Origin of the sequence: Microbacterium flavum, assembly GCF_018717645.1 — a bacterium.
Taxonomy (GTDB): domain Bacteria; phylum Actinomycetota; class Actinomycetes; order Actinomycetales; family Microbacteriaceae; genus Microbacterium; species Microbacterium flavum.
Genome location: NZ_JAFLHG010000003.1, coordinates 1 through 111,326, shown reverse-complemented (window position 1 = coordinate 111,326; position 111,326 = coordinate 1). Strand labels below are relative to the sequence as shown.

105 protein-coding genes, 2 tRNA genes and 3 pseudogenes (1 of these 110 running past the window's edge) are annotated in these 111,326 nt (G+C 72.0%); 35 read left to right on the top strand and 75 right to left on the bottom strand.

Going from position 1 to position 111,326, the window contains the following annotated elements; translation table 11 throughout:
• A protein-coding gene (locus J0P97_RS04235) for a class I SAM-dependent methyltransferase (RefSeq protein WP_215486526.1) crosses the window boundary here: on the bottom strand, nucleotides 1–488 show its 5' portion. The gene continues 256 nt to the left of window position 1, outside the view; 488 of the gene's 744 nt are visible here — the first part of the coding sequence; its start codon is at nucleotides 486–488; its stop codon lies off the left edge, out of view.
• A gap of 338 nt (nucleotides 489–826) precedes the next feature.
• Here J0P97_RS04235 and adhP point away from each other — a divergent pair, with 338 nt between their 5' ends.
• From adhP to J0P97_RS04220, 3 genes are all read left to right on the top strand, one after another.
• Nucleotides 827–1,837 (top strand): alcohol dehydrogenase AdhP, encoded by a 1,011-nt coding sequence (adhP, locus tag J0P97_RS04230; RefSeq protein ID WP_246539796.1) that lies wholly within the window; start codon nucleotides 827–829, stop codon nucleotides 1,835–1,837.
• 140 nt (nucleotides 1,838–1,977) lie between these two features.
• A complete protein-coding gene (locus J0P97_RS04225; protein WP_215486524.1) occupies nucleotides 1,978–2,580 on the top strand; it encodes an exonuclease domain-containing protein in 603 nt (200 codons plus the stop codon).
• A 67-nt stretch (nucleotides 2,581–2,647) separates the two neighbouring features.
• Nucleotides 2,648–3,928: a DNA recombination protein RmuC gene (locus tag J0P97_RS04220; RefSeq protein ID WP_215486523.1), complete on the top strand. Its 1,281-nt coding sequence runs from the start codon at nucleotides 2,648–2,650 to the stop codon at nucleotides 3,926–3,928.
• Between the two features lie 9 nt (nucleotides 3,929–3,937).
• Here J0P97_RS04220 and J0P97_RS04215 read toward each other — a convergent pair whose 3' ends face one another.
• The 4 genes from J0P97_RS04215 to J0P97_RS04200 all read right to left on the bottom strand — a co-directional run bounded on the left by J0P97_RS04215 (nucleotide 3,938) and on the right by J0P97_RS04200 (nucleotide 7,197).
• Nucleotides 3,938–4,129: a UDP-N-acetylmuramyl pentapeptide phosphotransferase gene (locus tag J0P97_RS04215; RefSeq protein ID WP_215486522.1), complete on the bottom strand. Its 192-nt coding sequence runs from the start codon at nucleotides 4,127–4,129 to the stop codon at nucleotides 3,938–3,940.
• A 157-nt stretch (nucleotides 4,130–4,286) separates the two neighbouring features.
• Nucleotides 4,287–5,279 (bottom strand): class II fructose-bisphosphatase, encoded by a 993-nt coding sequence (gene glpX, locus J0P97_RS04210; protein WP_215486521.1) that lies wholly within the window; start codon nucleotides 5,277–5,279, stop codon nucleotides 4,287–4,289.
• 89 nt (nucleotides 5,280–5,368) lie between these two features.
• Complete coding sequence (locus tag J0P97_RS04205) at nucleotides 5,369–5,992, bottom strand: response regulator transcription factor (protein WP_215486520.1); 624 nt, start codon at nucleotides 5,990–5,992, stop codon at nucleotides 5,369–5,371.
• Nucleotides 5,989–7,197, bottom strand: a complete 1,209-nt coding sequence (locus J0P97_RS04200) for a sensor histidine kinase (RefSeq protein ID WP_215486519.1) — start codon at nucleotides 7,195–7,197, stop codon at nucleotides 5,989–5,991. The genes J0P97_RS04205 and J0P97_RS04200 overlap by 4 nt, the downstream gene beginning before the upstream one ends.
• A gap of 162 nt (nucleotides 7,198–7,359) precedes the next feature.
• On the opposite strand from J0P97_RS04200, the gene J0P97_RS04195 reads away from it, so the two are divergent.
• The 3 genes from J0P97_RS04195 to fbaA all read left to right on the top strand — a co-directional run bounded on the left by J0P97_RS04195 (nucleotide 7,360) and on the right by fbaA (nucleotide 10,281).
• Entirely contained in the window at nucleotides 7,360–8,427 is a 1,068-nt protein-coding gene (locus J0P97_RS04195) for an ABC transporter permease (RefSeq protein ID WP_215486518.1), read from the top strand.
• Nucleotides 8,424–9,122: an ABC transporter ATP-binding protein gene (locus J0P97_RS04190; RefSeq protein ID WP_215486517.1), complete on the top strand. Its 699-nt coding sequence runs from the start codon at nucleotides 8,424–8,426 to the stop codon at nucleotides 9,120–9,122. Before J0P97_RS04195 ends, J0P97_RS04190 begins: the two co-directional genes overlap by 4 nt.
• Nucleotides 9,123–9,249: 127 nt before the next feature.
• The gene (gene fbaA, locus J0P97_RS04185; RefSeq protein WP_215486516.1) at nucleotides 9,250–10,281 is read left to right on the top strand and encodes a class II fructose-bisphosphate aldolase; all 1,032 of its coding nucleotides are present in this window, start codon (nucleotides 9,250–9,252) and stop codon (nucleotides 10,279–10,281) included.
• A 128-nt stretch (nucleotides 10,282–10,409) separates the two neighbouring features.
• On the opposite strand, the gene J0P97_RS04180 is transcribed toward fbaA, so the two are convergent.
• Nucleotides 10,410–10,988, bottom strand: coding sequence for a DUF6264 family protein (locus J0P97_RS04180; protein WP_215486515.1), 579 nt, complete (start codon nucleotides 10,986–10,988; stop codon nucleotides 10,410–10,412).
• Nucleotides 10,985–12,010: a 4-hydroxy-3-methylbut-2-enyl diphosphate reductase gene (locus J0P97_RS04175; protein WP_215486702.1), complete on the bottom strand. Its 1,026-nt coding sequence runs from the start codon at nucleotides 12,008–12,010 to the stop codon at nucleotides 10,985–10,987. The genes J0P97_RS04180 and J0P97_RS04175 overlap by 4 nt, the downstream gene beginning before the upstream one ends.
• A 108-nt stretch (nucleotides 12,011–12,118) precedes the next feature.
• On the opposite strand from J0P97_RS04175, the gene xseA reads away from it, so the two are divergent.
• From xseA to J0P97_RS04140, 7 genes are all read left to right on the top strand, one after another.
• Nucleotides 12,119–13,393, top strand: coding sequence for an exodeoxyribonuclease VII large subunit (gene xseA / locus J0P97_RS04170; RefSeq protein WP_215486514.1), 1,275 nt, complete (start codon nucleotides 12,119–12,121; stop codon nucleotides 13,391–13,393).
• Nucleotides 13,394–13,466: 73 nt separating this feature from the next.
• Nucleotides 13,467–13,688, top strand: coding sequence for an exodeoxyribonuclease VII small subunit (locus tag J0P97_RS04165; protein ID WP_215486513.1), 222 nt, complete (start codon nucleotides 13,467–13,469; stop codon nucleotides 13,686–13,688).
• Nucleotides 13,688–14,317: a DUF4245 family protein gene (locus J0P97_RS04160; RefSeq protein ID WP_215486512.1), complete on the top strand. Its 630-nt coding sequence runs from the start codon at nucleotides 13,688–13,690 to the stop codon at nucleotides 14,315–14,317. Before J0P97_RS04165 ends, J0P97_RS04160 begins: the two co-directional genes overlap by 1 nt.
• A gap of 47 nt (nucleotides 14,318–14,364) precedes the next feature.
• On the top strand, nucleotides 14,365–14,964 hold the full coding sequence (locus J0P97_RS04155; protein ID WP_215486701.1) for a carbonic anhydrase: 600 nt from the start codon (nucleotides 14,365–14,367) through the stop codon (nucleotides 14,962–14,964).
• A 77-nt stretch (nucleotides 14,965–15,041) separates the two neighbouring features.
• The gene (locus tag J0P97_RS04150) at nucleotides 15,042–16,439 is read left to right on the top strand and encodes a class II fumarate hydratase (protein ID WP_215486511.1); all 1,398 of its coding nucleotides are present in this window, start codon (nucleotides 15,042–15,044) and stop codon (nucleotides 16,437–16,439) included.
• A gap of 54 nt (nucleotides 16,440–16,493) precedes the next feature.
• Nucleotides 16,494–17,462 (top strand): sensor histidine kinase, encoded by a 969-nt coding sequence (locus tag J0P97_RS04145; RefSeq protein ID WP_282836875.1) that lies wholly within the window; start codon nucleotides 16,494–16,496, stop codon nucleotides 17,460–17,462.
• Complete coding sequence (locus J0P97_RS04140) at nucleotides 17,459–18,115, top strand: response regulator transcription factor (protein ID WP_215486510.1); 657 nt, start codon at nucleotides 17,459–17,461, stop codon at nucleotides 18,113–18,115. The genes J0P97_RS04145 and J0P97_RS04140 overlap by 4 nt, the downstream gene beginning before the upstream one ends.
• Before the next feature lie 155 nt (nucleotides 18,116–18,270).
• Here the strand turns inward: J0P97_RS04140 and phoH2 are convergent, their stop codons facing one another.
• From phoH2 to J0P97_RS04125, 3 genes are all read right to left on the bottom strand, one after another.
• A complete protein-coding gene (phoH2, locus tag J0P97_RS04135) occupies nucleotides 18,271–19,620 on the bottom strand; it encodes an RNA 5'-3' helicase PhoH2 (protein ID WP_215486509.1) in 1,350 nt (449 codons plus the stop codon).
• Between the two features lie 167 nt (nucleotides 19,621–19,787).
• Complete coding sequence (locus tag J0P97_RS04130) at nucleotides 19,788–21,200, bottom strand: aminotransferase class V-fold PLP-dependent enzyme (RefSeq protein WP_215486508.1); 1,413 nt, start codon at nucleotides 21,198–21,200, stop codon at nucleotides 19,788–19,790.
• A gap of 29 nt (nucleotides 21,201–21,229) precedes the next feature.
• Complete coding sequence (locus tag J0P97_RS04125; RefSeq protein WP_246539791.1) at nucleotides 21,230–21,946, bottom strand: isoprenyl transferase; 717 nt, start codon at nucleotides 21,944–21,946, stop codon at nucleotides 21,230–21,232.
• A 177-nt stretch (nucleotides 21,947–22,123) separates the two neighbouring features.
• Between J0P97_RS04125 and trhA the strand changes: the two genes are divergently transcribed.
• Nucleotides 22,124–22,828, top strand: a complete 705-nt coding sequence (gene trhA / locus J0P97_RS04120) for a PAQR family membrane homeostasis protein TrhA (RefSeq protein WP_215486699.1) — start codon at nucleotides 22,124–22,126, stop codon at nucleotides 22,826–22,828.
• Nucleotides 22,829–22,835: 7 nt separating this feature from the next.
• Here trhA and J0P97_RS04115 read toward each other — a convergent pair whose 3' ends face one another.
• On the bottom strand, nucleotides 22,836–23,195 hold the full coding sequence (locus tag J0P97_RS04115) for a hypothetical protein (protein WP_372449671.1): 360 nt from the start codon (nucleotides 23,193–23,195) through the stop codon (nucleotides 22,836–22,838).
• Between the two features lie 112 nt (nucleotides 23,196–23,307).
• Here J0P97_RS04115 and J0P97_RS04110 point away from each other — a divergent pair, with 112 nt between their 5' ends.
• On the top strand, nucleotides 23,308–23,727 hold the full coding sequence (locus J0P97_RS04110; RefSeq protein WP_215486506.1) for a DUF4307 domain-containing protein: 420 nt from the start codon (nucleotides 23,308–23,310) through the stop codon (nucleotides 23,725–23,727).
• A gap of 101 nt (nucleotides 23,728–23,828) precedes the next feature.
• The gene (gene greA, locus J0P97_RS04105) at nucleotides 23,829–24,317 is read left to right on the top strand and encodes a transcription elongation factor GreA (RefSeq protein WP_215486505.1); all 489 of its coding nucleotides are present in this window, start codon (nucleotides 23,829–23,831) and stop codon (nucleotides 24,315–24,317) included.
• Nucleotides 24,318–24,472: 155 nt separating this feature from the next.
• On the opposite strand, the gene ilvA is transcribed toward greA, so the two are convergent.
• The 7 genes from ilvA to J0P97_RS04070 form a co-directional block, all read right to left on the bottom strand.
• Nucleotides 24,473–25,717: a threonine ammonia-lyase gene (ilvA, locus tag J0P97_RS04100; protein ID WP_215486504.1), complete on the bottom strand. Its 1,245-nt coding sequence runs from the start codon at nucleotides 25,715–25,717 to the stop codon at nucleotides 24,473–24,475.
• Entirely contained in the window at nucleotides 25,714–26,880 is a 1,167-nt protein-coding gene (locus tag J0P97_RS04095; RefSeq protein ID WP_372449673.1) for an AI-2E family transporter, read from the bottom strand. Before J0P97_RS04095 ends, ilvA begins: the two co-directional genes overlap by 4 nt.
• Before the next feature lie 23 nt (nucleotides 26,881–26,903).
• Complete coding sequence (locus J0P97_RS04090) at nucleotides 26,904–27,470, bottom strand: LemA family protein (protein ID WP_215486697.1); 567 nt, start codon at nucleotides 27,468–27,470, stop codon at nucleotides 26,904–26,906.
• An 84-nt stretch (nucleotides 27,471–27,554) separates the two neighbouring features.
• Nucleotides 27,555–28,868, bottom strand: a complete 1,314-nt coding sequence (locus J0P97_RS04085) for a D-arabinono-1,4-lactone oxidase (RefSeq protein WP_215486502.1) — start codon at nucleotides 28,866–28,868, stop codon at nucleotides 27,555–27,557.
• Nucleotides 28,865–30,103, bottom strand: a complete 1,239-nt coding sequence (locus J0P97_RS04080; protein ID WP_215486501.1) for an amino acid deaminase/aldolase — start codon at nucleotides 30,101–30,103, stop codon at nucleotides 28,865–28,867. Before J0P97_RS04080 ends, J0P97_RS04085 begins: the two co-directional genes overlap by 4 nt.
• A 71-nt stretch (nucleotides 30,104–30,174) precedes the next feature.
• A complete protein-coding gene (locus J0P97_RS04075) occupies nucleotides 30,175–30,504 on the bottom strand; it encodes a DUF7882 family protein (protein ID WP_215486500.1) in 330 nt (109 codons plus the stop codon).
• Nucleotides 30,505–30,512: 8 nt separating this feature from the next.
• Nucleotides 30,513–30,860, bottom strand: coding sequence for a hypothetical protein (locus J0P97_RS04070; RefSeq protein ID WP_215486499.1), 348 nt, complete (start codon nucleotides 30,858–30,860; stop codon nucleotides 30,513–30,515).
• Nucleotides 30,861–31,008: 148 nt separating this feature from the next.
• Here J0P97_RS04070 and J0P97_RS04065 point away from each other — a divergent pair, with 148 nt between their 5' ends.
• A complete protein-coding gene (locus J0P97_RS04065) occupies nucleotides 31,009–31,353 on the top strand; it encodes a DUF7882 family protein (protein WP_215486498.1) in 345 nt (114 codons plus the stop codon).
• A 41-nt stretch (nucleotides 31,354–31,394) separates the two neighbouring features.
• Here J0P97_RS04065 and J0P97_RS04060 read toward each other — a convergent pair whose 3' ends face one another.
• On the bottom strand, nucleotides 31,395–31,553 hold the full coding sequence (locus J0P97_RS04060; RefSeq protein ID WP_215486497.1) for a hypothetical protein: 159 nt from the start codon (nucleotides 31,551–31,553) through the stop codon (nucleotides 31,395–31,397).
• Between the two features lie 134 nt (nucleotides 31,554–31,687).
• Between J0P97_RS04060 and J0P97_RS04055 the strand changes: the two genes are divergently transcribed.
• Nucleotides 31,688–31,897 (top strand): hypothetical protein, encoded by a 210-nt coding sequence (locus J0P97_RS04055; protein WP_215486496.1) that lies wholly within the window; start codon nucleotides 31,688–31,690, stop codon nucleotides 31,895–31,897.
• A gap of 81 nt (nucleotides 31,898–31,978) precedes the next feature.
• Here J0P97_RS04055 and J0P97_RS04050 read toward each other — a convergent pair whose 3' ends face one another.
• The 11 genes from J0P97_RS04050 to J0P97_RS15485 all read right to left on the bottom strand — a co-directional run bounded on the left by J0P97_RS04050 (nucleotide 31,979) and on the right by J0P97_RS15485 (nucleotide 42,371).
• Nucleotides 31,979–32,869 carry an oxygenase MpaB family protein gene (locus J0P97_RS04050; protein ID WP_215486696.1) on the bottom strand — a complete coding sequence of 297 codons (891 nt, stop codon included), beginning with the start codon at nucleotides 32,867–32,869 and terminating at the stop codon, nucleotides 31,979–31,981.
• A 156-nt stretch (nucleotides 32,870–33,025) separates the two neighbouring features.
• Nucleotides 33,026–33,098, bottom strand: a tRNA-Leu gene (locus J0P97_RS04045).
• A 95-nt stretch (nucleotides 33,099–33,193) separates the two neighbouring features.
• Nucleotides 33,194–34,696, bottom strand: a complete 1,503-nt coding sequence (locus J0P97_RS04040) for an NAD(P)/FAD-dependent oxidoreductase (RefSeq protein ID WP_282836909.1) — start codon at nucleotides 34,694–34,696, stop codon at nucleotides 33,194–33,196.
• A 50-nt stretch (nucleotides 34,697–34,746) separates the two neighbouring features.
• Nucleotides 34,747–36,084, bottom strand: coding sequence for a S8 family serine peptidase (locus tag J0P97_RS04035; RefSeq protein ID WP_215486495.1), 1,338 nt, complete (start codon nucleotides 36,082–36,084; stop codon nucleotides 34,747–34,749).
• Between the two features lie 14 nt (nucleotides 36,085–36,098).
• Nucleotides 36,099–36,623, bottom strand: coding sequence for a DUF501 domain-containing protein (locus tag J0P97_RS04030; protein WP_215486695.1), 525 nt, complete (start codon nucleotides 36,621–36,623; stop codon nucleotides 36,099–36,101).
• 120 nt (nucleotides 36,624–36,743) lie between these two features.
• On the bottom strand, nucleotides 36,744–37,250 hold the full coding sequence (locus tag J0P97_RS04025) for an FtsB family cell division protein (protein ID WP_215486694.1): 507 nt from the start codon (nucleotides 37,248–37,250) through the stop codon (nucleotides 36,744–36,746).
• Between the two features lie 41 nt (nucleotides 37,251–37,291).
• Nucleotides 37,292–38,572, bottom strand: a complete 1,281-nt coding sequence (eno, locus tag J0P97_RS04020; protein WP_215486494.1) for a phosphopyruvate hydratase — start codon at nucleotides 38,570–38,572, stop codon at nucleotides 37,292–37,294.
• A gap of 112 nt (nucleotides 38,573–38,684) precedes the next feature.
• Complete coding sequence (locus J0P97_RS04015) at nucleotides 38,685–39,368, bottom strand: O-methyltransferase (RefSeq protein ID WP_215486493.1); 684 nt, start codon at nucleotides 39,366–39,368, stop codon at nucleotides 38,685–38,687.
• 158 nt (nucleotides 39,369–39,526) lie between these two features.
• Nucleotides 39,527–40,531, bottom strand: coding sequence for a DUF1648 domain-containing protein (locus J0P97_RS04010; RefSeq protein WP_215486492.1), 1,005 nt, complete (start codon nucleotides 40,529–40,531; stop codon nucleotides 39,527–39,529).
• The gene (locus tag J0P97_RS04005; protein WP_215486491.1) at nucleotides 40,528–40,953 is read right to left on the bottom strand and encodes a GntR family transcriptional regulator; all 426 of its coding nucleotides are present in this window, start codon (nucleotides 40,951–40,953) and stop codon (nucleotides 40,528–40,530) included. The genes J0P97_RS04010 and J0P97_RS04005 overlap by 4 nt, the downstream gene beginning before the upstream one ends.
• A gap of 146 nt (nucleotides 40,954–41,099) precedes the next feature.
• Entirely contained in the window at nucleotides 41,100–42,371 is a 1,272-nt protein-coding gene (locus J0P97_RS15485) for a GDSL-type esterase/lipase family protein (protein WP_282836892.1), read from the bottom strand.
• A gap of 217 nt (nucleotides 42,372–42,588) precedes the next feature.
• On the opposite strand from J0P97_RS15485, the gene J0P97_RS03990 reads away from it, so the two are divergent.
• On the top strand, nucleotides 42,589–43,836 hold the full coding sequence (locus J0P97_RS03990) for an APC family permease (protein ID WP_215486490.1): 1,248 nt from the start codon (nucleotides 42,589–42,591) through the stop codon (nucleotides 43,834–43,836).
• On the opposite strand, the gene hisS is transcribed toward J0P97_RS03990, so the two are convergent.
• Genes hisS through J0P97_RS03975 form a run of 3 tightly spaced genes read right to left on the bottom strand, consistent with a single transcriptional unit; the run spans nucleotide 43,820 to nucleotide 47,110 of the window.
• Nucleotides 43,820–45,100 (bottom strand): histidine--tRNA ligase, encoded by a 1,281-nt coding sequence (gene hisS, locus J0P97_RS03985; protein WP_215486692.1) that lies wholly within the window; start codon nucleotides 45,098–45,100, stop codon nucleotides 43,820–43,822. The two genes, J0P97_RS03990 and hisS, sit on opposite strands and share 17 nt — an antisense overlap.
• Nucleotides 45,101–45,131: 31 nt before the next feature.
• Entirely contained in the window at nucleotides 45,132–45,917 is a 786-nt protein-coding gene (locus J0P97_RS03980; RefSeq protein ID WP_215486489.1) for a nucleoside triphosphate pyrophosphohydrolase, read from the bottom strand.
• Nucleotides 45,914–47,110 (bottom strand): Na+/H+ antiporter NhaA, encoded by a 1,197-nt coding sequence (locus tag J0P97_RS03975; RefSeq protein WP_215486488.1) that lies wholly within the window; start codon nucleotides 47,108–47,110, stop codon nucleotides 45,914–45,916. Before J0P97_RS03975 ends, J0P97_RS03980 begins: the two co-directional genes overlap by 4 nt.
• Before the next feature lie 151 nt (nucleotides 47,111–47,261).
• Here J0P97_RS03975 and J0P97_RS03970 point away from each other — a divergent pair, with 151 nt between their 5' ends.
• Nucleotides 47,262–49,934, top strand: coding sequence for a phosphoenolpyruvate carboxylase (locus J0P97_RS03970; RefSeq protein WP_215486487.1), 2,673 nt, complete (start codon nucleotides 47,262–47,264; stop codon nucleotides 49,932–49,934).
• Nucleotides 49,935–50,080: 146 nt separating this feature from the next.
• Nucleotides 50,081–50,707: an NADase-type glycan-binding domain-containing protein gene (locus tag J0P97_RS03965; RefSeq protein WP_215486486.1), complete on the top strand. Its 627-nt coding sequence runs from the start codon at nucleotides 50,081–50,083 to the stop codon at nucleotides 50,705–50,707.
• A 14-nt stretch (nucleotides 50,708–50,721) separates the two neighbouring features.
• Here J0P97_RS03965 and J0P97_RS03960 read toward each other — a convergent pair whose 3' ends face one another.
• Together J0P97_RS03960 and mfd are read right to left on the bottom strand one after the other, a co-directional pair.
• On the bottom strand, nucleotides 50,722–51,321 hold the full coding sequence (locus J0P97_RS03960) for a gamma carbonic anhydrase family protein (RefSeq protein WP_215486485.1): 600 nt from the start codon (nucleotides 51,319–51,321) through the stop codon (nucleotides 50,722–50,724).
• Nucleotides 51,322–51,563: 242 nt separating this feature from the next.
• Complete coding sequence (gene mfd, locus J0P97_RS03955; RefSeq protein WP_215486484.1) at nucleotides 51,564–55,145, bottom strand: transcription-repair coupling factor; 3,582 nt, start codon at nucleotides 55,143–55,145, stop codon at nucleotides 51,564–51,566.
• A 76-nt stretch (nucleotides 55,146–55,221) separates the two neighbouring features.
• Between mfd and J0P97_RS03950 the strand changes: the two genes are divergently transcribed.
• Entirely contained in the window at nucleotides 55,222–55,812 is a 591-nt protein-coding gene (locus J0P97_RS03950; RefSeq protein WP_215486483.1) for a hypothetical protein, read from the top strand.
• A 21-nt stretch (nucleotides 55,813–55,833) separates the two neighbouring features.
• On the opposite strand, the gene pth is transcribed toward J0P97_RS03950, so the two are convergent.
• The gene (pth, locus tag J0P97_RS03945; RefSeq protein ID WP_215486482.1) at nucleotides 55,834–56,418 is read right to left on the bottom strand and encodes an aminoacyl-tRNA hydrolase; all 585 of its coding nucleotides are present in this window, start codon (nucleotides 56,416–56,418) and stop codon (nucleotides 55,834–55,836) included.
• 82 nt (nucleotides 56,419–56,500) lie between these two features.
• Entirely contained in the window at nucleotides 56,501–57,130 is a 630-nt protein-coding gene (locus J0P97_RS03940; protein ID WP_215486481.1) for a 50S ribosomal protein L25/general stress protein Ctc, read from the bottom strand.
• Between the two features lie 227 nt (nucleotides 57,131–57,357).
• Here J0P97_RS03940 and J0P97_RS15730 point away from each other — a divergent pair, with 227 nt between their 5' ends.
• Entirely contained in the window at nucleotides 57,358–57,480 is a 123-nt protein-coding gene (locus J0P97_RS15730; protein ID WP_281423622.1) for a hypothetical protein, read from the top strand.
• On the opposite strand, the gene J0P97_RS03935 is transcribed toward J0P97_RS15730, so the two are convergent.
• The 5 genes and pseudogenes from J0P97_RS03935 to J0P97_RS03915 all read right to left on the bottom strand — a co-directional run bounded on the left by J0P97_RS03935 (nucleotide 57,465) and on the right by J0P97_RS03915 (nucleotide 61,785).
• A complete protein-coding gene (locus J0P97_RS03935; protein ID WP_215486480.1) occupies nucleotides 57,465–57,935 on the bottom strand; it encodes a shikimate kinase in 471 nt (156 codons plus the stop codon). The genes J0P97_RS15730 and J0P97_RS03935 overlap by 16 nt on opposite strands.
• Nucleotides 57,936–58,001: 66 nt before the next feature.
• Nucleotides 58,002–58,487, bottom strand: a pseudogene (locus tag J0P97_RS03930) (gluconokinase); the annotation flags it as partial.
• A gap of 93 nt (nucleotides 58,488–58,580) precedes the next feature.
• Nucleotides 58,581–59,591, bottom strand: a pseudogene (locus tag J0P97_RS03925) (zinc-binding dehydrogenase); the annotation flags it as partial.
• Between the two features lie 48 nt (nucleotides 59,592–59,639).
• Nucleotides 59,640–60,407 carry an SDR family oxidoreductase gene (locus J0P97_RS03920; protein ID WP_215486479.1) on the bottom strand — a complete coding sequence of 256 codons (768 nt, stop codon included), beginning with the start codon at nucleotides 60,405–60,407 and terminating at the stop codon, nucleotides 59,640–59,642.
• Entirely contained in the window at nucleotides 60,400–61,785 is a 1,386-nt protein-coding gene (locus J0P97_RS03915; RefSeq protein ID WP_215486478.1) for a GntP family permease, read from the bottom strand. The genes J0P97_RS03920 and J0P97_RS03915 overlap by 8 nt, the downstream gene beginning before the upstream one ends.
• Before the next feature lie 179 nt (nucleotides 61,786–61,964).
• Between J0P97_RS03915 and J0P97_RS03910 the strand changes: the two genes are divergently transcribed.
• Nucleotides 61,965–62,669, top strand: a complete 705-nt coding sequence (locus J0P97_RS03910) for a FadR/GntR family transcriptional regulator (protein WP_215486477.1) — start codon at nucleotides 61,965–61,967, stop codon at nucleotides 62,667–62,669.
• Between the two features lie 11 nt (nucleotides 62,670–62,680).
• On the opposite strand, the gene J0P97_RS03905 is transcribed toward J0P97_RS03910, so the two are convergent.
• From J0P97_RS03905 to J0P97_RS03890, 4 genes are all read right to left on the bottom strand, one after another.
• The gene (locus tag J0P97_RS03905; protein WP_215486476.1) at nucleotides 62,681–63,421 is read right to left on the bottom strand and encodes a fumarylacetoacetate hydrolase family protein; all 741 of its coding nucleotides are present in this window, start codon (nucleotides 63,419–63,421) and stop codon (nucleotides 62,681–62,683) included.
• A gap of 13 nt (nucleotides 63,422–63,434) precedes the next feature.
• Entirely contained in the window at nucleotides 63,435–64,853 is a 1,419-nt protein-coding gene (locus J0P97_RS03900; RefSeq protein WP_372449670.1) for an MFS transporter, read from the bottom strand.
• A 156-nt stretch (nucleotides 64,854–65,009) separates the two neighbouring features.
• The gene (locus J0P97_RS03895) at nucleotides 65,010–65,807 is read right to left on the bottom strand and encodes an IclR family transcriptional regulator (protein ID WP_215486475.1); all 798 of its coding nucleotides are present in this window, start codon (nucleotides 65,805–65,807) and stop codon (nucleotides 65,010–65,012) included.
• Between the two features lie 40 nt (nucleotides 65,808–65,847).
• The gene (locus J0P97_RS03890) at nucleotides 65,848–66,906 is read right to left on the bottom strand and encodes a D-2-hydroxyacid dehydrogenase (protein WP_215486474.1); all 1,059 of its coding nucleotides are present in this window, start codon (nucleotides 66,904–66,906) and stop codon (nucleotides 65,848–65,850) included.
• 117 nt (nucleotides 66,907–67,023) lie between these two features.
• Here J0P97_RS03890 and J0P97_RS03885 point away from each other — a divergent pair, with 117 nt between their 5' ends.
• Nucleotides 67,024–68,016 carry an NAD(P)-dependent oxidoreductase gene (locus tag J0P97_RS03885; RefSeq protein ID WP_215486473.1) on the top strand — a complete coding sequence of 331 codons (993 nt, stop codon included), beginning with the start codon at nucleotides 67,024–67,026 and terminating at the stop codon, nucleotides 68,014–68,016.
• Between the two features lie 29 nt (nucleotides 68,017–68,045).
• Nucleotides 68,046–69,512, top strand: a complete 1,467-nt coding sequence (gene gnd / locus J0P97_RS03880) for an NADP-dependent phosphogluconate dehydrogenase (RefSeq protein WP_282837695.1) — start codon at nucleotides 68,046–68,048, stop codon at nucleotides 69,510–69,512.
• Between the two features lie 29 nt (nucleotides 69,513–69,541).
• On the opposite strand, the gene J0P97_RS03875 is transcribed toward gnd, so the two are convergent.
• On the bottom strand, nucleotides 69,542–70,555 hold the full coding sequence (locus J0P97_RS03875) for a magnesium and cobalt transport protein CorA (RefSeq protein ID WP_215486471.1): 1,014 nt from the start codon (nucleotides 70,553–70,555) through the stop codon (nucleotides 69,542–69,544).
• A 110-nt stretch (nucleotides 70,556–70,665) separates the two neighbouring features.
• Here J0P97_RS03875 and J0P97_RS03870 point away from each other — a divergent pair, with 110 nt between their 5' ends.
• A complete protein-coding gene (locus J0P97_RS03870; RefSeq protein ID WP_281423621.1) occupies nucleotides 70,666–71,394 on the top strand; it encodes a response regulator transcription factor in 729 nt (242 codons plus the stop codon).
• Complete coding sequence (locus tag J0P97_RS03865; RefSeq protein WP_215486470.1) at nucleotides 71,394–72,917, top strand: sensor histidine kinase; 1,524 nt, start codon at nucleotides 71,394–71,396, stop codon at nucleotides 72,915–72,917. The genes J0P97_RS03870 and J0P97_RS03865 overlap by 1 nt, the downstream gene beginning before the upstream one ends.
• 74 nt (nucleotides 72,918–72,991) lie before the next feature.
• Here J0P97_RS03865 and J0P97_RS03860 read toward each other — a convergent pair whose 3' ends face one another.
• From J0P97_RS03860 to J0P97_RS03815, 10 genes are all read right to left on the bottom strand, one after another.
• Complete coding sequence (locus tag J0P97_RS03860; RefSeq protein WP_215486469.1) at nucleotides 72,992–74,542, bottom strand: FAD-dependent oxidoreductase; 1,551 nt, start codon at nucleotides 74,540–74,542, stop codon at nucleotides 72,992–72,994.
• On the bottom strand, nucleotides 74,542–75,435 hold the full coding sequence (locus J0P97_RS03855; protein ID WP_215486468.1) for an FAD:protein FMN transferase: 894 nt from the start codon (nucleotides 75,433–75,435) through the stop codon (nucleotides 74,542–74,544). The genes J0P97_RS03860 and J0P97_RS03855 overlap by 1 nt, the downstream gene beginning before the upstream one ends.
• The gene (locus J0P97_RS03850) at nucleotides 75,432–75,935 is read right to left on the bottom strand and encodes an FMN-binding protein (protein ID WP_215486467.1); all 504 of its coding nucleotides are present in this window, start codon (nucleotides 75,933–75,935) and stop codon (nucleotides 75,432–75,434) included. Before J0P97_RS03850 ends, J0P97_RS03855 begins: the two co-directional genes overlap by 4 nt.
• Nucleotides 75,936–76,088: 153 nt before the next feature.
• On the bottom strand, nucleotides 76,089–78,857 hold the full coding sequence (locus tag J0P97_RS03845; protein WP_215486466.1) for an HAD-IC family P-type ATPase: 2,769 nt from the start codon (nucleotides 78,855–78,857) through the stop codon (nucleotides 76,089–76,091).
• A gap of 55 nt (nucleotides 78,858–78,912) precedes the next feature.
• Entirely contained in the window at nucleotides 78,913–79,938 is a 1,026-nt protein-coding gene (locus J0P97_RS03840) for a ribose-phosphate diphosphokinase (RefSeq protein WP_215486465.1), read from the bottom strand.
• Nucleotides 79,919–81,385, bottom strand: a complete 1,467-nt coding sequence (gene glmU, locus J0P97_RS03835; protein WP_215486464.1) for a bifunctional UDP-N-acetylglucosamine diphosphorylase/glucosamine-1-phosphate N-acetyltransferase GlmU — start codon at nucleotides 81,383–81,385, stop codon at nucleotides 79,919–79,921. The genes J0P97_RS03840 and glmU overlap by 20 nt, the downstream gene beginning before the upstream one ends.
• Nucleotide 81,386: 1 nt before the next feature.
• Nucleotides 81,387–81,458: transfer RNA gene (locus tag J0P97_RS03830), tRNA-Gln, on the bottom strand.
• 74 nt (nucleotides 81,459–81,532) lie between these two features.
• The gene (locus tag J0P97_RS03825) at nucleotides 81,533–81,832 is read right to left on the bottom strand and encodes a metal-sensitive transcriptional regulator (protein WP_215486463.1); all 300 of its coding nucleotides are present in this window, start codon (nucleotides 81,830–81,832) and stop codon (nucleotides 81,533–81,535) included.
• On the bottom strand, nucleotides 81,829–81,990 hold the full coding sequence (locus J0P97_RS03820) for a DUF8730 family Cys-rich protein (protein WP_504739345.1): 162 nt from the start codon (nucleotides 81,988–81,990) through the stop codon (nucleotides 81,829–81,831). The genes J0P97_RS03825 and J0P97_RS03820 overlap by 4 nt, the downstream gene beginning before the upstream one ends.
• A gap of 37 nt (nucleotides 81,991–82,027) precedes the next feature.
• Nucleotides 82,028–83,743, bottom strand: a complete 1,716-nt coding sequence (locus J0P97_RS03815; RefSeq protein ID WP_215486462.1) for an FAD-dependent oxidoreductase — start codon at nucleotides 83,741–83,743, stop codon at nucleotides 82,028–82,030.
• A 103-nt stretch (nucleotides 83,744–83,846) separates the two neighbouring features.
• Between J0P97_RS03815 and J0P97_RS03810 the strand changes: the two genes are divergently transcribed.
• The 3 genes from J0P97_RS03810 (at nucleotide 83,847) to J0P97_RS03800 (ending at nucleotide 85,063) form a co-directional block, all read left to right on the top strand.
• Nucleotides 83,847–84,344 carry a MarR family winged helix-turn-helix transcriptional regulator gene (locus J0P97_RS03810; RefSeq protein WP_215486461.1) on the top strand — a complete coding sequence of 166 codons (498 nt, stop codon included), beginning with the start codon at nucleotides 83,847–83,849 and terminating at the stop codon, nucleotides 84,342–84,344.
• A 61-nt stretch (nucleotides 84,345–84,405) separates the two neighbouring features.
• Nucleotides 84,406–84,744: an ArsR/SmtB family transcription factor gene (locus tag J0P97_RS03805; RefSeq protein ID WP_215486460.1), complete on the top strand. Its 339-nt coding sequence runs from the start codon at nucleotides 84,406–84,408 to the stop codon at nucleotides 84,742–84,744.
• A gap of 25 nt (nucleotides 84,745–84,769) precedes the next feature.
• The gene (locus J0P97_RS03800; RefSeq protein ID WP_215486459.1) at nucleotides 84,770–85,063 is read left to right on the top strand and encodes a hypothetical protein; all 294 of its coding nucleotides are present in this window, start codon (nucleotides 84,770–84,772) and stop codon (nucleotides 85,061–85,063) included.
• A 72-nt stretch (nucleotides 85,064–85,135) separates the two neighbouring features.
• Here the strand turns inward: J0P97_RS03800 and J0P97_RS03795 are convergent, their stop codons facing one another.
• The 9 genes from J0P97_RS03795 to J0P97_RS03760 all read right to left on the bottom strand — a co-directional run bounded on the left by J0P97_RS03795 (nucleotide 85,136) and on the right by J0P97_RS03760 (nucleotide 96,438).
• Nucleotides 85,136–86,878, bottom strand: coding sequence for an ABC transporter permease subunit (locus J0P97_RS03795; RefSeq protein ID WP_215486458.1), 1,743 nt, complete (start codon nucleotides 86,876–86,878; stop codon nucleotides 85,136–85,138).
• Complete coding sequence (locus tag J0P97_RS03790; protein WP_246539783.1) at nucleotides 86,865–88,277, bottom strand: ABC transporter substrate-binding protein; 1,413 nt, start codon at nucleotides 88,275–88,277, stop codon at nucleotides 86,865–86,867. Before J0P97_RS03790 ends, J0P97_RS03795 begins: the two co-directional genes overlap by 14 nt.
• 16 nt (nucleotides 88,278–88,293) lie before the next feature.
• Nucleotides 88,294–89,679 (bottom strand): MFS transporter, encoded by a 1,386-nt coding sequence (locus tag J0P97_RS15480; RefSeq protein WP_308163407.1) that lies wholly within the window; start codon nucleotides 89,677–89,679, stop codon nucleotides 88,294–88,296.
• Nucleotides 89,676–90,356: an ATP-binding cassette domain-containing protein gene (locus J0P97_RS03785; protein ID WP_215486456.1), complete on the bottom strand. Its 681-nt coding sequence runs from the start codon at nucleotides 90,354–90,356 to the stop codon at nucleotides 89,676–89,678. Before J0P97_RS03785 ends, J0P97_RS15480 begins: the two co-directional genes overlap by 4 nt.
• A complete protein-coding gene (locus J0P97_RS03780) occupies nucleotides 90,353–90,889 on the bottom strand; it encodes an ATP-binding cassette domain-containing protein (RefSeq protein WP_308163406.1) in 537 nt (178 codons plus the stop codon). Before J0P97_RS03780 ends, J0P97_RS03785 begins: the two co-directional genes overlap by 4 nt.
• A 152-nt stretch (nucleotides 90,890–91,041) precedes the next feature.
• Nucleotides 91,042–92,916, bottom strand: coding sequence for an ABC-F family ATP-binding cassette domain-containing protein (locus J0P97_RS03775; protein WP_215486454.1), 1,875 nt, complete (start codon nucleotides 92,914–92,916; stop codon nucleotides 91,042–91,044).
• 127 nt (nucleotides 92,917–93,043) lie between these two features.
• The gene (locus J0P97_RS03770; protein ID WP_215486453.1) at nucleotides 93,044–94,369 is read right to left on the bottom strand and encodes a GNAT family N-acetyltransferase; all 1,326 of its coding nucleotides are present in this window, start codon (nucleotides 94,367–94,369) and stop codon (nucleotides 93,044–93,046) included.
• Between the two features lie 69 nt (nucleotides 94,370–94,438).
• Entirely contained in the window at nucleotides 94,439–95,368 is a 930-nt protein-coding gene (locus J0P97_RS03765; protein WP_308163404.1) for a 4-(cytidine 5'-diphospho)-2-C-methyl-D-erythritol kinase, read from the bottom strand.
• Complete coding sequence (locus J0P97_RS03760; RefSeq protein WP_215486452.1) at nucleotides 95,365–96,438, bottom strand: aldo/keto reductase; 1,074 nt, start codon at nucleotides 96,436–96,438, stop codon at nucleotides 95,365–95,367. Before J0P97_RS03760 ends, J0P97_RS03765 begins: the two co-directional genes overlap by 4 nt.
• A gap of 159 nt (nucleotides 96,439–96,597) precedes the next feature.
• Between J0P97_RS03760 and J0P97_RS03755 the strand changes: the two genes are divergently transcribed.
• Nucleotides 96,598–98,187, top strand: coding sequence for a stealth family protein (locus tag J0P97_RS03755; protein WP_215486451.1), 1,590 nt, complete (start codon nucleotides 96,598–96,600; stop codon nucleotides 98,185–98,187).
• Here the strand turns inward: J0P97_RS03755 and J0P97_RS03750 are convergent.
• Nucleotides 98,132–99,055, bottom strand: coding sequence for a phosphodiesterase (locus J0P97_RS03750; protein ID WP_246539769.1), 924 nt, complete (start codon nucleotides 99,053–99,055; stop codon nucleotides 98,132–98,134). The genes J0P97_RS03755 and J0P97_RS03750 overlap by 56 nt on opposite strands.
• Nucleotides 99,056–99,148: 93 nt before the next feature.
• Entirely contained in the window at nucleotides 99,149–100,000 is an 852-nt protein-coding gene (gene rsmA, locus J0P97_RS03745; RefSeq protein WP_215486450.1) for a 16S rRNA (adenine(1518)-N(6)/adenine(1519)-N(6))-dimethyltransferase RsmA, read from the bottom strand.
• A gap of 190 nt (nucleotides 100,001–100,190) precedes the next feature.
• Here rsmA and J0P97_RS03740 point away from each other — a divergent pair, with 190 nt between their 5' ends.
• Genes J0P97_RS03740 through J0P97_RS03730 form a run of 3 tightly spaced genes read left to right on the top strand, consistent with a single transcriptional unit; the run spans nucleotide 100,191 to nucleotide 104,547 of the window.
• Nucleotides 100,191–101,849, top strand: a complete 1,659-nt coding sequence (locus J0P97_RS03740) for a glycosyltransferase (protein WP_215486449.1) — start codon at nucleotides 100,191–100,193, stop codon at nucleotides 101,847–101,849.
• Nucleotides 101,846–102,577 (top strand): efflux RND transporter periplasmic adaptor subunit, encoded by a 732-nt coding sequence (locus tag J0P97_RS03735; protein WP_215486448.1) that lies wholly within the window; start codon nucleotides 101,846–101,848, stop codon nucleotides 102,575–102,577. The genes J0P97_RS03740 and J0P97_RS03735 overlap by 4 nt, the downstream gene beginning before the upstream one ends.
• A complete protein-coding gene (locus J0P97_RS03730; protein ID WP_215486447.1) occupies nucleotides 102,574–104,547 on the top strand; it encodes a glycosyl hydrolase in 1,974 nt (657 codons plus the stop codon). The genes J0P97_RS03735 and J0P97_RS03730 overlap by 4 nt, the downstream gene beginning before the upstream one ends.
• Before the next feature lie 125 nt (nucleotides 104,548–104,672).
• Here J0P97_RS03730 and hemL read toward each other — a convergent pair whose 3' ends face one another.
• From hemL to J0P97_RS03695, 7 genes and pseudogenes are all read right to left on the bottom strand, one after another.
• Nucleotides 104,673–105,983 carry a glutamate-1-semialdehyde 2,1-aminomutase gene (hemL, locus tag J0P97_RS03725; protein ID WP_215486446.1) on the bottom strand — a complete coding sequence of 437 codons (1,311 nt, stop codon included), beginning with the start codon at nucleotides 105,981–105,983 and terminating at the stop codon, nucleotides 104,673–104,675.
• Nucleotides 105,980–106,975, bottom strand: a complete 996-nt coding sequence (gene hemB, locus J0P97_RS03720) for a porphobilinogen synthase (protein ID WP_215486445.1) — start codon at nucleotides 106,973–106,975, stop codon at nucleotides 105,980–105,982. The genes hemL and hemB overlap by 4 nt, the downstream gene beginning before the upstream one ends.
• Complete coding sequence (locus tag J0P97_RS03715) at nucleotides 106,972–107,802, bottom strand: uroporphyrinogen-III synthase (RefSeq protein ID WP_215486444.1); 831 nt, start codon at nucleotides 107,800–107,802, stop codon at nucleotides 106,972–106,974. The genes hemB and J0P97_RS03715 overlap by 4 nt, the downstream gene beginning before the upstream one ends.
• A complete protein-coding gene (gene hemC / locus J0P97_RS03710; protein WP_215486443.1) occupies nucleotides 107,799–108,779 on the bottom strand; it encodes a hydroxymethylbilane synthase in 981 nt (326 codons plus the stop codon). The genes J0P97_RS03715 and hemC overlap by 4 nt, the downstream gene beginning before the upstream one ends.
• Entirely contained in the window at nucleotides 108,776–110,044 is a 1,269-nt protein-coding gene (locus tag J0P97_RS03705) for a ferrochelatase (protein WP_215486442.1), read from the bottom strand. Before J0P97_RS03705 ends, hemC begins: the two co-directional genes overlap by 4 nt.
• Nucleotides 110,044–110,745 carry a hydrogen peroxide-dependent heme synthase gene (hemQ, locus tag J0P97_RS03700; RefSeq protein WP_215486441.1) on the bottom strand — a complete coding sequence of 234 codons (702 nt, stop codon included), beginning with the start codon at nucleotides 110,743–110,745 and terminating at the stop codon, nucleotides 110,044–110,046. Before hemQ ends, J0P97_RS03705 begins: the two co-directional genes overlap by 1 nt.
• A pseudogene (locus J0P97_RS03695) lies at nucleotides 110,742–111,326 on the bottom strand (hypothetical protein); the annotation flags it as partial. The gene hemQ and the pseudogene J0P97_RS03695, both read right to left, overlap by 4 nt.

Below are 111,326 nucleotides of genomic sequence, written 5' to 3'. Positions count from 1 at the left end.
GCGAGGAGCTCTTCGGCGTGGCTGCCCTTCATGATCTCGGTGAGACGCGCGACCCACGGCGCCTCCTCGTCGCGGATGTTCCAGATGAGCCCGAGCACGCCGCCGGGCTTCAGAACCCGGCCGATCTCGCGCGATCCTGCCGCGGGGTCGACCCAGTGCCACGCCTGCCCGAGCACCACCGCGTCGAGCGACTCGTCCGGCAGTGTCATCTGCTCGGCTGTGCCGATCAAGGTCTCGACTCCGGGCACGGCGCCGCGGAGGCGATCGAGCATCGCGGCATCCGGCTCGACGGCGATCACGTCGCCCGCGAGGCGCGCGACGACCCGGGTGAGCTTGCCCGTGCCGGCCCCCACATCGGCCACGCGGGGCCGCGGGCCGGCATCCTCCAGCATCCACGCCACCGCCTCGGCCGGGTAGTCCGGCCGACCCTCCTCGTATGCCTGCGCCGCTGCGCCGAAACTCCGGGCCATGTCCTCACGAGTCGCCATGACCGCGACGATACGCCTGCCTCGGTCCCCACCGCCGTCGCGAAAGCAGGCCGGATCGGCTCAACGGCACTCCTCCTGCCCCGCGAAGGCCGATCGAGCCTGCTTTCGGCACCGATCCGGCGTCCCGCCGGCGCCCCATCGGCGCTCAGCCGGCACTCCGCGCGCGCCCTCCGGGCGTCCGGCGCAACAGGATGCAACGGGCGCGGCCGTACCGTCGATGCCACCTCGCGGCGGCTGCCGCACCGGTCGAACACAAGGAAGTGATGTCGATGACGACGCTCGCCCCCACCCCCGCCTCCCACCAGACAGATCAGCATGCCGACGCGTCTCACACGACGATGCGCGCAGCCGTCGTGGTGGCCCCCGGAAAGCCCCTGGTCGTCGAGGATGTGGCCATCCCGACCCCCGGTCCCGGTCAGGCCCTCGTCCGCGTGATCGCGAGCGGGGTCTGTCACACCGATCTGCACGCCGCGCGCGGCGACTGGCCGGTCGCACCCAAGGAGCACCTCATCCCCGGTCACGAGGGCTACGGCGAGGTCGTCGCCCTCGGCGAGGGCGTCACGACGCTCGAGGTCGGCCAGAAGGTCGGCAACGCCTGGCTCTGGTCCGCCTGCGGAACCTGCCAGTACTGCCGCACCGGCTGGGAGACCCTCTGCGAACAGCAGCAGAACGGCGGGTACTCCGTCGACGGCAGCTTCGGCCAGTACATGCTCGTCGACGAGCGCTTCGCCGCACGGATCCCCGAGGGCGCCGATCCGTTCGAGGTCGCCCCCGTCCTGTGCGCGGGGGTCACCGTCTACAAGGGCCTCAAGATGACCGGGGTGCGTCCCGGCGAGTGGGTGACCATCTCGGGCATCGGCGGGCTCGGCCACATCGCGGTGCAGTACGCCCGCGCGATGGGCATGCGCGTCGCCGCGGTCGACGTCGACGACGCGAAGCTCGAGCTCGCCCGCACGCACGGCGCCGAAGTGACGGTCAACGCGCTGAAGGCCGAACCCGGCGAAGCCATCCAGGCGGCCACGGGCGGCACCCACGGCGTCCTGGTGACGGCGGTGCACCCGCGGGCGTTCGATCAGGCTCTCGCCGTCGTCCGCCGCGGTGCGACGATCGTCTTCAACGGGCTCCCGCCGGGCACCTTCGACGCTGACATCTTCGACATCGTGCTGCGGGCCATCACGATCCGCGGATCGATCGTCGGGACGCGCCAGGACATGATCGAGGCGCTCGACTTCTACGCCCGCGGCGAGATCCACCCCACCGTCACCACCCGCTCCCTCGACGAGGTCAACGAGATCTTCGACGAGATGGAGAAGGGCAAGATCGACGGTCGCATCGTCATGACCTATTGACGAACAGGGCCGCGCCGCGCGCGGGACACCGGGGAGGGACGACCGCAGCAGGGTCGCCCCTCCCCGATGTCCGGACCGGTTGACACGTCCCGTCGGCGCGCCTGAGCCGGAGCGGAGCAGCGGCGGGCGAGAGTGGGGGCGTGGCACTGGATTTCACCGCGATCGACTTCGAGACGGCGAACTCCTCGAGCGCATCCGCGTGCGCCGTCGGCCTCGCCCGGGTCCGGGACGGCCACGTCGTCGCGAGCGCTGGCTGGCTGATCAAACCGCCGCCGGGCCATGACGCCTTCTTCGAGCTGAACACCGGCATCCACGGCATCCGCGCGGAGGACGTCGCGCACGCGGCGACCTGGGTCGAGCAGCTCGCCGACCTGCAGGCCTTCGTCGGCGACGACGTCCTCGTCGCGCACAACGCGGGGTTCGACATGGGCGTGCTCCGCCGCGCCTGCGAGGCGACGGATGCCTCCTGCCCGCCGTACCGCTACGCATGCAGCCTCCAGGTCTCCCGCAAGACGTACGACCTCGCCTCCTACCGGCTGCCCCTCGTCGCGGCCGCCGCAGGATTCCTCGACTTCGCGCACCACGACGCCGCCGCCGACGCGCTCGCCTGCGCGCACATCATGATCGACGCCGCCGGCCGCGCCGGCGCAGGCGACATCCTCGAGCTGGCGATGCTCCTCGGCGTCCGCGTGCCGCAGCTCCCGGTCTCCGACCGGGTCGCGGCGCCGTCCGCCGTGCGCTGAGTCCTCCGAACGCGACGCCCCCGTGCGCCCGCGTGGCGATGTCGGAGGCCCGGGGCATCCTGAACCCATGGATGCCGTGATCGTCACCGCCCTCGCCGTGATCTGCCTGTTCGCCGGGCTCCTCACCGGCTGGTTCGCCGCGTCCGCCCGGGTGGCGGAACGGGCGGCGCGAGAGCGCACCGCCCTCACGGCGCGCGCCGTCGCCGCCGAGGCCGCGCAGCGCTCCCTCGGTGACCAGCTCGAGCAGCAGCGCGCCCTGACGCGCGAGCTCGGCCTGCAGGTGCGCACCGATCAGGCGGCGCAGCAGGAACGCGAGCGCCGGGAGCAGGTCGTGCTGCGCGCCCTCTCCCCGGTGCAGGAGAGCCTGCAGACGATGCAGCGCAAGGTCGATGAACTCGAACGGGAACGCCAGGCGCAGTACGGCTCGCTCGCCGAGCAGCTGCGCCGGGCGCACGAGTCGGACGAGGCGCTGCGGGCGACGACCGAGTCGCTCGCGGGTGCTCTCCGCTCGAACGCGACTCGCGGGGTGTGGGGCGAGACGCAGCTCCGCCGCGTCGTCGAGTCCGCCGGGCTCACTCGCTACGTCGACTACGACATCCAGGCATCCCTCACGTCCGATGCCGGAGCGGGGCGCCCCGACATGGTGGTCCGACTGCCCGGAGGCAAGGGGCTCGCGGTGGACGCGAAGGTTCCGCTCGACGCGTACCTCGAGGCCTCCGCGATCCCCGTCACGGCGCAGGGCGAGGAGGGCGCCCGCCGCGCGCAGCTGCTGCAGAAGCACGTCAAGGCCGTCCGTGCGCACATCGACGCGCTCGCGAAGAAGACCTACTGGGCGGGGCTGGAGTCGAGCCCGGAGTTCGTCGTCTGCTTCATCCCCAGCGAGTCGCTCCTCGCCGCCGCACTCGAGGAGGATCCGAGCCTCCTCGACTACGCGTTCGGCCACCGCGTCGCCCTGGCGTCGCCCGTCAACCTGTGGGCGGTGCTCAAGACGGTCGCCTACACGTGGACGCAGCAGGACGTCTCGACCGAGGCGCGACGCCTGTTCGCCCTCGGCACCGAGCTGTACGAGCGTCTCGGCGGGCTCGCTGGCCACGCCGAGGACCTCCGCCGCGCGATCGAGCGGACGGTCGACAGCTACAACCGGTTCACCGGCTCGTTGGAATCACGCGTGCTCGTCAGTGCGCGCCGCTTCCCCGGCATCGATGACACCAAGCTGGACGCCGTGGCCGCGCCCGCGGTCATCGAGAAGCGCCCGCGGCCGTTCACCGCTCCCGAACTCACGGAGCGTCTGAGCGCCGGCACGGAGCGACTGAGCGCCGACGTGGGCGAACTGCGCGAGCGACTCTGACGGGGTCGCTCAGGCGCCGGGGAAGAAGTTCATGAGGCCGACGACGGCCAGCGAGACACCCGCGAAGGCTCCCACCATCCACCATCCGCTGACCTGGTGGCCCTCGGGGGTGCGTCGACGCAGCAGGACGTCCGGCCTCCGGGAGAGGTCGATCTGCGCCTGGATCTGACCGGTCCTCGGATTGCTGGCTGCTGCGGACATATGTGAACCCCCGGGAAATGACGTGGACGTGCAGGTCGCCGGTGACCGTGTCCCATTGTGCCAGAGGGCGCACGTCCTCCGGGGATCATCGGCCAGATCTTTCCCAGAGGGTTACCGAACCGCTACCCTCAGCTCCCCGCCTCAGACGGATCTCCCGTCACAGCCACTTCGAGGCGAGGTGCTCCGAGTTGATGCGGCGAAGCGTTCCGGACACCCCGCGAAGGACGATGCTCTCGGTGATGACGTAGTCGGGGCCTGCGCGTCGCACGCCGTCGACGAGCTCGCCGTTGGTGACGCCGGTCGCGACGAAGATCGTGTTGCGCCCTCGGACCATCTCATCGGCCTCGTACACGTAGCCGTCGAGCTTGAGGCCGGCATCGAGCCCCTTCTGCTTCTCCTCGTCGTCGCGCGGCCACAGACGCCCTTGGATGTGACCTCCGAGCGCCTTGATCGCGCACGTCGTCGCCACGCCCTCGGGCGACCCGCCGATGCCGATGCACATGTCGGTGCGCGCGTTGTAGCGCGCCGCGTTGATGCCGCCGGCGACGTCGCCGTCGCTCATGAGGCGGGTCCCGGCGCCGGCCTCGCGGATCTCCTCGATGAGGCGCGCGTGGCGGGGGCGGTTCAGCACGGAGACGACGAGCTCGTCGACGGGCTTTCCCAACGCCTTCGCGAGGCGGGTGATGTTCTCCGCGACCGGGAGGCGGATGTCGACGACGCCGATGCCCGCGGGGCCGGTGACGATCTTGTCCATGTAGAAGACGCTCGAGGCATCCAGCATCGTTCCGCGGTCAGAGACCGCCAGCACCGACAGGGCGTTGTTGCGCCCCTCGGCGGTGAGGGTCGTGCCGTCGATGGGGTCGACGGCGATATCGCACTGCGGCCCGCGGCCGGTGCCGACGTGCTCCCCGTTGTAGAGCATCGGAGCGTTGTCCTTCTCGCCCTCGCCGATGACGATCACGCCGTCGAAGTTGACGGTCGACAAGAACGCGCGCATCGCGTCGACGGCGGCGCCGTCGGCAAGCTCCTTCTGCCCGCGTCCGATGAACGGCACGGAGCGGATCGCCGCCGCCTCCGTCGCGCGCACCAGCTCGAGCGCGAGGTTCCGGTCGGGATGCAGGGGACTCATGTCCGCGGTCAGGCTCACCATGCTCTGAGACTACGTCCCCCGCAGCGCGCCCGCGAGGATTCCCGCCGAGGAGGCGGGGAAGGAATGCGCATTCTTGCCGGCCGGGCAAGTCAGCGCAGGATGCCGCGTCGTCGCGCCTCGGAGACGGCGGCGGTCCGCGAGCTCACCCCGAGCTTGGTGAAGATGTGGGCGAGGTGCGATTTCACCGTCGTCTCGCTGACGAACAGGTCGGCGGCCACCTCGGTGTTCGCGCGGCCGGCGGCGACGAGGTCGAGCACCTCGATCTCGCGGACGCTGAGGCTCGCCTGCGGCGTGCGCATCCGATCGAGCAGCCTCGACGCGATGACCGGCGCCAGGGCGCTCTCACCCGCCGCAGCCGCACGGACGGCCGCGATGAGCTCGTGCGGCGGGGCATCCTTGAGGAGGTACCCGCTCGCCCCGGCTTCGACCGCCCCCAGGATGTCGGCGTCCGAGTCGTAGTTGGTGAGGATCAGCACGTAGGGAGCCGCGTCGAGCGCGCGGATCCGGCGCGTCGCCTCCGCCCCGCCGATCGATGCTCCCCCGAACTGCAGGTCCATCAGGACGACGTCGGGGTTCTGCTCCCCGGTGGCGGCGAGCGCGGCCTCGGCAGTGTCCGCCTCCGCGACCACCACGATGTCGGCTTCCGGCCCGAAGAGCGCGGCGATGCCCGCGCGCACGATGGGGTGGTCGTCGGCGACGACGAGACGGATCATACGAGGATCCTCTCGGCCAGCTCGACGCGCACCGTGGTGCCCCGCCCCGGCGCGGAGTCGACGGTCAGGATGCCTCCGAGCTGGTCCACCCGTTCACGGGCCGCCTGAAGACCGAACGAGTCCGACGTGTCGCGAGCGACGACCTCCCGCGCGTCGAAACCGACGCCGTCGTCGACGACGCGGAACTCCAGTCCGTCCCCGCCGACGGCCAGTGTGATGGTGGCCGTATCGGTCTGCGCGTGCTGGATGACGTTCGCGACCGCGCCCTGCGCGATCCTCAGGAGCGCGGTCTGCACATGCATCGGCAGCTCCACGGCATCCGACACCCGCACGGAGACGCGAAGCCCCTGCGCCTGCCACTGCCCCGCGGCGAGGCGTCGCAGCGCCCCGCCGAGACCACGATCCTCGAGGTCGGGCGGCGTGAGCTCTCGGATGAAGCGCCGCGCGTCGGCGAGGTTCGCCGCGGCGGTCTCGCGGGCCAGCCGGATGTGCTCGACACCGGGACGATCGGGGTCCGCCCGCTCCGCGGCGTGGAGCAGCATCTGGATGCTCGACAGCCCCTGCGCGAGGGTGTCGTGGATCTCCCGCGCAAGACGCGCGCGCTCGGCGAGCACGCCCGACTCGTGCTCGGTCGCGGCAAGCCGGTCGCGCGTGGCCAGCAGCTCTCGCATCAGATCCTCGCGGGCCTGAGCCTCGCGGGCGAGCGCCTGGTACCCGAGGCCGATGAGCAGTGCGACGCCCGCGCCGACGACGGGTCCGACGACGCCGCCCACGGACCATCCCCCGTGGAGACCCAGGGCCACCACCGCGACGGCGGTCGCCGCGACGATCGCGACCGGACCTCCGGCCCGGCCGAGCAGGTGCAGGTAGAGGAAGAAGAGAGGGAAGACGAGGTAGGCGGCGTCGGGGGTGAGCCAGACGAGCAGGACCCACTCGAGACTGAGCACCGCCAGCCACACGAACACCCACGGGCGCCCGACGGGGGCACCGGCCGAACGACCTCCACCGCGACCGTTGGCCCCCGGCACGGCCGCCCCCGCGGCGTAGGTGACGAGCAGCAGCACCGCGACGCCGATCGTGAGCCCGCTCGCCCCGGCGGGGACGACCACCGCCCGGACGACGACGAGGAGCGTCAGGGCGACCACGACCGCGTGCAGCCCCACCCGCAGGCCCACGAAGACGGGCGTGAGCGAGGTATGGGCCATGGCCTGAATGCTACGACTCCGGGCGCGGGACGGCATCGTCCGAAAGGACGATCCGCCGCCCCTCCTCTCGGTCGCCCACCGCTGTGCTCCCGGCCGATGACCCCGCACGCGCCCCGCGGAAGAGTGGATGACGTCACCACCGGGTGGCAGGAAAGGACACCCATGTTCGTCGCTCTGCGCGACCTCCGCTTCGCACGAGGTCGCTTCATCCTGATCGGCGCCGTCGTCGCGCTGATCACGATTCTCGTCGGCTTTCTGAGCGGGCTCACCGGCGGGCTCGCCACGCAGAACGTCTCGGGGATTCTCGGCCTGCCCGGCGACCGCCTCGTGTTCTCCGAACCCACCACCGACGCCGGCGTGAGCTTCGCGGACTCGGCGATCACCTCCGACCAGCGCTCTCTGTGGGAGCAGTCCGCGGGCGTCGCCTCCGCGGAGCCCATCGGCATCAGCCAGACCCGCGCCGAGGCCGGCGACAGGCGCATCGCGGTCGCGGTCTTCGGCGTCGAACCCGGCTTCGACGCGCAGGCGCCCGTCGCCGACGGCACCCTCACGCTCTCGACGCCGGCGGCATCCGACCTCGGCGTGAGCGTCGGCGACACCGTCCGCATCGCGGGCGCCGACTACACGGTCGGCGGTGTGGGCGGCGACGCGTGGTACAGCCACACGCCCGTCGTCCGAATGACGCTCAGCGACTGGCAGGCATCCGCCGCCGCCACCGGCACCCCCGACGCATACGCCACCGTGCTCGCCGTGTCGGGATCGCCCGAGTGGGGCGCCGTCGACGCGAACGCCCGGACGGTGTCCGAGACGCCGCTGGCATCGCTCACGGCGCTGAGTGCGTTCCGCTCCGAGATCGGGTCCCTGCTGCTGATGGTCGCCCTGCTCTTCGGCATCTCCGGGCTCGTGATCGGCGCCTTCTTCACCGTGTGGACGATGCAGCGCAAGGGAGACGTCGCCGTGCTCAAGGCGCTCGGCGCGAGCACCCGGTCCCTCGTGCGGGATGCCCTCGGACAGGCGCTCATCGTGCTCCTGGCCGGAATCGGCCTGGGTCTCGCGGTCGTCGTCGCCTTCGGCGCTCTGGCCGGAGCCGCCCTGCCTTTCCTGCTCAGCCCCCTCACCACCGTCCTCCCGGGCGCGATCATGATCGCGCTCGGCCTCGCCGGAGCCGCCTTCGCGCTCCGTTCCGTCACCTCTGCCGACCCCCTCACCGCACTCGGGAGCAACCGATGATCCGCCTCGAATCCCTCACCCTCACCTTCCCCGACGGCGATCGCCGCCTCACCGCCCTCGACGACGTGTCGCTGTCGGCGCGACCCGGCACGGTGACCGCCATCACCGGTCCGAGCGGGTCCGGGAAGTCGACCCTGCTCGCCGTCGCCGCGACCCTCATCCGTCCCGAGGCCGGCCGCGTGCTGATCGGTGACCTGGATGCCACCGCGCTCGCCCCCGCAGAGGCGGCACGGCTGCGCCGCGACGAGATCGGCATCGTCTTCCAGCAGTCGAACCTGCTGCCTGCGCTGACGGCGCGGGAGCAGCTCGCGGTCATGAACGAGCTGGGCGCTCACGGCAGCCGTCGTCGGCGCGACGCGGCGACGGCGCGGGCCGACGAACTGCTGGATGCCGTGGGGCTCGCCGGTCACGGTGACAAGCGCCCGCACCAGCTCTCGGGCGGGCAGCGCCAGCGGGTCAACATCGCGCGTGCGCTCATGAACGATCCGAGCGTGCTGCTCGTCGACGAGCCAACCAGTGCCCTCGATCAGGAACGCGGCGCGAGCATCATCGAGCTGATCCTCCGGCTGACCGACGACCTCGACACCTCGACGCTCCTCGTCACCCACGACCTCGTGCACCTGCCGCGGATGCACGCCGTCGTGACGCTGGTCGACGGGGTGCTCGCGCACGGGACGGCGTTGACGCCCGCCTGACGTCTCCGCGCACAGTGCACCCGCGAGGGGAGATCTCGAGCGCGTTTTGCCCGGTGGAGGTCCTCCGGCGCGCCGGAGCCCTTCGCTAGAGTGGTCCCGGAGACATCCGCATACCTGAGGAGTGGAAATGCCCGTCGCAACCCCCGAGCAATACGCCGAGATGCTGGACAAGGCGAAGGCGGGCGGATACGCGTTCCCCGCGATCAACGCCGCCAGCTCGCAGTCGATCAACGCCGTCCTGCAGGGCCTCACGGAAGCCGGTTCGGACGGGATCATCCAGGTGACCACGGGTGGCGCCGACTACTTCGCCGGCCACACGGTGAAGGGACGCGCGACCGGCGCGATCGCCTTCGCGAAGTTCGCGACCGAGGTCGCCAAGAACTACCCGATCACGGTCGCCCTGCACACCGACCACTGCCCCAAGCCCGCCCTCGAGGACTTCGTGCTGCCGCTCATCGCGGCATCCGAGGAAGAGGTCAAGGCGGGACGGGGCCCGATCTTCCAGTCCCACATGTGGGACGGTTCGGCCGTGCCGCTCGATGAGAACATCGAGATCGCCAAGGAGCTCCTCCCCCGCATGAAGAACATCAACGCGATCCTCGAGGTCGAGATCGGTGTCGTCGGCGGCGAGGAAGACGGCGTCGCGCACGAGGGCTCGAACGAGGCCCTGTACACCACGACCGCCGACGTCTCGAAGTTCGTCGAGGCGCTCGGTCTCGGCGAGCAGGGTCGCTACATCGCCGCCCTCACCTTCGGCAACGTGCACGGCGTGTACAAGCCCGGTGGAGTCAAGCTGCGCCCCGAGCTGCTCGGTGAGATCCAGGCGGGCATCGCCGAGCGCTTCGGCACCGATGCCAAGCCGCTCGACCTCGTCTTCCACGGCGGCAGCGGTTCGACCCCGGAGGAGATCGCGCTCGCCGTGGCCAACGGTGTCATCAAGATGAACATCGACACCGACACGCAGTACGCCTTCACCCGCTCGGTCGCCGGCTTCATGTTCCAGAACTACGACGGCGTCCTCAAGGTCGACGGCGAGGTGGGCAACAAGAAGGCCTACGACCCGCGCGCCTGGGGCAAGATCGCCGAGTCGGCGATGGCCGCCCGCGTCGTCGAGGCGACGCACCAGCTCGGCTCGGCAGGTCACTCGATCAGCGCCTGACGCCTCGCGCTCGAGACCGCACCCGCCTCGGAGCCACGCACGTCGTGGGCTCCGGGCCAGGTGCGGTTTTCGTCGGTGCAGGATGCCTCGAGCGGAGGGCCGTGCGCGCCGCCGGGGCGGCCGCGCACTCAGCGCACGAGGTGCGCGGCGATGGCCGGGTCGTTGGCGAGCGGAACCATGAGACACACCGTCAGCACCGCGTAGGTCACGATCGCGCCGACGAGAGGGATCCACCAGGCGAGCCTGCTTCGGGCGATCATCCAGCCCGACAGGAGCGCCGTGGCGAGCCAGCCGAGAATGAGGATGCCCGCGCCGATCCGCCCCCAGAGATCACCCTGCGCGATGTTGGTGAACTCGGCGTCGATTCCCGCGAAACGCATCCAGAGCTCGGCGAAGTCGGCGAAGTGCCAGAGCTGCGTCACCGTGCTCACGACGGTCACGAGCCCATAGACGAGCAGAAGGAGGGTGATCAGCCGATCCGCGCGCCGCGAGGGCTGCGCGGCGCGCGTCGTCGGCCGCATGGGTCGCGCGGGAGGGCGGGTCCCCGTCGGGAGGGCGGAAGGGGATGCGGTGGCGGAAGCGGCGGCATCCGACGGCGACGCCGGAGAGGGAGCCGGCGTGCGGATCGCCGCTCGCTGCTCCTCCGCGCTTGCGTACTCGCCGTACTGCGGCGCAGGTCCGGAGCGAGGGCCCTCGGGCTCGGTCACGGCCGGGTCCGTCCCCCCAGCGCCCGACCGTCGCGCTTGCCCTCGGCATCCTGCCGCAGCTCCTTGGGGAGCGAGAACAGGAGGTCCTCCTCGGCGGTGCGGACCTGCTCCACGTCGCGGTAACCCGCTCCGGAGAGCTCCTCGAGCACCTCCTGGACGAGGATCTCCGGCACGGATGCGCCGCTCGTGACGCCCACGGTCTCGACGCCGTCGAGCCAGGACTGCTCGATCTCGTGCGCGTAGTCGACGCGATACGCGGCCTTCGCGCCGTACTCGAGGGCGACTTCGACCAGGCGCACCGAATTCGAGGAGTTCGCCGAGCCCACGACGATCACGAGATCGGCATCCACCGCGACCTTCTTGATCGCGACCTGGCGGTTCTGCGTGGCGTAGCAGATGTCGTCGGAGGGCGGATCCTGCAGGTGAGGGAAGCGCTCGCGCAGTCGGCGCACGGTCTCCATCGTCTCGTCGACCGACAGGGTCGTCTGCGACAGCCACACGACCTTCGAGGGATCCTTCACCACGACGGTGTCGGCGTCATCGGGCGAGTTGACGACGGTGACGTGGTCGGGCGCCTCACCGGCGGTGCCCTCGACCTCCTCATGGCCCTCATGGCCGATCAGGAGGATCTCGAAGTCGCTCTTGGCGAAGCGCACCGCCTCGCGGTGCACCTTCGTCACGAGCGGGCAGGTCGCGTCGATCGCCTGGAGACCCCGGTCGGCAGCGGCACCCACCACCGCGGGCGAAACCCCGTGCGCACTGAAGACCACGTGCGCCCCCTCGGGCACTTCGTCGACCTCGTCGACGAAGATCGCGCCTTTGCTCTCGAGCTCCGTGACGACGTGGATGTTGTGGACGATCTGCTTGCGCACGTAGACGGGTGCGCCGAAGCGCTCCAGCGCCTTCTCGACGGCGATGACGGCGCGATCCACACCGGCGCAGTAACCGCGCGGCGAGGCCAGCAGGACCTTCTTGGACCCGGCGACCGGGTTATCCTGAAGCCGCCCACGCGGACCCGGGATGCGGGGTGACGGAAGGCGGACGGCTGTGCTGCTCACCCTCCTGATTCTAGAGAGCACTCGCTGGGTGAAGGCCCGGCATGAGGCATCCGGTGCGCAGGAGAGGCAGCGATGACGACGTTCGAACCGGCTCCGGGCACAGCTCCGCCACCCGATTCCGTCCATCCTCGCGACTCCTCGCCCGAGACCCCGACCTCGATCTCGCGCCTGAACGAGACCATCCGCGGCTTCGTGGCGAACTGGGGCTCGGTGTGGGTCGAGGGCGAGATCACCGGCTGGAATCTGCGCGGCGGGCATGTCTTCGGCCGGCTGAAGGATGCCTCGGGCGAGGCGCTGATCTCCTTCCGGCTCTGGTCCTCGACGCTCCAGCGCCTCCCCGACGACCTGAAGCTCGGCGATCGCGTCGTCGCGTGCGTGAAGAGCGACTACTTCGTGAAGTCGGGGGACTTCACCTTCACGGTCTCCGCGATGCGGCACACGGGCCTCGGCGACCAGCTCGAGCGGCTCGAGCGCCTGCGCGCCCAGCTGCGCGCGGAGGGCCTGTTCGATCCCGCCCGCAAGAGGCGTCTGCCGTTCCTCCCCCACGTCATCGGCCTGATCACCGGCGAGCGCAGCGACGCGGAGCGCGACGTGCACCGCAACGCCGAGCTCCGCTGGCCGCACGTCCGGTTCCGGACGATCCATGCCGCGGTCCAGGGGGATCGGTGCGTGCCGGAGACGATCGCCGCGCTGCGCACCCTCGATGCCGACCCGGAGGTCGATGTCATCGTCATCGCCCGCGGCGGCGGCGATCCGCAGACCCTTCTCGGCTTCAGCGACGAGAAGCTGCTGCGCGCCGTGGCCGCCGCGACGACGCCCGTCGTGTCGGCCATCGGGCACGAGAACGACCATCCGCTCCTCGATGACGTCGCCGATCTCCGCGCCTCGACGCCGACCGATGCCGCCAAGCGCGTCGTCCCCGACGTCGCCGAGCAGCGCGCGATCGTCCAGCAGCTGCGCAGCCGCGCACGCACGCGTCTGACCCAGCGCATCTCGCACGACATCTCGCAGCTCGACCAGCTGCGCAGCCGGCCCGTCCTCCGTGCCCCGGAAGGCATGCTGGTCGCCCGCTCGCACGAACTGTTCGCCCTGACGGCGCGCGGGTGCGACGTCGTGACCCGGCGCGTGCACGAGGGAGAGCGCCGGCTCGCCCAGCTGCAGGCGTCGCTGCGCGCCCTCTCCCCCGGCGCGACGCTCTCCCGCGGGTACGCGATCGCCCATACGACCGGCGGGGTCATCGTCCGCGACGCGGCGCAGGCCCCCGCCGGGGCGGCCGTCGTCGTCACGGTGGCGGAGGGGTCCTTCGCCGCGCGTTCCGAGGGACCTGTCGCCGAACAGGGCGCCTGAGCCCGTTCCGACACCCCTCCTGAGCCTCCCGGCAGGCTCAAGGGACCCCTCGCGCCGCTCTAGGATGGATGCCATGACTGCCGACGCCACTTCCGATGTGGCGGGCCTGTCGTTCGAGCAGGCCCGTGACGAGCTCGTGCGGGTCGTCGCCGAGCTCGAGCAGGGCGCTCCGACGCTCGAGGAGTCGCTGACGCTCTGGACCCGCGGAGAGGCACTCGCGGCGCGCTGCGAGGAGTGGCTCGTCGGCGCCAAGCGTCTGCTGGACGCGGCCCGACCGACGGACGCGGGCGCGTGATGGCATCCGGCCCTCGCATCGTCGCGGAGCTCGGGCGCCCCGAGACCCCGCAGGAGACGGCCGACCGCAAGGCCGCGTCGTCGGCCGCGTACCGCTCCAGCAAGACCTTCCGCAACCTCATCGCGGCACTCCTGATCACCGTCGCCGTCGTCGCGATCATCGCGATCGGCGTGCCCCGCGGCACACTCGCCGAACCCGAGCCGGTCGATGTCGCCGCCGCCGCCGCCGCGACCGTCTCCTCCTCAGTGGGCCACACCGTCATCGTCCCGGTCGTGCCCGCCGACTGGCGCGCCAACTCCGCCCGCCTCGAGGGCGACATGTGGCGGGTCGTGTACGCCCCGCCATCGGGGTTCGTGCGCGTCGCGCAGGCCATCGACGCCCCCGACGGGTGGGCGGCACGCGAACTGGGCGGGTACGCGCCGACGGGATCGGTGACGATCGCCGGCATCACCTGGGACGAGTACCGCATCCCGTCGGCCGGGCGCACCGACTCGGTCTCCTACGGACTGTCGACGGATGCCGGCACGGACACCGTCCTCGTCTACGGCGCCACCGACGCCGCGACCGCCGCGATCGCCGCCGAGGGCATCGCCGACCAGATCCGCGCTCTGCGGGAGGAGACACCGTGACCGCCACCGCCACTCCGCGCGAGACGCCCGACGAGGTGTGGGAGGACATGCGCGCGGGCAATGCGCGCTTCGTCGCGGGAGAGCCGCACCATCCCAATCAGGATGTGGAACGGCGGCATGTGCTCGCGGCAGCGCAGACGCCGCGCGCCGCCCTCTTCGGCTGCGCCGACTCGCGTCTGGCCGCGGAGATCATCTTCGACCAGGGCCTCGGCGACCTCTTCGTGGTCCGCAACGCCGGTCAGGTGGCGTCGGACTCGGCGATCGCGAGCCTCGAGTACGCCGTCGCCGCTCTCGAGGTACCCCTCATCATCGTGCTCGCGCACGACGCGTGCGGCGCCGTGCGCGCCGCGATCGACTCGACGGCCCTCGAGAGCCCCGAGCTCCCCTCGAACATCTGGCGCCTCATCGCGAAGATCGTTCCTGCGGCGCGGACCGTCCTGCGCGAGAGCGGCGGCGTCGACCCGCGGCAGCTGGATGCCGAAGATGTCGGCATCGTGCATCTGCGCAACACCATCGACGACCTCCTCGCCTCCTCCCGGCTCATCGCCGACGCGGTGGACGAGGGACGCCTCGGCATCGTGGGCGCGAACTACCGCCTGAGCGAGGGCACCGCCGTGCCCCACGTGAGCGTCGGCATCGACGGCTGAGCCCTTCGGCCCGCACTTTCGGACTTCCCCCCCTGATTTTCTCCCCCAGATTTCTTCCCCAGACACGAGGACGTGACATGACCGACACCACCGAATACCGCATCGAGCACGACACGATGGGCGAGGTCCGCGTTCCGAAGAACGCGCTCTACGCCGCGCAGACCCAGCGCGCCGTGGAGAACTTCCCGATCTCCGGCTCGGGGCTCGAGTCCGCGCAGATCGCCGCGCTCGCACGGATCAAGAAGGCCGCCGCCCTCGCGAACAAGGCGCTCGGCACCCTCGACGGCGGCATCGCCGATGCGATCGCCGCCGCGGCCGACGACGTCATCGCGGGCGGCTACGACGACCAGTTCCCCGTCGACACCTACCAGACGGGGTCGGGCACCTCGTCGAACATGAACATGAACGAGGTCCTCGCGACTCTCGCCACGCGGAAGCTCGGCGCGTCGGTGCACCCGAACGACCATGTGAACGCCTCTCAGTCCTCCAACGACGTCTTCCCGACGTCGGTGCACATCGCCGTCACGCAGGCGCTCATCGACGACCTGATCCCCGCGCTGGACCATCTCGCCGTCGCCCTCGAGGCCAAGGCGGAGCTGTGGAAGGATGCCGTGAAGTCGGGCCGCACGCACCTCATGGACGCGACGCCCGTCACCCTCGGCCAGGAGTTCGGCGGCTATGCGCGCCAGATCCGTCTCGGCATCGAGCGCGTCCAGGCCGTCATCCCGCACGTCGGTGAGGTGCCCCTCGGCGGCACCGCCGTCGGCACCGGCATCAACACGCCCGCCGGCTTCCCGCAGAAGGTCATCGAGCTGCTCGCAGCCGAGACCGAGCTCCCGATCACCGAGGCGAAGGACCACTTCGAGGCGCAGGCGAACCGTGACGGCCTCGTCGAGGCATCCGGGGCTCTTCGCACCATCGCCGTCTCGCTCACCAAGATCAACAACGACATCCGCTGGATGGGGTCGGGCCCCAACACGGGTCTCGGCGAGCTCCACATCCCCGACCTTCAGCCGGGCTCCTCGATCATGCCCGGCAAGGTCAACCCCGTCGTCCCCGAGGCGACGCTCATGGTGTGCGCCCGCGTGATCGGCAACGATGCGACGGTCGCGTGGGCGGGGGCTTCCGGCTCGTTCGAGCTCAACGTCGCGATCCCCGTCATGGGCACGGCGCTGCTCGAGTCGATCCGCCTCCTCTCCAACGCGATGCGGGTCCTCGCCGACAAGACGGTCGACGGCCTCGAGGCCAACCGAGAGCGGGCCGCCGCGTTCGCCGGGATGTCCCCGTCGATCGTGACCCCGCTCAACAAGCTGATCGGCTACGAGGCGGCCGCCAAGATCGCCAAGCACGCCGTGGCGAAGGGCATCACGGTGCGCGAGGCGGTCATCGATCTCGGCTACGTCGAGCGGGGGGACCTCACCGAAGCGCAGCTCGACGAGAAGCTCGATCTGCTCTCGATGACCCACCCGGGCTGACCGGCCCTGGATGCGCGATCCCGCGGGTCGGATGCGCGGGTCCATAATGACAGGGTGAACCGCTCGCCGGCCGCGCCGCACCGTCGCTCCCGAACGCTCAGCCTCCTGCTGACGATCGTCGGCGCCGGTTTCGCGGTGACGGCACTGGCCGTCCTCGGCGTGCTGACCCTGTCATCGTCCGACGTCTCCTGGGGCGCCGTCGCCGTCTACGGCATCGGCGCAGTCGCGACCACCGTCGTCACGGGCGTCGTGGGGTGGACGGTGCTCGTCCCCCCGCCCGGGCCGGCCGACGTCGCCGACATCTCCTTCGACGCCCAGCGCCGGCTCCTGGACGATGTCCGCCACGAGCTGAAGACACCGATCACGATCGTCCGCGGCCACCTCGAGATCATGGATCCGCAGGATCCGACGGATGTCGCCGCGACGCGTGCCCTCGGAATCGCCGAACTCGACCGCATGACCCGCCTCATCGGCGACATCGACCTGCTCGCCGCGGTCGAAGCCGACAACTTCACGATCACCGACGTCGACCTCGCCGTGCTGACGCAGCGGGTCGCGGAACTCGTCGCCGTCATCCCCGGCCACACCTGGAGCGTCGAGCAGAGCGCCGCGGGCCTCATCCGCGGCGACCGCGACCGGCTCCTCCAGGCCTGGCTGCAGCTCGCGGACAACGCGGCGAAATACACGCCGCCGGGCACCGCGATCGAGATCGGCAGCGCCGTGCATCCGTCCGGCGCGCAGCTGTGGGTGCGCGATCACGGGCCCGGCATCCCGCACGCGATGCGCCACCGCGTCTTCCGACGCTTCGACCGCGGCGCGGGCAAGCGCACGGTGGGTGGCTCGGGCCTGGGGCTGGCGATCGTCGACACGATCGCCAGAGCCCATGGCGGCCGCTGCATCGTGACGGACACTCCGCGCGGCGGCGCCACCCTCACGGTCGAGATCCCGCTCGGGACGCGCGCCTCCCTTCCGATGCCGGTGCGCGCCGGCGACGTCGTGATCCAACGAGAGGCCTCCGGATGACCCGCATCCTCGTGGTCGACGACGAACCGCACATCGTCTCGCTCGTCACCCGCGCCCTCCGCGCCGAGGGGTTCGAGACGGTGACCGCCGACGACGGCCAGGCGGCGCTGGACATCGCCCTCGCGGGCGACGTGGACCTCGTCATCCTCGATGTCGGCCTGCCGTCGATGGACGGGTTCGAGGTGCTGCGATCCCTGCGCGGGCAGGGCGGCCGGATGCCCGTGATCATGCTGACCGCCCGGTCGGGGACCTCGGACACGATCCAGGGTCTCGACGCGGGCGCGAGCGACTACGTCCCGAAGCCGTTCTCCGTCGCCGAACTCCTCGCCCGGGTCCGCTCACGGCTGCGCGAGCGCACCGGTGCCATCTCCATGGTCCTCACGCACGGCGACGTCACCGTCGATCTCCTCGCCCGCCGGACGATGGTCGCCGGGCGCGAGATCGACCTCTCCGCGCGCGAGTTCGCCCTCGCGGAGCAGTTCCTCCGGCATCCGAACACGGTGCTCACCCGCGAGCAGCTGCTGAGCCGCATCTGGGGCATGGACTTCGACCCGGGCTCGAACGTCGTCGACGTCTACGTGCGCTACCTGCGCGGAAAGATCGGCAGCGACCACATCGTCACGGTCCGCGGCGAGGGCTACCGCTGGGAGTAGCGCATCCCCGGCCCGGCTGCCGGCCGCCCCGTCCCGTCCCGCCGCCCTTCGCCCTTCGCCGATCGCCCTTCGCCGAGTGTCCAGAACACGCGGGCCCGGCATCCCCCGCCTCCGCGTGTCGTGGACACTCGGCGGGGAGGATGCCGGGGCTCGCGTCAGCTGAGCTCGCCCTGCTCCAGCAGGTCGGTGACGAGGGCGGCGATCGCGGAGCGCTCGGAGCGGGTCAGGGTGACGTGCCCGAACAGGTCGTGGCCCTTGAGGGTCTCGATGACCGAGGCGATGCCGTCGTGGCGACCGACCCGCAGGTTGTCGCGCTGGCCCACATCGTGCGTCAGGATGACGCGCGAGTTCTGCCCCATCCGGCTGAGGACCGTGAGCAGCACGTTCCTCTCGAGGGACTGCGCCTCATCGACGATCACGAACGCGTCGTGCAGCGACCGGCCGCGGATGTGCGTCAGCGGCATCACCTCGAGAAGCCCGCGCGCCACGACCTCCTCGAGCACGTTGCCCGAGACGACCGAGCCGAGCGTGTCGAAGACCGCCTGCCCCCACGGGTTCATCTTCTCTGCCTGGTCGCCCGGCAGGTACCCGAGCTCCTGCCCGCCGACGGCGAACAGGGGGCGGAAGACGATGACCTTCTTCTGCTGCTGCCGCTCGAGGACCGCCTCCAGGCCTGCGCAGAGTGCGAGGGCGGACTTGCCGGTGCCCGCCCGGCCACCGAGCGAGACGATGCCGACCTCGGGATCCAGCAGCAGGTCGATCGCGATCCGCTGTTCCGCGGAGCGCCCGTGCAGGCCGAACACGTCGCGGTCGCCGCGCACGAGGCGGTAGGCGCCGTCGCTGGTGACCCGGCCCAGGGCGGAGCCGCGCTCGGAGTGGATGATGAGGCCGGTGTTCACCGGAAGGCCGCGCACGGCATCGCTGGAGGCCACCTCCGACTCGTAGAGGTCGCTGATGTCGTCGCCGGACACGTTCAGGTCGGCGATTCCGGTCCACCCGCTGTCCACGGCCTGCTCGGCGAGATACTCCTCCGCGTGGATGCCGAGGGATGCCGCCTTGACCCGCATCGGCAGGTCCTTCGAGACGACGGTGACCTCTTGTCCGTCCTGGGCGAGATGCATCGCGACCGCGAGGATGCGCGTGTCGTTGTCGCTCAGGCGCATGCCCTGCGGGAGCACCGAGGCATCCGTGTTGGCGAGCTCGACGCGGAGCGTCCCTCCCGCGCCCACCGGCACGGGGAAGTCGAGACGGCCGTGCTCGACGCGCAGCTCGTCGAGGTGGCGCAGCGCCTGGCGGGCGAAATAGCCCAGCTCGGGGTCGTGGCGCTTGCCTTCGAGTTCGGTGATGACGACCACCGGGACGACGACGGAGTGCTCGGCGAAGCGGAAGAAGGCCCGCGGGTCGCTCAGCAGCACCGAGGTGTCCAGGACGTAGGTGCGCAGATCCTGTTCCACCTCCGCGGCCTCGTCGATGCCCTGCTGCTGAAGTGGAACTCGTGTGGTCACAACCCGCTCCCGTCCCGGGTGTGTCACCACCCGGAATCTCGAGTCGGCCGTGAGCCACGAGTCAGTGGAAGGCCGACTCGACCGGGCACCTTGCCCGATGTGTCGACCGTACGTCGACCCCGGATGCCACGGCGAAACCGACACGCCGCCGGAAGGTTGCGGGCGCGTTAACTCTCGTCGACGACGGTGATCACGATCTCATCGCGGCGCTCGTCGCCGGCGCGGTCGTGTTCATCGGCCTCGTCGATGACGGCGTGCTCGACCTCGGCCTCGTCGAGCTCGGCGTGCGCGACCTCGGACTCGGCGAACTCGGCGTGCGCGACCTCGGGCTCCTCGATCTCGGCGTGCGCGACCTCCTCGAACACCGCGTCCGCGAGCTGTGCCGGGTCGTCGTCGGGGAGGTCGATCGTGATGATCGCGGGCAGGTCAGCCTCGACGCTGTCCCGGCCGTACTCCGCCGCGACGACGCGCCCCGAGGTCGCCGCGTCGGCGAAGGCGTCGCCGAGGAGGTGCAGGGTGTCGGCGCCCGTGCCGACGTGAGCCGACACCCGCACCGTCGTCCCGCGGGCGGTCACCGTGACGCCGTGGTTCGCGAGCGCCGCGGCGAGGGCGGAGGGATCCCGCGGCGCGAGGGCGATGATGCCGGCGTGCGCGTCCCGGGGCGTGATCACGGGGATGTCGTAGCGGTCGGCGAGAGCGATGACATCCGCTGCGCGGGCGCGCACCTCGGCGGCGACATCCGCGACCCCGGCATCGAGGATCTCGCGGACCGAGGTGGCGAGGCGCGCCGCGGCGAGCGGGTCGGACGGCGCCACCGAATACGCCGCGGCTCCGTCCCGCGCGGACGGGATGCCGAGGACCGAGGCATCACCCACCATCCCGGAGATCCCGGAGAGGACGGGCGCGATGCGTGCGCGCGCCGCCGGGGAGAAGCGGGCGAACCCCGTGCCGCGCCCGGCGCGCAGCCACTTGTAGCCGTTGCCGGTGATGACGTCGGCGAGCGTCCAGTCGGGGTCCACGACGCCGAACGCCTGGATCGCGTCGATGATGAGCAGGCGGTCGCCGACCGCGTCGCGCAGGGCGGCGAGATCCGCGAGGGCGCCGGTGCGGAAGTCGACAAGGCTCAGAGCGACGGCCGTGACGCTGTCGTCGAGGGCGTCGGCGACAGCCTCCGCCGTCACGATGCCGTCCGCCGGGTCGATCTCGCGCACGGTCAGGACGCCCCGGGCGTCCGCCGCGCGATGGGCGGTGACACGCACTGAGGGGAAGTCCCGAGCGGGCACGATGACCGTGCCCTCGAGGCCGAACATCGCCTGTGCGAGCCCATGCGTCGTCGAGGGCTGCAGCACCACCTCGTCGGTGGGCAGGCCGAGGAGCTGCGCCACCAGCTCACGTGCCTCCTCGACGCGGGCAGCGACCATCTCCGTTCCCGCCGCACGGCCGGTCCCGAGAAGCTCCGCATCGGCGTGCAGCTCTGCACGCACCGCCGGAGAGAGCGGACCGAAGCGCGCCCAGTCGAGGTATCCCGCCGCGAGGTCGAACGACGAGATCAAGGGCTCCAGTTCGCTCACGGGCTCCATTCTGACACGCAGTCCCACGACCGCCTGGATCAGCTCCCGAAGCGACGGTCCCGCGTCGCGAAGTCGCGGATCGCCCGCAGGAAGTCGACTTCGCGCAGGTCCGGACCCAGCGCCTCGACGAAGTAGAACTCCGAGTGGGCGGACTGCCAGAGCAGGAAGTCGCTCAGTCGCTGCTCCCCCGAGGTGCGGATGACGAGGTCGGGATCGGCCTGGCCCCCGGTGTACAGGTGCTCGCCGATCTGCTCGGGAGTCAGACTCGCGGCCAGCTCTTCGAGCGACCCGCCGCGCTCATCGTGCTGGGCGATGATGCTGCGCACGGCATCCACGATCTCCCCGCGCCCTCCGTAGCCGACGGCGAGGTTGACGTGCAGGCCGGTGTTGCCGGCCGTCCGCTCCTGCGCGGTCTGCAGCACCCGGGCGAGCTCGGGCGGCAGCGCATCGGAGCGGCCCACGATCTGCACGCGCCACCCGGGTTCGTGGGAGAGTTCGTCGGCGAGCTCGGCGATGATCTCGATGAGGTCGGAGAGCTCGCGCGAATCGCGCTTGCGGAGGTTGTCGTTGGAGAGCAGGTAGAGCGAGACCACGCGGATGCCGAGGTCGTCGCACCAGCGCAGGAACTCGTGCATCTTCGCCGCTCCGGCGCGGTGCCCGTGCGCCACGGAGGGAAGTCCGGCCTGACGCGCCCACCGCCGGTTGCCGTCGATCATCATCGCGACGTGGTGGGGCACCGACTCGGGAGTGAGCATGCGGCGCAGCCGAGAGCTGTACAGGCGATACAGGAGTCCTCTGCCCTCGCCGGCTCTGTGCGCAGTCACGCCCCTACGCTACTCCGCACGGCGCGTCGTACCCGTATGTGGAGCCGGGCATACGCGCGCGCGTAGTCTCGGAGCGTGCCCGAACACGTTCCCGATGAGGGCGTCGAGATGCCCCAGCTGCCCCTCGTGGAGGCGGCAGCCGTCAGCGCGCAGGTCGAGCTCAAACCGACGTGGCGCGGCTGGATCCACGCCGCGACCTTCCCCGTCGCGATCGCCGCCGGCATCGTGCTCATCGTGCTGGCCGACGGCGCGGCGGCCAAGTGGGCCTCGGCGGTCTTCATGGCGACCTCTGTGCTGCTGTTCGGCAACTCGGCGCTCTACCACCGCTTCGACTGGGATCCGAAGACCAAGGCCGTCCTCAAGCGGATCGACCACGCGAACATCATGCTGCTGATCGCGGGAACCTACACCCCGCTCGCGGTGCTCGCGCTGGCGCCGCAGAAGGGCGCGCTGCTGCTGATCCTCGTCTGGTCGGGGACGCTTCTCGGCATCCTCTTCCGCGTCTTCTGGATGGGTGCACCGCGCTGGCTCTACGTCGCGCTGTATCTGCTGCTGGGCTGGGCGGCCGTGCTGTACATGGTCGACCTCTTCCAGGCGAACGCCGCCATGATGGTGCTCGTCATCGTCGGCGGGCTCCTCTACACGGGCGGCGCCGTCTGCTACGCGCTCAAGAAGCCCAACCCGTGGCCCGGACACTTCGGCTTCCACGAGATCTTCCACGTCTGCACGGTGCTCGCGTTCCTCTGCCACTGGACCGCGTGCCTGCTGATCGCCCTCGACCCGGTCGTCCCCTCGCTGGGCGCCGCGGGCTGAGCGGGCCTCAGCGCGCGGCCGGACCGTCCGCGTCGGTGTCATCCGACGCATCGTGATCGGTGACCGGCGCGGCCGCCGCTTCGTCCTCGCGCCGGTTCAGCTCGGCCTCGGCCTCGGCATCCAGCTGCTCGTTGATGTCGGCGCGGTAGCCGGCACGGCGGATGCGGCGGAGCATGTCGATGATCAGGAACACCACGACGATCGCGATGAGGGCGATCGCGACGAACCCGATGAAGCCGGGCGTGACGACATCGGGATCGACGGTCATCGAGGGCGACGGCGTCGCGAGCCCCGCTGACCACCCGCCGCCGGAAGCGAGGACCTCGCCGGCGCCGATCGGGTTCTGTGCGGCGGGGGGAATGTGCATCGTTCCTCGGTTCATCGGGTCTCGGCCGTGGGGCTTCGGTTCGGTGGCCGCGCGCGCAGCGCGTAGCCTGGAACCCAGCCTAAAACCCCTCCCCCCTCCACCGGGACGCGACATGACCACGACGACGCCGACACCGCCCTCACCCGAGGTGCGTGCCGAGCTCGACGACCGCTATGGACGATCGCGCGGTGGCCGGCGCTGGGCCTGGGTCGCCGTGGGAGCGGTCGCGGTGGCGCTCGTGGGGTACTTCGGGTGGAACACCGTCGCCCAGTCGATGGACTCCGTCGACATCGACACCATCGGCTTCCAGATCGACGACGCGCACTCGGTCACCCTCCAGTTCCAGGTCACGCTCCGCCGTGACGAGGCCGTCACCTGTGCACTCGAGGCCCAGGATGTCGAGCACGGCATCGTGGGCTGGCGCGTCGTCGAGTACCCGGCCGACAGCGCCCATAGCCGCAGCTTCTCCGAGCGGATCCCGACCGTCGCCGAGGCCACCACAGGTTTGGTGACCTCCTGCTGGATCCCGTAGGCTGTTCCGACACACGCGCCCCGGCTGCCGGCCGGGGCGTTCGGTTTACCCCCCGCGGGAGCCCATCCCCCACCCCGCCATCTGGAGACCTAGGAGAAGACGTGGCTGAGAACACGGACACCTTCCTCACGCAGGATGCCTACGACCGGCTCGCCGCAGAGCTCGAGCACCTGTCCACGACGGGGCGCACGGAGATCGCGTCGCGCATCGAGGCCGCCCGTGAAGAGGGCGATCTCAAGGAGAACGGCGGATACCACGCGGCCAAGGACGAGCAGGGCAAGCAGGAGGCCCGCATCCGCACGCTGCAGGCGCTGCTGAAGGATGCCGTGGTCGGCGAGGCCCCCGAGTCGGATGGCACGGTCAAGGGCGGCACCGTCGTCACCGCGATCGTCGCCGGCGGCGAAGAGGTCTTCCTCCTCGGCAGCCGGGAGATCGCGGCGGGCTCCGAGCTCGACGTGTACAGCGAGGCGTCCCCCCTGGGAGCGGCGATCCTCGGACTCGCCGAGGGCGAGAAGACCTCGTACACCGCCCCGAACGGTCGCGACATCTCCGTCGAGATCGTGAAGGTGGAGACCTACCACGGTCAGTGACCCGAGCCCGATCGGTTCGAGTCTCGGTCGCTCCGGGCGTCCGGAGCTCAGCCGGCACGCCGGCCACGACGTCCGAGGTGTCGCCGCACGCGGGCGATGAGTGCGACCGGCGGCAGCCCGGAACAACGCGGCGCCGCCGCCGAACGCGAGGGCGCTCAGTCCTCGACGACGCGCGGGGTGAAGCCGGCCGAGGTGAGGATCTCGATCACGCGCGCGCGGTGCTCGGCGCCTCGGGTCTCGACGCTCAGCTGCAGCACCACTTCGCTGATCTGCAGCCCCTGTCCGTGACGCGTGTGCAGGACCTCGGTGACGTTCGCTCCCGCGACGGCGAGGAGCTCGGAGACCCGCGCCAGCTGTCCGGGTCGGTCGGGCAGCGGGATCTGCAGCGTCATGTAGCGTCCGGATGCCGCGAGCCCGTGCGCGACCACCCGCTGCAGCAAGAGGGGATCGATGTTGCCGCCCGAGAGCACGACCGCGGTGGGGCCGGATGCCTCCACCTTGCCGGAGAGGATCGCCGCCACGCCGACGGCCCCTGCGGGCTCGACGACCTGCTTCGCGCGCTCGAGAAGGATGAGCAGGGCGCGCGCGATGTCGTCGTCGCTGACCGTCACGACCTCGTCGACGAGCTCGCGGATCACCGCGAACGTGAGGTCGCCGGGGCGGGCGACGGCGATGCCGTCAGCGATCGTGGGCGTCGTCGCGACCGTGAGAGGCTCCCCCGCCGCGAGCGACGACGGGTACGCGGCGGAGTTCTCAGCCTGCACGCCGATGACCCGCACGGTGCGTCCCGCGGCCGCCGCGCGCGCCTTGACGGCGGCGGCGACGCCGGCGATGAGGCCTCCCCCGCCGATGCCGACGATGACGGTGTCGAGGTCCGGCACGGCGTCCCACAGCTCCAGGCCGAGGGTTCCCTGCCCGATCACGATGTCGCGGTGATCGAACGGATGGATGAGCACCGCACCGGTGCGCTCGGCGAACTCGGCGGCCAGCCGCAGCGGCGTCTCCACGGTCGCGCCCTCGAGGACGACCTCGGCGCCGTATCCGCGCGTCGCGAGCAGCTTCGGCACCGGCACGCCGAGCGGCATGAAGATGGTCGCGGCGATGCCCAGCTTCTGCGCCGCGAGGGCGACCCCCTGCGCGTGGTTGCCGGCGGATGCGGCGACGACGCCTCGCGCGCGCTCCTCGGCCGTGAGGCGGGAGAGCCGGTAGGTCGCCCCGCGGATCTTGAACGAGCCGGTGCGCTGGAGATTCTCGAGCTTGAGGTGCACGGGAGCTCCGAGCACGTCGCTGAGATGCTCGGAGATGTCGAACGGCGTCCGCACGACGACATCGCGGAGGACGGCGGCGGCATCCTCGAACTCGGCGAGTGTCGGGATCGCAGAAGTGATGGGGGTGGTCACGCGGGCTTCCTCCTGCTGCGGGGAACGGTGCTCCAGATGAGTTCTGGCGACGCGAGGTCGCCCGGGTCCGGTGGTGAGCCGGTCGCGTTCCGGCCCGAGAGGTAGACCGCGACGACGTTCACGAAGGCGGCCAGCGGCACCGCGAACAGGGCGCCCGGGATCCCGGCGATCATCGCACCGCCTGCGACCACGAGGACGACGGCGAGCGGATGGACCTTCACGGCCGAGCCCATGAGCAGCGGCTGGAGCACGTGGCCCTCGAGCTGCTGCACACCCAGAACGACGATGACCATCCACAGCGCGATCCACGGGCCGTTGTAGACGAGGGCGAGGAAGACCGCGAGGCTGCCGGTCACGATCGCACCGACGAACGGGACGAACGCACCGAGGAAGACGAGCACGCCGATGGGGATGGCGAGCGGCACCCCGAGCAGGAACGCGCCGAGGCCGATGCCGATCGCGTCGATCGTCGCGACGAGCAGCTGGGTGCGGGCGTAGGTGACGACCGTGGCCCACCCGGCGCGCCCGGCACCGTCCACGTCGGTGCGCGCGCGCCGCGGGAAGAGCCGCACGACCCAGCGCCAGATTCCGGCGCCGTCGGCGAGGGTGCACAGGAGGATGAACAGCGCCAGCACGGCGCCGGTGGCGACGTGGCCGACCGTGGAGCCGATGACGAGGGCGCCCGACCACAGGAGGTCCACCTGCTGCTGCAGGAAGGTCCATGCCTGCAGCAGCAGGGCGTCGATCTGCTGCGCGGTCAGATGGAGCGGCCCGTCGATGAGGTAGTCACGGAACTGGCCGATCGACTGCAGGGTCCGTTCCCGCACATCCGACCACTCCCGGGTGATCTGCCAGATCGCGAGCCACAGGAGCCCGCCCACGATGGCGAACGTCCCGACCACCGATACGACGATCGCGAGCCATCGCGGGACCCCTCGGCGCAGCATCCAGGTGAACGCGGGCCACAGGAGCGCCGTCACGAGGATCGCGACGAAGAGCGGGACGACGAGGAGCTTCAGCTGGATGACCAGCCAGATGAGGATGCCGGCCGCCAGCGCGATCACGACGAAGCGCCATGCGTAGGCGGTGATCACACGCAGGCCGTGCGGCAGCGTCTCCTCGATCTCACCCCGCACCGTCTTGGTGCGGATCGCGTCCCGCAGTGAAGTACGAGGCTTCTCGTCGCTCAAAACTGGATCCGCGGGGGTTCGGCGATGGCGGCGCCCCCGGTCACCTCGAAGAACTCGCGCTCGTGGAACCCGAGGCTGCGCGCGAACATGTTGTTCGGGAAGACCTTGATCTTCGTGTTCAGCTCGCGGACACCGCCGTTGTAGAACCGGCGGGATGCCTGGATCTTGTCCTCGGTGTCGACGACCGACTGCTGCAGCTGGAGGAAGTTCTGGCTCGCCTGCAGCTGCGGATACGCCTCTGCGACGGCGAACAGGGATTTCAGCGCCTGCTGCATGTGTCCCTCGGCGACGCCTGCGTCGGCGGGCGACGAGGCGGAGAGGGTCTCGGCGCGAGCGCGTGTGACGTTCTCGAAGACCGCCTTCTCGTGCGCCGCATAGCCTTTGACCGTCTCGATGAGGTTGGGCAGGAGATCCGCGCGTCGCTTGAGCTGCACCGTGATGTCGCTCCACGCCTCGTCGACACGGACGTTCAGCGCGACGAGCGAGTTGTACGTCGCCCAGAGGTACACACCGACGATCACGACCAGCGCGACGATGATGAGCACTGGGATCAGCCAGGCCATGTCCATAGGGCTCCCCTCGATTCTGTGCTCATCCTATCCGCGGCGCAGGCCACGCCATCGTGCGCGCGGCCGGGTTCTCAGCCGTTACTCACCGAGGACGCGCTGGAGATAGGGATTGCGGAAGAGGCGGTCCGGGTCGAGCCGGTCGCGGAGGGCGACGAAGTCGTCGAAGCGCGGATAGCGCTCCCGCAGGGACGCGGCATCCTGCGTGTGCATCTTGCCCCAGTGCGGCCTGCCGCCGTGGGCGAGCATGACCTCTTCGACGGCGGCGAAGTACGCGGTCGGGTCGGTCTTCCAGTACCGGTGGACCGCCAGGTAGCCGCTTGCGCGGCCCGATGCCGTCGACATCCAGAGGTCGTCCGCAGCCGCGGTGCGCACCTCGATCGGGAACTCCACCCGCCAGTCGCGTTGCGCGATGACCTGCTGGATGCCGCGGAAGGCCGCGGCGAGGTTCTCGACGGGGACGGCGTACTCCATCTCACGGAACCGGACGCCGCGACTGGTCGTGAACACGCGGTGGGACTGGTCCGAGAACGCGCGGTCGCCCCAGACCTTGGCGGAGAGGCGGTTGATGCCGGGGATGAGCGCGGGGGCGGTGCGGCCCGCGCTGCAGACCGCCTGGTGCACGACGTTGCCGACGACGATGTCATCGACGATCTTGGAGACCCGGCCGAGCGGCGCGACGGCCTCATCGGCCGGCCGGCGGGTGTTCGTCTTGGTGAGGGCGACGTCGGTGTGCGGGAACCAGTAGAACTCGAAGTGATCGACATCCGCTGCGCGCTCGATGACCCCGTCGACGACCGCCTCGAGCGGTTCGGGCCGCTCGATCGCGTGCAGAGTGAAGGCCGGAACGCACTGGATCGTCACGTCGACGAGGATGCCGAGCGCGCCCAGTCCGAGCGCCACGGCGGGCAGGAGCTCCGGCTCGTGGTCCGCGTCGACGGTGAGCAGCTCGCCGTCCGCGGTCACGAGGGTGACGCCGACGATCTGGGTCGGGATGCCGCCGAACAGCGAACCGGTGCCGTGGGTGCCCGTCGAGATGGCGCCCGAGATCGACTGGCGATCGATGTCGCCGAGGTTCGTCATCGCCAGCCCGTGCGGCGCGAGGAGCGCGGGGATGCGGTGCAGGCGCGTCCCGGCCAGAAGGCGCGCCCGCTGCCGTTCCCGATCGACCGACACGAGCCCCGACAGCTCGGTGAGTTCGAGGAGGGTGCCCGGCGCCACGGCGATACCGCTGAAGCTGTGCCCCGTGCCGACGGCCTTGATCGGTCGCCCTCGGGCGGCTGCGGAGCGCACCGCGCGGCGGACGGCTTCGATCGTGGAGGGGTATTCGACGGTGAGGGGGCGGACGCGCTCCGAGCGCGCCCAGTTCTGCCAGGTTCCGGCGGGTCGGGTCACAGGAAGCTCTTCCCTTCGCCGCGGTAGGTCGGCGCCTCCCCGACGAGCCGGTCACCGCTCGTGAGGCGGTACCGATCGACACGCTCGGCGAGTTCGCCGCTCTTCGCATGGCGGAACCACACCCGATCGCCGAGGGAGAGCGCCCGCGCCGCAGGACCCTGCAGGGGGGTCTGCACCTCCCCCGCGCCTTCGCGGCCGAGGGTGCGCAGCCCCGCGGGCCACACCGGGGAGGGCTGGCGCGAGGCGACGGCGGGGCCCGACGCGATCCATCCGCCGCCGAGCACCGTGACGATGTCGGGCGTGGGGCGCCGGACGACCTCGAGCGCGAACGCCGCCGCGGGAGCGAGGGAGAAGCCGCGGTACAGGTCGAAGAGGTGCCCGGCGAGCAGTCCGCTCCCCGCCGTCGTCTCCGTGACCGCCGGGTCTGCGGCGGTCGACTCGAGCGAGCCCGTCCCGCCGCCGTTGACGAACTCGAGGTCGGCGACCTCGCGGACGGTGGCGACGATCGCGCCGCGCCGCTCGCGCAGCTCCTCGATCGAGCGCCGCTGCATCCAGCGGATGACGGTGTCCTCCGGCGCTCCGGTGCGGTCCGGCTGACCGGCGATCTGCGCCTCGTACATCATGAGTCCGACCAGGCGGAAGCCGGGTCGGGTCGCGATCGCCCGGGCGAGGCGGGTGACCTCCGCCGGCTCGTGGACGGGCGAGCGGCGCACGCCGATGTGCCCGAGCACGGGCGATCGCCAGGAGGCATCCGCATCGATCGCGACGCGCAGTTCCGGTCGGGCTCCGGGCGCGGTGACGGCGTCGACGAGGTCGAGCTGCGCGAGATCGTCGACCATGAGGGTGATGCGCGCTGCCTTCTCCGGGTCGGCGGCGAGAGCCGCGAGCGCGGAGCGGTCGACGCTCGGGTAGCCGAGCACGATGTCGTCGTGGGTCTCGGCCAGCCACAGCGCTTCGGGCAGCGTGAAGGCGAGGATGCCGCGGTAGCCCGGCAGCGCGAGCGTGGCATCCAGCACCTCGCGCACGCGGATCGACTTGCTCGCGACGCGGATCGGGACACCGCCGGAGCGGACGACGAGATCGAGCGCGTTGTACCGCAGGGCGTCGACGTCGATGCATGCCACAGGCCCGGAGACGCCCGCCACCGCATCGGTGCGTGCCCGCCAGTACGCGGCTGTGTCGCGCCAGGGCTCGGTCGTCGTGGTCGACGGCGCGGCGAGCAGGTCGAGGCTCATGGGCGGGCTCCTTCGCACGGGTGGCACCAGCCTAGAGCGCGTCGGAGGACGTCGCGGTTCGGACCGGCGGCTCAGGCCTCGTCGGGGTCCGCGGGGGCTCCCGTCGCCGCGGGCTCCGGCAGGATGTAGAGGCCTCCCGGCGCGTTGGCTGCGCGCATCAGGGCATCGAGCCACGCCGGGTTGATGCTCGCGGGGCGTCCGCCGAGGTACTTGAAGACGAGGCTCGCGCCGGGGTGCACCCAGATCGAGGTGCGGCCGTGTCCCTCCGACGCGCCGTCGCGCCAGGAGAAATAGAACGGCTCGTCGCGGCGCAGCTTGTTGCCGATCACGATCTGCAGGTGGGCGAGGAGGCGGTCGTCGAACTCGGCGCGAACGACGTCCTCGTAGATGACGCGGCCCACCGTCGCGCCTAGATCCCGTACTCGGCGGGCAGGACGCCCGGGGGCACGTCCTCGACGTGCGGATGCTGCGCCGGCCCGCCCTGCGCCCGGAGCCCCGCCGCGAGTTCGGTGAGCCGGGAGACCAGAGCGGGATCCTCGACCTCGTCGAGGTCGGTGGCGATCGACGTGCTCACGATCTGGCTCGAGGGCCCGACGAGCAGCGCGGACGTCCCGCGGTGGCCGTTCGCGTCGATGGTGGGGATCTCGATGGAGCCGGACGAGCCGACCTCGGCAAGCGCCTGCGCGTAGTCGAACAGGGCACGGGCGATCCCCGTTCCGGTCAGGAGCGACTCTCCCGCGTAGCTGATCCTGTCCATGAGACCTGCTTACCCACTTCTCGCCCGCAATCGCACCCCGTTCCGCCTCGGACGACGATGTGCTATCCCCCGCGAACCCGCCCGCGCGGAGGAAATCGACCCCGTAGGATCGTGGCGGACGCCGCGACCGATCGAAGGGGGGCCGTCCATGGGACACATGATCTACGGGGTGGCACCGGCCATCCGAATCGACGACTGGGGCCTTTCGCACCTCCAGGCCGTCATCATCACCAAGATCCGTCGGAATGAGAGCTTCAGCTTCAGCTGGGACGACGAGCCCGAGGTCGACGGCGACGACAGCTCGCCGGACCCGGGCCACCATGGCGCGGTGTGGATCTCGAAGAGCTCGTCGCTCTACTTCAGCTATGACGGGCCGCGCTCCCGCGCGCTCAACCGGGAGTGGCTCGAGGAGCTGAGCCAGGCCGCCAGCAGTACCGGAGGACTCCGCCTGCTCCCCGAGCCGACGCCGTCCGGTCCGTCCGCGGCGAGCTGAACGGGTTCGCCCTCACTCCGGCACCGCCGGTGTCGGGACCGTCAGTACCGGTCGAGACCCTCTTTGCGGCGTTCGTCCTGCGAACCGGCGTCATCGACCGCGCCGTCACCCTCGGCGAACGCCTCGTCGCGGCGGCCCTGGCGGTGCTCCTCCTGGCTCGCGTGCTCGTCGCGCAGTTCGTCGTTCTTGTCGTGGCCCATGGCGGGTCCTCTCCTCACATCGCTCTCGCGCAGGCGCGCGGGAGGGTGCGATCCAGTCTGCCCCGCGCGGGTGCGCGCCGCCAGCGCGCGGACGGCCGGCCGTGCGGCTCACCCCGGCAGGGCATGCTGGTCTCATGGCAGGAGACGCGGCGGGGTTCGAGTACGCGCGGTACGGTGAGCGCGTCGAGGTGCGTCACCACGGGCGGCTCGCAGCGACCCTCCGCGGCGAGGCCGCGGCGAGGTTCCTCACCGACATCGCCCGTCGAGACCCGCAGCAGGTCATGGCGCGGGTGACCGGTGACTACAGACGGGGCAACGAGCGCTCGACGCGACATCGTCCGTAGCCCGGCCGCTCCATGGGACGGCCAGGGGGGTCAGGGGTCGGCGTGGCTCTCGGCCGGGGGCGGGTCAGGGGTCGGTGCGACTCAGGGAGTCGGCCCCGCCGCGGCATCCAGTCTGCGCAGGCGGAGGCGGGCCATGTCGTGCGCGCGCGGCCCGGCTCCGAGCCCGCGCTCGGCGATGCGCAGGACGAGCCGGGTCGCGGCGACGGCGGGCAGCCACGTGCGGCGCACACCCAGCAGGCGGCGGTACTCGCGCGGAATGGTCGCCACCGCTCCGGCGAAGAGGATGCGGTAGCCGGTCCGCAGGGCGACGCCCTCGACCGGTACCGCGCGGAGGAAGCGGACGACGTCGTCGACCCGCTCGCCGCCCTGGAGCGTCCCGTCGGCGAGGAAGCGATGCTGGCGCGCGTGCAGCTCCGCAGCCGTCCGCGGAGGGTCCGAGACGCCCATCAGTCGGCCCGCAGTCGCCCACTCCGAGACATAGGCATCGGCACCGCCGGGGATCGCGCCGCCCCAGCGTTCGTGCGCGGTGAGGAAGGCATCCGTGAAGGCGAGGTGCACCCACTCGACGAGCTCGGCATCCTCGGCCGTGTAGGTGCGCCTCTCGCCGTCGGCGGCGGCGTACTCCCCGCGCACCGAGGAGTGGAAGCGTCCCACGCGGCCGAGTTCGACCTCGACCTGCTCCCGCGATCCGAAGGTCAGCGAGATGACCCAGCGGACCGTCCCGGAGAGGCGTCCGAGCGGGTCCTCGCGGTAGCGCGACCAATCGTGGACGCCGGCCATGGCTCCGGGGTGGAGCGCCTGCAGGAGCAGAGCGCGGATGCCGGCGACGAGCGTCGGGATGCCGGCGTGCACCGTCCACGCCGCACCGTCCTCCTCGAACAGCCCGCGATCGTCGCCGCGCTCGAGCCGGAGGACCCACGGCGGAGTCCCCTCGGGATCGCCCGACAGCGGCACCAGGAGGCGGGCGCGCAGACCTCCCCTGCTCCGCCCGCGCGTCGCGCGAGAGCGAGGCTCCGGGCTCCGTGGCGTGGTCACCCCACCATCATCCCCCGCCCCGGGGACAGGGGCGCGGGGCGGCGGTGACGACGACGGACGGCGGATCCAGATCGACGGCCGCGGAGTCGGTCGTACCCCCGGTCGGACTCGAACCGACACTGCAGCGATTTTAAGTCGCCTGCCTCTGCCATTGGGCTACGGGGGCCTTCGTTCAGGCTACCGTCGAGCCGTCGCCGACAGGACGACGAACCCCCGCCCGACGATCGGGGACGGGGGTTCGCTCAGTCGCGCGGCAACCGCTCAGGCCTTGGCCGCGGCCTTCTTCTTCGCGGGAGCCTTCTTCTCGGGTGCGGCAGCCTCGGCGTCCACCGACTCGCCCGCCTTCTCCCCGGCGACCGGGGCGTCCTCGCCGACGACCGACTTCGGATCGATGGCGGGGGATACGGGCGCAGCCGGCGCCGCGGGCGCCTCGGCGGGAGCGGCCGGACGCGGGCGCGCGGCGAACTCCTCGAAGACGTAACGCGGGTTCTGGACCGTCTCCAGCGACACGTTGTCGCGGTTCAGCCAGAAGTTGTGCCACCAGTCGCCGATCACGCGCCACTTGCGCTCCCACGACGGCATGGCCATGCCGTGGTAGCCGCGGTGCGCGCACCAGGCGATGAAGCCCTTGAGCGCGATGTTCCCGGACTGGAAGACACCGTTGTACAGACCGAGGCCGGCAACGGCGCCCAGGTTGTGGTGGATGTACTCGCGCGGCACCTCGCCGCGCAGGACGCCGACCAGGTTCTTCGCGAGGAGCTTCGCCTGACGCACCGCGTGCTGTGCGTTGGGCACGCAGTAGCCGCCGACGCCCTTGCCCGTGAGGTCGGGCACCGCTGCGACGTCACCGGCAGCCCAGGCGCCGTCGATGATCTCCTCGGCGCTGCCGACGCGCAGATCGGCGCGCGCACGGATGCGACCGCGCTCCTCGACGGGCAGGTCGCTGCCGCGAACGACGGTCGGGTTCGCCATGACACCGGCGGTCCAGACGATGAGACCGGAGGGGATGGTCTCCCCGGTGGAGAGCTCGACGTTCCCGTCGACCGCACCCTTGACCTGCGTGTCCAGGTGCACGTTGGCACCGCGCTTGGCGAGATCCTTCAGCACCCACTCGCTCGTCTTCAGCGACACCTCGGGCATGATGCGGCCCATCGCCTCGATGAGGTGGAAGTGCGTGTCCTCGAAGCGCAGCTGCGGGTAGTTCTTCAGGAGCGAGGATGCGAGCGCTCGCATCTCGGCGAACACCTCGATGCCGGCGAAGCCACCGCCGACGACGACGACGGTCAGGAGGCGATCGCGCTCGGGTCCGGCGGGAAGGTTCGCGGCGAGATCGAAGTTCGTGAGGATGCGGTCGCGGACGGCGACGGCCTCCTCGATCGTCTTGAGCCCGATCGCGTTGTCGGCGATGCCCGGGATCGGGAAGGTGCGCGAGACGGCGCCGGCGGTCACGACGATCTGGTCGTAGGACTCCTGCCAGGGGTCGCCGATCGCGGGCGTGACCGTCGCGGAGCGGTTCGCGTGGTCGATGCCCGTGATCTTGGCGGTGACCACGCGCGTCTTCTTCAGGTGACGGCGCAGGCCGACGACCGCGTGACGGGCCTCGATCTCACCGGCCGCGACCTCGGGGAGGAAGGGCTGATAGGTCATGTAGGGCAGCGGGTCGACGAGGGTGACCTCCGCCTCCCCCTTGCGCAGGTGCTTCTCGAGCTTCCACGCGGTGTAGAAGCCGGCGTAGCCGCCCCCGACGACGAGGATCTTGGGCACGCGAGTTGCGGTGCTGGCTGTGTTGCTCACAGGTGGCAGGACTCCTTGAATCAACGGCTCGAAGCGCGCTGAGCCCGCTCCGATCTGATGCGCCGGGCAGCAGCAGTGACACCGAGCGCCACCAGTATAGCGGCCAGGGTGAGCCCGGCGAGCGGCACCGTCCCGTACCGCAGGGTGTCGGCGGTCGGCAGGAGCGGCGACACGACGGGTGCGGCCTCCGCCGCAGGCAGCTCGGGGATCGTCACCGGGGAGGACGTGGGCTGCGGCCGAGGTCCCGGCTCGGCCCGCCGGAAGAGCCGCACCCATTCGGCGAGGTCGCCCATCGGGTTCTTGTCGACCGAGGCGACGCTCGCAGTGACGGCCGCCCCGGCATCCACGAGCCCGTTGCCGTACAGCTGCGGATTCGCGGTCGACTGCGGCGTGGACCGCGCCGTCCGCACGATCCGATTGATGACGTTGTTCGCGTCGAGGTCCGGGTGGGCCGCCCGCACGAGGGCGGCGATGCCGGCGACGATCGGCGCGGCGCCGCTCGTCCCGTTCCACTGCACGAGCTGACCATCGGCCGACACGCCGAGCAGCTCCTCGCTGGGCGCGGAGATGCCGATCGTGATGCCCTGCGTCGACGCCTGGTCGCTCGCGACGCCCGCGCGGTTCACCCCGCCGACGGTGAGGACCCCGGGGATCGTTGCGGGAGCGCCGACCTCGTCGGTGCCGCTGCCTTTGTTCCCCGCCGCGACGACGACCACGACGTCGTGATCGAAGGCGTAGAGGAACGCGTCGTCCCACAGCGGATCCCAGCTGAGGGTGTTGGTCGTGAAGGACAGGTTGATGATGTCGGCGCCGTTGTCCACCGCCCAGCGGATCGCGTCAGCGACCTGCTGGACGAAGGGCACGGATGCCGAGGCGCCGAAACCGATCGATATCGAGAGGAGGCTGGCCTCGGGCGCCACGCCGATCATCCCGGTGTCGGCGCCGGTCCCCCGCGCCGCCGCGAGCGAGGCCACCCAGCTGCCGTGGTTGCCGTCGACGGCACCGACGGGCTTGCGGCCGTCGGACGCGCCCAGTCCGGAGAAGTCCGCTCCGCCGGTCACTGCGCCGGCGAATTCGACCGGGTTTCGGCCGATGCCGGTGTCGATGATCGCGATCGTCTGCCCCTTGCCGCGCGTCGTCGCCCATGCGCTCCGCACGCCGTACTCGTCGAGCCAGTACTCCGCGGCCCGAGCCGGGTCGGCGCCGGGTGCGGGCGTCGGATCCACCATCGGCACGGCCGCTCCCCCGAGGAGCGGACCCGACTGCGCGGCAGCGGGGACCGCTCCTGCGCCGATGAGGAGCCCCGCGACGACGGCGGCCAGCGCGGCGCGCCGGACGGCGCCGACGCGTCGGGTCATCAGCCGCCGCATCCTCACACCGAGTCCCGCGCCGCTTCCGGACGCGCCTCGTCCTGGCGGGCGAGGCCGGCGCCGGGGGTCGCGCAGGTGCAGCGCTCGGGCGACCAGCCGCCGCGTGCGAGGGCGAGGTCGCCGATCGGGTTCACGCCCGGGCCTGCGGCGAGGGCGTGCCCGGCGAGGGCATGCAGGCACTTCACCCGGGTCGGCATGCCGCCCGCCGAGATCCCTGCGATCTCCGGGACCTCCCCGTAGACGGAACGGTCGGAGAGGTACGCCTCGTGCGCCGCCGCGTACGCCCGCGCGACGGTCTCGTCCGTGGCGAGAAGGGCCGCGTACTCCGGCATGACCTGTCCGGCTTCGAGCGCCGACATGGCTGCCGTCGCACCGGGGTGCGTCAGGTAGTAGAAGGTCGGGAACGGCGCGCCGCCCGCTGACTCGGGAAGGCGCGGCTCGGTCGCGACGACGGTCGGGTTGCCGCACACGCAGCGCGCCGCGATGCCGACGACGCCGCGCATCGGCCGTCCGAGCTGCTCGCGCATCACGGCGAGGTCGGTGTCGGTCGCGGGGCTGAGAGTCGGGTGCGGCACATCATCCAGGGTACCGGGGTCGCCTGACGGCACGCTGGGCCGGATGACGCGCCGCCGACCCGTCCGAGCTCGTCAGCCTGTGCCTGTGCCGTCATCCGGCCCGACGGCGGTCTGAGCCAAGCCCGCCCAGGCGACCGACCGCACGAGCTGCGACATCCAGTCCGATCGCGTCTCGGTGACGTCGTCGCTGACGGGCAGCTGGTCCGGCGGGATCGAGGAGGCCGGGAGGTCGTCGTCGACGAGGTACACCGTCTCGCCGGGATGCTTGTAGTACAGCCGCGCCCGCGCCTCCGAGGTGACGTAGGCAGGGTCTGCCCAGCGCTCCTTCTGCTGGGTGAGCGCGGCGACCTCGTCGGAGGTCAGCGTCACCGACTGCTGGAGCGCGGCGATCTGCTGGCGCTGGGAGACGTACGTGCTCACGGCGGGTGCGAGCACGAACACGGCGAGGACGACGAGGCCCAGCATGATCCCCGTGAATGCCGAGAACCGGAGCCCGCCGGCCCACTCGCGCACGTCCACCCGACGCGCGGAGTGCACGGATGCGGGCGGCGCGGAGACGCGAGAGGGGGGAGCCGTCATCCGTGCCACGGCTCCCCCCTCTCGTTCAGCGTCTGTGCGCGTCAGCCCTTGAAACGGGGGAACGCGGCGCGGCCCGCGAAGACCGCGGCGTCGCCGAGCTCCTCCTCGATGCGCAGAAGCTGATTGTACTTCGCGACCCGCTCGCTGCGAGCGGGCGCGCCGGTCTTGATCTGGCCCGCGTTGACCGCGACCGCGAGGTCGGCGATCGTCGTGTCCTCGGTCTCGCCGGAACGGTGCGACAGCATCGAGCGGTACCCGTTCTGGGTCGCCAGCGCGATGGCGTCCAGCGTCTCGGACAGCGTGCCGATCTGGTTGACCTTGACGAGCAGCGCGTTGGCGATGCCGAGGTCGATGCCCTTCTGGAGGCGGACCGGGTTCGTGACGAACAGGTCGTCGCCCACGAGCTGGACCTTGTCGCCGATCGCGTCGGTGAGGTGCTTCCACGCGTCCCAGTCGTCCTCGGCGAGGGCATCCTCGATCGTGACGACCGGGTAGTTCGCGACGAGGTCGGCGAAGTAGTCGGTGAGCTTCTCGGCCGACCACGCCTTGCCCTCGACGGTGTAGACGCCGTCCTTGAAGAACTCCGTGGCGGCGACGTCGAGTCCGACGCCGATGTCCTTGCCGGGCGTGAAGCCGGCCTTCTCGATCGCCTTGATGAGGAAGTCGAGACCCTCGCGGTTGCTGGGCAGGTCGGGTGCGAACCCGCCCTCGTCGCCGAGGCCGGTGTTGAAGCCGGCGGCCTTCAGCTCGCCCTTGAGGACGTGGTAGACCTCGGTGCCCCAGCGGAGCGACTCGGCGTAGGTCTCGGCGCCGATCGGGGCCAGGAAGTACTCCTGGAAGTCGATGCCGTTGTCGGCGTGCTCGCCGCCGTTGATGACGTTGAACAGCGGCACGGGCAGGACGTGCGCGTTCGGACCGCCGAGGTAGCGGAACAGGGGCAGGTCGGCGGCGTCCGCCGCGGCCTTCGCCACAGCGAGGCTCACGCCGAGGATGGCGTTCGCACCGCAGCGCGACTTGTTCTCCGTGCCGTCGGTCGCGATGAGGATCTCGTCGATGACGCGCTGCTCGCTCGCGTCGACGCCCTCGATCGCCGGGCCGAGCTCGTCGATGACGGCGTTCACGGCCTTCAGGACGCCCTTGCCGCCGTAGCGGCTCTTGTCGCCGTCACGCAGCTCGTACGCCTCGAACGCGCCGGTGGACGCGCCGGAGGGGACGGCTGCCCGCTGGACGATTCCGTCGTCGAGGAGCACCTCCACTTCGACGGTCGGGTTGCCACGCGAGTCGAGGATCTCGCGTGCGCCTACAGCCTCGATCAGTGCCACAGGGGACTCCTTGTTTGTGGAAGGTGGATCTCGGAGCGTCGTCGGTCCGCTTCCGAGCATAGTGATGCGGATGCCGAGGACACAGGGGGCGCGGCCGGATCAACTGATCGGATCAGCTGCCCGGGTCGCCGACGAGGACGGCGATCGCGACGCCGTCCCACCCCTTGGCATCCCACGTCTGCAGCGCCGTCGCGTCGAACCGCGGGTCGCTGCGGAGCATCTCCAGCCCTGCGCGCACCCCGGCGACCTGACTGGTGTCGTCGGTCTGGTCGACGATGCGTCCGGCGCGGACCACGTTATCGAGGACGACGAGGGCGCCCGAGCGCCCGAGCCGCGCCGCCCAGTCGAGGTAGAGCGTGTTCGACTCCTTGTCCGCGTCGATGAAGACGAGGTCGAAGGGGTCGCCCCCGGCGAGGGTCGGCAGCACGTCCTCGCCGCGGCCGACGCGGATCTCGACCCGCTCCCCCACCCCGGCCCGGTCGATGTTCGCGCGCGCGATCGCGGCGTTGGCGGGCTCCGCCTCGATCGTGACGACCTGCCCCTCGCTCGGGAGGCCGCGCGCGAGCCAGATCGTCGAATAGCCGCCGAGGGTCCCGACCTCCAGCACGCGGCGCGCCCCGATCGCCTTCGCGAGCAGGTGCAGGAGCTTCCCGCCGGTCGGGGCGACCTCGATGTCGGGGAGGCCTCCGGCGTGCTGCGCCGCGACGGCGGCATCCAGCACGGCATCCGCGCCGACGAGAGTGTCGACCAGGTAGCGATCGACAGCGCGCGCGGTGTCGGGGTCGAACTCGTCCATAGGTCCACCCAACCCGCGGCGCGCCGCCGCGTCAACGGGCGCGTGTGGTGCGCTGCGGTGCGGGCGCGTGCGCGGCGCTCAGATGGTGCGAACGCGGGGATTCGCCGCGGGGCTTCCGCGGGCCGCGCCGGATGAACGCGGCCCGGGGCGGCTTCGGGTCAGGCCTTGCGGACGCGGAGCGCCTCCAGGAGCGCGGCGCCGCTCTCGGCGTCATCGACCGTGACCGTGAACACCCGTCCGCCGGCCCGATGGACGCGGATACCGGAACCTGACCGCATCACGACGCCGAAGCCGCCGCCGGGCGCCCAGCGCAGCCCCCAGCCGCCGAACTCCGCCATCGGGACGACCTCCACGACCTCGACCCGCTGGATGTCCTCCAGTGGCACGTGGACGCGCGGAAAACCGGTCGCTGAGGTGACCGTGAGTCCGTCGGCGTCGACCCGCACGTGGAACACGGACGTGGCGGCGATCGTCGCGGCCATCAGCACGACGACGATCACGGTGATGACCGTCGCCGCCGCGCTGCCGCTCACCGCGAGCGTGATGACTGCGACCAGGATCAGGATCAGCAGCGCGCTCGCGAGGACGATGAGTCCGGAGCGACCCAGACGCACGGTGCGCAGCCAGACTGCGCGCTCGTCCGCGCCCAGGGGCGGGTCGAGCGCCGCCACGACCTCGACCGCGCCTCTGGACGCGTGTTCGGCCGGTTGGACGAACCACGCCACGACGCCGAGGGCCACGCCGAGGACCCCGCTCAGGAGAAGCGACGGAAGGATCGAGGGCGCCTCGGCGGCGTCGCTGAGGCCGCGCTGGATGAGAACGGAGCCCGCGACGAGGGTGCCGATGAACACCGACATCGCCGCCGCGAGCGCCCCCATGAATCGATATGCGGCGCCCCGGTCGCCACGGCGCAGCCCGTTGAGCGCGGATGCCGAGAGCAGGAGCGGCACACCGATCCCCACGACGGCCGTGGTCACCGGCGCCACCCACACGGGACCGAACCCGTCGGCCAGCCCGGAGACGCCCCAGTGGATCGCGATCGGATCGGGCGAGGATGGCGTGACCCAGAGCTGCACCAGAACGGACAGCGCGGTGATCACGGCGGGGAGGAGCACGGCGACGATCACGAATCGGCGGACGGCCGAGGGGGCACGCGTGGTCACGGGGACATCTCCTTGAGGTCGACGGCCAAGTTGTCGGCCGCGATGTCGGCCGGGTTCGGATCGGCGGGGTGGAGTTCGGCCGCGTGCCGGACGAGCGCCGCAAGGGCGTCCGGCGAAAGACCGCTGTCACGGGCGTGGGCGGCGAGCGCGGTGATGTCGTGCTGCAGTCCGGCGAGCCGGGCAGCGAGGTCGGTCACGATCGCTCCGCGCCCGCGGTGCATCTGCACCAGACCCTCGTCGCGCAGCTGCTGATAGGCGTGCAGAACCGTGTGCAGGTTGACGTCGAGGGCGTTCGCCACCTCCCGCGCCGACGGGAGCCGATCCCCGGGATGGACGCGGCCTGCGACGGCGTCTGCGCGGACGGATGCCGCGATCTGCGTGTACAGCGGCGCGCTGCGCGATGGATCGGTGCGGATCAGCATGGGTCCTCCTGGCATCCATTCTATGACAACTAGAACAGTTGCCCCTGCGACCCGGTGGCGCTCACCTGGCGTGGACGCCACGAATCCGCCTCGGGCTTCCGTGTGCCGCGCCGGACGAACGCCGCCCCACCGCCCCCTGGGGCCGCCTACGCGCGGAGCGCGTCCATGACGGCGGCCACGCGGCGCGCGCGGGTCTCGGCCGTCTTCGCCTCGGTGACCGCCCGCACGTGCTCCTTGCGGCGCGACGGCGCGAGCGCGTCGAACGTGCCGCGGGCACCCGCGTCCTCGAGCGCGGTGGCGAGGTCGCCCGGCACCTCGATCTCGCGTGGAGCGTCATCCAGCTCGATCTGCGCATCGACGGTGTCGCCGATCTCGACGCCGAGCTGTGCGCGCGCCGCCTTCGACATCCCGATGAGGTTCTTGCCGCCCATCACGGTGAGACGCAGCCGTGCTTCGCGCGCGCCGATGCGCACGCGTACCGGCGCCGTCCTCCCCCCGCCGAGCTCGGCGACCTGTGCGTCGGTGAGTTCGATGGCGGTCGCGGGACCGTTCTTCGGGAGGCTCGTGCGCACGTGCAGGCTCATGACAGCATCCTGACGCATCACCGCGCCGGGTGCCACAGTCCGACCACGGGGTTCGCCTGCCGCCACCGCGAGGGCGGCGACCACCTCGGGAACGAGCGCCTCGGCCGTGCGCCGATAGCCCAGGGCGCTCGGATGGAACCGGTCGAGGCTGAACATGTCGTCGGGGTTCGCGACGAACAGGTGGCCCACCGCGCGACGGAGCGAGACGACCCGGGCGCCCGCCCGGCTCGCGGCCGTCGACTGGGCGCGGGCGAGCTGACGGGATGCCTGCCCGCCGATGCTCCGGAGCGGCTGCGGCACCGGCCGGAGCGCCCCGAGGTCCGGGCACGTGCCGACGACGACCTCCGCTCCGATCGCGCGCAGCCGGGTCACGGCATCCTGCAGCTGAGCCGCCGCCGTGAGCACCGGCGTGCGGTGGGTCACGTCATTGCCGCCCACGATGATCACCGCGACATCCGGCGTGTACCCCGCGGGCAGACGGTCGAGCTGACGGACGAGGTCGCGCGACTCGGCCCCGACCGCGGCGACGATCCGGAGCTGCACGGGGCGACGCAGGAACGCGGCGACCCCCTTCGCGATCCGCGCGCCGAGGACGTCCTTGGGACGCTCCGCACCGAGCCCCGCGGCGATCGAGTCGCCCGCGAGGAGGAGCTCGACGGGGCGTCCGCCGAGCCGCGGCCGCCAGATCCGGTCTGCCGCCACCGCGACCTCGCCGAGCGGCTTGCCGATGCGCCGCCGTGCGACCGCGGCCTGCCGGGTCAGCAGCTCCCGCGCCGCGACGCCGCCGAGGACGGCAGCCGACGCCGCGATGCCGAGGATGCCGAGGCGGCGCACGGCGAGATGCGCCAGCCGGCGCTCGCCTCCCGCCGCCGGACGATGCGGGTGATCCGCGCGATTCCGGCGATGGGGGCGACCCGGGCGACCCGGGCGAGAACGGCGCGACTGCGGCTCCATGCGGGCCAGTCCACCGTGCGCGGGTGAACGTCGGGTGACCGGCCACCGCCGCTCCCCGTTCACCACGCGGCTACGGCGACGGACTACAGTGCGGCGCATGACCACGCCCGGGCTCGCGCGCCGTCTCGGACTCGGCGACGCCGTCGCGCTCGGGCTCGGGTCGATGATCGGAGCGGGGGTGTTCGCCGTATGGGCGCCCGCCGCAGCGGCGGCGGGCAGCGCTCTGCTCGTCGGGCTCGCGATCGCCGCGGTCGTGGCCTTCTGCAACGCCACCGCGTCCGCCCAGCTCGCCGCAGCGCACCCGGTGGCGGGAGGCACGTACGCCTACGGGCGCGCCGAGCTCGGGCCGTGGTGGGGCTTCGTCGCCGGCTGGGGCTTCGTGGTCGGCAAGACCGCGAGCTGCGCAGCGATGGCGATGACCTTCGCCGCCTACGCGGCGCCGGCCGGAGCGGAGCGGCCCGTCGCGATCGCCGCGGTGGTCGCGCTGACCGCGACGAACCTCCTCGGCGTCACCCGCACAGCGCAGCTGACACGCGTGATCGTCGTCATCGTCCTGCTCTGCCTCGCCGTCGCGGTGGCCGCGGGGCTCGCCGCGCCGCACGCCGCGGCAGAGCCCCTCGCGGACGCGGCCTCCGGTGGACGGGACCTGTACGGCATCCTGCAGTCGGCGGGGCTGCTGTTCTTCGCGTTCGCCGGGTACGCGCGCGTCGCGACGCTCGGCGAAGAGGTCCGCGATCCGCGGCGCACCATCCCCCGCGCGATCGTGCTCACCTTCGCGATCGCGGTGCTCGTCTACGCGATCGTCGCCGTCACGGTGCTCTCCGCGCTCGGCCCGGCCGCAGCCGCGGCCTCCACCGAGCCGCTCGCGGCCGCGGCCTCCGCCGGGTGGTCGTGGGCGCCGCCGGTGGTGCGCGTGGGTGCGGCGGTCGCGTCCCTCGGCGCGCTCCTCGCCCTCATCGCCGGCGTCGGGCGCACGACCTTCGCGATGGCCCGCGAGGGCGACCTGCCGACGGCGCTCGCGGCCGTGCATCCGCGCCGACACGTGCCCCACCGCGCGGAGCTCGCACTCGGGATCGTCGTGATCGCGCTCATCGCCGTCGCCGACCTGCGCGGGGCGATCGGCTTCTCGTCGTTCGGCGTGCTCCTGTACTACCTCGTCGCGAACGTCGCCGCGTGGAAGCAAGGCCCCGGCGCCCGCCGGTACCCGCGCCCTCTGCAGGTGCTCGGCGCGGCCGGATGCCTCGTGCTGGCGCTCACACTCCCCTGGCAGAGCGTCGCCGTGGGCATCCTCGTCGTCGCCGCCGGCATCGCCCACCGGGCGCTGCGGCTCAGGACAGCGGCTTGACCTCGAGGTCGCCCCGCGATTGACCCGCCGCGACGGTCGCGAACGACGTGTATCCGTCGGCGGCCGCGCGCTCGAGCAGGGCCTTGAGGTTCTTCGTCCGCTGCTCGAGGCGCACGCGGGCGCCTTCCGCGATCAGTGTCGATTTCAGGACGACGAGCTCGCCGATCGGCACGTCGCGCTCGTGGACGAGGACGAGCGCCGCCGCGCCGTCGCCCGGGGATGCCTCGAGGAGGTCGACGAGCCGCTCGAACCCGAACGAGAAGCCGACCGCCGGAACGTCCTGGCCGAGGAAACGTCCGATCATGCCGTCGTAGCGGCCCCCGCCGCCGAGCGAGTAGTCCACGCTCGGGTGGGCGAGCTCGAAGATGGTCCCGGTGTAGTACCCCATCCCGCGCACCAGGAAGGGATCGAAGACGAGCGGGACGCCGGAGACGGCATCCGCCGCCGCACGCGTCGCGCCCACCGCCGCGCCGATCGCCACGAGTCCCTCGACGACGTCGTCGGGAGCCCCGTCCGGCAGGGCCTTGCGGATCTGCGCCTCGCCGTAGGGGCGGAACTCGAGCGTCTGCGGCCGCCGCAGGAACGCCGCAAAGGCATCCACCGCCTCGGCTGTCGCGCCGCGATCGCGGAGTTCCGCGGCGACCCCCTCCGAGCCGATCTTGTCGAGCTTGTCGATCGTGATCAGCACCCCGGGCCGCTCCGCCTCGGAGAAGCCGAAGTGCCCGAGCATCCAGTCCAGGACGCGGCGGTCGTTGATGCGGATCGTGCCGCCGGACAGTCCCAGCGCATCGAGGGTGTCGAGGCTCGCGACGAGGAGCTCCGCCTCGGCGCGGGGGCCCGCATCGCCGATGATGTCGATGTCGCACTGCACGAACTGGCGGTACCGCCCCTTCTGGGGCCGCTCGGCGCGCCAGACGGGCGCCATCTGGATCGACCGGAAGACGCTCGGCAGCTCCGCGCGGTGCGTGGCGTAGAACCGTGCGAGCGGGACGGTGAGGTCGTACCGCAGCCCCAGATCGGCGAGCGCCCGGGTGTCGATGGCCTCCTCGTCTGCGGCGGACCGGAGCGCCGCGGCATCCAGCCCCCGCTTCAGGACGTTGAACGCGAGCTTCTCGTTGTCGCCGCCGATGCCGGCGTGCAGCCGCGCGTAGTCCTCCATGACGGGCGTTTCGATCTCGTCGAACCCGTGCGCGCGGTAGCGGTCGCGGATGACGGCGAGCACGCGCTCGCGGCGGGCCTTGTCGGCGGGGAGGAAGTCGCGCATGCCGCGCGGCGGGTTCACGGATGCCACAGGACTATTGTTCCAGGTCGCCCGGCGGGGCCGGCGCCTCCGCCGCGCGGACGTCGCCCTCGAGCCGCCGGATCGCGCCGCGGAGCGCCCGCTCGGCATCCCACCCGCGCTCGCGGGCCGTCGCGACCAGCGCGAGCAGCGCGTCGCCGAGCTCGTCCTCCGCCTCGCCGCGAGACGCCGTTTCCGCGCCGAGACGCGGGTCCACATCCGGTGTCTCGGCGCCCCCGTGGTGTCTCGCGGTCAGGGGCGGGGCGGGGGCGGCGGGGGCGGGGAGCGGGAGGGCGGCGGCCGGGCGGGTCACGCCGACCTGGGCGGCCTTGCCGAGGAGCTTCTGCGCGAGGGCGAGGGAGGGCATGTGGGGCGAGACGCCGTCCAGCACCGAGCGACGGCTGTGCTTCTCGGCCGCCTTCGCCGCGTTCCAGTGCACGAGCACCTCGTCGGGGGTGGTCGCGACGGCATCGCCGAACACATGCGGATGCCGCCGCACCATCTTGTCCGCGAGGCCCGCCGCGACGTCATCGATCGTGAAGGGGTCGTCCGGGTCCTCCGCAGCGACGGCCGCGTGGAAGAGCACCTGCCAGAGGAGGTCGCCGAGCTCCTCCCGGAGGTCCGCGCGACTTCCGACTTCGACGGCGTCGATCAGCTCGGCGGACTCCTCGACGAGGTAGGGCACGAGATCCTCGTGGGTGATCCGCTGCGACCAGACGCACCGCTCGCGGACGGCGCGCATCGTGTCGGCCGCCCGCCGCAGCTCGTCGCGGGAGGCGCCGGAATCGTCGGCGGCGCTCATGCGGGCTCGGCCCCCGACGGGGGCCCGTCCTCGAATGCGGGTCGCCCGGCGCGTGCGCGGCGCCGATAGTGACGTGCGCGCGAGGACACGAGGACGCTCGCGAGGACCAGGGCGACGACGGAACCCGCGAGAACGCCGAGGATCGCCTCGTCGCGCAGCAGCGCATCGCGCGCGAACGCGAGCTCGCCGAGGAGCAGCGACACCGTGAATCCGATTCCTCCGAGCGCCCCGGCGGCCAGGAGATCGGCGAACGGCAGCGCCGGCGCGGCTCCGCGCTCACGGCCGATGCGCAGCGCCAGCCAGCCGAACAGCGAGATGCCGATGATCTTGCCGAGCGGAAGGGCGACCGCGACGCCCCAGAACGCAGGCTGGAGCTCGCTCGGAGAGACGGAGGGGATCACGACGAGCGCCGCCGAGAACGCGAAGAGCGGCAGCACGAGCCCATTCACCCACGGTTCCAGCGCGTGCCGCACCCGCAGGGCGGGGCTCTGCGCCATGGCGAGCCCGAGCGCGACGCCCGCGATCGTCGCGTGCACGCCGGAGACGGCAACGAAGGCCCATGTGAGGATCGCGACGATCACGAGCGCGACCGCGATCGGGCGCCGGCCGCGCGTGTCGAGCTGACGACTGAGCAGGCCGAAGACGACGACCCCGACGGCCGCCGCGACGAGCATCCCCAGGTTCACGCCGCTCGTGAACAGCACTGCGATGAAGATGATCCCCACGATGTCGTCGAGGATCGCGAGCGCGAGCAGGAAGATGCGCAGCGCGGGAGGCAGCCCCCGGCCGAACACCGCGAGGACGCCGAGGGCGAAGGCGATGTCGGTCGCGGTGGGGATCGGCCAACCGGACGCGCTGTCCGTTCCCGCCGCGAAGAGGAGGAACACCGCGATCGGCACGAGGATGCCGCCCGCCGCGGCGATGGCGGGCTGCACCGCCTTGCGCGCCGAGTTGAGCTCGCCGCTCGTGAGCTCGAACTGCAGCTCGACGGCGACGACGAAGAAGAAGACCGCCAACAAGCCGTCTTTGATCCAGTGCTCGATCGACAGGTCGAACACGCCCGGGATACCCAGGTGCACGTGCATCGCGGCATCCACCGCCCCCCCGACGGGGGTGTTGGCGACGAGGAGGCCGACAGCGGCGGCGGAGAGGAGGACGACGGCGGGGAAGCGGTCGGAACGGAGCAGGCTCATGCATCTGCCTTCTGGTTGTGCGGCGGACGCCGCGGGTTCGCGACGGGACGCCGACGGGTCGCGGACGAGGACGCCGACCAGACTTCCCGGCACACCACCACCCATCGTAACGCGTGACATAACGGAAACACCCGGGCGTTAGCGTGGAGGGATGCGCGAACTGACCCGCACCGAAGCCATCGACCTCGTCGGACGCTACGAGGCCGAGCAGGAGCTCCCCGAACGCATGCGCGCCGACGTGCGCATGCTCGGAGCCCTCCTCGGCCGTGTCCTGCGCGAGAGCGGCTCCCCCGGCCTGTACGACGACGTCGAGCGGCTGCGCCAGGCGACGATCGCCGCCTACACCGACGAATCCGCCGAGGCGTTCGAACGGGCCGCCGAGATCGCGGACTCGTTCTCGATCGCGCGCGCGGACGAAGTCGCCCGCGCCTTCACCGTCTATTTCCACCTCGTCAACCTCGCCGAGGAGCACCAGCGCGTGCGCGTGCTGCGCGAGCGCGACGGCCGCCCCGACAAGGAGGACGCGGTCGACTCGGTCGCCGCCGCCTTCGTGCGCCTGTCCGCCGAGGTCGGCGACGACACCGCCCTTCGTCGGCTGCGCGATCTCCGCTTCCACCCCGTCTTCACCGCACACCCCACCGAGGCACGCCGCCGCGCCGTGTCGACGAGCATCCGGCGCCTCGTCGCGCTCCTGGGCGAGCACGACGCCGCGCTCGCGGGAGGCGCGGACGAGCGCCGCGCCGAGCGCCGCATGCTCGAGGAGGTCGACACGCTCTGGCGCACCGCGCCGCTGCGCGCCGAGAAGCCGACCCCCGTCGACGAGGTGCGCGCGATCATGGCCGTCTTCGACGAGACGCTCTACACCGCCGTGCCGCACGTCTACCGTCGCGTCGACGACGCCCTGCAGGGTCCGGCCGCGGGCAGCCGCGCGCCCGTCATCCGCCCCTTCGTCCGCCTCGGCACCTGGGTCGGCGGCGACCGCGACGGCAACCCGTTCGTCACGGCATCGGTGACCAAGAAGGCGGCGGGCATCGCGGCGGAGCACGTGCTCCTCGGCCTCGCCAACTCCGCCGGTCGGATCGCGAACACCCTGACGCTCGCGGAGGACACGACGCCTCCGAGCGCCGGACTGACCGCGCTCCTGCAGCGCCTCGCAGCTGCGGACGAGGACGGCGCCGCCGATGCGACGAAGCGTGCCGCGCACGAACCGCACAAGCGGGCACTCCTCCTCCTCACCCGCCGCATCGTCGCCACCCGACGCCGCGACGCCGACCTCGGGTACCGCGAGCCGCGCGAGCTGCTCGAGGACCTCCGGATCGTGCAGGACTCCCTCGTCGCGGCGAGCGCCCCGCGCCAGGCGTACGGGCACCTCCAGCAGCTGATCTGGCAGGTCGAGACCTTCGGGTTCCACCTCGCCGAGCTCGAGGTTCGCCAGCACTCCGCCGTGCACGCGAAGGTCCTCGCCGAATGCGAGGCGGGCGACGCGCTCAGCACGCAGGCCGAAGAGGTGCTCGAGGTCTTCCGCACGATCGCGCAGATCCAGCACCGGTACGGTCCGGATGCCGCGGGCCGCTACATCGTGTCCTTCACCCAGTCGGCCGACGATCTCGCGACCGTCCACGCCCTCGCGCGCCACGCGGTGGGCCCCGGCGGAACGCCGCCCGTTCTCGATGTCATCCCCCTGTTCGAGACGTTCGCCGATCTGCAGGCCGCCCCCGGGATCATGGCCGAGATCGTCACGCACCCCGACTTCGCGAGCAGGCTGGATGCCACGGACCGCCGCCTCGAGGTCATGCTCGGGTACTCCGACTCCTCGAAGGACGTCGGACCCGTCGCCGCGAACCTCGCCCTCTACGAGGCGCAGGCGAAGATCGCCGCGTGGGCGCAGGATGCCGGCATCGCGCTGACCCTCTTCCACGGGCGTGGCGGAGCGCTCGGCCGCGGCGGCGGCCCCGCCAACTCCGCGATCCTGGCCCAGCCGCCGCATTCCGTCGACGGGCGCTTCAAGCTCACCGAGCAGGGCGAGGTCATCTTCGCCCGCTACGGCGACCCGAGCATCGCGATGCGGCACATCGATCAGGTCGCCGCGGCGGTGCTCCTGGCCTCCGCGCCGTCGATCGAGAAGCGCAACAGCGACGCGGCCGACCGCTACGCGGACGTCGCGGCCACGATGGACGTCGCCTCACGCGAGCGCTTCTTCTCGCTCGTGAAGGCGGAGGGATTCGCGCAGTGGTTCGCGACCGTCACGCCCATGGAGGAGATCGGGCTCCTCGCGCTCGGCTCGCGCCCCGCGCGCCGCGGGCTGTCGGTGGAGTCCCTCGAAGACCTCCGCGCCATCCCGTGGGTGTTCGCCTGGTCCCAGGCCCGCATCAACCTCGCCGGCTGGTTCGGCCTCGGCACGGCACTCGCGGCGGTCGGCGACGCCGAGGTCCTGCGTCGCGCCTACGACGAATGGCCGCTCTTCCGCACGGTGATCGACAACGTCGGGATGAGCCTCGCGAAGGCCGATGTGCGCATCGCGCGACGTTACCTCGACCTCGGCGACCGCGACGACCTCGCCGATCTCGTCATCGATGAGATGCGCCTCACGCAGGACTGGGTCATCCGGATCGCCGGCGGCGACGGCCTGCTCGCGAACAAGCCCGTGCTCCAGCGCGCGGTGAAGATGCGCAGCCCCTACGTCGACGCGCTCTCGCTGCTGCAGATGCGCGCGCTTCGGGCCCTGCGCTCAGGCGAGGTGGCGGAGGCCGATCTGCCGCAGTGGCAGCGGCTGCTGCTGCTCTCGGTGTCGGGCGTCTCGGCGGGGCTGCAGAACACGGGGTGAGCCCGCAGACCTGAGGAACGCCGGCTCCTCGCGCTCGACGCGGCAGACTCGCCGAGCCTCCCGAACCGCCCTTCGCCTGATCCTTGCGCCTGATCGCACGGCGCGCCATTGTGGTGTGCAGCGATGGTCTGATCTGGGGGGATGAGATGGCCGCGAAGGGCAGCGGTGCTCGAGAGCCGTGGCTCGGTCGCGCCCTTGTGCAGGGGGCATTCGCCGGCATCGTCGCCCCGCTGATGGTGGTGTTCCTGGTCGCGATGATGTCGGGGTGGCTGCGGGACCTCTTCCGCGAGCCCACGTGCGACGACCCGAAGGATCTCGCGCTGATCACGCCGTCCGGCGTGGAGACGCGCGGCAACACGGTCTACTCCGACGCCGACGGCGCGTATCCGGCATCCAACGCGATCGACACGAATTCGGGAACGGCCTGGGTCGAAGCGGCGCCGGGCTACGGCGTCGGCGAGTGGCTGCGGTTCTCGTTCGACGATCGCCCGGACATCCAGATGGTGTGCGTCGTGAACGGATATGCGCAAAATGCGGCGCGCTACGAGCTCAACGGTCGCGTACGACAGCTCGATGTCACGACCGACGCCGGCAACAGAACCGCGGTACTGGCCGATCTGCCCCTCGACGAGGTGGCCACGTTCCAGCGGCTCCGCCCGTTGCCGGGGCGCACCGCCACGGTCACCCTGACGATCCGCTCGACATCGAGCATGGGCGGCTCCCAGGCGGTCGCCGATACCGCCATCAGCGAAGTGGAGTTCTGGGGCAGGTGAGCGCCGCGTCCGGCTCAGTCCAGGCGGCGGTCGTCCCGATGCCGGGCGAGCGCGGCGCCGTAGCGCTCGGTGAGCTGGATCATCAGGTCGGGTGTCTCCCGGTCGAGACCGAAGACGTAGCCGGGGAAGTCGAGCTCCTTCTGCAGCTCCCAGATCTCCTCATGGCGATCCGGCGAGAGGACGCGCGCCGGATCGCCCACGGCGACCCACCCGATCGGCACGACGGAATCGGGCGGCAGCACGGTGCGCAGGTGCACGATGGCGCCGATGCGCACTTCGGAGCGCGTGCCGATGCGTGCGCCGTTGAACACGCGCACCCCCGTCGCGAGGAACACCTCGTCGTCGACGACCGCGCCCGACAGGCTCGCCGTCGGGCCCACGAGCACGTGCGATCCGATGTGCACGGGGTGGGTGGCGCTCGCGCGGATCAGCGCGTTCTCCATGACGATCACGTACTCCCCGAGGGTGATCGGACCGCCCTCCGCGGTGATGACGGCGCCGTGCAGCACCTGGCATCCCGCGCCGATCGTGACGTCGCCCGAGACGACCGCCGTCGGTGAGACGACGGCGTCGGGGTGGATGCGGGGCTGGGCCCCGAGGTGCTCGAACCGCATGTGGACCTCCGTCGCCAGCGTAGGCCCCCGCCGTCTCTCAGGTCGAGCGCGCCCGCGCATCGACGCAGGCACCGACGGCGCATCGAGCGCCTCGGGGTCAGAACGGCGTGCGGCTCGCCTCGACATGGAGCGACGATCCAGCGGCACGACGTGGGCGGGCGCCGCGGCGCCGCCGCCCGCCTGTTCCCCGCCATCATGACGAGGGGCCCCGACATCGAGGGCGCCTCGGACGCACCCCGTCCCTACGCGTCGACGGGCTGCGGCAGCGGGTAGAGCTGATCGAGCAGCTGCGCGACCCAGGCGATCAGATCGACGTCCGGGAGCGGCTCGCCGCCCGCGTTGGGCAGCGGAACGATCATCGCCTCGCCGCCGGAGAGCACCTTCGACTTGGGGTACAGGCGCTGCAGACGCACCCGCAGCGAGTCCGAGGCGGGCGCGGGGACGACCCGGAGGTTCGGACCCATCGCGACGACGTCGGACAGCTGCGCCTGGGCGGCACGGCGGCGCAGGTGCGCGATGCGGAACAGTCCGTCGACGTCGGCGGGCGCCGTCCCGTAGCGGTCTTCGAGCTCCTCGCGGACGAGATCCAGCGCGTCGTCACGGGCGGTGAGGGATGCCGCCGCCGACAGCTTCTGGTACGCCTCGAGGCGCAGCCGCTCGCTGTCGATGTAGCTGTCCGGGATGCGCGCCTCGACGGGCAGTTCGAGTCGCAGCTCCGCCGGGCCCTCGACCTCGTCGCCGCGGAAGGTCGCGACGGCCTCGCCGATCATGCGCAGATACAGGTCGAAGCCGACCCCGGCGATGTGGCCGGCCTGCTCCGCACCCAGGAGGTTGCCGGCGCCGCGGATCTCGAGGTCCTTGAGCGCGACCTGCATGCCCGATCCGAGGTCGTTGTTCACCGCGATCGTCTCGAGTCGATCGGCCGCCGTCTCCGAGAGGGGCTTGAGCTCGTCGTAGAGGAAGTAGGCGTAGGCGCGCTCGCGGCCACGTCCGACGCGACCCCGGAGCTGGTGGAGCTGGCTGAGCCCGTACTTGTCGGCACGGTCGATGATGATGGTGTTGGCGTTCGAGATGTCGAGCCCGGTCTCGATGATGGTGGTCGAGACGAGCACGTCGTACTTGCGCTCCCAGAAGCCGTCGACGATCTCCTCCAGCGCATGCTCCCCCAGCTGCCCGTGGGCGACCGCGATCCGCGCCTCCGGGACGAGCTCCGCGAGGTGCGCCGCGACCCGCTGGATCGACTGGACGCGATTGTGCACGTAGAACACCTGCCCCTCGCGCAGGAGCTCGCGGCGGATCGCGGCGGCGATCTGCTTGTCGCTGCGCGCCCCGACGTAGGAGAGGATCGGATGCCGGTCCTCCGGCGGGGTCGCGAGCGTCGACATCTCGCGGATGCCGGTGACCGCCATCTCGAGCGTCCGCGGGATCGGCGTGGCGCTCATCGCGAGGATGTCGACGTTCGTCTTGAGCTTCTTCAGGGCATCCTTGTGCTCGACGCCGAAGCGCTGCTCCTCGTCGATGATCATGAGGCCCAGGTCCTTGAAGATCACCTTCTCGGTGAGGATGCGGTGCGTGCCGATGACCATGTCCACCGTGCCGTCGGTGATCCCGGCGAGGGTGTCGCGCGCCTCTTTGTCCGTCTGGAAGCGCGAGAGCGGACGCACCTTCACCGGGAACCCGGCGAAGCGCTCCTGGAAGGTTTCGAGGTGCTGCTTCACGAGAAGCGTCGTGGGCACCAGCATCGCGACCTGCTTGCCGTCCTGGATCGCCTTGAACGCGGCGCGGACCGCCACCTCGGTCTTCCCGAAGCCGACATCGCCCGAGAGGAGCCGGTCCATCGGGATGGGCCGCTCCATGTCGGCTTTGATCTCGTCGACCGTCTGCAGCTGGTCGGGGGTCTCCGCGAACGGGAACGCCTCCTCGAGCTCGCGCTGCCACGGTGTGTCGGGGCCGAACGCGTACCCCTTCGCGGACATCCGCGCCGAATAGAGCTTGACGAGCTCGACGGCGATGTCGCGAACGGCCTTGCGCGCCTTGCCCTTGGCCGCGGACCAGTCGCTGCCACCCATCTTGGACAGGGCGGGGGCCTCGCCGCCGACGTATTTGCTCAGGAGATCGAGCTGATCGGTGGGGACGTAGAGCTTGTCCCCCGGGTGACCGCGCTTGGACGGTGCGTACTCCAGCACGAGGTATTCGCGCGTCGTCTTGACCGCGTTGCGCCCGCCCGAGGAGACCTCGCGCTGGACGAGTTCGACGAAGCGCCCGATGCCGTGGGTCGAGTGCACGACGACATCCCCGGCCTTCAGCTGCAACGGGTCGACGACGTTCTTCCGGCGCGACGCGAGCTTCTTGACGACGCGGCCGTCCGTGCCGGCGGTGCGTCCGTAGAACTCGGCCTCCGTGAGGACGGCGAGCTTCGCCTCGGCGAGCTCGAACCCGCTCTCGAGCGCCCCGAGGACCGCCACCGCGACGCCCGGGTCGGGCGGCGCCGCGAGGGTCTCCGCCGTCCGCGCCGCGATGCCGCGCTCGGACAGCACGTCCCGCGCGCGATCGACGAGGCCCGCGCCGGATGCCGCGACGACGACGCTCCACCCGTCCGCGACGAGATCGCCCACATGAGCCGTGGCGCCGTCGACGTTGCCCTGGAAGGAGGGGACGGCGCGTGCGGGAACGCGGACGATGTCGCTGCTCTGCAGTCCCTCCTCCGCGGCATCCCACTCCCCCGAATCGAATCCGCTGAACGACCACCACACGCCGCCGTGCGCACGCGTCGCGGCTTCGAGGTCGGGCAGGGTCAGGAAGTCCCCGGCTCCGAGATCGACGGGAGTGTCCGCGCCGGCGACCGCGGCGCTCCAGGCCGCCTCGAGGAACTCGCGGTTGGTGTCGCCGAGTGTCATCGCCCGCGTGACGGCGCGCTCGGGATCGATCAGGGCGACGGCGGTGCCGCGCGGCAGGTAGTCGATGAGCGGCATCACCGCGTCGGCGACGGCCGGGAGGAGCGATTCCATGCCCTCGACGGGGATGCCCTCGCTCATCTTCTCGATCATCGCCGCGAGCCCGGGGAATTTGTCGCGCAGCGCGGCCGCGCGTTCCCGCACTTCGGGCGTGAGCAGCAGTTCGCGGGCGGGCAGGAGGGTCACCGCGGGCACGTCGCCCGGGAGCGAGCGCTGGTCGGCCACCGAGAACGCACGGATCTGATCGACCTCGTCGCCAAAGAACTCCACCCGATACGGGTGGTCGGCGACCGGCGGGAACACATCGAGGATGCCGCCGCGCACCGCGAACTCGCCGCGGCGGGACACCATGTCGACCCGGAGGTAGGCGAGCTCGACGAGACGGCGCGCGACGGCTTCGAGATCGTAGCCCCGCGCGCCCACGGCGAGCTCGAGGGTTCCCGCGGCGGTGAGCCCCGCCGCGAGGGGCTGCAGGGCGCCACGGACGGATGCCGTGATGACCAGCGGCGCCGTCCCGTCCCATGCGGCGGCGTCGCGCAGGACCGCCAGGCGACGGCCGACCGTCTCCGTGGAGGGGCTCAGTCGCTCGTGCGGAAGCGTCTCCCACGCCGGGAAGTGGCGCACCGTGGCGTCCTGCAGGAGACTCTCCAGCGCGGGCCCGATGCTCTCGGCACGGCGGCCGGTGGGGGTCACCACCAGCAGCGCCGCCGGCGCGGCCCCCGAGGCGCGACGCGCCTCCATCAGCGCCGCGAGGACGGGGGCGTCGAGCCCCGCGACCATCGAGAAGTCGGTGTCCACACGCGCGGCCTCCACGGCACGCTGCACGGACGGAGCCTGCGTGAGGGCGCGCGCGATCCCGGAAACTGTCACCCATCGAGTCTATTGCGCCCCACCGACACGGCTCCGGGGACCGGCGGGGTCCTGGCCCACTGCCTAGGATGAGCGTGTGAGCCAGGACCCGCAGACGCCCCCCTCGGTGCCGAGCGGCCCCGTGCCCCCGGCGCCTCCCGCACTTCCCTCTGCTCCGCAGGTTCCGCCGACCGGATGGGTGCAGACCTCCCCGGGCGCTCCACCCGTGCCGAACGGCCAGCCCTGGGTCTACGGGGCACCGTTCGGCAGCGCGCCTGCTCCCCTGCCGCCGCGGCCGCGAACGCTCGGGCTCGTCGCCCTCGTCGTCGCGATCGTCGCGGTCGTGTTCGCCGTCGTCCTCAGCGGCGCCACCGGCTTCGCCGCCGCGGAGGGGGCGATGCGGCACGCCATCGGCGTGTCGCCCTCGGGCCTCGAGCACCTCTCGGAGCAGGAGCTTCTCGCACTGCTGAGCCCCGTGCGCAGCCTCGTGCTGTGGGCGGAGATCGGCTACTGGACGGGCACCGTCCTCGGCCTCACCGCGCTCGGCCTCGGCATCGCCGCGATCGTGACGCGTCGCGGCCGTGGCCAGGGCATCGCTGCCGTGATCATCGCCGCGGTCGGGCCCCTCGTGTTCGCGGTCGTCGTCGGCCTCGTCGTGGTCGCGGGTATCGCCGCCGGAGCCGCCTGACGCCCGGACGGCCGATGCTTCTCAGACGCGCGGCGCGTGGTGTCGCTGCTGCGCGGCGAGCAGGCCCTCGTCCACCAGCTGCTCGACGGCATCCGCGGCATCCCCGATCACGAGCGGAAGCTGTGTGCGCTCGGTGGCGGAGAACGGATCGAGAACCCAGTCGGCGGGATCCTGACGCCCCGGCGGGCGACCGATCCCCACCCGCACACGGGGGAAGTCCGCGGTGCCCAGCGCCTTCGCGACATCGCGGATGCCGTTGTGTCCGCCGTGCCCCCCGCCGGTCTTGAGCTTGATCGAGTCGAACGGGATGTCGAGCTCGTCGTGGACGAGGACGATCCGCTCGGGCGGCACGTCGTAGAACCGCGCGAGCTGCGAGACGGGCCCGCCGGAGACGTTCATGAAGGAGTTCGGCGTGGCGAGGACGAGCTTCGGGCCGCCCGGGCGCAGCCACGTCTCGCTCGCGCGCGCGTTCGCCTTGTGTGCGCGCAGGGTCTCCCCGCGACGCGCGGCGAGTTCCGCGACGACCATCTGCCCGACGTTGTGGCGCGTGTTCTCGTAGCGGGTGCCGGGGTTGCCGAGTCCGACGACCAGCCATGTCTGTGCCATGCGATCCCTCTTTCCGAGCCTGTCGACGACGCAGCCCGTCTCCTCCGGTGTCGGTGGAGACGGGCTGCGGACGGGGCGGAGCTTACTCGCCGGCCTCTTCGGCGGCTTCCTCGGACTGCTCCTCGGCGACGGCCTCGTCGGCGGCTTCGATCGCGTCCGCCTCATCGGTGGCCGGAACGCTGATCGCCACGATGAGGGTCTCCCCCTCGGTGACGAGCGAGGCACCGGTGGGGAGCACGAGGTCGGCGGCGGTGATGTGCGTGCCGTCCTCCAGGCCCTCGACGTCGACCTCGATGTTCTGCGGGATGTTCGTCGCCTCGACCTCGAGCGCGACCGTGGTGTTGTCCAGGTTCGCGATCGTGCCGGCGAAAGGCTCGCCCACGACGGTGATCGGGACGTCGACCTGGATCTTCTCGCCCTTCTTCACGACGAGGAGGTCGATGTGCTCGATGACCTGGTGCACCGGGTCCTTCTGGACATCCTTGACGAGGGTGAGCTGCTGGGCGCCGTCGACGCTGAGCTCGAGGACCGCGTTGGCGCGGCGGATGAGCAGCGAGACCTGGTGGCCCGGCAGGGACACGTGCACGGGGTCCGTGCCGTGGCCGTAGATGACGGCGGGGATCTGACCCGCGGCACGGAGGCGGCGGGCGTAGCCCTTGCCGAAGTTCTCGCGCACCTCGGCGACGACCTGGGTGTCGGTCTCGTTGGACATGTTCTTCTCCTTGCGGGCGATGCGCCCTGACTGGCTGGCTCTGGTCTCGACTCGAACGCACGCGCGTGAGGAAACGCCCCGCAAGGCATCACCGCGTCGATCACGGAAGCGCACCGCCGGCTGTCGTGACATCCGGCACGCGGCATCCCTCGCCGAAGTACGACACGAGTCTACCAGCGACCCGGCTACGATGAAGACGTCGCCCCTACCGCACCTCAGGAGGACCCATGGACTACGGCTGGATGTCGCACGCACTGATGTGGCTCGTCGGTCTGCTCTCCCTCGGAGCGACCGTCGGCGCGGTCGCCGCCATGGTCTCGCTGGGCCGTTCCGGCTACCGCAAGGACTGAGCGCTCGCGAGCGCCGTATGGATGCGCTCGACGACAGAGCCGAGGTCGGCGTCGTCGGCGACCCGCACTCCGGCCTCGTCGGCCGCGAGCGGGTCCACCGGACGCGGCGCGGCGGGGATCTCCCGTCGCCACCGGCGCGGCTTCGGGGCGGCCGTCGCGGGCCCCGCGACGAGTTCGACGAAGATCACGTCGCGCACGCCGGCGCGGATGCGGTCGCGGTCCGAGCGGGTGAGCAGACCGCTGGAGATCACGACGGAGGAATCCCGCGTGAACACGAGGACGACGGCGCGCAGCCACGCCTCCCGGTCGACGCCCGCCTCGCGCTGACGACGCCGCGACAGGGGCGGGTGCAGCTCGTCACCGTCGACGGTGCGCGCGCGCATCCGGGCGGCGAGCGCCGCGGCGACGAGCGAGGCACCCGATCCGGGCGGCCCGGTGACGACGATCCTGCTCATGCGTCGAGAGTACGGGCGGGAGGCTGCGCCGACCGGGCGACACCCCGGGTCCGCCGCACCCGCACGTCACTCCGAACGGCCGGCCTGCTCCTGCGCGTCGAGGGCGGCGCGCGCACGCCCCGCGACCTCGATGATGCCGCCGTCGTTCTCGATGACGACCCCGTGCTCGTCGGCCTCGAGATGCTCGAGCGTCGAGAGCTGCGAGGCCAGCAGGGCCGGCGGCATGAAGTGCTGGCGCGAGCGCATCCGTCGATCCAGCTCGGCGCGGGACACCTGCAGCTCCACGAACACCGCGTCGGGAGCAGCCAGACGGATGCGGTCGCGGTAGCGGCGGGCGAGCGCCGAGCACGCGAGGATCAGTCCCGGCGCAGCCTGGAGGGTGGCGCCGACGACGTCGAGCCACGGCATCCGATCCTCGTCGTCGAGCGGGACGCCCGACTCCATCTTCGCGACGTTGGACGCCGGATGCAGGTCGTCCGCGTCGATGAAGTCGAGGCCGTAGTCGACGGCGAGAGCGGCGCCGATCGCCGTCTTCCCCGAGCCGCTCGGTCCCATGACGACCACGCGCGGGGCGGTCGGCCGGCCCCGCGGCGGCGGGGCGCGCTCGCCCGCCGCGTCCGCGGCGTCCGCTCCGACCTCAGCAGGTGCGGGCGACATCGCGACCACGACTTTTCCGCTCTCGTCGGAGCGGCGAGCGGTCTCGAAGGCGGGCGCGGCATCCGCCGCGGAGAACTCGTGGGTGATGACCGTCTCGATGTCGGGCCGCGCGGTGAGGAGGGCGAGAGCCTCCTCGACCTCGTCGAGGAAGCGGAACGCACCGACGAGCGTCGCCTCCTTCGCGACGAGCGGCGCGAGGTTCACGGGGCGCGCCTCGCCCGGGAGCATGCCGATCTGCACGACCGTCCCCCGGCGCCGTACCGCGGAGATCGCCGTGGAGACGGCCGGAGCCGCGCCCGAGCACTCCAGCACGACGTCGTAGGCTTCGGCGGCGACCTCGTCCACCCCGGCCTGCAGCGTCTCGTCGGCGCCGAGCGCGCGCGCCCGGGCCAGCGGCTCGGGCAGGAGGTCGGTGACCGCGACGGTCGCGGCGCCCCGGGCACGCGCGGCGACGGCGGCGAGGAGGCCGATGGGCCCGGCACCGCACACCAGCACCCTGGCGTCCGCGAGGGAGCCGGCCCGGCCGGCGCCGTGGAGGGCGACCGCGAGCGGCTCGGCGAGCACCGCACGACGCACCGGGAGACCGGCCGGCAGCGGGCGGACCATGTCGCGCTCGACGAGGAGCAACCCGCTCATCGCGCCCTGGGTGTGCGGCGTCGTCGAGGCGCTGCCGAGATACGAGCCGCCCGGCCACAGGTGCGGCGCGTCGGGGATCTCGGCGAGGGCCGTCCCGAACCGCGCGGGATGGACCGTGACCGGCGTCCCGGGAGCGAGATCGCCCGACGGGTCGAGGTCGACCCACCCGGACATCTCGTGCCCGGGGGTCAAGGGCTCGGCGACGACGAACGCACCGTTCGCCCCGTCGAAGTAATAGTGCAGGTCCGACCCGCAGATCCCCACGTACCCGACGCGCAGGCGCACCTGCCCGTCGCCGGGCTCGGGCACGGGACGGTCCTCGACCGAGAGGCCGAGCTTTCCGGTGATGACGACGGCATCCATGCGCTGTCTCCTTGTCGGTACGTGTCGATGCGTGGCGGTCGGCGACCGTCAGACGACGGAGGTCATCCCGCCGTCGACGAACAGGTTCTGACCGCTGACGAAGTCGCTCGCGGCCGAGGCGAGGAAGACGAGGGGCCCGCGCAGCTCCTCGACGTCGCCCCAGCGACCGGCAGGCGTGCGCTGGGTCACCCACGCGGTGAAGGCCTCGTCGGCGACGAGCGCTGCATTCATCTCGGTGGCGAAGTAGCCGGGTGAGAGGGTGTTGACCTGGATGCCGTGGCGCGCGAGATCCGCGGCCATCCCGCGGCTGAGCTGTGCGACGCCCCCCTTGCTCGCGGAGTACGGCGCGATCGTCTGCCGGGCCAGCGCGGACTGCACCGACGCGATGTTGATGATCTTCCCCGATCCTCGCTCGGTCATGGCCGGGGCCACGAAGCGGGAGACGTAGAACACGCTCGACAGGTTCGTCGCGATGACGTCGTCCCAGTCGGAGACCGCGAACTCCGCGATCGGCGCACGTCGCTGGATGCCGGCGTTGTTCACGAGGATGTCGGGGACGCCGACCCGCTCGATGAGCGCGCCGACCTGCGCCTCGACCGCGGCGGCATCCGTCACGTCGAACACGACGGTGGCGGGGCGCGATCCGGTCCGCTCTTCGAGGAGGGCGGCGCTCGCCTCGACGGTGGCGGCGTCCCGCCCGTGCACGATGAGCCGCGCGCCCGCGGCGGCGAGCCCGAGGGCGAGGCTCTGGCCGAGCCCGCGCGAGGAGCCCGTGACGAGGGCGAGACGGCCGGACAGGTCGAAGAGCTCAGACAAGGGACACCACTCCGAAGACGACGAGGACGAGGACGAAACCGACGACGGACTCGAGGGCCTGCTGGACGGTCCAGGTCTTGAGGGTGGTCTTGACGTCCATCCCCATCAACCGGCCGACGAGCCAGAATCCCGAGTCGTTGACGTGACCGGCGAAGACCGAGCCGGCCGCGGTCGCGAGGACGACGCAGGCGGTCTGCAGGGGGCTGAAGCCGGCCGCAGCCACGGCGGGCGCGACGAGGCCCGCGGCGGTGACGAGCGCGACCGTCGCCGACCCCTGCGCGACGCGCAGGACGAGGGCGATGAGGTACGCGGCGAAGATCACCGGGATGCCGATCGCGGAAAGCGAGTCGGAGAGCGCATCGCCGATGCCCGAGGCGCGCAGCACCCCGCCGAACATGCCGCCCGCGCCGGTGATGAGAACGACCGAGCAGATCGGACCCAGCGCGGAGTCGACGATCTTCTCGAGCGCGGACCCGTGCTCGCCGCGGCGCGTTCCGAGGACGAACAGCGCGACGAACACCGCGATGAGCAGGGCGATCTGGCTGGTGCCGATGAGACGCAGAGACTGCACCCAGACGGCGGAGCCGTCGAGCGTGCCGGTGGACACCAGGGCGGACGCGCCGGTGTTGAGGAGGATCAGGACGAGCGGGATGGCCAGGACGCCGATCACCGTGCCCGCCGAGGGCGGGTTGGTCGGCTGCACGTCGTCCGTACGGAAGAGATCGGCGATCGGCAGGGGGATGCGCTTGTCGACGAACTTCGCCCACAGGTATCCGGTCAGGTACCAGGTCGGCAGCGCCACGACGAGTCCGATGAGCAGGACGAGCCCCAGGTTCGCGCCGAAGGTCTCGGACGCCGTGATGGGGCCCGGGTGCGGCGGGACGAAGACGTGCATCACCGAGAAGGCGCCGGCGGCGGTGATGCCGTAGAGCAGCATGTGCTTGCCGCCGATGCGGCGACCCACCGCGAAGATGATCGGGAGCATGACGATCAGGCCCGCATCGAAGAACATCGGGAATCCCATGATGAGGGAGGCGACACCGAGGGCGAGAGCGGCCCGCTTCTCTCCGAAGATGGAGACCATCTTCTCGGCGAGGACCCGTGCGCCGCCCGAGGATTCGACGAGGGCGCCGAGCATCGCACCGAGTCCGACCAGCAGCGCCACCGTCCCGACGGTGCCGCTGAAGCTGTCGATCAGGACCTTGCCGATGCCGTCGACGGGGATGCCCGCGACGATCGCCGTGAGGAGCGAGACGAGCACCAGCACCAGGAACGCGTGGATGCGGGCCCAGATGATGAGGATGAGGATCAGCGCGATCGCGCCGGCTGCGATGAGCAGCAGCGGCACCGCGCCGAGGGTCTGTGTCCAGTCTTCCATGGGGGTTCTCCGATGAATCGTCCATGCGCGGGGGCCATTCCCCACGACAGGACAACACGGTGTCACATAAGTACTACTTTTGACAAGGGATTAGTCATACTTTTCCGACTCAGGCGAGCCGCCCCGGCGGCATCAGGACGGTAGCCTGGAGAACCTCGCAGCCCGACCGAAGGACGATGATGCCCCCCACCCCCGCGGTCGCGTCGCACGCGCACATCGTGGAGACCCTCGGGCGTCGCATCGCCGGCGGCGACCTGGAACCCGGATCGGGGATGACCGTCGCAGGCCTGGAGGCGGAGTTCTCCGCATCGCGGACCGTCGTACGGGAGGCGGTGCGCGTGCTCGAAGCCCACGGACTGCTCTCCTCCCGGCGACGGGTGGGACTCGTCGTCCGTCCCCGCGCCGAGTGGGACAGTCTGGACGCGACCGTCATCGAATGGACGCTCGACGGACCGCGTCGCCGCGACCTCCTCATCGAGCTCACCGAGCTGCGCGTCGCCGTCGAGCCGGTCGCCGCGCGGCTGGCCGCCGAACGCGGGAACGACGATGACCGGGCACTCCTCCTGCGGTGGGCTCAGCGGCTGAGCGATCTCGGCGCGGCGGGGCACGGCGATTCGCCGGAGTACCTCGACGCGGACATCGCCTACCACTCGCTCCTGCTCAGCGCCGGCGGAAACCCGCTCTTCGCGAACCTGGCCTCGCCGATCACCGAGATCCTGCGGGGCCGGGCGCTGCGGGGCCTGACCCCCGGCATCCCCCGCGTGGGGACCCTCGAAGCGCACCTCGCCACGGCCCGCGCGATCTCCGCACGCGACGGGGCGGCGGCGGAGGCGTCGGCGCGCGAGCATCTGACCCTCGTCTCCGGGGAGATGCACGGTCTCTGAGCGCATCGGCGTCACCGCGTCGGCGTGGAGAGCCGGACGACGCCGACCTCCACCTCGACGCTCTGCCCCGGGCGGATCGGGGCGCTGCTGAACGGGGCGCCGGTCATGACCACGTCGCCGGGCCCGAGGGTCGTCCATGAGGCGACGTACGCGAGACACTCCGCGATCGGCACGGGCAACGACGCGGCATCGGTGCGGGCGACGACCTCACCGTCCACCCGCACTCGCAGCTCCACGTCGCCGATGTCGGCGTCGGTGTCGATCCACGGCCCGAGCGGCGTGTACCCCGCGCCGGACTTGCTCTCGAAGTTGCGGGGGTCGCGCTCGGCGCGCTCGGGGCTCGACAGGTCGTCGACAGCGGTGACCCCGAGGACGTAGTCCCCCGCCGTCTCCGCGGTGAGGCCCGTGGTGTCGCGCCCGATGACGATCGCGATCTCCCCCTCGGCGACCGTCTGCCCGGCATCGCGCCGCAGGGCCACGGTCGTGCCGCTCGCGACGACGCTGCGCGGGCTCTTCAACCACGCCTGCACCGGATCGGCGTGCGCCGGACCGTTCTGCGCGATCCCGACGACCACGAGCGGGCTGCACGGCGTGAGGACCTCGCCCACCGTCTCCGGCGCACCGGAGAGGTCCCGCGGCAGTCGCTGCGCGGCCAGCGCCGCGTACGGGTCCTCGATCCCGACCATCCGCTCCCCGTCCCGACGCACCCAGGAGGTCTCCCCCGAGGCGGTGCGCACCCGACCGATCAGCATGATCCCGCCTCCGTCACGGCTCGATCGTGCGGACGGTGACGGTCGTCGAGTAGACGCCTTCGCCGGCCTCGCCACGGGACACCTTGATGGCGTCGTCGGTGCGGGTGAGGTCGCGACGCAGCGTCTCGGGGACGAGGAAGGTGGCCGCGGTGGTGATGAGCGCGAGGGTGGCCATGTAGATCGCGAGGAGCAGCCAGTTCGCTCCGCTCACCGCGATGATGTACGCACCGAGCACCCCCGCCAGGCCGCCGGCGAGGACGGCCGAGATCTCGCGGGCCATGGCGACGCCGAGGTAGCGGTGACGGTTGCCGAACATCTCGGGGAGCATCGCGCACTGCGGGCCGAGCATGACGTTGACGCCGAAGCCGATGCCCACCGCGATCACGGCGATCGCGATCGCGTGGTTGCCGAGGGTCAGCAGCCACCACGCCGGGAAGGAGTAGTCGAGGAGGAAGACGGACCCCATGCGATAGACCGTGCGCCGACCCATCCGGTCGGAGAGCGCTCCGGTGAGCGGGACGGAGAAGATGCCGATGAGGGAACCGAGCGTGACACCCCACGTGAGCAGGCTCTTGTCCGCGCTCTGGCCGGCGACGGCGACGAAGAAGGAGAGCGCGAGCGTGTTGAACATGTACGAGCCGCCGTTCTCGGCCATCCGCAGTCCGATGCCGACGATGACGCCGGGCAGGCCGTGTCCGAAGATCTCGCGGATCGGGTGATCGGTGACCTGCTCGCTCTTCTCGAGCTCGACGAAGGTCGGGGTCTCGCGCAGGCGCATGCGGATGAACAGGGCGACGAGGATGAGTGCGAACGAGCAGAGGAACGGCACGCGCCAGCCCCACGTGAGCAGCTGATCCTGCGGCAGCAGGGTGATGAGGCTGAACACGACGGCCGCGAGCAGCGTGCCGGCCTGGATGCCGATGAACGGCAGCGCCGAGAAGAACCCGCGCCGCTTGGTCGGGGCGTATTCGGCCATGAGGACGGTCGCGCCGGCCTGCTCGGCGCCGGCGCCGAAGCCCTGGAGCAGCCGCATGAGCACCAGCAGGATGGGCGCCCAGATGCCGATCTGCGCGTAGGTCGGCAGGAGGCCGATCGCCGTGGACGCCCCGCCCATCAGGAGGATGGTGATGACGAGGACCCACTTGCGGCCCAGTCGGTCGCCGAGCGTGCCGAAGAAGAGACCGCCGAACGGGCGCGCGAGGAATCCCACGCCGAAGGTGGCGAATGCCGCGACGCTCGCCATCGCGGGGTTCGACTGGTCGAAGAACAGAACGTTGAAGATCAGCGCCGTCGAGAGCCCGTACAGGGCGAAGTCGAAGTACTCGAGCGCACTGCCGATGCTCGATGCGAGCGTCGCGCGGCGCAGGTTGGCGGCGTAGTCGGGATCGTCCATCTTGACGTCCACGTCCGTGTGGGTGCTGGTCACAGCCATCTCCTTCGATCGGCCCGGACGCCACGGGTGGCGTCTGATATCGACCACGATACCAACCTGCTGGCCTCAGTTCAATATCTTGAACAGAAGATTTTGGGGAGATGTCGTCGGACGTTCCCGCCGCGGCGAGGCGCGGCACGCCGTCGGCGGCTGTCGTCAGCCTTTCCGCGCCGCGGCGCTGAACGGATTAGTGAGCTGACGCGCGGCGGCCCGCAGCGCCTCCCCGACCAGCGCGACGCGCTCCTCGCTGGCCTCGGAGGCGGGGATGCCGACGCCGAGGGCGAGCTGCGGGTCGCCGGGCGCCCAGCCCTCCAGGGGCACGGCGACGCCCACCACACCGGCGAACGACTCCTCGGCATCCAGCGCCCAGCCCCGCCGACGCGCGGCGTCGAGGCGCTCGCGCAGGGCGTCGAGCGTGCGGGGGCTGTTCTCGGTCAACGCGGGGAACGCCGCGTCCTCCCCGAGGAGCGCGGTCACGGCGTCGTCGCCGAGGGTGGACAGCAGCGCACGGCCTGTGGCGCTCAGCGCCGCCGGAAGGCGCGACCCGAGCGGCGTGCCGATGCGGAGGGAGCGCGCTCCCTCGTGCCGGGCGATGTACAGGGCGTCCGACCCGTCGAGGAGGGCGACCTGGACGAGCTCCCCGCTCAGCACCTCCGAGGCGTCGCACACGGCGTAGAACTCGCGCACCTGGTTGAACTGGGCGGCGAACGCGCCGCCCAGTTCCGCCGTCCGCAGACCGAGTCGGTAACCCTGCGGCACTCTCTCGACCATGCGCGCGGCCTCGAGGGCGAGGCACAGGTTGGCCGTCGAGGACTTCGCCAGCCCGAGAGCCGTCGCGAGCTCGGTGAGGGTCAGAGGATGCGCGGCATCCGCCAGCACTTCCAGCAGGCGGATGCTGCGGGTCACGGCGGGGGCCGGGTCACGGCCGATACGGTCGGCGTCGTCGTCCGCCATGGATCCTCCTCGGCGTGCCCGCGCGCGGCGGGCGGATGGGTCAGTAGAACTCGACCGTATCGACAACCGCGCGCATCGGGGCGCCGTCGAGCAGCCGCGTCGCGTCTTCCGCGAACCGCCGCGCGATGCGCTCCTCCTCGCGATCGCTGAGCGCCGCCGTGTGCGGACTGACGAGCACGTGCGGGTGCTCCCACAGCGGCGACGACGACGGCAGCGGCTCGACCTCGAAGACATCGAGCGCCGCGAACGCGACCTGCCCGTCGTCGAGGGCGTCGAGGAGCGCCGCTTCGTCGATGACGGTCCCGCGCCCGACGCTCGCGAGGATGAGGCCCGGACGGGCCGCGCGGAGGACGGAGGCATCGATGAGGTGGTGGGTCTGATCGGTGCCCGGAAGGGTGATGACGATCGCATCCACCTCGGCCACGGCATCCGTCAGCTCGCCCAGCGGCACGAGCCGGTCGACGCCCTCGACCGGCTCGCCCGATCGCGTGGTCCCCCAGACGCGTGCACCCAGCGCGTGGAATCGCTGCGCGCAGGCCGCGCCGATGCCGCCGAGGCCGACGATGAGCACCGTCATCTCGTCGAGCTGGCGCATCTCCCAGCGGTCCGGCCACGTGCGGGCGTCCTGGTCGGCGGCGAGCCGCGGAAGGTCCTTCGCGCCCGCCATCACACCGAAGACGGCGAACTCCGCGAGGGGGCCGCCGTGGACGCCCGCGCTCGTGGTGAAAACGATGCGATCGAGGGCGGCGCGCGGGAGGTCCGCCGCGCGCACCTGAGCGCCGCCGCCGGCGGCGGTCGTCATCACCCAGCGCAGCGCCGGATTCGCGGCCACGGTGCGCGCGAGGGCCGCGGGCTCGACGTCGGGGATCCCGAACAGGGCGTCCGCGGAGTCGACCATCTCGTCGAAGGCGGCCTGCTGCGCAGGCGTCCGCACGAAGCCGGGATCGCCCGCCCAGTCGGCCGGCCCCCGCATCGGCTTCGTGAGCGCGGGGTCGCGGACGACCGTCACGCGCGGCTCGAGGGTTTCGATCAGCGCGCAGAGTTCTTCGCGCAGGGGCACGGCGGCGACGACACGCAGGCCGGTGGACTGTTCCGACATCCGGGGCCCTCCTTTGGGTGGGATGGTCATGCGGGGAAGATTGTCGGCGTCAGTCTAGCAACTGTCCAACCGGTTGAACAGTGTTCTTGATTTTGAACGTGCGCTACACTGTCCGCCATGAGCTCCCCTCTCGACGATGAGACCATTCTCGCCCGCGGTGCCGAGACGCTTTCCGGCTCGCACGGAACCGCCGACGCGGCCGAACGCCTCGGCGTCCTCGGCCTGGGCGCGATGGGCGAGCCGATGGCGCGGAACCTCCTCGCTGCACGCGGAGATCTCGTCGTGCACGCCCGCTCTCCACGGCCGGACCTCGTGGCCGCCGGCGCGACGTGGGCCGCGTCTCCCCGCGAACTGGCGGCGCAGAGCGACGCGATCCTCGTCATGCTTCCCGACCTCCCCGAGCTCGACGCCGCGCTCGAGGGCCCCGACGGGCTCCTCGCGGGCAGGGGCGATCTGCTGCTGCTGATCGGGTCGACGTCCTCCCCCACCGGTGTGCGCGATCTCGCCGCGCGCCTCGCCGACGGGGCGGGCGGAGACCGACGGATCCTGGTCGTCGACTGCCCCGTCTCGGGCGGCGTCGACGGGGCGACGGCGGGAACGCTCTCGATCATGATCGGTGGCGACGCGGATGCCGCGGCGCGCGCGTCCGCGCTGCTCGCGCCGTGCGGCACGCCGGTCCACCTCGGTCCGCTCGGTGCGGGCGAGGTCGCCAAGGCCTGCAACCAGCTCGTCGTGGCCGCGACCATCACGGCGCTCGGCGAGGCGAGCGAACTCGCCGCCCGCTCCGGCATCGACCTCGACACGATGTGGACGCTCCTCGGCCGCGGGTACGCCGGCTCGAACCTCCTGTCCAGCCGCAAGGAGCGCCTCGTCGCCGGCGACGACTCCCCGTCCGGCGCCGCCAAGTACATGGTCAAAGACCTCCGCTTCGCCGCCGACGTGGCGAGCGCGACCGGCATCCACCCGGCCCTGCTCCCCGCTCTGCGCGGCATCTTCGACGAGATCGTGGATGCCGGGCTCGGGGATCGCGACCTGTCCGTCACCCGACGTCTCACCGCCGATCGTCACGCGAGCGCGCGCGAGGGTGTCGGCGACTACGCTGAATCATGAATCCCCGACCCGCATCGAAGGAGCTCTCCGTGCCCGAGACCGACGTCCAGCCCACTGCCAACATCGGAGTCGTCGGACTCGCCGTGATGGGGTCCAACCTCGCGCGCAACCTCGCCTCCCGCGAGGGCAACACCGTCGCCGTCTACAACCGCTCGCGGTCCAAGACCGACGAGCTGGTCGCCGAGCACCCCGAGGCGGGCTTCGTCGCGACCTTCAGCTACGAGGAGTTCGCCGCCGCCCTCCAGACGCCCCGCACGGCGCTCATCATGGTCAAGGCCGGCGCCCCCACGGATGCCGTGATCGAGTCGCTCATGGAGGTCTTCGAGCCCGGCGACATCATCATCGACGGCGGCAACTCCCTCTTCACCGACACCATCCGCCGCGAGAAGGCCGTGCGCGAGCGCGGGTTCAACTTCGTCGGCATGGGCGTCTCGGGCGGCGAGGAGGGCGCGCTCCACGGGCCCTCGCTCATGCCCGGCGGCCCGGACGAGGCGTGGACGACGCTCGGCCCGATCCTCCGCTCCATCGCCGCCGTCGCCCCCGACGGCGAGCCCTGCGTCACACACGTCGGGCACGACGGCGCGGGCCACTTCGTGAAGATGGTGCACAACGGCATCGAGTACGCCGACATGCAGCTCATCGCCGAGGCCTACGACCTCATCCGGCGCGGCACGGGGAAGACCCCCGCGGAGATCGCCGACATCTTCGCCGAGTGGAACACCGGCGAGCTCGAGTCCTACCTGATCGAGATCACCGCGGAGGTCCTCCGCCAGGTGGATGCCGCGACCGGCAAGCCCCTCGTGGACGTGATCCTCGACTCCGCCGGCGCCAAGGGCACCGGCGCCTGGACGGTCCAGACGGCGCTCGACCTCGGCGTGCCGGTCTCCGGCATCGCGGAGGCGACGTTCGCCCGGTCGCTCTCGAGCCACCGCGAGCAGCGCGCCGTCTCGGGCGGCCTTCCCGGCCCCGCCGAGGACGCGTTCACCGTCGAGGACCCGGACGCGTTCGTCGAGCAGGTGCGCTTGGCGCTCTACGCGTCGAAGATCGTCGCCTACTCGCAGGGCTTCGATGAGATCCGCGCGGGCGCCGCCCAGTACGGCTGGACCATCGACCTCGGCGCGATCAGCAAGATCTGGCGCGCGGGCTGCATCATCCGCGCCCAGTTCCTCAACCGCATCGCCGACGCCTACGCCGCCGAGCCGGACCTGCAGGTGCTCCTGACGGCGCCCTACTTCGTCGACGCCCTGGGCCGGGCGCAGGAGGCATGGCGTCACATCGTCGGAACGGCGGCCACCGCCGGGATCCCCGCTCCCGCGTTCTCCTCCTCGCTCGCCTACTACGACGGGCTCCGCGCGAAGCGCCTCCCCGCCGCGCTCATCCAGGGCCAGCGTGACTTCTTCGGCGCGCACACCTACAAGCGCATCGACAAGGAGGGCACCTTCCACACGCTGTGGTCGGGCGACCGCACCGAGGTCGAGGCCGAAGACACGCACTGACGGCCCCGCCCCCCTCCGGAGGGCGCGGGCTACAGCCAGTCGTTCTTCTTGAAGACGACGTACAGGCCCGCGCTCACCGCGGCCATCAGGCCGATCGCGAACGGGTAGCCCCAGACCCAGGAGAGCTCGGGCATGTGGGCGAAGTTCATGCCGTAGATCCCGGCGACGAGCGTCGGAGCGAAGCCGATCGCAGCCCAGGACGAGATCTTCTTCACCTGATCGTTCTGCTGGATGCTCTGCTCGGTCATCCGCTGCATCGCGTCGTTGCGCCGCTGGTCGACGATCGTCGCATGCACCGTCAGCGCGGCGTCGAGGGTGGTGCGGAACGCGGCGACGCGCGCGTCGACGTAGCGGGCGCGGTCGGCGATCTCGTGGAAGGCGGGCACCTCGTCGGTGTGCAGGTGCGCGCTCACGATCCGCTGCAGCCGCTCGAGCATGTCCTCGAGGGGGGATGTCGCGTGGTGGAGGTCGATCACCTCGCGCTGAAGGGCGAAGATGCGCCGTGAGACGCCGGCATCCTCGCCGAACAGCTCCTCCTCGATCTGGTCGATGTCGTGCTCGATGCCATCCAGGACGCCACGGTATCCGCGGGTCACGTACTCCAGGGTCGCCCAGAGCACGCCGTACGGTCCTTTGCGGAGGATCTCGGGATGCTGCTCCAGGAGCCGCCGCATCTGCCCGAGGTCGACAGCGCCGTCGGGCGAGATCGTGACGAACAGGTCGTCGCCGACGAACACGTCGACCTCGTGGCATTCGACCGTCTCGGCCGCATCGTCGTACTGGGCGGGCTGCAGGGCGAGGTACAGATGGTCACCGAAGTGATCGAGCTTCGACCGCTGATTGTCGCGCAGCGCCGACGCGACCCCGAGGGGCGCCAGATCGAGGGCGCTGCCGAGCGCGGCGACCTCCTCGCGCGTCGGCGCGACGAGGGTGATCCACAGCATCCCGCCCTCGGCCCGCGCCTGAGCCAGCGCGGTCGCCGGATCCTGATCGACGGGGAGCGCGTCGGCGCCTCGGTAGAGGATGCAGTGCGGCACGGCCATGGCTTTCACCCTAGGCCCGGGACTCGCGCGTCGCCGATCGTCGGCTGATTCATAGTCTTCGCATAGCTCGAGGCATAGCCGCTCCACAGCGTGCGCACGACAATGGACGCATGACTACCCCCGCCCCGGCTCTGCGACGTCCCGACGGCTCGGCCCTCCGGGTCCTCGTCGTCGACGACGAGCAGATGCTCACCGACCTGCTGTCGATGGCCCTGCGGATGGAGGGCTGGGAGGTGCGGACCGCCGGATCGGGGTTCGACGCCCTCGCCCAGGCGCGCGAGTTCGATCCGGATGCGCTCGTCCTCGACATCATGATGCCGGACCTCGACGGGATGGCCGTGCTCCAGCGGCTCCGGCACGCGGGCAACGACGTCCCCGTCCTGTTCCTCACCGCGAAGGATGCCGTCAGCGATCGTGTCGCGGGTCTGACCGCCGGCGGCGACGACTACGTCACGAAGCCCTTCAGCCTCGAAGAGGTCGTGGCACGTCTGCGAGGGCTCATGCGTCGAGCGGGGAGCGCGACCGCGGGGGGCGCCGACCCGATCCTGCGCGTCGGCGAGCTGACCCTCAACGAGGACTCACACGAGGTGGATCGCGCCGGCACGGAGATCGAGCTGACGGCGACGGAATTCGAACTGCTGCGCTTCCTCATGCGCAACCAGCGGCGCGTCGTGTCGAAGGCCCAGATCCTCGATCGCGTCTGGAACTACGACTTCGGGGGGCGCTCGTCGGTCGTGGAGCTCTACATCTCGTACCTGCGCAAGAAGATCGACGCGGGCCGCGACCCCCTCATCCACACCGTCCGAGGTGTGGGCTACATGATCAAAGCGCCGCAGTGATGACGGCGGCGTCGCGACCGCGCCGGCGCTGGACGCTGCAGACGCGGCTCATCGTCACGGTCGTCTCCTTCGTCGCCCTCATCCTGCTGGCCGTGGGCCTCGCCACCGGCGCGATCCTCGGGAGCCTCCTCAGCACCCAGCTCGACAACGACGTGCGGGAGGCGGCGAACCGCGCCGGGCTGCAGCTGATCTCGAAGCCGGGCAGCTACGTGGGGACCTCGACCGCGCTCGACACCCTCCAGCAGAGCCGCAACCTGCCGGCCGGGCTCGTCCTCGTGGTGCAGTCCGCGAACGGCACCGACGGCGCATCGCTCTCAGACGATGCGAGCGTGACGGCGCTGTCGACCGAGGACGTCGGCGACATCGTCGGGTCGTTCGAGTACGAGCGTTTCGCGACCGTCGACGTCGACGGCCTCGGGACGTACCGGATGTACACCGCCCCCGTCGGCAACAGCTACATCATCGCCGCAGGTCTCCCGGTCTCGACCGTCAACGAGACCATCGGCAAGATCCTCCTCACCGTCACCCTCGTCACCGTCGGCGGCCTGCTCGTGCTCGCCGCGATCGTCGCCCTCGTCATCCAGCGGTCACTGCGTCCGCTGCGCTCGGTCGCCGAGACGGCGGGGCGCGTCGCCGCGCAGCCGCTCGACTCCGGCGATGTCAGCATCACCGAGCGGGTGCCCGCGGAACAGGCCGACCCGTCCGATGAGATCGGGGCGGTCGGCGCGGCCCTCAACACCCTCCTCGACCACGTGGACACCTCCCTCTCGGCCCGCCAGCGCAACGAGGAGCGGATGCGCGCCTTCGTCGCCGACGCCTCGCACGAGCTGCGGACGCCCCTCGCCGCGATCCGCGGCTACTCCGAGCTGTCGCTCCGCGCCCTCTCGCAGGCGCGCGAGGGCGCGGAGCGCGGCACGACAGCGCAGCTGGAGACCAGCGCCGCGCAGTCCGAACAGGGACTCGAGCGGATCCAGGCGGCCTCGCTCCGGATGACGCGACTGGTCGAAGACCTCCTCCTCCTCGCGCGGCTCGACGAGGGCACCGAGCTCGTCTACGGCGCCGTCGACCTCACGCGCGTCGTCGTCGACGCCGTCGCGGACGCGCAGGCGGCGGGGCCGGACCACGAGTGGGTCATCGACGTGCCCGAGGAACCGGTCATCGTCGCCGGTGACGGGACGCGTCTGCACCAGGTGATCGCCAACCTCCTCACCAACGCGCGCGTGCACACGCCCGCCGGCGTGCGGGTCACGGCATCCGTCGCCCGGGAGGACGGCACTGCCGTCGTGCGCGTCGCCGACGATGGTCCGGGCATCGATCCGCGTGTCGCCGATGAGCTGTTCGAGCGATTCTCCCGAGCCGACTCCTCGCGCGCCCGACAGACGGGCGGGACGGGTCTCGGCCTCTCGATCGCGCGAGCCATCGTCACCGGGCACGGCGGCTCCATCACCGTGGACAGCGCGCCCGGCGCGACCGCGTTCGAGGTTCGGCTCCCCGCCCGGCCGCCGGTCCCCGCATCCGCCTGAACCCGGTCCGCCCGAGCCGCGCTGCGGCTGCCTCCGGGTCCGGACCCCGCGCTGCGCGTCCCGTCCCCGCCGAGTCAGTACCCGGAGAACGCGTCGGTCGTGATCGAGCGCGCCTTCTCGAGGGCGGGCGCCAGGTCGGCGATGAGGCCGGCGGGGCCCGAAATGTACGCGTGGCGTGCACCGATGTCCGGCACCACCTGCAGGAGCCCGTCGGCGTCCAGACGCACGCCGCGTGCCCACCGCCAGTGCGGCGGGAGTGATGCGGGCTCGTTGCGCGTGAAGACGATGACCGGGATGCCGGCTGCTTCGAGATCCTCGCGGAAGGCGAGCTCCTCCGCGCCCGAGGCGACGTAGACGAAGACCACGTCGCGGTCCTCGCCGGAGAGACGGAGGTGCCGCAGCTGCGAGACGAACGGCGTGACCCCGATCCCGGCGGCCACCATCAGGACGGGCGCGGACACCCGCGCAGGCAGCACGAAGTCGCCCCAGACACCGGTGACGGCGAGGTCCTCCCCCGGCTCGACGAGTGCGAGCGCCTTCTTGTAGCTGGACTGCGAGCCCTCGCGCAGCGCGATCCGGACCTCGGGCAGCTCCTCGGGTGCCGAGACGATCGAGAACTCGCGTCGCGTGCCGCGCGCATCGGCGTGGGCGTGCGGCACCTCGAGCTCGAGGTACTGACCGGACGCGAAGCGGAACCGGCCCCGCGCGCGGAAGACCAGTTCCCGCACCGTGGGCGTCAGGACGTCGCGCCGGACGAATCGCAGCCGCACGGCGGTGCGCACGGTGAAGGCGAACGCGAGGAGGTTCCCGACGAGCAGCGCGCGCTCCTGGCCGAGGCTGATCACGCCGAGGTCGATCGGCCACCCGGCGAGGATGCCGACGAGCCCGGCGACGGCGAACTGCTGCCAGCGCCGCGGCGGAAGCGTCAGCGGCTCGGACAGCATGAACGCGCCGAGGAAGAGGAAGGGCGAAGACCACAGCAGCTGCCAGAACACCGTGCCCGCCTCGAACGGGAGCCCGACCTGCGAGAACTGCACCGAGGTGCGCACGACCGCGACGGCGACCGCGACGACGAGGAAGAGGGTGATGATCCGCACCTTCTCCGTGCGGAGAAGGACGAGAAGACCGAGGAGGATCACCGGCGCCGCGAGATACGGCGACCCGACCCACCAGGATGAGGATCCGAGGTCCGGCAGCCAGATGCTCAGCACCGTGAGCACGGCGGCACCGACGGCCGCGGGATTGAAGATGTGACGCCCCTGCCAGGCGAGGAGGTACTTGGATGCCGAGGCCAGCACCCCCGCGACGAACAGCCCCACGAGGCCGAGCGGCTCGAGGGTCGGCCGCAGCACGAAGAGGAGGATCAGCGCCGTGATCAGCGACGACTCCCACCGCCAGGCCTTGCCGAGCAGGCGGTGCGCGACGGCATCCGTCCCGGCGCAGGCCGCTCCGAGCACGGCCCAGGCGGCGACGAGTTCGAGCGGCGAGGGCGCGAGGACGCCGAAGAACGACAGGACGAAGGCGATGAGGGCCAGCGCGGCGAGGGCGAAGACCACGAGCCGGTACATCGACACCCGGCCGAGGACGGCGAACGTGCGGTTCCAGAGGGCGGTCAGCGAGGTCATCACGTGAACAACTCTGCCGTACATCCGTGGGACCACTCGACGCGCCCGTCGGTCGCCATCCGCACCCACTGCACGCCGTGCGCATGCGCGAAGGCGTCACCGCCCGCGAAGAACAGCGCGGTCGCCGCCGCATCGGCGGTCATCGCGTCGTCCCCGCGCGCCCAGGTCGCTGCGATCTCGCGCACGGGCTCGCCCGTCCGCGCGTCGAGGACGTGGTGCAGGCCCTCTCCGCCGATCCCCGCCCACGCGCGACGGTTCACGGCGGAGGCGCACAGGGCTCCGCCGTCCACCTCCCAGACGCCGATCGCCCGGCGCGGGTCGTAGGGATGCTCGAGCGCGATGCGCTCCGTCGTCCCGCGGACGAGGATGTCCCCGCTCGCGTCGACGACGACGGGCGCCTCCGGGCCGGATGCCGCTGCCACCACCTCCGCGACGAGATCCACGAGCCGGCCCTTGCCGAGCGCTCCGACGTCGATCGTCGCCGGAGCTGCGAGGCGGAGGATCCCGTCCGACCAGCGCAGCAGATCCCGCCAGTCGACCGGCGCGGCCTCCGCCCCGCGATCGACGAGCGAGAGGTCCGCGTCGTATCCGCGGCGGACGAGCGCGCCGCCGACGAGGGGGTTCACGGCGCCCGCCGTGGCGTCCGAGAGCTCCGCGTACAGGTCGAGCATCGCCGCGGCGTCGGGCGGGGCCGGCGCCGCGCCCGCGTCGCCCGCGGCGAGCAGGCTCACGAGGGAATCGCCGCGGAAGCGCGACCAGTCCGCGTCGAACCTGGCGATGGCGGCATCCACCTCGGCCGCGATGCGCGGGGGGAGCTCCTCGGCCGTGTCGATCCGCCACCGCGTGCCGATGGCGTCGAAGGTGCGGACGGCGGGCGCCGTGGCGGCGGTCACGACGCCGCTTCGGCCTTGATCGTCTCGATCGCCTTGTTGAACCCGCCGCTGGTCAGGGACGAACCGGCGACACGCGAGACGGAGATCTCGTCGATGCTCTTGCCGACGACCTCTCCGCTGATGCCGCCGATGAACTGGCTCTGGTACTGCTCCGACTCGCGCTTCTGCGGGTTGCCCGTGACCTCGACGGCGGTGATGACGTCATCCTGAAGGGTGACCGTGACCGAGATCGTCTCGACCGATTCGGGGGTCTGGTAGGCCCCGTCCGCCGAGTAGGTGCCGTCTTTGTAGGCGCTGTCGGGCGCGGCGGCGGTGGGCGCGGTCGTCGCGGTGGCCGAGGGCGTCGCGGAGGAGGTCGCGGTGGGCGACGGCGTCGCGGAGCTCGAGGGCGTCTCAGCGTCGGCATTCCCGGCGCATCCGGCGAGCGCGACGACGCCGACAACGGATGCCGCGGCGAATCCCACGCGGATCGGACGGGCAACGGCGGTGGAGCGGATCATGGCGGTCCTCCTTCTGTCGTGCCGTCCGCCCGTCCCGACGGTCGGGATCCGGCACCTCGCATCGGGCGGGTGCCGCGGGTTCTGCAGGATGGTGCGGGGCGGTGGCGTGCTCCCACGCTAACGGGCGGTGAGCCCTGATGCCCCCTCGATCACCTATGCGTATGCATTGAATCCGACATCGCCGACAGCGGTGTCGTCGCCGCCCGTGCGGCGTCGGAGCGCCTTGAGCGCCTCCACGGCGAAGAAGATCACGACCGAGAAGCCGATCGGCAGAAGCCACCCGACGACGCCCAGAGGCTCCGACCCGAAGAGCGCGTTCATGAACGGCACGTACGTGTAGACGAGCTGCAGGGCGACGAGGGCGAGCGCCGACCACCAGATCACCGGGTTCCCGCGGAGGACGTCCGCCGTCACGGACGAGCGGGTGAGGAAGCGGCAGTTCAGCAGGTAGGCGAGCTGTCCGAAGGCGAGCATCGCGACCGCCTCGGTCCGCGCGACGGGGAGGTCGGTGCCCGACGCGAGCGAGATGCCGAAGACGGCGAGGGTGGCCCCGCCGATGAGGAGCGAGACCATCAGGACGAATCCGAGCTCCCGCCCCGCGATGATCGATCCGCCGGAGCCCCGCGGCGGGCGGGACATGATGCCCCGCTCCGCGGGCTCGTAGGCGAGGGCGAGCGAGAGGGTCACGGCGGTGATCATGTTCACCCACAGCACCTGCACCGGCGTGAGCGGCAGCGTGAGCCCGAACACCACCGCGACGAGGATGACGAGGGATTGCGCCCCGTTGGTCGGCAGCAGGAACACGACCGACTTGCGCAGGTTGTCGTAGATCCGCCGGCCTTCCCGGATGGCGCTGCGGATCGTCGCGAAGTTGTCGTCCGCGAGGACGATCTCGGCCGCCTCCTTCGTCGCCTCGGTGCCCTTGATCCCCATCGCGATCCCGACGTCGGCGCGGGTGAGCGCGGGCGCGTCGTTGACACCGTCGCCGGTCATCGCGACCACTTCGTGGTGTGCCTGCAGCGCCCGGACGATGCGGATCTTGTGCTCCGGACTCGTGCGCGCGAAGACGTCGACCCCCTGAACGACCTTCGCGAGCTCGTCCTGGCTCATCGCCTCGAGCTCGGCGCCCGTGAGGACGGGCGGCGCGGCCGGCTCCTCGGCCGCCACCGGGACGGGGTGGCCGGGCTCGGCGGAGGGCGGGATGATCCCCATCTCACGGCTGATCGCCAGCGCCGTGCCCGCGTGGTCACCCGTGATCATCTTGACGCGGATGCCGGCGGCGTGGCAGTCGGCGATGGCCTCGATCGCCTCGGGACGCGGCGGGTCGAGGATGCCCCACAGGCCGAGGAACTCCAGGTCGACGAGGTCGTCGACGTCGATGTCCGCCGCCCGAGTGGAGGTCCGCGCCCCCGCGAGGACCCGGAGGCCCTGCGCGCTCAGCTCGTCGATGGCCGCTTCCCAGAACGGGATGTCGAGGGTCTCGGACCCGCCGGCACCGCGCTGCGTGAGCGAGCGCTCGAGGAGACGGTCGGGAGCGCCCTTCACGAGGATCGCGCGCGACCCGGAGGAGGCCTCCACGAGCGTCCCCATGAACTTGTTCGCGGAGTCGAACGGGACGACATCGACCCGGCGCGTGCCCTCGTCGTCCACGCCGCCCTTCATGGCGACGACCTTCAGCGCCCCCTCGGTCGGCTCGCCGACGAGGGTCCACGTCGCGCCGGACGACGCCTCGACGATCTCGGCGTCGTTGCAGAGGTCGGCGACGGCGAGGAGTGCGGCGAGGTCGCGGCCCCCCTCCGGGGTGATCTCCCCCTCCGGGTCGTAGCCGAGGCCCGAGACCTCGTATCGCGCCAGCGGCGTGACCATCGTGCGGACGGTCATCTCGTTCTTCGTCAGCGTGCCGGTCTTGTCCGAGCACACGGTCGTCACCGATCCGAGCGCCTCGACGGCGGGGAGCTTGCGCGTGATGGCATTCCGACGCGCCATCTGCTGGACCCCGATGGCGAGGGTGATCGTGACGAGGGCGGGGAGGCCCTCGGGGATCGCCGCGACGGCGAAGCCGATCGTCGCCGAGATGAGCTCGGGGAACGGCATCTGGTGGAGGTAGCGCCCGATGATCATCATGACGGCGGCCATGCCCAGGATGACGAGGGTGAGCACCTTCCCGAAGCCGTCGAGCTGCTTCGTCAGCGGGGTGGCGAGCGATCCGGCATCCTGCACGAGCGCCTGGATGCGGCCGATCTCGGTGCGCGCGCCGGTCGCGGTGACGACCCCGACGCCCTGCCCCGCCGAGACGATCGTGCCGGAGAAGGCCATCGAGGACCGATCGCCCACGCCGGCGTCCTCGGACACCGCCGCCGTCTGCTTCGACGACGGCACGGACTCACCGGTCAGCGCCGCCTCCTCGATGCGCAGCTGCGAGGCCGAGACCAGGCGCAGATCGGCAGGCACCTTGTCGCCCGGCATGAGGCGGACGACATCTCCCGGGACGAGATCCTCCGCGGCGACGGTGGACCAGGCGCCGCCCCGGCGCACCGTCGCGTCGGCCGACAGCATGCCGCGGATGCCGGCGAGCGCCTTCTCCGCCCGACCTTCCTGGACGTAGCCGATGACGGCGTTGATGACCGCGACGGCCATGATCACCCAGAAGTCCAGCCAGTCGCCCATGACCGCCTTGATCGCCGCGGCGCCGAGGAGGATGTAGATCAGCGTGTCGTTGAAGTGGTGCAGGAAGCGCCGCCACGCGGGCGCGCGCTTCGGCTCGGGCAGGAGGTTCGGACCGACCTCGTCGCGGCGCGCAGCTGCATCCGCGGCATCGAGTCCCGCACGGGTCGTGCCCAGAGCCCGCTCGACCTCCTCGCCCCCGAGGGAGTAGGGACGGTCGAGCGCGAGGTCGGTGCGAGGAGCGTCGGGTGCGGCCATGCCGCGATCCTCTCACGCGGGTACGCGAGGCCGTCGCGGCGGCGCCGGGAGAAGCTCAGGCGTCCCCGTTGAACATGCTCGTGACCGAGCCGTCCTCGAAGACCTCCTTGATCGCGCGGGCGAGCAGAGGGGCGATCGGGAGGATCGTGAGTCCGGGGAAGCGCTTCTCCTCCGGGAGGGGGATCGTGTCGGTGACGACGACCTCGTCGATCGACACGTCCTGAAGGCGCTCGGCAGCGGGCGCGCTGAACACCGCGTGGGTCGCGGCGACGATGACGCGCTCGGCACCGTGCGCCTTGAGGGCCTGCGCGGCCTTGACGATCGTGCCACCGGTGTCGATCATGTCGTCGACGAGGAGGCAGACGCGTCCCGCCACGTTTCCGACGATGTCGTTGACGGTGACCTGGTTCGCCACGTTCGGGTCGCGACGCTTGTGGATGATCGCGAGCGGCGCGTCCAGAGAGTCGGACCACTGGTCGGCGACGCGCACGCGTCCGGTGTCGGGCGAGACGACCGTGAGCTTGGCGCGATCCTCCGGAGAGAGCATCTCCTGGAAGTACTCGAGAAGCACCGGCTTGGCGAAGAGGTGATCGACCGGACCGTCGAAGAAGCCCTGGATCTGGGCGGCGTGCAGGTCGACGCTCATGACCCGGTCGGCGCCGGCCGTCTTGAACAGGTCCGCGACCAGGCGCGCGCTGATCGGCTCGCGCCCGCGGCCCTTCTTGTCCTGGCGGGAGTACGGGTAATAGGGCGCGACGACGGTGATGCGCTTCGCGGAGGCGCGCTTGGCGGCATCCAGCATGATGAGCATCTCCATCATCCACTCGTTGACGGGCGGGCCGAACGACTGGATGAGGAAGATGTCGCACCCGCGGATCGACACCTCGAAGCGGGTGAGGATCTCCCCCGAGGCGAACACGCGGTGCTCGGTCGGGACGAGCTCGGTGCCCAGATGCCCGGCGACGGCGTGCGCGAGGTCCGGGTGGGAGCTGCCGGCGGCGACGACGAGCCGCTTCTTGGTCTTGACGACCAGGCCCGGCGCCAGCTCGGACCGGTCGGAATCAGCCTTCTTCTTGCCCATCGTCCGCTTCCTGTGCGGACCGGGCACGAGCTGCGGCATCGGCCGCCGCCGTTCCCGGTCGGTGATTCTCGACCCAGCCCTCGACGTTGCGCTGAGGGGCGACGCTCAAGGCGAGTGCGCCGGCGGGGACGTCCTTGCGGATCACGGCGCCGGCGCCGGTCTTGGCGCCATCACCGATCCTAACGGGCGCGACGAACACGTTGTGCGAGCCGGAGTGGACCTCGTCGCCGATCTCGGTGCGGTGCTTGGCCAGATCGTCGTAGTTCGCGGTGATCGCTCCCGCGCCGAGGTTCACGCCGCGCCCGATGGTCGTGTCGCCGATATAGGAGAGATGCGGCACCTTGCTGCCCGCGCCGATGGTGGAGTTCTTCGTCTCGACGAACGTCCCGATCTTGCCTCCGGCGGCGAGGTCGGTGCCCGGCCGCAGGTAGGCGAACGGTCCGACGGTGGCGCCGGCGCCGATGACGGCGAGCGTCGCGTCAGCGCGACGGACGGTGGCGCCCTCGCCGACCTCGCAGTCTTCGAGTGTCGTGTCGGGGCCGATGACGGCGCCCGCCGCGATGACCGTCGCGCGCAGGATGTGCGTGTTGGGCAGCACCGTCACGTCGGGTGCGAGCTCGGCCGTGACGTCGATCCACGTGGTCGCCGGGTCCTGGATGCTCGCCCCCGCCAACTGCCACCGGCGGACGGTCCGGGCGTTGAGGAGCCGACCGACCTCGGCCAGCTGGGCGCGGTCGTTGACACCGAAGGTGACGGTGACGTCGCGGGCCACGGATGCCGCGACCGGCGCCCCCGCCGCGCGCAGGAGCCCCACGACGTCGGTGAGGTACTTCTCGCCCTGCGCGTTGTCCGTTCCGACGCGGGCGAGCTCGCGCCCGAGCGCGGCGGCCTGGAACACGTACATGCCGGCGTTGATCTCGAGGACGGCCGCCTCGACGGCGGTGGCATCCTTCTGCTCCACGATCCGGGCGACCGTGCCATCGGTGTCGCGGATGATCCGCCCGTAGCCGGTGGGATCCTCGACGACGGCGGTCATGAGGGTCGCCGGGGCACCGGAGGCGCGGTGCTCGGCGACGAAGTCGGTCAGCGTCGCGGCATCCACCAGCGGGCAATCGCCCGAGAGGACCAGCACATCGCCCGAGAAGCCCGGGACCGCGGCAAGGGCGACCTCGACGGCGCGTCCGGTGCCGGGGATCTCGTCCTGATCGACGACGACGACCTCGTCGGCGATGCCGGTGACCGCCTCGGCGACCTGGTCGCGCTCGTGGCGGACGACGACGAGGATGTGCGCGGGGGCGAGGTCGCGCGCCGTGTCGAGGACGTGCCCGACGAGGGGGCGCCCGCCGATGCGATGCAGCACCTTGGGGAGGGAGGAGCGCATCCGGGTCCCCTGGCCCGCGGCGAGGATGACGATGGCGAGGGACGCGTCCTGCGTGTTCTCAGTCATGCTCCGCCGCCAGGATTCGAACCTGAACCTCACAGCTCCAAAGGCTGTCGTGCTGCCGTTACACTACGGCGGACCGCACCCCACGAGACGGCGGGTATGCCGGTCCAGTCTGCCAGTCCGTGACGCGGAGGGCCGCATCGGAGCATCTCAGGCGAGCATGAGGAAGAGCTTCTCGAGCTCGTCGGCGGTGAGGCCCTCGTCCGTCGCGGCGCCGTCGGGCTCGGCGAGGCAGTCTCGGAGCGCCGTGGACACGATGGCGAACCCGGCGCGGTCCAGGGCGCGTGAGACGGCCGCGAGCTGCGTCACGACGTCTCGACAGGGCTTCCCTCCCTCGACGGCGGCGATCACCGCGTCGAGCTGGCCGCGGGCGCGGCGAAGCCGATTGGCGATCTTGCGCTGTGCGTCCGGGTCGTGCGACACGCCGGACGCCGGTCCCGTCTCGCTCATCGGCCGAACAGACGCGAGAGGAACCCGCCGCCGACCTCGGCGGCATGACCGGGGCAGCGCTGGGCGACCGGGACACCCCGCATCACCTGGTCGACGTGCTGGCCGCAGCCGGACCACGTCGTCTTGCCGCAGGTTCGGCAGGTCACTGCTGAGCACATGGGACTTCTCCGCTTCTCTTCGAGATCGTGAGCACGGTCACGGGTGGACCAGGGATGCCGAGCGCCTTCCGGCGACTCCGGGACCGAAGGCGAGCACGTCATCGCCCCGATCGCCGAGCACCGCGCGCAGCGTGAGCATGCCTCCGGAGAGGGACGCGGAGTCGAAGCCCGCCTGGACGAGCACGCGGTGGGCGATCGCGGACCGCACGCCCGACTGGCACATGACGCGCACGGGCCGACCGGCGGCGGCGGCGCGCACCTCGTCGAGTCGGGCGCGCAGCGCCGTGTGCGCGATCGTCAGCGCGCCGGGCAGATGTCCGGTGGCCACCTCGGCCGGGGTGCGCACGTCGAGGATCAGCGCACTGCCCGCGACGTCGTCGAGCTCCTGCGCGTACCAGAGCCGGAGTGCGCCGGTGCGGACGTTCTCCCCCACCATGCCGATCATGTTCACGGGGTCCTTGGCGGAGCCGTACGGCGGGGCGTACGCGAGGTCGAGGTCGATGAGATCCTCGACTCCCCATCCTGCGCGGATGGCTGTCGCGAGCACATCGATCCGCTTGTCGACGCCGTCGGCGCCGACCGCCTGGGCTCCGAGCAGCAGGCCGTTGTCCCGGCGGACATGGGCGACGATATGGATCGGCGCGGCCCCCGGGAAGTAGCCGGCGTGCTGGCCGGGGTGCAGATGCAGAGTGTCGGCCGCGATCCCCGCCGCGGCGAGCGCGCTCCGATTGGCGCCGGTGAGTGCGACGGTCAGGTCGCCGACCCGGACGATGGCCGTGCCGACCGGCTGCGGGATCGGACGCGCCCGCTCGGGGCGCAGGATCGCGTCGGCGACGAGTCGTCCCGCGCGGTTCGCGGGCCCGGCGAGGGCGACGGGACGGACGGCGCCGGTCACGGCGTCGACGGATGCCGTCGCATCGCCCACCGCGTACACGCCGGGCAGGGACGTGCGTCCGTGCTCGTCGACGACCATCGCGCCGCGCACGCAGGCGACCCCCGCCGCCTCGAAGACGGCGGTGTCGGGGCGCACGCCCACCGAGAGGACCACGAGATCGGCGTCGAGCCGGGTGCCGTCGTCGAGGACGACGACATCGGACTCCTCCCCTGACTCGATCGCGGTCGCCGCGGTGCCGACGCGCACATCGATGCCGAGCGAGCGCAGCTCGGCGTCCACCAGCGCCGCCAGCTCCTCTTCGAGCGGCGGGAGCACATGCGAGGCGAACTCGACGACCGTGGTGTGAAGGCCCCGATGGGCGAGCGCCTCGGCCGCTTCGAGGCCGATGAACCCCGCGCCCAGGACGACAGCGCGGCGAGCGCCGCCGTCGACGCGCTCCCGCAGCGCGACGGCATCCTCCACGCTGCGCAGCGTGCGCACGCGCGGCGAGGCGAGGCCCTCGATCGAGGGCGTTGCCGCGACGGCGCCCGGCGCGAGCACGAGCGCGTCGTAGGAGAGCGTGTCGATGCCTGCCGCGCTCACGACGGTGACCGTCTTCGCGTCGCCATCCACCGCCGTCACCTCGTGACCGGTGCGGACGTCCAGGGCGAGCGCGGCCTGCAGTGATGCCGGCGTCTGAACGAGGAGCGCGGACTGCTCGGCGATCTCGCCCCCCACGAAGTACGGCAGGCCGCAGTTCGCGAAGGAGACGTGCGCGCCCCGCTCGAGCACGACGATCTCGGCGCTCTCATCGAGCCTGCGTGCCCGTGCGGCGCAGCTCATGCCCCCGGCGACGCCTCCGACGATGACGATGCGCATGCGTGTCCTCCTTCTCCGATCGAGACGACCAGGATACCCCCGGGGGTATCCTTCTCACAAACTCGGCTCGGAGCATCGCGATGGGCGTCGCGATAATGGGGAGATGAGCACCGAGCACGACGAAGTCGACCGCATCGTCGGCGCCTGGGGCATCCAGCGCCCCGACCTCGACTTCTCCCCGCTCGAGGTGCTCTCCCGGGTCGACCGGCTCTCGCGCCACCTCGACCGTGCGCGCCGTGAGGCCTTCCGCCGCAGCGATCTCGAGCCGTGGGAGTGGGATGTGCTCTCCGCTCTCCGCCGCGCCGGCGAGCCGTATCAGCTGAGCCCGAAGCAGCTGCTCCAGCAGACCCTCGTCTCCAGTGGCACGATGACCAACCGGATCGACCGACTGGTGGGCCGCTGCCTCGTCCGCCGAGAGGCCGACCCCGCCGACGGCCGCAGCGTGCTCGTCACGATCACCGACGACGGCAAGACGCGCGTGGACGCCGCGATCACCCGCCTGGTCGACGCCGAGGCGCTGCTGCTCGGGGTCCTGCCTCGCCCGGACCGCGAGCGTCTCGCCGGGCTCCTGCGCAAGCTGTCACTCGGGTTCGACAGCTGAGAAGACCTCTCAACTTCGCAGATATATTGCAATCTGTTTATATGTCTGCTTTCCTCAAGACATGGACACCGAGCCGGGGCTCGCCGAGGCGGCGGAGCTGTTCAAGGTGCTCGGGAACGCATCGCGGCTGACGATCCTCCGGATCATCGGCGACGATTCGTCCACCGTCGGCGCCCTCGTGGCGGCGACCGGGATGTCCCAGCCCCTCGTGTCGCAGCACCTCCGGACGCTGCGACAGGCCGGACTCGTCACGGCGAGCCGATCGGGCAAGGAGATCGGCTACCGCCTCGCCGACCTCCACGTGGCGCACGTGATCGCGGACGCGGTCACGCACGCGCAGGAGCCGACCCTCCCCGACGACCCCGACATCCACCTCGACACCCCGCTCACTCGCGAGTGAGCACCCGAACCGTGAAGGACGCATCATGACCACCGAGATCCACGCCGAGCACACGACCGACGAGCACACCCACGGCGAGAACTGCGGCCACGAGGCCGTCGCGCACGAGGACCACGTCGACTACGTGCACGGCACCCACCACCATGCGCTGCACGGCGATCACTACGACGAGCACGAGTCGGTCGCCGAGCACACGGTCGCCGACCACGCGCACGGCGAGGACTGCGGCCACGACGCCGTCCCGCACGAGGACCACGTCGACTACGTGCACGACGGACACAAGCACGCCGCCCACGGCGACCACTACGACGAGCACTGAGCGCTCGCCCGCTTCCTCCGACGGCGGGCCGGTGAGGGATCCCCTCGCCGGCCCGCCGTCGTCGTCCCCGGCTCAGCCGAAGGTCGCCGCGCCGGCGCGGGGCCGCGGCATCCGGAGCCCCGCGCCGGCGACGGCGATCACCGAGACGAGCACGAGCGCGAGCGCCGGGGCGAGGGTCGTCCAGGGCGCCCGCTCCACGTAGTCGATGCCCTCCGCCAGCAGCAGCCCCCACTCCGGCGTCGGCGGCTGGGCGCCGAGCCCGAGGAAGCCGAGCGACGCGAGCGCGAGGGCGATGCCGGGCAGCCGCAGCATGCCGTGCCGCCCGAGCGCGGGGAGCGCGGTGGGGACGACGTGGCGCAGCGTCACGACGGCCGGAGGCATCCCGAAGACGGGCAGCCACCGCACGTAGGGCATGGCGCGCGCTTCGGCGAGGAGGCTCTGCGCGTGCGCGGCGAGCGGGGGCCAGCTCACCCACAGCACCGCCACGACCGCTCCCCCGGCGCTCGGACCGACGAGGGCCGCCACCAGGACGCCGGCGATGATCGGCGGCGTCGCGTTGGCGATGTCCACGGGCCCGGATGCCGCGGAGCCGGCGAACGCGATGAGCAGTCCCACGACGATGCTCGCCGCGACGATCAGGAGCGCGGGTCCGAAGGTCCCGATCGCGCCGTGCGCGACCCGGGCGAGCACATCCCGTCCCGACGCGTCGGCGCCGAACGGCAGCACCCAGGACGGCGGCGCCAGCCGCGGGTGGGCGCTCGAGTAGGGATCGCGGACGAGGCCCGCGGCGACGATCGCGAGGAGCAGCGCGCTCGCGGTGACGAGGGACACGAGCGCCACCCGGTCGCGCGGACGATGCTCGGGCGGCGGCGCGAGGGCGCCGGAGGGAAGGGGCCCGCCCCACGCCCACAGCCGGAGCACGCCGAAGACGATCCCGACCGCGATCGCCGCGAGCGCGACGAAGAGGAGCCCGGCCTGGAGCGCGGGGAGGTCCTGCGCGTTCGCGGCGCCGAGCAGATACCGGCCGAGGCCGGGGATGGCGAAGATCTGCTCGACGGCGACGGCTCCACCCAGGATGCCGACGAGGACGAGCCCGATCTGGTCGACGACCGCGGCGACGGCACGTCGGAGCACGCCGCCGAGCACGACGGCGCGCGGTGCGCCCGACAGCCGCCACGTGTGCGCCCAGCGCTCGGTCGCGACGCCGGAGATCGCATCGACCAGGAGCCGCCCGATGAGGCCGCCGGCGGGGATGCCGAGCGCAAGGGCGGGAAGGACGACGTGCACCATCCCCTGCCAGCCGTACGGAGGGAACAGGCGCAGCTGGACGGCGAACACGACGAGCAGCGCGCTTGCGAGGAGGAACTCCGGCATCGCCGTGAGGACCACGCCCGCGGGGCCCGCGCCCCGGACCGGGCGGTCGCGGAGGACGCGGGCGCACGCGGGCGCGACGAGGGCGACGGCCACGACGAGCGCGACCGCGAGGGCGAAGGCGGCGAGGGTCAGCGACACCCCGAACGCCGCTGCGGCGCCCGGGCCGACGGCGCCGCCGCTCACCCACGAGGCGCCGAGGTCGCCGCGCAGCACCCCCGACCACCAGCGCGCACTGGTGGCCAGGGGGCCGCCGTCGAGCCCGAGCTCGGCGCGGATCGCGTCGAGCGCCTCGGGCGTCGGCTCGAGCTCGGCGTAGCGGGCCCGCAGGATCGACGCCGCGGGGTCGCGCTGCGACAGCCACGGCAGGGCCCCGGCGATCGTCAGCAGCACCCCCGCGGCGAGGATCCGCGAGACGAGCGCCGCCGTGTCAGCGCGACGCATCGCCCGTCGCCGCGGCGTCGATCCACGTGTCGATCGTGACGAGCGCGCGTTCGCGCGGGTCGCGTGCGGCGTCATGGACGCGCGCGGACTCGCCCTGGACGACGCGCTCGTGAAGCAGCGGCACCGCGGCATCCGTGGCGAGGATCGTCGCCTCCGCCGCGAGGATCGCGGTCTGCCGCGGTGTGCCCGGCTCCGTCCGGGACGCCGTGGAGATGGCCTCGTCGACCGCGGGGTCGCACAGCTGAGAGATCGAGAAGCCGCCGCCGCAGGCGAAATCCGCCTCGAAGTAGGCGACCGGATCACCCGAGTCGAGGACCGTCGCCCGCGACAGGAGGAACGCGTCGAAGGCGCCCGCGAGCGCGTCGGCCTCGATGAACTGGTACTCGCGGACATCCTGCGTCACGACGAAGCCCGCCGCCTGCAGCTGCTGCGCCACGAGCACCGCGACCTCGGGGAGCTCCGCACGGTCGGTGAACGTGCCGAGGGTGATCGGGACGCCGTCGACCTTCGCGGGCGTCGCACGCGTCGCGAGGATGTCGCGGTACGCGGGGGTCCCCCGGCCATCGACGGTCCACGCGAGCGCCGGTCCGAGAAGACCCGACGCCTCGTCGGCGCGCCCCTCGTAGACCGACGCGATGATCTGCGCGCGGTCGATCGCGTCGCGGGCGGCCGCCCGCACGGCGGAGTCGGCGAACGGGCCGCGTGCCGCGTTCAGGTACAGGGTGTTCGTGCGCGGCATCGGCACCTCGTGCACGAGCGCGGGGTCGACGGTCTCGACCTGACCGGCGGGGACGGCCTCGACGATGTCCGCGGCCCCGGTGCGCAGGGCCGCCGTGCGGGCCGTGCCGTCGGGGACGAACGCGACATCGATGCCCGCGAGCCGGGCCCGACCGCCCCAGTAGCCCTCGAAGCGGTCGAGCGTGGCGCCGCTGATGCCGTCGACCGCGACGAGCTCGAACGGCCCCGTGCCGGTGCCGATCGGCGACACCGTGTCGCCCGTGTACGCGGAGGGGGCGAGGATCGACAGCTGCGGGCTCGACAGGCGCTGCGGAAGCAGCGGATCGACCTCGGTGGTCGTCACGACGACCGCGTCGCCGTCGGCCGTGGCCTGCAGGCCGACGCCCTTCAGGATGCGCGGGACGGGGCTCGCCGCGGCGGCGTGCTGGAGGGCGCCGGCGACCGCATCGCCGGTCAGGAGGGTGCCGTCGTGGAAATGGACGTCGGGACGGATCTCGAAGCGCCACGTGGTGTCGGAGGTCTGCTCCCAGCGGGTCGCGAGGCCCGGCTGCGCGACCGCGTCGTCGTCGAGGGTGACGAGCGTCTCGGCGGTGCTCCAGCGCGACAGCTTGAAGGCGTCGTCACTCAGCGGCGACAGGCCCGAGCGCGGCGGCTGGAGCATCGCGAGGGAGACGCGCTCACCGGACGCCGCGTCGGAGGCGGGGCCGGCGGAGAAGCAGCCGGCGAGGCCGGGGAGCAGGAGCACGGTCAGGGCGGCGGCGGCGATCCTCGGGGATCGTCGGTGAGTGGTCCGGGTGGTCCGGGTGGTCATGGTGGTCCTTTCTGAGGTGGGGGTGGAACGCGGGGGTGCGTGCGCCGATGCACGCGAAGACGAGACCGGCAGCGGGAGCGAGGGCCGCGACGAGCCAGGCGGCGACGAGGCCGTGCGACCCCGCGACGGCACCCGCGAGAGAGGACGCGCCGAGCGCGAGAAGGCCGCCCGCCGACGCCAGCGCGCCCAGGCGTGTCGCGCGCCGGGCCGGACTGCCCTCGGCCACGAGCGACTGCGCCGAGGGCGTGGCGAGCATGACCGCGATCGCTGTGCCGATGGTGGCCGCCGCGGCGGCCAGGGCGAAGCCGGCCGAAGCGGGGACCACAGCGGATACGGCCCCCGCCACGACGGCGAGGAGCGCCGCCGCGAGACCGAGGACGACCGCGACCGGGCGCGACAGCCGCTCGGCGAGCCGCGAGAGGGGCCATTGGAGGACGAGGATCGTGAGCGATAGGAGGATCGACACCGCCCCCACCCATCCCCCGCCGATGCCGCGTGCCGACATCCCGAGCGGGAGAAGCGAGAAGAGCTGGGTGTAGACGGCGAGCACGGTGGCCGCCCCGGCGGCCGAGAGAAGGGTGCCGCGCCCGTGCGTGCGCACTGCGGCCTGCACCGCGGGCGATGTCGCGATCGCGGGTGCGGCGACGCGCGGCATCCGCGCGGGCAGCAGCCGGATGAGGGTGGCCAGCGCGACGACGAACAGCAGCGCAGCGCCGAGCACGACCGCGACGGCGTGACCCGGCAGGAGGACCGCGCCGATCACCGCTCCGACGATGCCGCCCGCCTCGCCGGCGAGCGCGAGGGCGGCGAACGGCGTGGGCCCGCGGCGGCGGGCGGATGCCGCGGCATCCCGGCGCGCTGCGGCGACCTCGCGCGCTGCGGCATCCTGCGTGCCGATGTACGCGTCGACCGCCGGGGAGAACAGCGCGCCGGCGACGCCGATGAGGAGCACCGCCACGACGAAGAGTGCCGGTGACGGGGCGAGCGCGAGCAGGACGAACCCGCACGCGCGGACCGCGCACCCGGCGAGGAGGAGCGTCCGCGGCCCGAACCGGTCGGCGAGCGCGCCGCCCACGATGAAGAGCCCCTGCTGGACGGCGACGCGGGCACCGACGATCGCGCCGATCGCCGCGGGACCGAGCGCGAATCGATCCCCGGCGAGCACCGCGAGGAAGGGGACGACGCTGGAGAACCCGACCATGAAGACCGCCTGCGCCGTCAGGATGACGCGCAGGCGCGATCGCGCGCTCACCCGGCCGCCCGGGGCGCGACGATCTCGCGCCGGTCGTCGCAGCGGGCGGCGAGGGAGGCATCGTGCGTGACGATCAGCAGGGCGGTCCCGAGCGTGGCAGCGAGCTCGAGCACGGCGACGGCGACGGCGTCCGAGGTGTGCCCGTCCAGGGCGCTCGTCGGCTCGTCGGCGACGATCAGTGCGGGCTCCAGGGCGACGGCGCGAGCGATCGCGGCGCGCTGCGCCTGGCCCCCCGACAGCTCGCCCGGGCGGCGATCGAGCAGCGCGGGGTCGAGGTGGGCGATCTCCGCGGCACGGACGACGCGCGCCGCGGCCTCGCGCCCCGTGGCGACGTCGAGGCGCCGCAGCGCGGCGGCGATCTGGGCGCCGACGGCGCGGCTCGGGACGAACGATGCCGAGGCGTCCTGCGGGATGCCCTGGACGAGTCGGCGACGGTCCCGCGGGGGGCTGCGGCGGGGATCGGTCCAGGGCGCGCCCTGGATGCGGACACTGCCCGCGGCCGGGCGGCGGAGGCCGAGGACGATCTCGGCGAGCGTCGACTTGCCGGCGCCCGAGCGACCCGTCAGCGCGAGGCTCCGCCCCGCCTCGATCGAGAGGTCCGTCGGGGCGAGGGCGAGCGTGCGCGCACGTCCGGCGCCGTGGGCGAAGGACACGGCGCGGACCTCGAGGACGGTCATCCGCCGCCTCCCGGCGCCAGAGCGGCGACCGGACCCGCGAGGGTCGAACCGGCGCGCGCTGAACACGCGATCCCGGACTCCGGCGGCGGCGCGGGGATGTCGCGGACGATCCGCCCTGCCGCGACCTCGAGGCGGCGCGCCGACAGGGCGTCCGCGACCTCCGGGTCGTGGGTGGAGACGACGAGGGTCGGGGCGGTGCGCGTCTCCGCGCCGAATGCCTCGAGTACGTCCGTGAGGAGCCCGAGGACCTCGTCGCGGGTCTGCGGGTCGAGCGCGCTCGTCGGCTCATCGGCGATGACGAGTGGGGCGCCGGTCAGGACGGCGAGTGCGATGGCGGCCCGTTGCGCCTGGCCGCCGGAGAGCTCGGCCGGCCGGCGACGCGCGAGTCGCGGATCCGTCAGCCCCACGCGTCCGAGGACCTGCGCGACGCGCGCGGCATCCGCGCCGGTGACGGCGCTCAGCTGGTGCGGCACCTCGAGCAGCGGAGGCGCGACGCCGGGGGCATGCACGCGCACGCCGACGAGAGTGAGCACGGCGGCCTCCATCGCGGTGATCGGGCCATCGCGGAGCAGCCCTGTTATTGATTACCATTATCAGTAACAGGGCTGCCGAGAGCAAATCCGCCGCGGCCTCGGACGGGCCCGCGCAGGGTGACCGCGGTGCGCCGACGCGGGAGGCAGCCGGCTCAGCCGAGCAGCTCGGACAGCTCGAACCAGCGCTCCTCGAGCGCCGCGATCTCGGCCTCCTGCTCGCCGATCGCCCGCATCTTCTCGCCGAGCCCGGCGTAGTCGGACTGGTCGTGCTCGGCGAGCGCGGTGCGCGCGGCGTTCACCTGATCGGTGAGCTTCTGGATGCGCCGCTCCGCGGCCGCGACCTCCTTCTGCGCCGCGCGCAGCTGAGGCCCGGCGAGGCCGGGCGTCGCCGCGCCGTTCCCCCCGCTGGCCCCGGCGCCGCCCGCCCCCGCCGGCGTTCCGGCGGGGGCGGCGGCGACCTGCGCCGCGCGCAGCCGCAGGTACTCGTCGATGCCGCCCGGGAGGTGGCGGAGCCGTCCGACACCGTCGGGCCCGGCGAGGACCGCGTACTGCTGGTCGGTGACGCGCTCGAGGAAGTAGCGGTCGTGGCTCACGACGAGGAGGGTGCCCGCCCACGAGTCGAGGAGGTCCTCGATCGCGGCGAGCATGTCGGTGTCGAGGTGGTTCGTCGGTTCGTCGAGGATCAGCACGTTCGGCTGATCGAGGAGGATCAGCAGCAGCTGCAGGCGGCGCTGCTGCCCGCCGGAGAGGTCCTTCACCGGCGTCGAGAGCTGCGCGGAGCTGAACCCCATCTTCTCCAGCAGCTGGCCGGGCGTGAGATCGGCGGCTTTCGAGCCCGTGCCGATCGTGTAGCTCGTCCGCAGGCCCGCGATGACGACGCGGACGGGATCGTTCAGGTGCGGATCGAGCTCGTCCATCCGCTGCGTGAGCGTGGCGACCTTCACGGTCGTGCCGCGCTTGACGCGCCCGCTGGTCGGAGTGACCGTGCCGGCGACGAGTCCGAGGAGCGTCGATTTGCCGGCCCCGTTCACGCCGAGGATGCCGGTGCGCTCCCCCGGCGCGATACGCCACTCCACGTCCCGCAGCACCGCCGTCCCCGCCCCTGAGCCTGACTCCGCGACCCCCGGGCCTGTCGAAGGGTAGGTCACCCCGGCATCCAGCAGGTCGACGACGTCCTTTCCCAGCCGGGAGACCGCGAGCGACTGGAGCGAGACCTTGTCGCGGATCTCCGGGACATCCTCGATGAGCACGTTCGCGGCGTCGATGCGGAACTTGGGCTTCGACGTGCGGGCGGGCGCGCCGCGGCGGAGCCAGGCGAGCTCTTTGCGAGCAAGGTTCTGCCGGCGCTGCTCGATCACCGCGGACTGCCGGTCGCGCTCGACCCGCTGCAGGATGTAGGCGGCGTAGCCGCCCTCGAAGGGCTCGACGATCCGGTCGTGGACCTCCCATGTCGTCGTGCACACCTCGTCGAGGAACCACCGGTCGTGGGTGACGACGAGCAGGGCGCCCGCGCCCCGGGACCAGCGCGTCTTCAGGTGCGTCGCGAGCCAGGCGATCGCCTCGACGTCGAGATGGTTCGTCGGCTCGTCGAGCGCGAGCACGTCCCAGTCGCCCACGAGGAGGCGCGCGAGCGCGACCCGTCGGCGCTGGCCGCCCGACAGGGTGCCGAGAGCGGCATCCCACGGCAGGTCGGCGACGAGACCGGCGATGACCTCGCGCGTCAGCGCGGACCCGGCCCACTCGTGCGCGAGCGCGTCGCCGACGACCGCGTGACCGACCGTCTCGTCGTCGGGCAGCACCTCGCCCTGGTCGAGCACGCCGATGCGCACGCCTCCCCGCACCGTGACCCGTCCGCTGTCGGGCTCGAGGCGGCCGGCGAGCATCGCGAGCAGGCTCGACTTGCCGTCGCCGTTGCGGCCCACGATGCCGATGCGGTCCCCCTCGTCCACGCCGAGGGAGAGGGAGTCGAAGACGACCTTGGTGGGGAACTCGAGATGCAGCGTTTCGCCGCCGAGGAGGTGTGCCATGTCCCTCCCAGGCTACGCGAGCGGATGCCGCGTACGGATCGCCGTCCGGCGCCGGGACCGGGAATCCCGGTGACCGGAGTTCCGGATGCCGTTCGCGAGCCGGACGGTCCCGCGCTCGAGCCGGTCGTCAGTACCAGAAGCTCAGCCGCGGGGCCGTCACGGTCTGGAACAGCCGGGCGATCCGCTCGGGGTCGTCGGCGTCGAGGCGCCCGGCCCGGGCGAGCGTGACGGCGGAGACGCCGCCCAGCAGCAGGGCCGACAGCTCGACGATGCCGAGCCGCACGAGCGGCACGCCCACGGGCGGTTCATCGACCACGTCGACGTCGGCGACGCCGGTGGAGTCGGTCGTGAGGACGAACGTGCCGTCGGCGATCTCGAGCGGGTCGGCGACCTCGAAGGCGACGGTGTCGGCGACGTCGAACGAGCGCGCCCGCAGCATGGCGGGAACGTCGAGGATGCGCACGTACTGGTGGTCGCGCAGCGTGATCGTCGCGGCGCGCTGATCGGCGATCATCCACCACAGGGGCTCGTCGGGGGCGAGCTCGGATGCCCGGATCGTCGCGACGAGATCCATGGACAGCAGGAACCGCCACAGGGCCGCATAGGCCTCGTCCGTCGCCGCGAGCAGGAACGCGACGTCGAGGGTCGACGCCGTGAAGTCCTCGGTGTCCTCGGTGACGCTGTAGAGCACGAGGCCGTCGACCTCGCCCCCCGCGGAGCGGTACTGGGCGACGCGCGTGCGCCCCGGCTTCTCGGCATCGGGCCGCAGACCGAAGAAGCGCTCCCAGTGCCCGCCGGGCATCGAGATCTCGCCGGGAGACGCCCGACGGATGCGTTCGTGCAGGGCGGGCGCGAGGTCGCGCCCCTGCGCGCGGGTGACGAAGTCGATGCGGCCCGCGGGGTCAGCCGGCCGAGGTCCGATCCAGCGGGCGCGGCGCACGTCGAGCCGCCAGGATGCCGCAGCGGCCGCCGGGGCGAATCCGAACCGTCCGTAGATCGTCGACTCGCTCACCGTCAGCACGGCGGCGGGCACGCCGAGCCCCGCGGCGGTGCGCAGCTCTCCGGCCATGACGGCGCTCAGAATGCCGCGGCGCCGGTGGGTCGGCGCGACGGTCACGGCGCTGATGGCGGATGCGGGCACCGCCCCGCCGGGAACGGTGAGCTCGGAGACCCACGACGCGAAGGTCGCCACGGGCAGGTCGGGCTGGGGGCCGGCGGCGTCGTAGACGCCCACCTTTCGCCGCGTGGGAGCGGAGACGGCGGCGAAGCCCTCGTGCTGCTTGTCGTCGGGCTCGCCTTCGAGGAATCCGCGCGCGACGGCATCGTGCCAGCGGTCCAGATCGGCGCGGGCGGTGTCGTCGACGACCCGCGCGCCGAGACCGTGCGCGGCAAGGGACGTCGTCGTCGCTGCGTCGAGGGGCGCTGCCCGGAACTGGGCGGCGAGATCGGTCATGATGCTCCGTTACTCGTGTGGAGAGGGTGGGGATGGGGGGAAGTGGTTCGTCGCGCTGCTGCGACCGGATCAGCGCGCGAGCACGCGGGCGCCGGGGACCGGGCCGTGGGCGGGGAGGGCGGCGTGGCCGTCGGCGCCGAGCGCTCCGGAGAGGGCCGCGGCGGCATCCGGCCCCTCGGTCAGGAACGCGACGGTGGGGCCGGAGCCCGACACGAGCCCGGCGAGGGCCCCCGCGGCGCGGCCCGCCGCGAGGACATCCGCCAGATCGGGCCGCAGCGACAGCGCCGCCTGCTCGAGATCGTTGCGCACGCAGTCGGCGAGCGCGACCGGGTCGCCGGCGCGCAGCGCCTGCAGCACCGCCCGGTCGACCTGCGGCGGGCCGACCGTCGGGGCGATGTCGGGCACCGCCCGGAGACGGTCGAGTTCGCTGTAGACGGCGGGCGTCGACAGGCCGCGCGTGTTCGTGACGAGCACCCAGTCGAACCGCCCGCGGGCGAGGGCGGGGGCCAATTCATCGCCCCGTCCGGTGCCGATCGCCGTCCCGCCGAGGACGGCGAACGGCACGTCGGCGCCCAGCTCGGCGCCGAGCTCCTGCAGCTCCAGGGGGGTCAGCCGCCCGTCCAGCAGCTCGTTGACCGCGAGGAGGGCGGCAGCGGCATCCGCCGAACCTCCGCCCATCCCGCCGGCGACGGGCACGCCTTTGCGGACGTCGAGGTGGATGCCGCCGTCCCACCCGACGCGACGCGCCACCAGCCGCGCGGCGCGGACGGCGAGGTTGCTCTCGTCGAGGGGCACCCCCGACACGTCGACGTCGCCGGTCACGGCGATCGTGAACGCGTCGGAGGTGCGAGCCCACACGTCCTCGTACAGGGACAGCGCCTGGAACAGGGATGCCACGTCGTGGTAGCCGTCCGGCTGGACGTCGCCCACCGCGAAGAAGACGTTGATCTTCCCCGGGGCACGCACGTGCACCGATCGCGGGGCGGCGAGGGAGGTCACGCGGAGGCCGATTCCGCCCACAGATCGACGTCGATGGCGTCCGAGACCGCGTCGATCCGCTCGATCTCCTCGGTGGTGAACGCGGGTCCGTCGAGGGCGGCGAGGTTCTCGTCCAGCTGCTCCGGCCGCGACGCGCCGACGAGCGCCGAGGCGACGACCGGGTCGCGCAGGACCCACTGGATCGCCATCTGGGCGAGGCTCTGGCCGCGCTCCTTCGCGATGACGTCGAGGCTGCGGAGCGCGGCGAGGGCGTCCTCGCTCAGACGCGTGCCGGGCAGGGACGAGCGGTGCTGCGCCCGGTCGGCGGTGCCGTCGCCGAGGTACTTGTCGGTGAGGAGCCCCTGCGCCAGCGGGGTGAATGCGATCGCCCCCATCCCCTCCTGGCGCAGCGTCTCGGTGAGTCCGTCCTCGACCCAGCGGTTCAGGATCGAGTAGGCCGGCTGATGGATGACGAGGGGCGTGCCGAGGCTCCGCGCGATCGCCTTCGCCTCGGCGGTCCGCTCGGCGGAGTACGACGAGATGCCGACGTACAGCGCCTTGCCCTGACGAACGAGGGTGTCCAGCGCTCCGATCGTCTCCTCCAGGGGCGTCACCGGATCGAAGCGGTGCGAGTAGAAGATGTCGACGTAGTCGAGGGACATCCGGCTCAGCGACTGCTCCGCGCTGGCGAGGAGGTACTTGCGTGAGCCGAGGGTGCCGTAGGGGCCCGGCCACATGTCCCAGCCGGCCTTCGAGGAGATGATGAGCTCGTCGCGGTACGGGCGGAGGTCTTCGCGCATCATCCGACCGAAGTTCGTCTCCGCGGATCCGTAGGGCGGCCCGTAGTTGTTCGCGAGGTCGAAGTGGGTGATCCCCCGATCGAACGCGTGCCGCAGGAGCGCGCGCTGATTGTCGAAGGGGATGTTGTCGCCGAAGTTCCACCACAGACCCAGGGAGATCGGCGGCAGGTAGAGGCCGGTCGACCCGACCTGGCGGAAGGATGCGTCGGTGTAGCGGTCGCCGGAGGCGGTGTACGGGCGGTGGATGTCTCCGCCGCCGGTCGGGGGGAAGCGGTCGTCGGTGTCGGTCACCCATCCAGGCTAGCGAGCCCGGAGGCGTCGCGGCGGAAACCTCGCGGTAACGCGGAGCGCTTAGGGTGGGCTCATCGGAGGACACCCGCGCAGAGTCGACGGAGGATGCACCGCTGCCCGTACGACGATTCCCCCAGACGACCCCGCGAGGAGCCCGCGATGACGAGACTGACCGCACTGGCTGCGCACCCCCACCCGTGGACGACGCTGCTCGCTCGCGATGACGTGCGCTGGGTGGACGGTGTCCTCCACCTCGTCCACGATGACCTCACGCCCCACCAGGCGCATACGGCCGACCTCGTCCTGATCGCCGACGCCCTGGCCGCGGCGCACGTGGATCCGCTGCTCGTGCGCCACGATCGGCGCACCCCCGCGATCGTGATCGCCGAGGCGGACGCCCCGGCCGCATTCGCGGCGATCGGTGGGCTCGCCGAGCATGAGCCCCTCTACGTCAAGCCGCGGGGCGGATCGCTCCGGCTCGCCGCCGAACTGCCGGGAGCCGACCGCGCGCCCGCGTCGCTGCGTCTGTTCCGGCCGCGCATCGCGACGGGAGGGTCGCTTCGCTACGGACTCCCCGAAGCCGTCCGCGTCGAGGTCTGGGCGACGCGCGACGGCCTCGTCCACGCGCCGCACGCCAACGCCCTCACCCGCCGCGTCTTCGCCGTGGACGACCTCGTCCCGGCCACCGTGCGCCGCTACGGGCGCAGCTGGCGGACGGTGGCGGGGATGTTCGACCCGCAGCCGGGCGAGGTGACGGCCGACATCGACATGGTGTTCTCGTGGGTGGACGGGTCATCGAGCCGATTCCAGCAGCAGCGCGCGGCCCAGCTCGAGAAGTACGTCGTGGGGCGGGGCGATGACGGCCCCGCACGCTATCGCCACGTGGACGAGCTGCGCTACGCCCTGCGCAGCGTCCACATGTACGCCCCGTGGGTGCGCCGCATCTTCATCGCGACCGATTCGCCGCAGCCGGAGTGGCTGGCCGAGCACCCGCGTGTCACGATCGTGCGCAGCGAGGAGTTCTTCGCCGACCCGTCGGTGCTGCCCACGCACAACTCGCACGCCGTCGAGTCGCAGCTGCACCGCATCGACGGGCTCGCCGAGCACTTCCTCTACTCGAACGACGACATGTTCTTCGGGCGCCCCGTCGCCCCCGAGCTGTTCTTCACCTCCGGCGGCATCGCACAGTTCGTGGAGAGCAGCGTGCGCATCGGCAGCGGCCCCACGCGCCTCGAGCGGTCCGGCCACGACAACGCGCTCCGCGTGAACCGCGCGCTTCTGCAGGAACGCTTCGGACGCACGATCCTCCGCGACCTGGAGCACTGCGCCGTGCCGATGCGCAGGAGCGTGGCGGCCGAGCTCGAGCGGGAGTTCCCCGACGACTACGCCCGCACCGCGGCGTCCCGCTTCCGGGCGGCGACCGACATCTCGGTCACCAACAGCCTGTTCCCGCAGTACGCCCTCATGACCGGACGCGCGCTGGCCACGCGCCAGCCGCGCACCCGCTACGTCCAGACGACCCTCGCCTCGTCGCTGCGCGAGATGGAGAAGCTCGAGCGCCGGGGCGACGTCGACATGTTCTGTCTCAACGACGGCGGTGAGCTCGAGGTGCCGGAGGAGCTGCGGGTGCAGCGGCTGCGTGCATCGCTGGAGCGCATGTTCCCGATCGCAGCCCCGTGGGAGCGGGATGCCGTCAGCGCAGCACCGGCAGCGGCATCGTCGGCGGACCTGACCGACGGCGCACGCTGACGCCCGACAGACCGGCCTCGCTGAGGCGGCGCCGCGCGTCGTCGGGATCGATGTACTCCATGACGTGCTCGACCGCGACGGGCACGACCGAGTGCACGACGGTGTCGTCGAAGACGTGGATGAGGTTGTACGACTGGCCGCCGTCCTGGGGGCGCGTGCCGCCGACGGGGACGGTGAGATCCTGCGCGTAGCAGGTGGACGAGGCGACGGAGACGGGGATGCCGGCGAACGTCGCGAACGTCGAGTAGTGCAGGTGCCCCGCGATGATCGCGCGGACGTCGGTGCCGCGGAGCACGGACGCCAGCCGCGCCTGTCCACGCAGCTCGACGGTCGCCGCGAGTGCGAGAACGCTCGGGACGGGGGGATGATGCATCGCGAGCACCGTGCCGAGGGGCGCCGGGGTCGCGAGCACGCGTGCGAGCCAGGCGAGCTGGTGATCACTGAGCTCGCCATGGTGGTGGCCCGGCACCGAGGTGTCGAGCGTCACGATGCGCAGGCCGTCGAACTCCTGCACGCGGTCGACCGGGCTGAGATCGGATCCGTCCTCGCCCCAGAGCTCCGCACGGAAGGGCCCACGCGCGTCGTGGTTGCCCATCACCCACACGATCGGGGCGCCGAGCCTCTCGGCGAAGGGCTCCACCATGCGGCGCAGGTCGGCATAGGCCGCGCTCTCGCCGAGGTCCACGAGGTCTCCGGTGAAGACGATCGCGTCGGGGGCGACGCGGGATGCCTCGATGGCCGCGAGGGCCTCCTGGAGGTGCTCTGCCCCCGATACGACATCCCAGATGCGCGATCCTCCCGCCCGCAGGTGGGTGTCGCTCAGGTGCAGCAGGACCCGTTCGGGAGCGGGGTGCTCGGCCGTTCGCATGGGTCGAATGTTACCGGCATGTTTCCGAACGGAGGGTGAACGTGACGCGACATGTCGGGGTTCCGCGGCGGCCGCCCGACGGTCGCTCCACGATCACTCCGCCGCGGAGGTCCGGGCGATCCGCACGAAGTCGTCGATCGCGAGCTGCTCGCCGCGAGCGGTCGGCGCGACGCCCGCCGCCTCCATCACGGCCGTGGCCGACGCCGCCGAGCCGCCGAGCACCTCGGCCAGAGCCTGCCGGAGCATCTTGCGGCGCTGCTGGAACGCGGCATCCACGATCCGGAACGTCCGGCGACGCAGCTCCTCGTCTCCGCGCGGCTTCTGATCGCGGCGGAAGCCGACGAGCACGCTGTCGACGTTCGGCACGGGCCAGAACACCTGCCGCGACACGGTCCCGGCGAGCCGCCATGGGCCGTACCACGCGGCCTTGACGCTCGGAGCGCCGTAGACCTTCGATCCGGGCGGGGCGGCCAGGCGCTCCCCCACCTCCGCCTGCACCATGACGACGCCGCGCTCGATGCCGGGGAAGGTCTCCATGAAGTGCAGCAGCACCGGGACGCTCACGTTGTACGGGAGGTTCGCGATGAGCACCGTCGGATCGCCCGGGAGCTCCGTGATGCGCAGGGCATCGGCGTCCACGACCCGCAGCGCACCGTCCGGGACGCCGTGTGCGGCCGCCGTGCGGGGAAGGTGCGCGGCGAGCCGGTGGTCGATCTCGACCGCCGTCACGGACGCTCCCGTCTCGAGGACGGCGAGGGTCAGCGACCCGAGACCGGGACCGACCTCGACGACGCGGTCACCGGCGCGCACCCCGCCGACGTGCACGATCTTGCGCACCGTGTTGGCGTCGACGACGAAGTTCTGGCCGAGTTTCTTGGTCGGCGTGACATCGAGCTCGGCCGCGAGGGCGCGGATCTCGGCGGCGCCGAGCAGGGTCACGGTCATGACGATCAGCCTACCCAGCGGCGCCGCGCCCTCTCGGCGAATGCACCCGACCCGCGGATGACCTGTCCAGGCAAACGTCACCCGTCGGTAACGCAACGGGAACGAACCGGACGCCGCGATGACGGACCATGGACGAAACGAATCGCGCCGACGTCGCCGCTGCAGCACCGCACCATTCCGGGGGGAACTCATGGCGGCTACAACGGGGGACGTCTCGACGACCGCAGGCAGGAACCGGCGCGCAGCACGCGGCGCCGAGAACTCCGCTCTGTTCGTCCTCATCTCCATCATCGCCACACTCGGTGTGCTGGCGTACATGCTGTTCCTGCTGAATCCGGCCAACCGGGGGGACCTCCTCCCGTACGCCCTCGTGATGACGGCGGAGACGATCCTCATCTTCCACGCCCTTCTGTCGATGTGGACGATCCTCTCCTCCGGCTACGATCCGCGCGACTTCGCCTACCACGAGGCGAAGGGGGCACTCTTCCTCCGCCGACGCTACGACGACGACACGCTGCACATCGCCGGCGCACCGGTCCTCGTGGACGTGTTCATCACGGTGTACGGCGAGGATGAGGCAACGGTGCGACGGACGGTCGAGGCGGCCGTCGCCATGCGCGGCGGGCACCGGACCTGGGTGCTCGATGACGGGCGGTCCGACGAGGTGCGCGACCTGTGCGAGCAGCTCGGGGCCTGGTACATCCGGCGCCTCAGCGGCAACGGTGCGAAGGCGGGCAACGTCAACCACGCGCTGTCGATCGCCAAGGGGAACTTCTTCGCGATCTTCGACGCGGACTTCGTCCCGCACCCCGACTTCCTGGTCGAGACCATGCCGTTCTTCGCCGACCAGAACGTCGCGTTCGTGCAGACGCCCCAGAGCTACGGGAATCTGCACACGATCGTCGCTCGCGGCGCCGCGTACATGCAGACCGTTTTCTATCGATTCGTCCAGCGCGGGCGCAACCGCTCGAACGCCGCGTTCTGCGTCGGGACGAACGTCATCTTCCGCCGCGCGGCGATCGACGAGATCGGCGGCATCCACACCGACTCGAAGTCCGAGGATGTCTGGACGGCGCTCGCCCTCCACGAGCACGGGTGGCGGTCCGTCTACATCTCGGACATCCTCGCGGTGGGCGATGCCCCCGAGACGGTCGAGGCGTACAGCAAGCAGCAGCTGCGGTGGGCGACCGGCGGGTTCGAGATCCTCCTGACCCACAACCCGCTGAGCCCGCGCCGCAAGCTCACCGCCGACCAGCGCATCCAGTACTTCGTGACCGCGTCGTTCTACCTCACCGGCATCTGCCCGCTCCTTCTGCTGCTCGTGCCGCCGATGGAGATCTACTTCGACCTGCGGCCGATGAACCTGAGCATCACCGCGGGCACGTGGGCGCTGTACTACTTCGGCTTCTACGGCATGCAGATCCTGCTGGCCTGGTTCGTGATGGGCTCGTTCCGCTGGGAGACGCTGACCCTCGCCACGGCATCCTTCCCCATCTACGCGAAGGCCCTCTGGAACGTCATCGTCGGCAAGGACGTCGGATGGCAGGCGACGGGCGCCAAGGGCAAGCGCAGCTCCGCGTTCGGCTTCATCATCCCCCAGCTGCTGTTCTTCGTCTTCCTCCTTCTGACCTCGGTCGTCGCCGTCTGGCGGGACTGGCAGAACGGGACACCCACCATCGCCACGGCGTGGAACGTCACGAACACCGTGATCCTCGCCCTGTTCATCGCCGCGGCAGCCCGCGAGTCGCACCAGAAGGCTCCGCTGCCGCCCGCCCCCGTCGAAAGTGAGACCCCCCTGCGTACCATCATCGCCCGACCCGCTCCGCGTGAGATGGAGGTCGCGAAATGACCTGGTCATCCCGCCTCAAGCTCGTCGTCGGACTCGTCGTCGTCCTCGCGATCGTCGGCGCGTGCACCGTCGTGTTCACCCAGCGACAGAACTCCGCCCGCAGCGCCAGCGCCACGATCACCGCCCAGGAGTACAGCGTCGGCGCCGTGTACGCGGGAACCGTCGTCGACCAAGCGGTCACCGTCGGGGATTCCGTCACGACCGGCCAGCGCCTGTTCACCGTCCGCAGCCCGCAGCTGCTGCGGGACCTCGAGGCCGGAGTCATCCGCCCCACCGATCTGGACCAGGTCGACACGACCGCCGGCACGTACGCCGTCGTCTCCGCGGTCGACGGGGTGGTCGCCTCCGTGGCCGCCCCCGTCGGCGACTTCGTCACGAGCGGCGCGGAGATCGCGCAGGTCGACAAGACCGGCAGCATGGGCGTCACGGCGCAGTTCACCCTCACCGCGCGCGACTACGGCCGCATCGCGAAGGGCAGCGCTGTCGACATCCAGCTTCCGAACGACACGACCGTGGAAGGCACCGTGGATGCGATCGAGGTCGAGACCGTGGACGGCCGCGCAGCCTCCACCATCACGATCGCCTCGCCGAATCTCGTCTCCGAGCAGATCGGCGGCCTGTACCGGCCCGGCACGCCCGTCGTGGCGACGCTGGCTCTGCGCGACGACGGACCGTTCGCGGGAGTCGCCGACTCCTTCCGCGACTTCCTCCGGAGGATGGGCCTGTGACCCGCCGCGCTTCCGCGACCGTCGCGACCCTCGCCACCGTCGCCGCCGCCGCCCTGGTGCTCGCGGGCTGCGCCGCCGAGAGCACCCCTCCCGCGCAGCCGACGCCCGAGGCATCCTCGGCCGTCGCCGGACTGCCCGTCGAGCACGTCGCGACCATCTCGCCGGTCCGCCTCGCCGAGGGCGTCGTGCCCCCGACGAACCGGTGGTACTCGAGTCTCGCCTTCTCGCCGGACCTCCTGCCGATCTACCCGTCACCGCTGGCCGTGGCTCCGCGCGAGGACGGCCTGACGATCCAGGTGCCCCCCGTGGCCGTCGGCGAGAAGAGCATCACGGCGAGCTTCTCCGGCGGGCTGTCCCTCGGGCTCGGGGCGACCTCGCTCGAGGTCGTCCGCACCGATCCGGTCTCGGTCACGGTGGCCTACAGCGCGGGCGATGCGGAGCGCGCCCGCGTCACCCTGGCACAGGGATCGCCCATCGTCGCGATCGCCGCCGCGACGGACCTCGACATCACGCTGAGCGCCGCCCCGACCTCGGTCGGAGACAAGGCGTGGACGGCTGTCGTCGACGGCGTCACCTACCTCCTGCGCGGCGACGCGCAGGTGAGCGGATCGACGGTCTCGGTCGGGTCCGGCAAGACGCTGCAGGTTGCAGGGCTCCCGAAGGGCGCCGATCCGACGGCCTGGGCGTCGGCGATCGGCGATCCCGTCACCGACGTCGCGTCGTCGTACGTGGTCGGAGACAGCGACGTGACGACCCGGCTCGCCTACGAGGGCACCGACCGCACCGTCGTCGTCCCGTTCGCAGGCCGCACGGCCGCCTCCAGCTGCGGCCTCGGCACGTATGACACGCCGTACGGACCGCTTCAGGCCTGCGCGTCGAGCACGCTCGAGTGGACGGTTCCGCGCATCACCGCGCAGACCGCGTACGACTTCGACGGGCTCGACGACACCACCCGGCAGACGATCGCCGCCCAGGCGACGGCCGATCTCGCCGACACCCCGCCCACGCCCGCCGACACCTACTTCGGCGGTAAGGGTCTGGCTCGCATCGCCTCTCTGCTGGAACTGGGCAAGGCGCTCGGCGACACCCAGCTCGTCTCGGCCGCGACCGATCGCCTCGCGACCGAGCTGAAGCCGTGGACCGATCCGTCCGGGTGTACGACCGAGGCCACCCGCTGCTTCGTGTACGACGACGTCCTGCACCTCGTCGTCGGCAAGCAGCCGAGCTTCGGGTCGGAGGAGGGCAACGACCATCACTTCCACTACGGCTACTTCCTGTTCGCCGCCGGGGTCCTCGGCACCGAGCGCCCCGAGCTCGTGGACGGCATGCGTCCGGTGATGGATGCCCTCGCCGCCGATGTGGCGGCCGGCAGCGCCGAGCTCCCCGCGCTCCGCGCGTTCGACCCGTACCGCGGGCACTCGTGGGCCTCGGGACCCGCACCGTTCGCGGACGGCAACAATCAGGAGTCGAGCTCGGAGGCTGTCTCCGCGTGGAACGGGCTGGCGACGTGGGCCGCGGCCGCGGGCGACGACTCCCTCGGGACGGAGGCGGCGTGGCTGCTCTCGAGCGAGGCGGATGCCGCGCGGACGCTCTGGCTCGAGCCGGAGAACCTTCCGGCCGGGTTCACGCACACGATGGTGTCGCTGAACTGGAGCTCGAAGCGCGACTACGCCACGTGGTTCAGCGCGGACCCGTCGGCGATCCTCGGCATCCAGGCCGTCCCCGTCGGACCGGTCTCGCTGCAGTACCTCGGGAAGGACCCGAAGCGCGTGGCGGAGAACGTCGCGGATGCCGGGGACACCGCCTTCACGGGCCCGCTGGGCGACTACGTGCAGGCGTACTCGGCCCTCGCCTCTCCCGACGCGGCGACCGCGGCGGCGACCGCATTCGCCGCGCGCGCGACGTTCGACGACGGCTGGTCGAAGGCCCTCGCCCTCGCCTGGGCGGCCGCCGCCGAGCGCTCGCAGTAGGAGGCCCGGCGGCCGCCCGATCCGGAAAGGTGACGGCGGCCGCCGCCGAGCGCTCGCAGTAGGAGGCGGAGCGCTCGCAGCAGAAAGGCTAAGCGGCCGCCCGATCCGGAAGGTGACGGCGGCCGCTACTGCCGCGCCGCGCGCGCGGCGGCGGGGAGCGCCTCGACGATGCGCCCGATCACGTCCTCGTCGTGGGCCGCGGTGACGAACCACGCCTCGAACGCCGACGGCGGCAGCGAGACCCCGGCATCGAGCATGGCGTGGAAGAACCGGCCGTAGGCGGCGGTGTCCTGCCGCTGCGCGGTCCCGTAGTCGGGGACGCCGCCGGCGACCTCCGCACCGAAGAAGACGCTGAAGAGCGTCCCGGCCCGCTGCACGACGTGCGGGACTCCCGCCTCATCGAGAGCCGCGTCGACGGCGTGCGAGAGGGCGTCGGATGCCGCGGACAGGCGCGCGTACACGGCGTCGTCCGCGAGGCGGAGGGTCGCGAGCCCGGCGGCGACCGCGACCGGGTTCCCGCTGAGGGTGCCGGCCTGGTACACCGGGCCGGTGGGTGCGAGGAGGTCCATGATGTCCGCGCGGCCGCCGACCGCGGCGACCGGCAGCCCCCCGCCGATGACCTTCCCGAACGTGACGAGGTCGGGGACGACCGGCTCCCCCGCCTCGGCGAGCACCTGCGCGTAACCGCCGGCGGCGGCGCGGAAGCCCGTGAGCACCTCGTCGCTGATGAGGAGGGCGCCCTCGGCGCGGCAGAGCTCGGCCAGGAACGTCGTGAACCCGGATGCCGGGGCCACCACGCCCATGTTGGCGGCAGCGGCCTCGGTGATGACGGCGGCGATCCGGCCGGGGTGCGCGGCGAACACGGCCGCCAGCGCGTCGCGGTCGTTGTACGGCACGACGAGCGTCTGCGCGGCGATCGGTGCGGGGACGCCGGCGGAGCCGGGCAGGGCGAAGGTCGCAAGCCCCGAGCCGGCGGCGGCGAGGAGGCCGTCGGAGTGGCCGTGGTAATGCCCCGCGAACTTGACGAGGAGGTCCCGTCCGGTGGCGCCGCGGGCCAGGCGGATCGCCGTCATCGTCGCCTCGGTGCCGGTGGAGACGAGGCGCGCCTTCTCGACCGCCGGGACGCGGCGGGCGATCTCCTGGACCAGCTCCGCCTCGGCGGGCGTCGGCGCGCCGAAGGAGAGCCCGCGGGCCGCGGCCTCCTGCACGGCGGCGACGACCTCGGGATGGGCATGGCCGACGAGCGCCGGCCCCCAGCTCGCGACGAGGTCGATGTAGCGCCGCCCCTCGACATCCGTCACGAAGGCGCCGGATGCCTCGACGAGGAACCGCGGCGTCCCGCCGACCGAGCCGTACGCGCGCACGGGAGAGTCGACGCCGCCCGGGATCACCGTGCGGGCGCGGGCGAACAGCTCGTCGTTGGTGAGGGTAGTCATGCGAGGTCCTTCCCGTCACGGATCCAGCCCGCGACCTCCAGTGCCCAGTAGGTGAGGATCGCCTCGGCGCCTGCGCGGCGGATGCCGAGGAGACTCTCCCCGATCGCGCGCTCGCGGTCGATGACGCCGGCCGCGGCGGCGTGCTCGATCATCGCGTACTCCCCCGACACCTGGTAGGCCCAGACCGGAACGGAGGACACCGCGGCGACCTCGGCGAGGACGTCGAGGTAGGGGCCGGCGGGCTTGACCATGACGATGTCCGCGCCCTCGTCGATGTCGATGAGGGCCTCCTGCACGCCCTCGCGACCGTTCGCCGCGTCGAGCTGGTAGGTGCGGCGGTCGCCGGTGAGTGTCGATTCCACGGCCTCGCGGAAGGGGCCGTAGAACGCGGAGGCGTACTTGGCGGAGTAGGCGAGCAGGACGACGCCGGTGTGTCCGGCGGCATCCAGGGCGGTCCGACACGCGGCGACCTGGCCGTCCATCATGCCGGACAGGCCCAGGATGCCCGCGCCCGCATCCGCGAGCGCGAGCGCCATACGGGCGTAGATCTCGAGCGTCGCATCGTTGTCGACGGACCCGTCGGCGGCGAGCACGCCGCAGTGCCCGTGGTCGGTGAACTCGTCCAGGCACAGGTCGGCCTGCACGGTGAGGCGCCCGGCGGCGGCCCGCGCCGCCTCCGCGACGGCGCGGTTCAGGATGCCGCCGGGGCTCGTGGCTCCCGAGCCGACGGCATCCCGCGTCTCGGGCACGCCGAAGAGCATGATGCCGCCGATGCCGGCCGCGGCGGCCTGCTCGACGAGGTCGGCGACGCCGGCGAGCGGGTGCTGGCTGACCCCGGGCATGCTCGAGATCGGCTGCGGGGCGTCGATCCCCTCCTTGACGAAGACGGGGAGCACGAGGCGGCGCGGCGCGAGGTCGTTCTCGGCGACGAGGCGTCGGAGCGCCGCGTTCTGGCGGAGGCGGCGCGGGCGACGGACGGGGAATGCGGTCATGGGGTGTCCTCCCGGTGGGATCGGGGACGGTGGCTGTGAGACGTCGGAGTGGAGGATACCGCCGCGGCGTCGTCGAGCTCGGCGACGAGCGCGTCGATGCTCTGCGTGCCGGCGGTGTGGGCGACGGCGAACCCGAGACGCTCGGCGTCGCGCGTCGTGCCGGGGCCGATCGAGGCCACCCGCACGCGCTCCGGCAGCGCGCCGACCTGTCGACGCAGCTCGCGGGCGACACTCAGAGAGGTGAGGAGGACGAGGTCCACGGCCCCGGCGCCCCGGTCGGGGGTGCGCAGGCCCGCGACGACGTCCGGCGCGAGGTCGACGCCGATCGTGCGGTACGAGATGCAGACGTCGACGCCGAACCCGCGCAGCTGCAACTCGTCGCTGACGGTCGCCGAGGCGAGGTCGGAGCGCACGACGAGCGACCGCCCCGCCTCCGCCGGCGCGTGCGCGGCGCACCACTGCCGGGCGAGTGCCTTCGCCGAGGACTCCCCCTCGGGGACGAACGTGACAGGGAATCCCGCCTGCTCCACGGCGCGGGCCGTCGCGGGGCCGACCGCGGCGATGCGGGTCTGCGGGGGCACCGCGACGCCGTGCGCCACCAGCTGCTCGACGCTGGCGGCACTCGTGACGAACAGCCATCCGTAGGAGCCGGACGCGAGTGCGGCGAAGGCGCGGTCACGCGCGTCGCCGTCGCGGGGCGGCGCGGAGACGATGAGCGGGGCGATGATCGGCTCGCCGCCGCGGCGCGCGATCGCCTCACCGACACGCGCGCCCCACGCCCCGCCGCGGGGGACGAGCACGCGTGCGCCCCGCAGTCCGCCGGTCATCCGGAGCTCCCCGCGCCGCTGTTGCTCCCCGCGCCGCCCGCGAGGTCGGCGAGGTCGCCCGCTCCGGCGTCGAGCAACTGCTGCGCGACCGCCTCGGCGGCATCCGTCCGGCCGGTCGCAGCCGCGACCGAGGACCCTGCGAACGAGCGCTCCACGCGCACCGCGCGCGCCCCGTCGAGCGCGTACACCTCGGCGACGAGCGTCACCTCGGCCGTGCGGGTGGACGCATCGATCCGAGCGGTGATGCCCACCGGTGCGGCGCATCCGGCCTCCAGGCGGCGGAGCACCGCGCGCTCGAGGAGGGCGGTGGTCTCGGCCGCCGCGTCGGAGAGGCGCGCGACGAGACCGGCGACCTCGTCGCCCGTCCGGACCTCCACCGCCAGCGCACCCTGCCCCGCCGAGGCGGGCCACAGATCGGACTCGAAGACGTCGGAGATCCGGGCGGTGCGACCGATGCGGACGAGCCCGGCCTCCGCAAGGACGATCGCGTCGTACTCCCCCTCATCGACCTTGCGAAGCCGCGTGTCGACGTTGCCCCGGATGCCGCGGACCTCGAGGTCGGGACGCGCGCGCAGCAGCTGGGCCACCCGCCGGGGCGAGCCGGAGCCGACGACCGCGCCGTGAGGGAGCCCGGCGAGCGTCTCGCCGCCGCGGCTGCAGAGCACGTCGCGGGCGGGCGCGCGCGGCGGGACGGCGCCGATCCGCAGGCCTGCGACATCCGCCGTGGGCAGGTCCTTCATCGAGTGGACGACGAGATCGCACTCGCCGCGCAGCAGCGCATCGCGGAGCGCCGCGACGAACACGCCCGTTCCGCCGAGCTGGGCGAGCGGCCCGCTCAGGACATCACCGTCGGTCGTGATGCGGACGAGCTCGACCTCACGCCCGGTCGCGGCGCGAAGGGCGTCGGCGACGAGGCCCGACTGGGTCGTCGCGAGGAGACTCGCCCGCGTGCCGAGCCGGAGCGGCGCCTCCGTCACCGGCCGGCTCCCGCCAGCGCCGGCTGGAAGCCGAGACGCTTGTTCTCGCAGCAGCCGGGACGGCAGACGTCGTACCAGGGGCCGAGAGCCGTCTCGTGGGGCCGCTCCGCGGCATCCGCACCGTCCATCCGCTCGACGATGAGGTCGACGAGGCCCGCGACGTACGCGGGGTGGGTGCCGGGGGTCGGTGTCCGGACGGCGGTGATGCCGTGCGCGGCGGCGGTCTCCATCGCCTCGGTGTCGAGGTCCCAGAGCACCTCCATGTGGTCGCTCACGAAGCCGAGCGGCACGATCACGACCGCGCGGCGCCCCGCGGCGGGGAGCTCCGCGATGACGTCGTTGATGTCGGGCTCGAGCCACGGCACCTGCGGCGGGCCGGACCGGCTCTGGAAGACGAGCTGCCAGGGCGATGCGGCGCCCAGCCGCTCGAGGATCGCCTCGGCGACCGCGACGTGCTGCGCGACGTACGCGCCACCCGGCCCGAAGCCGGCCTCGACGGGGCCGGAGCGGTCCGCGTCGGCGTACGGGATCGAGTGGGTCGAGAAGAGGATCTCGATCTCCTCGTCCGCGAAGCCGTCCGCGCGCAGGCGCGCGAGGGCGTCCCCGAGTCCCTCCGCGAACGGGGCGACGAACCCGGGGTGATCGAAGAACTGGCGCACCTTGTCGATCTCGACGCGGCCGCCCAGGCCGGTCGCCTCGACGGCGTCGGCGAGGTCCTCGCGGTACTGGCGGCAGGACGAGTACGACGAGTAGGCGCTCGTGGCGAGCGCGAGCAGGCGCGTGCGTCCGTCCGCGACCGCTGCGGTGAGCGCGTCGGTGACGTAGGGCATCCAGTTGCGGTTGCCCCAGTAGACGGGGAGGGCGAGGCCGCGCGCGGCGAGCTCGGCATCCAGGGCCGCCTTCAGCTCACGATTGTGCTCGTTGATCGGCGAGACCCCGCCGAAGTGGCGGTAGTGGTGCGCGACTTCTTCGAGACGCTCGTCGGGGATGCCCCGGCCGGCCGTGACGTTCCGGAGGAACGGGATGACGTCGTCCTGTCCCTCGGGCCCGCCGAAGCCGAGGAGGAGCACGCCGTCGTACGCCGTCGGGGCGCTCACGTGGGGCGCGCCGCTCGCGGCGGCCGCGGTGGCGGCCGGGACGACGCAGGGTGCGCCGTCCAGGGCCGACGTGCACGGGGGGACGGAGGTGGCGCGCGGCGGCTTCGGGCGGAAAGACTCGGCGCGGAACGCGTCCGCCGCATCCGTGCCGATATTCGCGGCGGCCATCAGCTCAGCACCTCCGAGAGCTCCGCGATCTGGAGGCGTCGTCCGGTGTAGAACGGCACCTCCTCGCGCACGTGACGCCGCGCGTCCGTCGCGCGGAGGTCGCGCATCATGTCGACGAGGTGGATCGGATCGTCGCTCTCGAGCGGGAGCAGCCACTCGTAGTCGCTGAGACCGAACGTCGAGACCGTGTTGGCGACGACGTCGCGGAAGGCGGCGCCCTTGCGGCCGTGCTCGGCGAGCATCCCGGAGCGCTCGTCCTCGGGGAGCAGATACCACTCGTAGCTGCGCACGAAGGGGTACAGGCACAGCCAGCCGCGTGCGTGCTCGCCCCGCAGGTAGCCGGGGATATGACGCTTGTTGAACTCCGCCTCGCGGTGCACGCCCATCGCGCTCCACACGTTCTCGAAGCCCGCGAGGGCCGATGTGCGCCGCAGAGCGCGCAGCGCGCGCTGCAGGGACGCCGGGTCCTCCGCCGCCTCCGGATCGTCGGTGGTCGACGTGTGCAGCCACACCATGAGGTCGGCCTCTGCGCGCATGCCCGTGACGTCGTACAGTCCGCGGAGGGTCACCCCGTCCGCTTCGAGCACGGCGGCGACGGCCTCGAGCTCGGCGAGCGCCGCGGCGTCGGGCGCGACGCCGCGCGGCCGGGGACCGGCGAGGACGGCGAACAGGGTGTAGCCGAGCGGGGTGGATTCGGTCATGCGTGGCTCCTCGTGGGTGCGGCGGATGCGTGGGAGGCGTGCGGTGCGGAGGCGGCGAGATCGGCGTCGAGCCGGACGGCGAGGTCGCGCGCGTGCGGGATGACGGAGGCGAGCCCTGTGCCCGCGACGGCGGCGCCGGCGCGGTGGATGCCACGGCCCTGTTCGCGCTCGACCGCCGCCGAATCGGGGGCGGCCGCCGTCACGGCATCCGGCCAGTCCTGCACGACGACGTCGACGACATGGGCGGCGGTCACAGGGATGCCGGTCAGGAGGGCGACCTCGCGCGCGATCGCGGCGGGCGTCTGAAGGACGCCGGGCACCGCGCGGCGGGCGGAGAGCCGCACGAGGTGACGGGAAGGCGTGGCGGAGGCATCCGGGCGTGCGTCGACGGCGACGCGCGCCCACTCCCACTTCGCGGTGATCTGGGTCAGCGCCTTCGCCTCCGACGCGACGGCGGCGTCCACGATGGCGCCCGACCCGATCGGGGCGGCCGACAGGCCCGGGTGGTCGATCGCGGCGGTGGCGACGCGGACGGCGGCCGGCGCGGCGGCGGCGGTGGCCGGCGCGGCGGGCATGCGGGG

Excerpts from the sequence above, each read along its gene's own strand:
- adhP (WP_246539796.1), top strand. The coding sequence starts at position 827 with ATGCGCGCAGCCGTCGTGGTGGCCCCCGGAAAGCCCCTGGTCGTCGAG.
- J0P97_RS04220 (WP_215486523.1), top strand. The coding sequence starts at position 2,648 with ATGGATGCCGTGATCGTCACCGCCCTCGCCGTGATCTGCCTGTTCGCC.
- J0P97_RS04215 (WP_215486522.1), bottom strand. The coding sequence starts at position 4,129 with ATGTCCGCAGCAGCCAGCAATCCGAGGACCGGTCAGATCCAGGCGCAG.
- glpX (WP_215486521.1), bottom strand. The coding sequence starts at position 5,279 with ATGGTGAGCCTGACCGCGGACATGAGTCCCCTGCATCCCGACCGGAAC.
- J0P97_RS04205 (WP_215486520.1), bottom strand. The coding sequence starts at position 5,992 with ATGATCCGTCTCGTCGTCGCCGACGACCACCCCATCGTGCGCGCGGGC.
- J0P97_RS04200 (WP_215486519.1), bottom strand. The coding sequence starts at position 7,197 with ATGGCCCATACCTCGCTCACGCCCGTCTTCGTGGGCCTGCGGGTGGGG.
- J0P97_RS04195 (WP_215486518.1), top strand. The coding sequence starts at position 7,360 with ATGTTCGTCGCTCTGCGCGACCTCCGCTTCGCACGAGGTCGCTTCATC.
- J0P97_RS04190 (WP_215486517.1), top strand. The coding sequence starts at position 8,424 with ATGATCCGCCTCGAATCCCTCACCCTCACCTTCCCCGACGGCGATCGC.
- fbaA (WP_215486516.1), top strand. The coding sequence starts at position 9,250 with ATGCCCGTCGCAACCCCCGAGCAATACGCCGAGATGCTGGACAAGGCG.
- xseA (WP_215486514.1), top strand. The coding sequence starts at position 12,119 with ATGACGACGTTCGAACCGGCTCCGGGCACAGCTCCGCCACCCGATTCC.
- J0P97_RS04165 (WP_215486513.1), top strand. The coding sequence starts at position 13,467 with ATGACTGCCGACGCCACTTCCGATGTGGCGGGCCTGTCGTTCGAGCAG.
- J0P97_RS04160 (WP_215486512.1), top strand. The coding sequence starts at position 13,688 with ATGGCATCCGGCCCTCGCATCGTCGCGGAGCTCGGGCGCCCCGAGACC.
- J0P97_RS04155 (WP_215486701.1), top strand. The coding sequence starts at position 14,365 with ATGCGCGCGGGCAATGCGCGCTTCGTCGCGGGAGAGCCGCACCATCCC.
- J0P97_RS04150 (WP_215486511.1), top strand. The coding sequence starts at position 15,042 with ATGACCGACACCACCGAATACCGCATCGAGCACGACACGATGGGCGAG.
- J0P97_RS04140 (WP_215486510.1), top strand. The coding sequence starts at position 17,459 with ATGACCCGCATCCTCGTGGTCGACGACGAACCGCACATCGTCTCGCTC.
- J0P97_RS04130 (WP_215486508.1), bottom strand. The coding sequence starts at position 21,200 with ATGGAGCCCGTGAGCGAACTGGAGCCCTTGATCTCGTCGTTCGACCTC.
- J0P97_RS04125 (WP_246539791.1), bottom strand. The coding sequence starts at position 21,946 with ATGCTCACTCCCGAGTCGGTGCCCCACCACGTCGCGATGATGATCGAC.
- trhA (WP_215486699.1), top strand. The coding sequence starts at position 22,124 with ATGCCCCAGCTGCCCCTCGTGGAGGCGGCAGCCGTCAGCGCGCAGGTC.
- J0P97_RS04115 (WP_372449671.1), bottom strand. The coding sequence starts at position 23,195 with ATGCACATTCCCCCCGCCGCACAGAACCCGATCGGCGCCGGCGAGGTC.
- J0P97_RS04110 (WP_215486506.1), top strand. The coding sequence starts at position 23,308 with ATGACCACGACGACGCCGACACCGCCCTCACCCGAGGTGCGTGCCGAG.
- J0P97_RS04090 (WP_215486697.1), bottom strand. The coding sequence starts at position 27,470 with ATGGCCTGGCTGATCCCAGTGCTCATCATCGTCGCGCTGGTCGTGATC.
- J0P97_RS04080 (WP_215486501.1), bottom strand. The coding sequence starts at position 30,103 with ATGAGCCTCGACCTGCTCGCCGCGCCGTCGACCACGACGACCGAGCCC.
- J0P97_RS04070 (WP_215486499.1), bottom strand. The coding sequence starts at position 30,860 with ATGGACAGGATCAGCTACGCGGGAGAGTCGCTCCTGACCGGAACGGGG.
- J0P97_RS04065 (WP_215486498.1), top strand. The coding sequence starts at position 31,009 with ATGGGACACATGATCTACGGGGTGGCACCGGCCATCCGAATCGACGAC.
- J0P97_RS04060 (WP_215486497.1), bottom strand. The coding sequence starts at position 31,553 with ATGGGCCACGACAAGAACGACGAACTGCGCGACGAGCACGCGAGCCAG.
- J0P97_RS04055 (WP_215486496.1), top strand. The coding sequence starts at position 31,688 with ATGGCAGGAGACGCGGCGGGGTTCGAGTACGCGCGGTACGGTGAGCGC.
- J0P97_RS04035 (WP_215486495.1), bottom strand. The coding sequence starts at position 36,084 with ATGACCCGACGCGTCGGCGCCGTCCGGCGCGCCGCGCTGGCCGCCGTC.
- J0P97_RS04030 (WP_215486695.1), bottom strand. The coding sequence starts at position 36,623 with ATGCGCGAGCAGCTCGGACGGCCGATGCGCGGCGTCGTCGGCATCGCG.
- J0P97_RS04025 (WP_215486694.1), bottom strand. The coding sequence starts at position 37,250 with ATGACGGCTCCCCCCTCTCGCGTCTCCGCGCCGCCCGCATCCGTGCAC.
- J0P97_RS04015 (WP_215486493.1), bottom strand. The coding sequence starts at position 39,368 with ATGGACGAGTTCGACCCCGACACCGCGCGCGCTGTCGATCGCTACCTG.
- J0P97_RS04005 (WP_215486491.1), bottom strand. The coding sequence starts at position 40,953 with ATGCTGATCCGCACCGATCCATCGCGCAGCGCGCCGCTGTACACGCAG.
- J0P97_RS03990 (WP_215486490.1), top strand. The coding sequence starts at position 42,589 with ATGACCACGCCCGGGCTCGCGCGCCGTCTCGGACTCGGCGACGCCGTC.
- hisS (WP_215486692.1), bottom strand. The coding sequence starts at position 45,100 with ATGCGCGACTTCCTCCCCGCCGACAAGGCCCGCCGCGAGCGCGTGCTC.
- J0P97_RS03980 (WP_215486489.1), bottom strand. The coding sequence starts at position 45,917 with ATGAGCGCCGCCGACGATTCCGGCGCCTCCCGCGACGAGCTGCGGCGG.
- J0P97_RS03975 (WP_215486488.1), bottom strand. The coding sequence starts at position 47,110 with ATGAGCCTGCTCCGTTCCGACCGCTTCCCCGCCGTCGTCCTCCTCTCC.
- J0P97_RS03970 (WP_215486487.1), top strand. The coding sequence starts at position 47,262 with ATGCGCGAACTGACCCGCACCGAAGCCATCGACCTCGTCGGACGCTAC.
- J0P97_RS03965 (WP_215486486.1), top strand. The coding sequence starts at position 50,081 with ATGGCCGCGAAGGGCAGCGGTGCTCGAGAGCCGTGGCTCGGTCGCGCC.
- J0P97_RS03960 (WP_215486485.1), bottom strand. The coding sequence starts at position 51,321 with ATGCGGTTCGAGCACCTCGGGGCCCAGCCCCGCATCCACCCCGACGCC.
- pth (WP_215486482.1), bottom strand. The coding sequence starts at position 56,418 with ATGGCACAGACATGGCTGGTCGTCGGACTCGGCAACCCCGGCACCCGC.
- J0P97_RS03940 (WP_215486481.1), bottom strand. The coding sequence starts at position 57,130 with ATGTCCAACGAGACCGACACCCAGGTCGTCGCCGAGGTGCGCGAGAAC.
- J0P97_RS15730 (WP_281423622.1), top strand. The coding sequence starts at position 57,358 with ATGGACTACGGCTGGATGTCGCACGCACTGATGTGGCTCGTCGGTCTG.
- J0P97_RS03935 (WP_215486480.1), bottom strand. The coding sequence starts at position 57,935 with ATGAGCAGGATCGTCGTCACCGGGCCGCCCGGATCGGGTGCCTCGCTC.
- J0P97_RS03915 (WP_215486478.1), bottom strand. The coding sequence starts at position 61,785 with ATGGAAGACTGGACACAGACCCTCGGCGCGGTGCCGCTGCTGCTCATC.
- J0P97_RS03910 (WP_215486477.1), top strand. The coding sequence starts at position 61,965 with ATGCCCCCCACCCCCGCGGTCGCGTCGCACGCGCACATCGTGGAGACC.
- J0P97_RS03905 (WP_215486476.1), bottom strand. The coding sequence starts at position 63,421 with ATGCTGATCGGTCGGGTGCGCACCGCCTCGGGGGAGACCTCCTGGGTG.
- J0P97_RS03900 (WP_372449670.1), bottom strand. The coding sequence starts at position 64,853 with ATGGCTGTGACCAGCACCCACACGGACGTGGACGTCAAGATGGACGAT.
- J0P97_RS03895 (WP_215486475.1), bottom strand. The coding sequence starts at position 65,807 with ATGGCGGACGACGACGCCGACCGTATCGGCCGTGACCCGGCCCCCGCC.
- J0P97_RS03890 (WP_215486474.1), bottom strand. The coding sequence starts at position 66,906 with ATGTCGGAACAGTCCACCGGCCTGCGTGTCGTCGCCGCCGTGCCCCTG.
- J0P97_RS03885 (WP_215486473.1), top strand. The coding sequence starts at position 67,024 with ATGAGCTCCCCTCTCGACGATGAGACCATTCTCGCCCGCGGTGCCGAG.
- J0P97_RS03875 (WP_215486471.1), bottom strand. The coding sequence starts at position 70,555 with ATGGCCGTGCCGCACTGCATCCTCTACCGAGGCGCCGACGCGCTCCCC.
- J0P97_RS03870 (WP_281423621.1), top strand. The coding sequence starts at position 70,666 with ATGACTACCCCCGCCCCGGCTCTGCGACGTCCCGACGGCTCGGCCCTC.
- J0P97_RS03865 (WP_215486470.1), top strand. The coding sequence starts at position 71,394 with ATGACGGCGGCGTCGCGACCGCGCCGGCGCTGGACGCTGCAGACGCGG.
- J0P97_RS03860 (WP_215486469.1), bottom strand. The coding sequence starts at position 74,542 with ATGACCTCGCTGACCGCCCTCTGGAACCGCACGTTCGCCGTCCTCGGC.
- J0P97_RS03850 (WP_215486467.1), bottom strand. The coding sequence starts at position 75,935 with ATGATCCGCTCCACCGCCGTTGCCCGTCCGATCCGCGTGGGATTCGCC.
- J0P97_RS03845 (WP_215486466.1), bottom strand. The coding sequence starts at position 78,857 with ATGGCCGCACCCGACGCTCCTCGCACCGACCTCGCGCTCGACCGTCCC.
- J0P97_RS03840 (WP_215486465.1), bottom strand. The coding sequence starts at position 79,938 with ATGGGCAAGAAGAAGGCTGATTCCGACCGGTCCGAGCTGGCGCCGGGC.
- glmU (WP_215486464.1), bottom strand. The coding sequence starts at position 81,385 with ATGACTGAGAACACGCAGGACGCGTCCCTCGCCATCGTCATCCTCGCC.
- J0P97_RS03825 (WP_215486463.1), bottom strand. The coding sequence starts at position 81,832 with ATGAGCGAGACGGGACCGGCGTCCGGCGTGTCGCACGACCCGGACGCA.
- J0P97_RS03820 (WP_504739345.1), bottom strand. The coding sequence starts at position 81,990 with ATGTGCTCAGCAGTGACCTGCCGAACCTGCGGCAAGACGACGTGGTCC.
- J0P97_RS03815 (WP_215486462.1), bottom strand. The coding sequence starts at position 83,743 with ATGCGCATCGTCATCGTCGGAGGCGTCGCCGGGGGCATGAGCTGCGCC.
- J0P97_RS03810 (WP_215486461.1), top strand. The coding sequence starts at position 83,847 with ATGAGCACCGAGCACGACGAAGTCGACCGCATCGTCGGCGCCTGGGGC.
- J0P97_RS03805 (WP_215486460.1), top strand. The coding sequence starts at position 84,406 with ATGGACACCGAGCCGGGGCTCGCCGAGGCGGCGGAGCTGTTCAAGGTG.
- J0P97_RS03800 (WP_215486459.1), top strand. The coding sequence starts at position 84,770 with ATGACCACCGAGATCCACGCCGAGCACACGACCGACGAGCACACCCAC.
- J0P97_RS03795 (WP_215486458.1), bottom strand. The coding sequence starts at position 86,878 with ATGCGTCGCGCTGACACGGCGGCGCTCGTCTCGCGGATCCTCGCCGCG.
- J0P97_RS03790 (WP_246539783.1), bottom strand. The coding sequence starts at position 88,277 with ATGCTCCAGCCGCCGCGCTCGGGCCTGTCGCCGCTGAGTGACGACGCC.
- J0P97_RS03785 (WP_215486456.1), bottom strand. The coding sequence starts at position 90,356 with ATGACCGTCCTCGAGGTCCGCGCCGTGTCCTTCGCCCACGGCGCCGGA.
- J0P97_RS03775 (WP_215486454.1), bottom strand. The coding sequence starts at position 92,916 with ATGGCACACCTCCTCGGCGGCGAAACGCTGCATCTCGAGTTCCCCACC.
- J0P97_RS03770 (WP_215486453.1), bottom strand. The coding sequence starts at position 94,369 with ATGACCGATCTCGCCGCCCAGTTCCGGGCAGCGCCCCTCGACGCAGCG.
- J0P97_RS03755 (WP_215486451.1), top strand. The coding sequence starts at position 96,598 with ATGACGAGACTGACCGCACTGGCTGCGCACCCCCACCCGTGGACGACG.
- J0P97_RS03750 (WP_246539769.1), bottom strand. The coding sequence starts at position 99,055 with ATGCGAACGGCCGAGCACCCCGCTCCCGAACGGGTCCTGCTGCACCTG.
- rsmA (WP_215486450.1), bottom strand. The coding sequence starts at position 100,000 with ATGACCGTGACCCTGCTCGGCGCCGCCGAGATCCGCGCCCTCGCGGCC.
- J0P97_RS03740 (WP_215486449.1), top strand. The coding sequence starts at position 100,191 with ATGGCGGCTACAACGGGGGACGTCTCGACGACCGCAGGCAGGAACCGG.
- J0P97_RS03735 (WP_215486448.1), top strand. The coding sequence starts at position 101,846 with ATGACCTGGTCATCCCGCCTCAAGCTCGTCGTCGGACTCGTCGTCGTC.
- hemL (WP_215486446.1), bottom strand. The coding sequence starts at position 105,983 with ATGACTACCCTCACCAACGACGAGCTGTTCGCCCGCGCCCGCACGGTG.
- hemB (WP_215486445.1), bottom strand. The coding sequence starts at position 106,975 with ATGACCGCATTCCCCGTCCGTCGCCCGCGCCGCCTCCGCCAGAACGCG.
- J0P97_RS03715 (WP_215486444.1), bottom strand. The coding sequence starts at position 107,802 with ATGACCGGCGGACTGCGGGGCGCACGCGTGCTCGTCCCCCGCGGCGGG.
- J0P97_RS03705 (WP_215486442.1), bottom strand. The coding sequence starts at position 110,044 with ATGGCCGCCGCGAATATCGGCACGGATGCGGCGGACGCGTTCCGCGCC.
- hemQ (WP_215486441.1), bottom strand. The coding sequence starts at position 110,745 with ATGACCGAATCCACCCCGCTCGGCTACACCCTGTTCGCCGTCCTCGCC.